A 113,814-nucleotide genomic window follows, 5' to 3' on the forward strand; every position below is an offset into this window, starting at 1 on the left:
GACGGACCCCGCTCGTTCACGGCACTGGACTCGTTCGCGGATGCCGACGGGCGGGTACTGGCCGACATGCCGACCTCGCGCATGGTGTTCTCCTTCGAGCCGACCGAGACGGGCGCGCGGCTGCGCAACACGACGTACTTCGACTCGGCCGAGGCGCTCGAAAAAGTCGTCGCGATGGGCATGGTCGAGGGTTCGACGCTCGCGATGGGACAGCTCGACCGCGTGCTCGAGGGGCTGCGCGCCTACGCCGCCGGTAAGGGCACGCAGACCGAGATCCTGGACGACACCCACGTGCGCATCACGCGCCTGATCGACGGTCCGCGCGAGCTCGTCTGGCGCGCGCACACCGAGCCGGAGCTCATGACGCAGTGGCTTCTCGGACCGGACGGCTGGCGCATGACCGTGTGCGAGATCGACCCGAGCGCGGGCGGGCAGTACCGCTACGCCTGGGAGCCGGTCGAGGGCGAGCCGGGGGAGCCGTTCGGGTTCGACGGGCAGACCCTGCTCTCGGAGCCCCCGGTGCGCGCCGTGACGACCGAGCACATGACCGGGACCGACTTCCCGTCGACGCTGAATGACATGAACCTCTACGAGGAGGACGGCGCGACGCTCATCACGCTGCTCATCGAGTATCCGGACTCCCAGACGCGCGACATGGTGCTCGCGACCGGGATGACCGAGGGCATGGAGACCAGCTACCAGCGCCTGGAGTCCGTGCTCGCGTCCGTCTGATCCCGCGCCGCCGCCCCTCCCCTTTTCCCTTTTCGCTGAGACGACAACTGCACGTCGAGACTGTGGGTGAACCCCATGGTTTCGACGTGCAGTTGTCGTCTCACGGGGAGAAGAGACGCCCGCGGCCGGCGTCAGGACGCGCGGGCCAGGGCGTCCTCGAACGCGACCCACGCGAGCATCGCGCACTTCACGCGCGCGGTGTACTTCGAGACGCCGCTGAGCGCCTCGGCGTCGCCGTAGGTCTCCTCGTCGATCGGGATCGTGCCGCGCGAGCGCAGCGCGGTGCGGAAGCCGTCGATCAGCTCGGTCGCCTGCGCGCGGGTGAGCCCGCCTTCGCGGTCGTCGACGAGCACCGCGAGCATCGAGGCGGAGGCCTGCGAGATCGAGCAGCCGGCTCCGTCCCACGTGATGTCGTGAACGGTGTCGTCGGGGTTCACCCGCACGCGGAGGGTGATCTCGTCGCCGCAGATCGGGTTGCGCTGGTGCGAGGTCGCGGTGCGCAGGTCTGCGGCATCCTCGTCGGCGATGCCCTTGCCGTGCGGCCGCTTGGAGTGCTCGAGGATGAGCTCCTGGTACAGCGACTCGAGCCCGCTCACGCGCCGACTCCGAAGAACGGGCGCACGTGCGACAGCGCGTCGAGGAAGACGTCGACGTCGTCTTCGGTGTTGTAGAGCGCGGCCGACGCGCGCACCGAGGCGGTCAGGCCGAAGCGCGCGTGCAGCGGAGCGGCGCAGTGGTGCCCGACGCGCACCGCGATGCCCCGGGAGTCCAGGAACTGCCCCACATCGTGCGCGTGCACGCCGTCGACGTCGAACGCCGCCAACCCCACACGCTCGGCGCCGGGTGCATCGCCGAGGATGCGCACGCCGTCGATCCCGCGGAGCCCATCGAGCAGGCGGGCGCCGAGCGCGCCCTCGTGGGCGTGCACGGCATCCATCCCCACTCCTCCGAGGTAGCGGACCGCCGCGGCGAGGCCGATCGCCTGCGACACCGGCTGCGTGCCCGCCTCGAAGCGCTGCGGCGGCGGCAGGTACTCGCTGGAGTCCAGGCCCACCCGCGTGATCATCGACCCGCCGGTCAGGAACGGGGGGAGTGCCTCGAGGACGTCCGCGCGCCCGTACAGGCCGCCGATCCCGTACGGCCCGAGCATCTTGTGGCCGGAGAAGACCGCGAGGTCCACGCCGAGATCGGGCAGGTCGAGCGCCAGGTGCGGCGCGGACTGGCACGCGTCGAGCACGGTGACGGCACCGACGCGCCGAGCGAGGGCGACGAGCTCGGCGACCGGATTGACGATGCCCAGCACATTGGAGACGTGTGTGAAGGCGACGATGCGCGTGCGCTCTCCGATGACGGATGCCGCGGCATCCAGATCCAGCCGGCCGTCATCGTGCACGGGGATATGGCGCAGCACCGCGCCGGTGCGCGCGGCGAGCTCCTGCCACGGCACGAGGTTCGCGTGGTGCTCGATCTCGGTCAGCACGATCTCATCGCCGGGCCGCAGCGCGAAGCGCGCGCTCGCCGGGGCGCCGCGCCCGAGCGTGGCGTTGCCGACCGCGTAGGCGACGAGGTTCAGCCCGGCGGTCGCCCCGCTCGTCCAGACGATCTGCTCGGCATCCGCCCCGACGAATCCGGCCACGGTCGCCCGCGCGTCCTCGAACAGCTCCGTCGCCTCGGCCGCGAGGGTGTGTGCGCCGCGGTGCACGGCGGCGTTCGCATTCGTGAGGAAGTCGACCTCGGCCTCGATCACCGCGCGCGGCTTCTGGCTCGTCGCGGCGGAGTCGAGGTACACGAGCGGGTGGCCGTCGACCTGGCGCCGGAGGATCGGGAAGTCCTCACGCAGCGCCCGGGCGTCCAGCGTCGTCGGGATTTCGGTCGAGGGGGTCACCGTTCCAGGCTACGCGCCCACGCGTCGGCGCGGGCTGGCGCGGTGTCGACGGTCGATCGCATCGGGTTCGGGACGCCTCCGCTCCGTTCAGGCGCGTGTCGCGCGCCCCAACGGACGTGGCGCGCCCCGAACCGTGCCGATGCGCGCGGCTAGCGTCCGCAGCGCCCGGTGAAGGGCAGGTCGTCGTCTGCGGTGCGCACCGGTGGGACGGGCGGTGCGTCCTTCCTGGGCGTCCGGTCGGAGCGCCGCGAGACGCCGCTCAACGGGAGGGCGCCGACGCACGCGATCGCGAGGAGATCGCCCTCGTGCACATCCGCGGGGATGTCCAATCGGGCGATGTCGCCGGGCGCGCCCTCGGTGAGCAGCCTGACCCGGCGCCGGCGGGCGGCGCTGGGCCGACCGATGACCCGGACGGTCTCGATCTGTCGCCCGCCGAGAGCCGCGTCGACCCACACGTCCGGGCGCTGGAAGAGCCCGAGATGGTCGACGTGCTCGACCCGGGTGACCACGATCGTCAGCGGACGCTCGGCCCCGCGGTGACGGGGATGCCAGGTCCTGGCCTGTCCGACACGCACGAAGGGGGTCCCGTCCACGGATGCCACGGCGCTCAGCGGCACCCCGCGGACGAGCACGTCACGCTCGGTGTGGGTCGTGCCAGTGGGCCAGCAGGCAGCCGTGGCCGCATCGAGCGACGCGTTCGAGAGGGCGATGCTGTTGAGGATGGTCATGACTTCGAGCTCCTGAGGGGGAAGATGCGGCGCCGAGAACAGGAAAGGCATCAGGCGGAGTTCGTCCGGGGCGACCTCCGCGCCTGAGCGGGCGTCGAAGGGCGGATGTCGTGCAGAGTCACCGCACGGGCGCACGGGATCGCCAGGAGGTCGCCGCGGCGCAGGTCTGCGGGGAGCTCGGCACGCGTGCCGGGCCCGGTCATCGTCGTCGCGGACGCGGTGAGCACCGAGCATTCGGCAGCGGCTGCCGTCGAGACCCTGCCGATCAGACGCGACTGGTGCCAGTTCGCCGCAGCGTCCGACAGGTCCCCATCGACCAGCACGACCCGTCCCGCGGGGGTGTCGACGACGTCGGTGACCGAGACGACGATCACGACGTCATCGACGGTCGCGGAGGTGTGCTCTGGCAAGGAGCGGGCGTGGAGCGGGTCGGGGATGCTCCGGCGCAGGGTGGGCATGATTTGCGTGAGGGTCATGCGCTCGCCTCCCGGGCGAGCAGAGAGCCCGGGGTTGTGGGCGCGTGCGATGTGGTGTGCATGAGTCCGTTCTCGCACGCGCACGATCCGAGATCACGCGTCCTCACGCAATGCGAACGAGCGTCGACCGAACACCTACGGCGTGCTCACGCGCACCCCGCCCCTACGATGGCGACGTGGACTTCTCCTTCGCTTTCACCCCCGACCTCGTCGCGGTGTTCCTGACCCTGTTCGTGCTCGAGATCGTGCTCGGCGTCGACAACGTCATCTTCATCTCGATCCTGGCCTCCAAGCTCCCGAAGGAGCAGCAGGCCAAGGCGCGCAACCTCGGCCTCACGCTCGCGATGCTCATCCGCGTGATCCTGGTGTTCTTCGCAGGCTGGATCATCACGCTCAAGGAAGACATCGTCGTCCTGTTCGGCATGGGCTTCTCGTGGAAGGACTTCATCCTCATCGCCGGTGGGTTGTTCCTCGTCTACAAGGCGGTGACCGAGATCCACCACAAGCTCGAGGGCGCCGAGGAGGACCACGGCGGCAGCGGCAAGAAGGTCGCCCAGATCACGTTCGCGTCGGTGATCACCCAGATCCTGCTGCTGGACATCGTCTTCTCGCTCGACTCCGTCATCACGGCGGTCGGCATGACCGAGAACCTCATCGTGATCATCACGGTCGTCGTGCTCTCGTTCGGCATCATGCTCTTCGCGTCGCGCTTCATCTTCGCGTTCGTGAACAAGCACCCCACCGTGAAGATGCTGGCGCTGTCGTTCCTGCTGCTGATCGGTGTCTTCCTCATCGCGGAGGGCTTCGGCATCAAGATCGACAAGGCTCTGATCTATGCGCCGATGGCGTTCGCGATCCTCGTCGAGGCGCTGAACCTCATCTACGCCGCCCGCAAGGCCAAGCGCGAGCAGAAGGAGCAGCACGCCGTGCGCCTGCGCCCCCAGTACCCCGACGTCGACGAGTCGGTCGCCGTGTCCGCGGCGCTGTCGAAGGGGCCGGATGCCGGTGCCGTCGGTCTTTCGCGCAAGCCGGTCTCGGGCGCCTCGGCGCCGGCGGACGAGCGCGCGGGTCTCGGCTGACCTCGCGCCGGGCGTCCGGCATCCGCCCGCGGCACTTTCCTGCAGGTGCGGCGCCGATCGACGCAGCGTTCGCCTGAAACTGCAGCAGGCGACGAGCGGATGCCGCGCCTCACCGCCCCGGCCGCGGGCGAGTGGTCGGCAGCCCGGCGCCGTGGAGGATGTCGTAGAGCGCGCGTGGTGAGCGCAGCGCGGGCAGGCGCCAGCGCGAGAACGCACGCACCTGCCGACGCAGGTCGTCTTCGCGGTCCTTCTCCGCCAGCAGGATCTCCTCGGGCGTGCGGCCTCGCAGCAGGTGAGGGTCGCGATACTTCCCCGCACCGTCGAACTCGCCGATGTGGCGATGGTCGCGCCAGAAGAAGTCGGTGAACGCATCGCGCCCGTTCGACAGGACGAAGCGTGCCTGCAGTTCCGGGGCCGGGAATCCCAGCATCCCGATCAGGACGCGGCTCTGCGACTCGCGCACGCTGTCGGCCAGACTCGTGGCGAAGCCGGCGGCGCGCGCAGCTCGGGCGCATCCCCTCCCGGACATTCCGCCGACGTGTTCATCGAGTGCGGCTCCGCTCACGAGCGCTCCTGCCGCCCGCTTCGACCACAGCGCCTGGTCGAGGGCCACGACGCCGTCGAGGAACCTGCTGTCGGCACTCAGGTCGACAGCGGTCTGGAGGGGTGTCGTGACGCTGTGGCGCTGCCACGGGACGCCGACGACATGTGCGATGTCCCCTCGGCCGCGCCGGCGGAACTGTCCGCTGGACCGGCCGCCCGAGCTGATCCCGGTGCTGACGTCGATCCGCTCCGGCCACGGGCCGATCCGGTCGATGCCGTACAGCGCCGCTGCCGCGGCATGCGAGATCACCAGTTCGGAGCGGGCGCGGGCTGCGGCTTCCCACACGCGCTGGGCGTGGCGGGCCATCGGCGAGAGCGCCTCCCAGTCCGCGCGTGTGACGAACGCGCCGGGCGCGATGCGCACGAGGTCGCCGCCGGCCAGGCGCGCTCGCAGCCGCCGGTCGTTCGCCGGCTCGCCGTCGTTCTCGCGGCGGCGGAACACCGTGGTCATCGGAGGCTCGTTCATCCACATCCGCTCAGGATGCCGCGCCCCTCGACCGTGCCGATGCCTGCCCGCCCCGGTGGTGGACTCCCCGGCCGACCACCCCACCTGGGGAGGAAACCCCGGTTCGGCATCCGCTTGCGCCACCTTCCCGCGGGCGCTGCACCGATCGACGCAGCGGTCGCCGGAAAATGCAGCAGGCGACGAGCGGATGCCGCGGCTCAGGGCGCGAGGACCAGCCGGTACCCCATGCCCGACTCGGTGAGCAGGTGCCGGGGATGCGCGGGATCGGCCTCGAGCTTCTTGCGCAGCTGCGACATGTACAGCCGCAGGTAACCGGAGTCGCTCACCTGATCGCTGGCCCAGATCTCCTTCAGCAGCGTCTGCCGGGTGACGAGGGCACCGGGGTTGCGGGCGAGGAACTCCAGCATCCGCCACTCGGTCGGAGTGACGTGCACGCGCGCTCCGGCGCGCGAGACCGACTTGGCCGCCAGGTCGACCGTGACATCGCCGAACGTCACCGCGGGCTCTCCGGTGCCGGATCCGGCCCGGCGCGACAGGGCGCGCAGCCGTGCGAGGAGCTCGTCGATCTGGAACGGCTTGGTGACGTAGTCGTCGGCGCCGGCATCCAGGGCCTCGACTTTGTCCGCAGAACCCGTGCGGCCCGACACCACGATGATCGGGGCCGAGCTCCACCCGCGCAGCGCCTCGATCACCTCCACGCCGTTCAGGCGCGGCATCCCGAGGTCGAGCAGCACCATGTCGGGGTGCGACTGCGCGGCCATCGCGACCGCGGCCGCACCGTCGGACGCGGCGATCACGTCGTAGCCGTGCGCGGCGAGGGTGATGCGCAGCGCGCGGACGAGCTGCGGGTCGTCGTCGGCGATGAGGATCTTCACGAGACTGCCAAGGGGAGCTCGATCACCATGGTCAGTCCTCCGCCGGGGGTGTCTTCGGGAGTGAGGGCTCCGCCCATGCCCTCGCTGAATCCCTTCGACAATGCCAGACCGAGTCCCAGACCGGTCGCATTGTCGGTGTCGCCGAGGCGCTGGAACGGCGCGAACACGTCGTCGCGACGGTCGATCGGGATGCCGGGGCCGTGGTCGATGATCCGCAATTGGGCGCTGCCGCCCAGCCGACTGGTGCTGACCCGCACCGGGATGCCGGTCGGCGAGTGACGGTGCGCGTTCGCGAGCACGTTGACGACCACGCGCTGCAGGAGCACCGGATCCGCGTGCACGGGCGGAAGATCGCGGTCCAGCGCCAGGTCGACCGAGGACGGTCCGAGGCCGAGCTCCTCGACCGCCGCGAGCACCACGTCGGCGGCATCCACCGGCCGGAGCGACACGGCGAGCACACCCGCCTGCACCCGACTCACGTCGAGCAGGTCGGTGACCAGCGTGGACAGGGTCGTGAGGCTCTCGTCCGCGGTCTCCAGCAGCTCGCGGCGATCCTCGGGTGAGAGGTTCTCGTCGAGGTTCCGCAGGCCCCCGACCGCGGCGACGGCCGCCGCGAGCGGTCGGCGCAGGTCGTGGCTGACCGCGGAGAGCAGGGCACTGCGCACCTGGTCGGTCTCGGCGAGGGCGCCGGCTTCACGCGCGGTCGCGGTCAGGTCGGTGCGCTCGAGTGCGGCGCCGAGCTGCGCGACGATCACGTCGAGCAGGCGGCGCTCGGAGGCGTCGAGCGGACCTCCGTGCAGCTCGAGGGTCGCGCGGGACGGCTCGCCGATCGGGATCGACGTGAAGCGGTTGTCGCGCACCGGCTCGCCGTCGGTGGCGAGGACCGTGCCGTCCGCGGCCGTGAGGCGGACGCCGCTCATCCCGAACGCCTCGCGCGTGCGGGCGATGAGGGCGGGCACCGCGCTCTCGCCGCGCAGGATGCTGCCCGCGACGCTCGCGAGCAGCTCGGCCTCCGCGGTGGCGCGGTGCGCGACGCGGGCCCGGCGGGCGGCCTGGTCGACGATGTAGCTCACCAGCGCGGCGATGATGACGTAGAGGAACAGGGCCCACAGATGCAGGGGGTCGGAGATCTCGACCGTGAACTGCGGGGCGACGAACAGGTAGTCCAGAGTGAGGCCCGACAGCACGGCGGCGAACAGCGCCGGCCAGATCCCGCCGGTCAGGGCGACGATCACGACGAGCAGCTGGAAGGCCAGCACGTCCGAAGTGATCGACTCGGGAGTCCGGGACACGTACAGCAGCCAGGTCAGGAGCGGTCCGCCGACGAGGGCGACCACGAAGCCGAGCACGACGCGCTGACGGCTGAGCGCACCGCCGGTCACCCGCGGCAGGGCGAAGCGGCCCCCCGCCGCGGAATGGGTGACGATGTGGACGTCGATGTCACCGGACTCGCGGATCACCGTGGCGCCGATGCCGGGGCCGGTCAGCGCTGCCTTCAGCCGCCCCCGTCGACTCACGCCGATCACGAGCTGCGTCGCGTTCACCGAACGGGCGAAGTCCACGAGCGCCCGCGGGATGTCATCGCCGACGACCTGGTGGTATGTGCCGCCGAGCGACTCGATCAGCTCCCGCTGCGCGGCCAGCGCGCCGGGTGCGGCGGCGCGCAGCCCGTCCTGACTGGAGACGTGGACGGCGAGCAGCTCACCGCCGGCCGATCGCGCGGCGATGCGCGCGCCGCGCCGCAGGAGCGTCTCGCCCTCCGGCCCGCCGGTCAGCGCCACCACGACGCGCTCGCGCGCCTGCCACGTGCCGCTGATGCCCTGCTCGGCCCGGTACGTGCGCAGCGCGCTGTCGACCTCGTCCGCGAGCCACAGCAGGGCGAGCTCGCGCAGCGCCGTGAGATTGCCGAGCCGGAAGTAGTTCGACAGCGCGGCGTCGATGCGCTCGGCCGGGTAGACGACACCGGCCGCGAGGCGGTCGCGCAGCGACTGGGGCGCGAGGTCGATCACCTCGACCTGGTCGGCGGCCCGGACGACGGCATCCGGCACCGTCTCGCGCTGCGTGACGCCGGTGATCTGCTCGACGACGTCGTTGAGCGACTCGATGTGCTGGACGTTGACGGTCGTGATGACGTCGATGCCGGCATCCAGGATCTGCTGCACGTCCTGCCAGCGCTTCTCGTGCGCCGAACCGGGGACGTTCGTGTGCGCGAGCTCATCGACGAGCGCCACCCGCGGCGCGCGCGCGAGGACCGCATCGAGGTCCATCTCGCTCAGCTCGACGCCGCGGTGCGCGACGGAACGGCGGGGCACGATCGGGAGTCCTTCGACGAGAGCGGCCGTCGCCGCACGGCCGTGCGTCTCGACCACGGCGATCACGACGTCCGTGCCGTCTGCGAGGAGGCGCCTGCCCTCTTCGAGCATCGCATAGGTCTTGCCGACACCCGGCGCCGCGCCCAGCAGCACCCGCAGTCGCCCGCGCTTCATCGGAAGGTCCCTCAGTTCTGCAGCCGGTCGAGCGCCAGATTGAGCTCGAGCACGTTCACACGGGGCTCCCCGAGGTATCCGAGGTCCCGTGACTGGATCATAGACGCGACGAGATCGCGGACGTCCGACTCGGGGATGCCGCGCTCGGCCGCGACGCGCGGCACCTGCAGCAGGGCGTACGACGGACTGATGTGCGGGTCCAGTCCTGAGCCGGAGGCCGTCACCGCGTCGGCCGGGATCTCGGACACCTCGACCCCCTCGAGCTCGGCGATCGCCGCCTGACGCTGTCGGATCGCCTCGATCAGGTCCGCGTTCTCCGGCCCCCAGTTGGAGCCGCTCGAGGCGCCCCCGTCGTAGCCGTCGCCGGCCGCCGACGGGCGGGACTGGAAGTACTCGGGGAGCGCGGCGCCGTCGGCATCGGTGAACGACTGGCCGATGAGCGCGCTGCCGACAGGCGTGCCCTCCGCATCCGTCACGAGGGAGCCGTTCGCCTGCCAGGGCAGTGCGAGCTGACCGATCGCGGTGACGAGGGCCGTGTAGCCGATCCCGAGGACGAGGGTGAAGACGAGCATCGCGCGGACGGCGACGCCGGCGGTGCGGACGGTGGAGCGGGTGGTGGACACGGTGTTCTCCGAGGTCGGGGCTCAGAAGCCCGGGATGAGGCTCACGACGAGGTCGATGAGCTTGATGCCGATGAAGGGGGCGATGATGCCGCCGAGCCCGTAGATCGCGAGGTTGCGACTCAGGATCTGCGACGCGCTCGCCGGGCGGTATTTCACGCCGCGAAGGGCGAGCGGGATGAGCACGATGATGACGAGGGCGTTGAAGATGATCGCGCTCGTGACGGCGGAGGCCGGCGAGCTGAGCTGCATGATGTTCAGCGCCGCGAGTCCGGGGAAGATCCCCATGAACATCGCGGGGATGATCGCGAAGTACTTCGCGATGTCGTTCGCGAGCGAGAACGTCGTGAGAGCGCCCCGGGTGATCAGCAGCTGCTTGCCGATCCGGACGATGTCGATGAGCTTGGTCGGATCGCTGTCGAGGTCGACCATGTTGCCGGCCTCCTTCGCGGCCGATGTGCCCGTGTTCATCGCCACGCCGACGTCCGCCTGCGCGAGGGCCGGCGCGTCGTTCGTGCCGTCGCCGGTCATCGCGACGAGGTTGCCGCCCTCCTGCTCGCGCGTGATCAGGGCGAGCTTGTCCTCGGGGGTCGCTTCGGCGAGGTAGTCGTCGACGCCCGCCTCCTTCGCGATCGCCGCGGCGGTCAGCGGGTTGTCGCCCGTGATCATGACCGTGCGGATGCCCATGGCGCGCAGCTCGGCGAAACGGTCGCGCAGGCCCTCCTTCACGATGTCCTTCAGGTGGATCACCCCGAGCACAACTCCTGCTTTCTGCGCGTCGAGCGTCGCCACGACCAGGGGAGTTCCGCCGGACTGCGCGATCGCCTCGGTGTTCTGCAGGAGTTGTGCGCGCGTATCGGCCGGGACCGGGGCGCCGGACGAGTCGAGCCAGGCGAGGACGGCCGACCCCGCGCCCTTGCGCACCTGCACGCCGTCCGCGAGATCGACACCGCTCATGCGGGTCTGGGCGGTGAAGGGCACCGAGGCGGCGCCGGCGGGCTCGGTGACACGGATGCCGCGCACCGCGGCCAGCTCGATCACGGACACGCCCTCGGGGGTCGGGTCCGCGAGCGAGGACAGCGCCGCCGCGCGCGCGAGCTCGTCCGCGTCGACGTCGGGCATCGCGACGAAATCCGAAGCGCGGCGGTTGCCGTACGTGATCGTCCCGGTCTTGTCCAGGAGCAGGGTCGTGACATCTCCCGCCGCCTCGACCGCGCGTCCGGACATCGCGAGGACGTTGCGCTGCACGAGCCGGTCCATCCCGGCGATGCCGATCGCCGACAGCAGGGCCCCGATCGTGGTCGGGATGAGGCACACGAGCAGGGCGATCAGGACCGGGATCGACACGGGGGACGCGGCGTACGAGGCGATCGGGTTGAGCGTGAGCACCACGATCACGAACACGATCGACAGGCTCGCGAGCAGGATGTTGAGCGCGATCTCGTTGGGGGTGCGCTGGCGTGCGGCGCCCTCGACGAGCGCGATCATGCGGTCCACGAACGTCTCGCCGGGCTTGGACGTGATCCGCACGACGATGCGGTCCGACAGCACACGGGTGCCGCCCGTGACCGCCGACCGGTCGCCGCCGGATTCGCGCACGACCGGCGCGGACTCTCCGGTGATGGCCGATTCGTCCACTGTGGCGATGCCCTGCACGATGTCGCCGTCCCCCGGGATCAGTTCACCGGCCGTGACGATGACGACGTCGCCGAGCGCGAGCTCGGCGGAGGACACATCGTGCACGGCGGCCCGCTCGGCGGCGGCGTCGGCCTGAGCGTCGTAGCCCTCCACCCGCCGGGCGGTCGTGCTCGTACGGGTCTGGCGCAGTGACGCGGCCTGCGCCTTGCCGCGGCCTTCGGCGACGGATTCGGCGAGGTTCGCAAAGAGCACCGTGAGCCAGAGCCAGACGGCGATGCCCCACGTGAAGCCGAACGGGACGGCGGTGCCGCCCGAGGCTTCGGCGCCGCCGAGGAAGGGCTCGGCGATCGCGATCGCGGTGGTCAGTGCCGCGCCCACCCACACCAGGAACATGACGGGGTTGCGCCAGAGCGCGGCGGGGTTGAGCTTGCGCAGCGCGCCGGGCAGCGCGGTCACGAGCTGCGCCCACCCGAACGAACGGGACGGGGACGTCGACGACGGCGGCACGGAGCCGTGGACGGGGGTGAGGGTGGATGTGGACATGATCAGACGAGACCTTCCGCCAGGGGACCCAGCGTGAGAACGGGGAAATAGGTGAGTGCGGTGATGACGACCGCGACGACGGTGAGCAGACCCACGAACTGCGGCCGGGAGGTGGGGAGCGTGCCGGCGGTCGCAGGAACTTTCTGCTGAGCGGCGAGCGTTCCGGCCAGGGCGAGCACGAGGACGATCGGGATGAACCGGCCGAGGAGCATCGCGACCCCGAGCGCCGTGTTGAGCCAGGGGGTGTTGGCGGTGAGCCCGGCGAAGGCCGATCCGTTGTTGTTGGCCGCCGAGGTGAACGCGTACAGCACTTCGCTCAGTCCGTGCACGCCGGGGTTCCAGATCGAGGTCGCCTCCATGTCGGCGCGGATCGCGGGGATTGCGAAGCTCAGCGCCGTGCCGGTGAGCACGAGGATCGGCGTGACGAGGATGTACAGGCTCGCGAGCTTGATCTGCGTCGGACCGATCTTCTTGCCGAGGTACTCCGGCGTGCGGCCGACGAGAAGGCCGCCGACGAACACCGCGATCACGGCGAGGACGAGCATGCCGTACAGACCCGAGCCGACACCGCCGGGTGCGATCTCGCCGAGCATCATGTTGACCATCGGGATCATGCCACCGAGCGCCGTGTACGAGTCGTGCATCGAGTTGACCGCGCCCGTCGAGGTCAGGGTGGTCGCTCCGGCGAACAGGGTCGATCCGAGGATGCCGAACCTCTGCTCCTTGCCCTCCATCGCGGCACCCGCCAGCTGGGGAGCTGTGCCCTGACCGAGGGTCTCGAGCCACGTCACAGCGGTGATCGAGGCGATCGCGATCACGGTCATGGCCGCGAGGATCGCGTAGCCCTGGCGGTCATCGCCCACCATGCGACCGAAGGCGCGCGGCATCGCGACCGGGATCGCGAGCAGGAGGAGGATCTCCAGGACGTTCGTCCAGGGCGTCGGATTCTCGAAGGGGTGCGCGGAGTTCGCGTTGAAGAAGCCACCTCCGTTCGTGCCGAGCTCCTTGATCGCCTCCTGCGAGGCGACCGGACCACCGGGGAGCACCTGCGTGCCACCCGTGATCGTGCCGACCTCGGTGAAGCCGGTGAAGTTCTGCACGACTCCGGCGATCACGAGGGCGATCGCGGCGAGGATCGACAGGGGCAGCAGAAGGCGGGTGACCGTCCGCAGCAGGTCGACCCAGAAGTTGCCGATCGTGGCCGCGCCGTGTCGGGCGAAGCCGCGCACGAGCGCGACCGCGACGGCGATGCCGACGGCGGCGGAGACGAAGTTCTGCACCGCCAGTCCCGCGAGCTGCACCGTGTAGCCGAGCGTCAGTTCGGGCGAGTACGACTGCCAGTTCGTGTTCGTGACGAAGGACACCGCGGTGTTGAACGCGAGCCCTTCCGGAACCGGCGGCAGGTCGAGCGAGTACGGAAGCACCGCCTGGAGGCGCTGCAGGGCGTAGACGAACAGCACGCCGACCGCGGAGAAGACGAGCACGCCGCGCGTGTACGCCGGCGCGGTCTGCTCGGAGCGGGCGTCGACGCCGATGAGGCGGTACACGCCGCGCTCGGGCGCCCAGTCCTTCTCGGATGTGAAGATTCCGGCGATCCAGTCCCCGAGCGGACGGTAGAGCAGGACGAGAACGAGGACGACCGTCGCGATCTGCAGGACGCCGAGCCAGAGAGAAGCCGTGTCCGTCATCAGAACTTCTCCGGCTTCACGAGCGCGACGACGAGGTAGACGACGGCCGCGACCCCGAGCAGGGCGGCGATGAGCGAGAAGACCGTCACAGTCTTTCCACCGCCTTGGCGATCAGGCCGACGAGCGCGAACAGCGCGAGCGTGGCGGCGACGTAGATGACATCGAGCATGTCGGGAACTCCTGGGGCGCCTGAACGCCGATCGGGTGTCCGCACCGGTGTGCGGGTGCCTCGGTGCGAGGCACGATCACCGACTCAACACCGCCGGCAGCCCCGTCGCGGCGACCCTCACGGTTCCCATACGGCCGCGTGCGGCATCCGCACGAAGGCCATACGGCCGGATCAGCCCGCGGAGAGCATCCGCACGCCGTCCAGGACAGCGGCGTGCGTGTACGGCGACCCGAGGACTGCGAAATGGCCCTGTGCGGGAACGATCACGTTCGTCGCGCCGTCCAGCGCGCTGCCGTTCGGGATGTGCGGGTCGAAGCGGCCGAAGACCGAGACGATGCGGCCGTTGACCGATTCGTCGCGGCCGAGCATCACGATCGTCTCGTCCTCGGGAAGGAACGCGCGGATGCTGGGCACGAAGAACAGGCCGGCCAAGGGGGACCCGTGGAACGGCGTGCACACGGCGACGAGTCCGAGGAGTCCGAGCGGCGCGCCGCCGGCGGCGGATCCGCTCTCGGGCGGGGACGACGCCGGTGCGGGCGCGCGGGCGGCGGCATCCGCGGGGTCGCCGCCGGCGGCGGCTTCGGCGGCCGCCGCGTGCGCCGCCCCAGAGGTCACGAGCAGGTGCTTGCCGATCAGCCCGCCCTTGCTGTGCGCCACGATCACGCGTCCGGCAGGTCCCGCGGGGCGTGCAGCCAGCGCTCGGCCGAGGCGTCCGGAGGTCTCCGCGACGCCGCGCCGGTTCATGCCGAGTCCGTGCACGACGCGGACGCGATGTCCCGCTGCGCTGAGCGCGTCCCCGAGGGGTCGGAGGAACGTCCAGTGCTCGTACACGCCCGGGAGCAGGATGACCTCCGCCAACTCTGCGGACCCGTCGCGCCACGATCGTGGTTCGGGCCGCGGCCGCCCCAGACGCCAGGGCGCTCCGACGATCGCGGCCTGGCGGAGGGCGGCGTACGCGTAGTCCTGGGCCCACCACCACCCGCGCGCGAGCACGCTCGGGCGCGGGTCGTCAGGGGTCACGGGGGCAGTCTAGGAGCCGGCGGCTCCGTGCCGGGACGCCCGGAACGGGTGATCCGTCAGGAGGCGACGTCGGGGGGCCCGGCCGGCCGCGTCGCCCGCGGGTGATGCGCGGGTTGTGCTGACGGCAGGCCCGCGCGCTCCTGGCCGGGCAGCGGTCGCGAGCGGCGCCCGTAGATGAGCTCGGACGAGTCCAGCAGCCAGGGCACGAGCGTGATCGAGACCCCGTGCACGAGCATGAGCTGGTTCGCGATGCGCCGGGCGCGCCGGTTGTGCAGGAACGACTCCCACCAGTGACCGACGATGTACTGCGGCAGGTAGACGGTCACGACGGAGGAGCCGTGCTTCTCACGCCATTGCTTGATGAACTGTGCGACCGGGCTCGCGAACGTACGGTAGGGCGATTCGACGATGACCAGTTGGACCGGGATGTCGTGCTCGGCCCACTGCTTCTGCAGGAGGTCGGACTCGGCCTGGCTGACGGCGATGTGCACCGCGAGAGTGTGCTCGTGACGAGCAGCCAGAGCGTAGTCGAGTGCCTTGATCACCGGCTTCTGGAGTTTGCCGACGAGCACGATCGCCACGTCGCCCTCTGCTCCGAAGTGGGTCCGATCGTCCGGTTCGATCTCGGCCTCGACGTCGCGGTAGTAGCGGTGCACGCCGATCATGAGGGTCGCGAGGATCGGGATGGCGATGAAGACGAGCCATGCGCCGTGCGTGAACTTCGTCACGGTGACGATCACCAGGACCGACACCGTCATCGCCGCGCCGACGGAATTGATCACGAGACCCGTGCGGGCCGAGCGGCGTTCCTCCGCCGTCCGCGTGCCGTCCTCGTCGTCCGGCGGCGCGACGTGAAGCTCGCGCAGCGTCCGCCGCCAGTGTCGGACCATCCCGACCTGTCCGAGGGAGAACGACACGAAGACGCCGATGATGTAGAGCTGGATGAGGGTCGTCAGATCGGCCTGGTAGACCACGAGTACGCCGATCGCGGCGATGCCGAGGATGATCATGCCGTTGGAGAACACGAGCCGGTCACCACGGGTGTTCAGCGCCTTCGGGGCGTATCCGTCGCGGGCCAGCACCGAGCCGAGCAGCGGGAAGCCGTTGAAGGCGGTGTTGGCCGCGAGGAGCAGAACGCAGGCGGTCGCCGCCTGCACGATGTAGAACGGGATCGACCCCATCCCGAACGTCGCCGCGGACACCTGGGCCATCAGGCTCGGCTGCGGGGTGTTCTCGCAGTCGAACCCGATGAGGTGGCACGGGTTCTCGGCGTAGTGCACGTTCGCGACGAGCGCGAGCACCGTCAGACCCGCGAACATCAGGATCGCGATGCCGCCCATGAGTGTCAGCGTCGTCTGCGCGTTGCGGACCTTCGGGCGGCGGAACGCCGGGACGCCGTTCGAGACGGCCTCCACGCCGGTCAGTGCCGAGCAGCCGCTGGAGAACGCGCGCAGGACGAGCAGGATGACCGCCACCTGCGTGAGGCTCTCCGGTTCGACGCCGTACTGCGCGCTCGAGGCGACCGGCGCATCGCCGAGCGCAGTGCGGGTGAGGCCCACGACGACCATCACGATGACGGAGCCGATAAAGACGTACGTGGGTATCGCGAAGACCAGCGACGCCTCGCGGACGCCCCGCAGGTTCACGATCACGATCAGGATCACGAAGCCGATCGCGAGCTCGACGCGGAGCGGATTCAGTTCGGGGACCGCGGAGATGATGTTGTCCACACCCGAGGAGACCGAGACGGCCACGGTGAGGACGTAGTCCACGAGCAGCGCCGACGCCACGACGACGCCGGGTACCTCGCCGAGGTTCTTCGACGCGACTTCGTAGTCTCCACCGCCCGAGGGGTACGCCTTGATCAGCTGCCGGTAGCTGGCCACGACCACGATCAGGAGGATCACGACCGCCGTCGCCACCCAGGGACTGAAGGCGAGGAACGCCGTACCGCCGATCAGCAGGATCATCAGCAGTTCCTGCGGGGCGTACGCGACCGAGCTCAGCGCGTCGGAGGCGAAGATCGGCAACGCCATCTTCTTGGGCAGCAGCTGCTCGTCGAGTTTCTCCGACGTGAGCGGGTCGCCCAGGAGCAGGCGTTTGGCGATCGGCGATTCGGCGCCGGGCTCGCGACTGTCAGTGGTCACGGCGTGCGATGTTACTCGTCAGGAAGTCGTGAGGACGGACCGGAGGACCCATCCTGACGAAATCTTTACGGTCCCGCGATCCCTAAACTGGGCCGGTGTCGGACCAGATCACCTCCGGACTGCTCGCGATCGTGCTCGGCGCGGTCGTCGGTGTCATCCTCTTCGTGCCTTTCGTCGCGATCAGCTACCGCCGTCGCGGCGGCCTCACTCTCGGCCGGTCGCTGCTGTGGGCGGCGGCGCTGATCTATTCCTCGCGATCTGGACGAACACGCTCGGCGCCGTCGTGGGATCGATCCTGTCGTTCGTCGTGCCCGCGCGGCACCGGGGCATGGCCCGCTCCGAGGACGCCGACGAGCCGCGGCCTGTCACGCGGGGACGACGTCTGATCGGGATGCTGTGCGACGGGCTCGCGGCGGCCGTCACCGTCGTGCTCGTGGGCACGTCGACGCAGCTCTGGCTGCAGTTCGTGGTCGGCGACCAGGAAGCCGTGCGGGAGGGCACGCTCGCGGACACGCTCGCCACCGCGATCCCGGTGCTCGCGTGGCTCGTCCTGATCCTGGCGACCGGACGTTCGGTCGGGGACCTGGCCGTCCAGCTGCGCTATCGCGGCGGGCGTGTCCCGACTCCGGTCGCGCGCGTCCTCCGATGGGCGGGCGGGGTCGGCGGCTGGCTGCTCCTGGGCGCCCTGCCCGGCCCGTGGGCACTGCTCGCGTCGGCGTTCGCGCTGACGAGCCTCGTGCTCGTGTTCGCCACCGCACGCGGACGCGGGATGCCCGGCATCCTGAGCGGGATGCGCGTCGAAGACGCGCGAGACCCCGGCACGACGGCGGTGCCGGCCGCGCCCGAGAGCGGGTCCCGCCGCCCCTAGCCGAGGAACTCGCGGGCGGCGACGACGAGGGCGTCCACGCCGCGCTCGAGCGTGGGGTGGATCACCGGCGCGAAGAACGGCGAGTGGTTCGTCGGGATGTCGCGGTCGATCGTGCCGCCCGCCTTCGCGGCGGCGAAGGTCTGCGGGTCCACCCCGCCCCAGAACCAGAAGACGAGCGGGACGCCGGCTTCGCGGGCGAACCACGACACGTCTTCGCTGCCGGTGAACATGCCGGGGTCGATCACCGTGCCCTCGCCGAACGCGTTGTCGAACGCGAGCGTGAGCCGAGCGGTCGCGTGGACGTCGTTGATCGTCGGGGGCAAGGAGTGGTCGACCGCGATCACCGGCTCCTCCTCGGCGCCCGAGGCCTGCGCTTCGGCGCGGACGACGCGCTCCACCTTCTCCAGCACCCGTGCGCGGGCCTCATCGTCGGGGTAGCGCAGGCTCAGCTCGAGCTTCGCCTCGGCCGGGATGATGTTGTTCTTCAGTCCCGCGTGGATCGAGCCGACCGTGACGACCGCGACGTCGCGGGGGTCCACCTCGCGCGAGACGATCGTCTGCAGCCGCATCACGGTGGCGGCAGCCATCACGACCGGGTCGATCGTGGAGTGCGGGCGCGAGCCGTGGCCGCCGCGACCCAGCAGGGTGACGGTCAGGCCGTCGGATGCCGCCATCTGCGTGCCCGGACGCACCCCGATCGTTCCGGCGGGGAGCGGTGTGACGTGCTGCCCGAGGACGATGTCCGGTCGCGGGAAGCGGTCGAGCACACCGTCGGCGATCATGGCCTGCGATCCGGCGCCGTACTCCTCGGCGGGCTGGAAGACCGCGACGATCGTGCCGGACCACTCGTCCGTGGTGGCGACCAGTCGCTCGAGGGCACCGATCAGGGACGTCACGTGCAGGTCGTGACCGCACGCGTGCATGACCGGCACGTCGTTGCCGGCCGGGTCGGTGCCGCGCGCGGTACTGGCGTACTCGAGCCCGGTGAGCTCCTTGACCGGCAGTGCGTCCATGTCGGCCCGCAGCCAGACGACCGGTCCGTCGCCGTTGCGGATGACCGCCGCGATGCCCGTCTTGCCGATGCCCTCTTCGTACTCGATGCCCAGTCGATCCAGGTGCGCAGTCACGACACCCGCGGTGCGGGTCTCCTGGAAGGACAGTTCGGGATGCCGGTGCAGATCGATGTAGAGCGCTTCGAGGTCGATGGTCATGGCGTCGAGCCTAGCCGCGCGCCCTTCCGGCTCAGCGGTCCAATCGAGCCGTCGTGCCTCTGACGATGAGCTCGTACGGCAAGTGCCGCGGCTCCTCGGTCGGGTTCCCGGCCGCGGCGGCCTCGAGTTCGTCGAGGATCGCGTCGGCGGCGCGCTCGCCCTGCCCGTGCGGGAACTGGTCGACCGTGGTGAGGCGGAAGAACTCGCCGAGCTCGTGGCCGTCGATCCCGACGACGGAGAGGTCCTCGGGGACGCGATACCCGAGTTCACGGGCGGCGAGCAGCGCACCGATCGCCATCTCGTCGGACGCCGCGAAGATCGCGGTGGGGTGCTCGCCCGGTCGGCCGAGCAGCTGCTTGGCGGCGCGGAATCCGCCCTCGATCGTGAAGTCGGCGGGCTCGTACAGCGAGGGGCGGGGCGGGATGCCGGCATCCCGCAGCGCCTGCTCGAACCCGAGTCGACGATGGGTGGGGATGTGGAAGTCGACGTCGAACTCCGGGCTCGCGCCGATGTGCGCGATCTCGCGATGGCCGAGCCCGATCAGGTGCTCGGTGGCCAGCCGCGCGACCGCGACGTCGTCGACCGTGAGGGTCGTCAGCCGCGGATTCGGACCGCCGATCGCGATGACGGGCAGGTCGAGCTCGCGCAGGCGCTCGGTCTCCTCGTCGCCGAGCTCGATCGAGATCGCGATCACGCCGTCCACCCGCTGCCGGCGCAGGAACGTCTCGAACACGTCCCGCCGCTGCTCGCGGTCGGCGGTCAGGTTGTACAGCGTGATGTCGTAGCCGCGGCGCATGAGCGCGGAGGCCGTGCCGCTGAGGACGGTGCTGAAGAACCACCGGTCCAGGAACGGCACGAGCACCCCGATGTTGCGGGTCCGCCCGGAGGCCAGGCTCGATGCGGACGAGGACACGACGTAGCCGAGCGACTTCGCCGCGCTCTCGACGCGGGCGCGCGTCGCGACCGAGACGTGACCGCGGCCGCTCAGGGCGCGGGAGACGGTGGCCGTCGAGACGCCCGCCGTGCGCGCGACCTCATCGATGCTGACCACGTCGTCCCCCTCTCCCGGCCGCTCAGCTCTCGGCCGAGACGAGCCAGATCGCCGTGTCGGCCGGCAGTGCGCCGTCGGTGAGCTCCCCGCTCGCCGCGATCACGGTACCGCGCGGCAGCCCGATCGCCTCGGAACCGGTGTTCGCGATCACCGTCACGTCGCCGTTGCGGAAGGCCAGGACGTGCGCGGGGTACCCGTCGACCCACTCGAGGGTGCCGGCGCCGAGCCGGTGCTCGCGACGCGCCGCGAGCAGCGCCCGGTACAGGGACAGGGTCGAGGACGGGTCGTCCACCTGCAGGTCGCGCGCGAGAACACCCCACGACGCCGGCTGCGGCAGCCACGACTCGCCGGTCGGGCTGAACCCGTACGCCGGAGCCTGCGAGTTCCACGGCACCGGGACGCGGCATCCGTCTCGCCCGTACCGTTCGCCGGCGGTGCGGAACCACGTCGGGTCCTGACGTGCGGCGTCGGGGAGGTCGACGGCCTCAGGAAGGCCGAGCTCCTCGCCCTGGAAGATGTAGGCCGAACCGGGCAGCGCGAGCATGACGCTGGAGGCGGCACGCGCGCGGCGCAGCCCGACGTCCGCGATCGGCTTGCCCGGTGAGCGGGGTCCGATGCCGTGACCCTGCGGGTTCTCCGCGGTCAGCGCGAGGCGCGACGCGTGGCGGACGACGTCGTGGTTGGAGAGCACCCACGTGGTCGGGGCACCGACGGCGGAGTACGCGCGCAGCGACTCGGCGATCACGGGGCGCAGGGCCTCGGCATCCCACGCCGTCTCGAGGTAGGGGAAGTTGAACGCCTGGTGCATCTCGTCCGGACGCACCCACAGCGCAGTCTCGTCCGCGGTCGGGCGCCACGCTTCGGCGCAGAGCGCACGGTCGCCCGCGTACTCCTCCAGCAGCACGTGCCAGTCGCGGTACACGTCGTGCACGGCCGGCTGCCCCCAGTACGGCACATCGCGCTCGCCGCCGCCCATCGAGTCGGCGTCCGCCGGCGGCACGTAGTCGGGCAGTCCGGGCTTCTTGATCAGGCCGTGGGCGACGTCGACGCGGAACCCGTCGACTCCGCGGTCGAGCCAGAAGCGGAGGATGCGGCGGAACTCCTCGCGCACCTCTTCGTTGGACCAGTCGAAGTCGGGCTGGGACGTGTCGAACAGGTGCAGGTACCACTGGCCCGGCGTCCCGTCGGCTTCCGTCACGCGCGTCCACGCGGGGCCGCCGAAGACCGACTCCCAGTTGTTCGGGGGCAGCTCGCCATTCTCGCCCGTTCCGTCGCGGAACATGTAGCGGGCGCGCTCGGCGCTGCCGGGCGCGGCGGCGAGGGCCTGCTGGAACCACTCGTGCTGGTCGGACGAGTGGTTCGGGACGAGGTCGACGATGATGCGGATGCCGCGCTCGTGCGCCGCGTGGAGCATGGTGTCGAAGTCAGACAGTGTGCCGAACAGCGGGTCGACGTCGCAGTAGTCGGCGACGTCGTAGCCGGCGTCCTTCTGCGGAGAACGCTGGAACGGGCTGAGCCACACGGCGTCCACGCCGAGCTGGACGAGATCGTCCAGGTGGGCGGTGACGCCGGGCAGGTCGCCGATGCCGTCACCGGTGCTGTCGGCGAAGGACCGCGGATAGATCTGGTAGATCACGGCGGAACGCCACCACTCGGCTCCCGGTCGGGAGGTCAGGGCGAACGGGTGCTCGGCGATGTGGGGGGAGGACATCGCTCCAGAATAGTGGAAGCGCTTGCATAACCCCACGCGGCTAGGGTGGGCGGGTGCCTTCCGCCGATGCCCTCGCCCACGCCGAATCGCTCATCCGCACCGTGCCGGACTACCCCGAGCCCGGCGTGCTCTTCCGCGACATCACGCCGCTCCTGGCCGACGCGGGGGCGCTGCGCGCCGTGATCGACGCGCTGATCGAGCCCTTCGACGGCGGCTTCGATGTCGTCGCCGGTGTCGAGGCGCGCGGCTTCCTGCTGGCGGGGGCTGCGGCGACGGTCGCGGGCGTGGGCATGGTTCCGGTGCGCAAGGCGGGCAAGCTGCCGAGGCCTGCGGCATCCGTTTCGTACGCCCTGGAGTACGGCCGCGCGACGATCGAGGTGCACGACGACCTCGCGCCCGGTACGCGCGTGCTGCTCGTGGACGACGTGCTCGCCACCGGCGGCACCCTGGCCGCCGCGCACGAGCTGTTCGCCGAGCTCGGCGTCGTCGTGGTGGGCACCGCGGTGCTCATGGAGCTCGAAGCGCTCGGCGGCCGCGCGCTCGTGCACGACGTGCACACGGTCTTCACCGCCTGACGCGTCCACGGCTCAGAACGCCTGCCTGATCGCCGCGGCCACCGCACCGGACCGGGCCGCGCCGGAACAGGAGGTTCGGCGGCAACAGGATGATCGGGCCGCAGAGTCACCTGTGTCCGCCGAAACTCCTGATCTCGGTCAGGCCAGGCGGGGTGGGGCTCTCGGTCAGGCGGGGTGGGGACCTCGGTCAGGCGGGATCGGGTGCGGCCACGCGCCGCCCGCGCACGAAGACGCCGGTGATCGCCTGCTCGCGCATGCCCATGAGCAGCGTGAACAGCTCTGAACGGATGCCGCCCGCGGCCGCGGCCTCGAGCGAGACCGCGAAGCCCGGCTGCGCCGCGGGGTCGATGATCACGAAGTCCGCGTCCTTGCCCGCGTCGAGGTTGCCGAACGCGTCCTCCTGATCGAGCGCGCGGGCACCGGCGAGGGTTCCGAGGAACAGCAGCTGTACGGGGCCGAGGGCGACGGCAGCCTCACCCTCCTCGCTCATGTGCACCTTGTACGCATCGTTCAGCACGCGCGGGATGAGCCATTCGTCCCCGGCGCCGACGTCGGTGCCCATCGCGATCGTGACGCCGGAGGCCGCGGTCCGCCGCCACGGCATCGTGCCGCTGCCGAGGAAGAGCTGGGAGGTCGGGCAGTGCGCGATCGACGAGCCCGTCTCGGCGAGCCGGTGCAGTTCGCGCTCGGTGCAGTGAACGGCGTGCGCGAGGATCGACCGGCGTCCGAGCAGGCTCTCGCCGCTCGTGGCCGACCCCGGCAGGCACCGACCGTCGTAGGTGTCGAGGTACGCGTCCACGTCGTACAGCGCCCGCACCGCCGCGATCTCGCCGTCTCCCGGCCGGTCGTTCTCGTTCAGGTGCGAGTGGAAGTAGACGCCTCGCTCCCGCACGTCGGCGTACAGGTCCCCCAGGCGCCCGAGGGTCTCGCGGGTGACCGACAGACTGAACCGCGGGACGAGCGCCACCTGCGCGAGCGCTCGACGGGGGTCGGATGCCGGCCCCGCGGCATCCGCTCCATGCCAGCGCTGGATCTCGTCGGCCGCGAGTCCGATCGCGGCATCCTCGCTCGTGAGGAGTGCCGCGGCGCTGTCCGGGCCGACGGTCTGGATGCCCCGGCCGCTCACGACCCGCAGGCCGGCATCCAGTGTCCTCGAGAACATCGCGTCCTGCGCCTCGGGGAACGCGGAGCCGAAGACGAGGGCCGCGGTCGTGCCGGCTGAAACCCGCCGCCGCACGAACTCACGCGCGACGACGTCGGCGAAGGCCGGGTCGGCGAGCCGGGACTCCGCGGGGAACACGCAGTGCTCGAGCCATTCCAGCAGCTCTCCGCCGCCGTAGGCGTCGGTCGTGAACGTCTGCGGGTAGTGCACGTGGGTGTCCACGAACCCGGGCAGAAGGTAGGCATCGGTGTGCACGACCTCGTCGGCGGCGAGGGATGCCGGCATCCCGCTCCACGGACCGCTGTAGGCGATGCGTCCCTCCGCGTCGACCGCGAGCGCGCCGTCGGGCTCGGAGACGAGCGCCGCATCCGCGTCCGGCAGCTGCGGCGCCCCCGCGACGTGCACCACGTGTCCTCGATAGACGGTCACGATTCTTCTCCTCAGTTCTTTCCGCTCCCATTTCGCTGAGACGACTTCTGCAGGTCGAGACGATGGGTTTCACCCACAGTCTCGACGTGCAGAAGTCGTCTCACGGTAAAAGGGGAGGCAGCGAGCGAGCGCGGGTCAGACGAAAGCGGGCAGGTCGAGCCAGGCGTCGGGGGCCGGCGCGGCGCCGTCGCGGGTGATCGTGCCCTCGATCAGACCATACGGTCGGTCGGCGGCGTAGAACACCTCGCCGGGGTTCTCCAGGCCGAACGGCGTGAAATCGCACAGGAAGTGGTGCTTGTTCGGCATCGCGAACCGCACCTCGGCGATCTCGGGCCGCGCCTCGATCACCGCCTTGCCCATCGCGAACAGCGTCTGCTGCAGCGCGAGCGAGTGCACGGTCGCGAACGTCGACAGCAGTACCGCGGACACGTCGGCGTACAGGGTGTTGTAGTCGATCCCCGCCGCGACCGCTTCGGGGAGGTAGCGCCAGCGACCGGTCACCGAGGTCGACATGATGCGGTCATCGGTCTCGACGAGGGTCGTGTACCGGTCGCGGGGGAAGCCGGCGAACTCGCTTCCCGTGGACTTCAGCACCGTCAGGTCTTTCACGCCGCCCGTCACGTGCGTCGCCCCGTCCACGACCTGCACGGCCGCGAGCCGGGTGGCCTGCCCGCGCCGCACGAACGAATGGTCGTGCGGCTGCCCGTCCACGAGGATGCGCTCCCACTCGTACTGCTCCGCCTGCCAGAGCCCGCCCTCGATCCACTCGAACCCGCTCACGAAGTGATCGGCGAGGGCCAGCAGGTACTCCTCGGGCGACGGCACGCCGTGCTGCTTCGCGAACGCGAACGCGGTGTTCTTCTGGGTGTCGGTCGCGACCACGAGCGCGTTGTCGCCGGTCAGATAGGAGTCCACGAGGGCCGCACCGCGCAGCTGCGACGTGACGTTCAGATCCACGATCTCGTGGCGCGGGGTGTCGCGGTAGATCCGCACGATCCGGTTCTCGGCCTTGCCGTACTTGTTGGCCCCCAGGCTCACGGACACCATGCTCAGCTCCCTCGATACGTCGAATACGCGAACGGACTCAGCAGCAGCGGGACGTGCAGGTGGCGGCCCGAGTCGTCGACCGTGAAGGTCACGGTCACGAGCGGATAGAAGGTCTCCACGTCGCGCGCCGCGAAGTAGATGCCGGTGCGGAAGGCGAGCGTGTAGTCGCCCGGCGTCAGCACGTCGGGGCCGATCGCGGCGCGGCCGTCGGCGTCGGTGACCCCTGCGTCCACCGGGAGGCCGTGCGGGTCGGCGAGCTCGACCTCGATGCCCACGGCGGGCTGCCCGGTGGCGGCATCCAGCACGTGCGTCGTGAGATGGGTCATGGGACGATCCTCTCGCTCAGGTCGTCGGTCACGGAGGAGCGCAGCCGCAGCAGCGCGATCTCGGCGAGCTGCCCGAGTGCTTCGGCGGCCTCCGACGCCTCGTCGCCCTGGAGCCTCCGGCGCAGCTCCGCGAGGATCTGCTCGGGCGTCAGCCCGGCGGCGCGGATCAGGAAGACCCGGCCGAAGCGCTGCTCGTACGCGGTGTTGCCGGCGGCGATCGCGTCCGCGACGGAGGCGGCGGCATCCGCCATCGACGCCTGCTCGCGACGGGATGCCGCGGCCTCGGCACCCGGCCCGACCGGGCGCTGGCCGATGCGCGGGTGCGACGCGAGGGCGGTGTCCAGATCGGTCACCGACCACTCGTCCGCGAGGTCGGCGGCGTACGCGGTCAGCGCGTCGACGGACCGGTACGGGCGTCCGGCCACGACCGCGTCGACCCAGTGCGGCACGGCCGCCCAGACGCGCACGACCGATGCCGCGGCATCCGGATCCGCACGGTTGAACTCGTCGAGCAGCATGCAGCCACGCTAGCCCGCGCGCGTTTCGCCGTGATTACGACCGTGGATCAGCGCTCGGCGTGCACGATGAGCCACTGCGCGACCGCGTCCGTACCGCCGGTGTTGTGGATGCGGTGCGGGCGCGAGCACGGGAAGCTGATCGCGTCGCCCGGCCGCAGGATCACCCGCTCCTCGTCGAAGTCGATCGTGAGCTCGCCCGAGATCATCGTGCCGACCTCGTAGCCGTCGTGACGGAACAGGTCGTCCTCGCCGTGCGCGCTCGCGCCGGGCGGGTAGATCGACTCGAAGTAGTCCACGCCCGGGGTCCGCCCGGGCGAGAGGCGCCGGAACGTCACGCCGCTCTCGAGGACGACGCTCGACGCGTGCGCAGCGCGCTGCAGCGCGAAGCCCCCGGCGGTCGCCTCGACGTCGGCGACGACGTCGGAGCGCGCGTCGAACACGGAGGCGAGCGGGATGCTGAGTGCATCGGTGATCGCGATGAGCCGCGACACGCTCGGCTGGAGCACGCCCCGCTCGATCTGCGACACCGCGCTCGGCGAGATCCCGAGCTTCTTCGCGAGGGAGCGGGCCGACATGCCCTGCTGCTCGCGCAGGTCGCGCAGGCGTGCGCCCACGTCGGGCGGCGAATCGACGGATGCCGCGCCCTCACCGGCGGGGGTGAGGACGGTATCCGACATGACGGCATCCTAACCGCCGCGCCCGCTCGCCCCGGGAACAGCCGTGTGAAGTCCTAACTTCACACGGCTGTTACAGAAGGGAAACCTCTGGAGCGATGTGAAGCAATAACTTCACATCTACGTACCACCAGGCCGCGGACTCCACGTCGCAGCTCGCTCCGCCCGTTCCGGGCATCCGCTCCTCACCTGGAAGGTTCCACCCCCATGATCGAGATCGCCGCGCCTCCGGGCGCACCCCTGACCAAGCCGCAGGACATCATCGAAGCCGCCGGGCACCCGGTGGGCTCGGGCAACATGAAGCCCGAGTACGACGTCCGACTCGCGAACGAGGACCTCGCGCCGCTGCGCAAGCAGAAATGGTCCTGGTACAACATCTTCGCGTTCTGGATGTCGGACGTGCACTCCGTCGGCGGGTACGTGACCGCCGGTTCGCTGTTCGCCCTCGGCATCGCGGCCTGGCAGGTGCTCGTCGCGCTCCTGGTCGGCATCATCATCGTCCAGGTCTTCACGAACCTGGTCGCCAAGCCCAGCCAGAAGACCGGCGTGCCCTACCCGGTCGTGAACCGCGCGATCTTCGGCATCAAGGGCGCGAACATCCCCGCGATCATCCGCGGCATCATCGCGATCGCCTGGTACGGCGTGCAGACGTTCCTCGCCGCGCAGTCGCTCAACATCATCTTCCTGAAGTTCATCCCGGCGAGCGCCCAGCTGCTGGAGTACAGCTTCCTGGGGCTGTCCGCCCTCGGCTGGATCTCGTACGGGATCCTCTGGGTGGCCCAGGTCGCCCTGTTCTGGAACGGCATGGAGGTCATCCGCCGCTTCATCGACTGGGCGGGTCCGGCGGTCTACGTCGTGATGATCATCCTCGCGGTCTACCTCGTCTCGCAGGCGGGCTGGGAGAACATCGACTTCGACCTGTCCGACCCGAACCTGCCGGACGTCGGATTCTGGGGCTCGATCGGGCTGATGTTCATGGCGATCGGCATCGTGGTCTCCTACTTCTCCGGTCCGATGCTCAACTTCGGCGACTTCGCCCGCTACGGCCGCAGCTTCAGCGCGGTGAAGAAGGGCAACTTCTGGGGCCTGCCGGTCAACTTCCTGTTCTTCTCGCTGCTCACCGTCATCACGGCCTCCGCGACGATCCCGGTGTTCGGCGAGCTCATCACCGACCCCATCCACACGGTCGAGCGCATCGACACCCCGTTCGCGATCCTCCTCGGCGGCCTCACGTTCGTCACCGCCACCGTCGGCATCAACATCGTCGCGAACTTCATCTCGCCGGCGTTCGACTTCTCCAACGTCGCTCCGAACAAGATCTCGTGGCGCATGGGCGGCATGATCGCCGCGGTCGGCTCCGTGTTCCTCCTGCCGTGGAACTGGTACTCCAACCCCACGGCGATCCACTACTCGCTCGGCGTGCTCGCCGCCCTCATCGGCCCGCTGTTCGGCATCCTGATCGCCGGCTACTACATCGCCGCCCGCCAGCGCATCAAGACCGACGAGATGTTCACGATGTCCGAGAAGGGCGCGTACTGGTACCGCAAGGGCTACAACCCGAACGGCATCAAGGCGCTGCTGTGGGCCGGCATCCCGACGATCGCGATCGCGATCCTGCCGAAGATGATCGCCGACCTCGGCGGGTTCGACATCTCGTGGATCGGCAACTTCACGTGGTTCATCGGCTGCGGTCTGGGCTACGGATTGTTCGTGCTGTTCGAGAAGCTCGACCCGCGCGTCCCCTCGTTCGCGGGTGAGACCGACGGCATCTCCGACGGGACGATCGACGGCGCCGCCGCGACCGCCGACGCCGAGCCGCCGGTCATCTCCGCGGAGGTTCCGGTCGTGAAGGACGCCACCGCGTGAAGATCACCCTGATCAACCCGAACACCTCCCGGGCGATGACCGCGAAGATCGCGGCCGCCGCCCGGGGGGTGGCGGGGCCCGGGGTGGAAATCTCCGCGGTGTGCCCGGACGACGGCCCCGCCGCGATCGAGAGCCACCTCGACGAGGCGTTCGCCGCGGTCGCGGTGATCGACCTGATCCGCCGCGATCAGCTCGACGGCGGCAGCGACGCGTACGTGATCGCGTGCTTCGGGGATCCCGGGCTGGATGCCGCGCGCGAGCTCGTGGACGTCCCGGTCATCGGCATCGCGGAGGCGGCGATGCACGTCGCGGCGATCTCCGGGCGCTCGTTCGGTATCGTCACGACGCTCTCGCGCACCCTCGGCCGGGCCCAGGATCTGCTGCACCGGTACGGCTTCGACCGAGCGTGCGTCGCGGCGTACGGGAGCGGCATCCCGGTCCTGGATCTGGAGGACGTGAGTGGCCCCGCGTTCGACGCGCTCGCGGGGTGGTGCGAGCGCGTCGTGCAGGAGGACGGCGCGGACGTCGTCGTGCTCGGCTGCGCCGGCATGGCCGACCTGTGCGACCGCCTCGCCGACCGGGTCGGGGTTCCGGTCGTGGACGGCGTGGCCGCCGCGGTCGGTCTCGCTTCGGGCATGGCACGCATGCGCGTGGGCACGAGCAAGCGCGACGAGTACGCGCCGCCGCCGCGCGCGGCGGTCGCGGTGTGACCCGCTTCCGCCGCGGACGAGGGAAGCATCGGCTCGGCGGGGCGCCGCCGGAGTTCACCGCGGCGAAACACGTGTGCGAGAGGCTGGGGAGCAGCATCCGATCGACGAGAGGGATTCGATGAGCGACAGCGGGACCACGGTCTTCCGGGCGCAGCGCGCGTTCGTCGACGGGGCGTTCATCCCCGCGGCGGTCGTGGTCCAGCGGCGACGGATCGTCGACGTCGCCGACGTGCGCACGAAGGTCTCCGGGGCGAAGACGGTGCTCGTCCCCGACGACGCCGTGCTGCTCCCCGGCCTCGTCGACTCGCACGTGCACGTGAACGAACCCGGGCGCACCGAATGGGAGGGCTTCCGCTCGGCCACGCTGGCCGCCGCGGCGGGCGGGGTCACCACGATCGTCGACATGCCGCTGAACTCGCTGCCGCCCACCACGACTCCGGACGCGCTCGCGATCAAGCGCGCCGCCGCCGAGCCGTCGGCGTACATCGACGTCGGCTTCTGGGGCGGCGCGGTGCCGGGCAACCTGGGTTCGCTGGGCCCGCTGCACGATGCCGGCGTCTACGGGTTCAAGTGCTTCCTGTCGCCGTCCGGGGTGGACGAGTTCCCCCACCTGGACCGGGCGCAGCTGGATGCCGCGATGGAGGAGATCGCCGCGATCGGATCGCGGCTCATCGTGCACGCGGAGGACCCCGACCTCCTGGCCGCCGACGGCGCCCTCGGGCGGGACTACGACGCGTTCCTCGCGTCCCGCCCCGCGGCGAGCGAAGCCTCCGCGATCGACGCCGTGATCGCCGCCGCCCGGCGCACCGGCGCCCGCGCGCACATCCTGCACCTGAGCGACGCCGGATCGCTCCCCGCGATCCGTGCGGCCAAGGCGGACGGTGTGGCGCTGACCGTCGAGACGTGCCCGCACTACCTGACGATCACCGCGGAGGAGATCCCGGACGGAGCGAGCGAGTTCAAGTGCTGCCCGCCGATCCGCGGCTCTGCGAACCGCGACCTGCTGTGGGACGGCATCGTGGACGGCACGATCGACGCGATCGTGAGTGATCACTCGCCCTCCACGGTCGACCTCAAGCGCTCCGGCGGTGGTGACTTCGGTCTCGCGTGGGGCGGGATCGCGGGGCTGCAGGTGGGGCTGTCGGCGGTGTGGACCGAGGCGCGGGGACGCGGCATCCCGCTCGAAGCGATCCTGCCCCTGTTCACCACCGGTCCGGCCGCCGTCGCGGGGCTGGCCGCCGGCGTGATCGCGCGGGGTGCCCCCGCGCACCTGACGGTGTTCGGCCTCGACGACACCTACCCGATCCAGGCGGCGCAGCTCCTGCACAAGAACCCGATCACGGCGTACGAGAACCGCGTGCTGCACGGCCGCGTGCGGCGCACCTGGCTGCACGGGAAGTCCGTGTTCAACGTGACCGAGGGCGGCGCCGGCGAAGCGCCGCGCTTCCGCGGGATGCCGCGCGGGCGGCTCCTGACTCGCACGGCCGGGTGATGCAGTTGGATGGGGGCATGCCGATCCAGATCCTGCAGCCGGGTGTCGGCGAGATCCCGGGCGATCACTACCTGCGCGCGACGCCGGAGACGGTGCTGTGGGGGCGGCTGCCGTGCGAGACGGATGCCGCCGTGCTCGGCATCCGATCGGGCGAGAGCGTCACGATCGACACCGTCAGTCACGAGGGCATCCTCGAGGACCACGGCAAGGACCCGCTCGGGTACTTCACCGGCCAGGGCGTCGCCCCGGACGCCGTGCTGGAGGACGCGATCGCGATCGCCTCGACCCTGTCGCGCGATCCCGCCGCGGACGGACCGCACGTCGTGACCGGGCCGATCCTCGTCGAAGGCGCCGAGCCGGGGGACGTGCTGCGGATCACGGTCGAGAAGCTGTCGCCGCGTGTGCCGTACGGGGTGATCTCGAACCGGCACGGCAAGGGCGCGCTGGTGGGCGAGCTGCCCCGCGGGGACTACCACGTCAGCGTGTTCACGCCGGTCCACGAGCGCGACGGCGCGCTCGTCGGCCTTCTGCCGATCGTCGACGACGGGGAGCGCGTGGTGTCGTTCCCGCTCGCGCCGTTCCTCGGGACGATGGGGGTCGCCGTGAGCGGCTCGGAGCGTCCGCACTCCGTGCCCCCGGGGTCGCACGGCGGCAACATCGACATCAACCTGCTCGTGGAGGGCACGGCGCTGTACCTGCCGGTGCAGGTCACCGGGGCGCTCGCCTACGTCGGCGACCCGCACTTCGCGCAGGGCGACGGCGAGGTCGCTCTCACCGCGCTCGAGGCGTCGCTGCGGGCGACCCTGCGCTTCGATGTGATCCCCCGCGCCGAAGCGCTCGCCGAGTTCGGCGAGCTTCGCGGACCCCTCGTGCGCACCCCGGAGTACCTCGTGCCGACGGGCCTGGATCCCGACCTGAACGAGGCGATGCGGGCGTGCGTGCGCTCCGCGCTGACCCTGATCGAAGCACGGTGGGGCGTGCAGGAGCACCTCGCCTACGCGTACCTGAGCGCCGCGACGGACTTCGACATCTCGCAGGTGGTCGACATCGTGTGCGGTGTGCACGCGCGGATCCGCGAAGCGGACTTCGCGGAGGTCGACCGGGCGCGGGGACGCGGCCATGGGTGAGCCGATCGGCGCCGAGGCCGTGCCCGCCGACCTGCTCGCGGCCTTCACGGCGTACGAGAGCGCCATCATGGCGAACGACCTCGACGCGCTCGACGCCGCCTTCGCGCCCGGACCCGACACCATGCGGGGGGATGCCGCGGGCCTCCTGATCGGACACGACGCGATCAGCGCGTTCCGCGGCACCCGCGGCGGCGTGCCCGCGCGGGTGATCGAGCGCATCGAGTACCGCCCGTTCAGCGCGGATGCCGCGCTTGTGGTCTCCGTCTCGCGCTTCACCGGCGGCGGCACGGGCCTGCAGACCCAGGTGTGGGAGCGCCGCGGCGGCCGGTGGCTCATCACCGCCGCCCACGTGACCCCGCGCGCGCAGGCGTTCGACCGGTCGGTGTGGCGGACGGTCGGCGATCCGCTCTTCCAAGGCGCGTGGGAGGGGCCGCTCGCCGGTCTCACGGTCGCGGTGAAGGACCTGTTCGCGATCAGCGGCTATCGCATCGGCGCCGGCAATCCGGCGTTCCTCGAGGACGCCCGCCCCGAGACCTCGACCGCCGCCGCCGTCACCGATCTCCTCCGCGCCGGCGCATCCCTGCGCGGCATCGCGCGCACGGACGAGTTCGCCTACAGCATCGCCGGCGACAACCCGCACTACAGCACCCCGCCCAACGGCGCGGTGCCGGGGGCGCTGCCGGGCGGATCCTCGAGCGGTCCGGCATCCGCCGTCGCCACCGGTCAGGCCGAGATCGGCCTCGCGACCGACACCGCGGGATCGGTGCGCGTGCCGGCGTCCTACCAGGGGCTCTGGGGCCTGCGCACGAGCCACGGGCTCGTGCCCCGCCAGGGTCTCCTGCCGCTCGCGCAGTCCTTCGACACGATCGGCTGGCTCACGCGCGACGGAGAGACCCTGCAGCGGGTCGCGGACTGGTGCCTGAGCTACGACTCGTCCGCCTCGACCGAGAACGTGTACGGCGAGTCCGACGACGACCTCCCGTGGCGGTTCGTCGTTCCCGTCGAAGTGCTCGACGCGGCCGCGCCCGAGACCCGCGGGGCGTTCGAGGCCCTGCTCGACCGGCTCGCGGTGACGGATGCCGCCCCCGTCGACACCGTCTCGATCGGCGATCTCGACCAGTACCTCGTCCCGTTCCGCACGGTGCAAGGCGCGGAGGCGTGGCGCAACAACGGTGAGTGGGTCACAGCGAATCCGGGCGCGCTCGGACCCGCCGTCGCCGAGCGCTTCCGCGCGGCATCCGCCGTCACCGCGGCCGAGGAGGCGGACGCCCGCCGCGCCCTCGAGACGCTCGCCGCGCGGATGCAGTCGGCCGTCGCGGACGCCGTGCTGCTCATGCCGACCGTTCCCGGCCCGGCCCCTCTGCGGACCGCCGCAGGCGACCGCATCGACGTCGTGCGCACCGCGACCCTGCGGATGACCACGCCCGCCGCGGTCGCAGGCCTCCCGTCGCTGTCGGCACCGCTGCTGCGCGTGCCCGGCGGTCCGGTGGGGGTCTGCGTGACCTCGCGCTCGGGCACCGATGTCGCCCTCGTGCGCCTGGCGCGGCGCCTCGCCCAGGCGGTGCGCGCATGACCCCGCCGAGTGCACGGCTTCGCGTCCAGCGCACGGATTCATCGCGCGCGCAGGTCGTGCGCTCGGCGCGAAGCCGTGCACTCGCCGTCTCCCAGCCCCCCACCGCGAACCCCCGAACTCAGGAAGCCGCATGAACGAGATCCCCGGCCCCATCGCCCCGCCCGCGCGCCTGCTCATGGGACCCGGGCCGATCTCGGCCTATCCGTCCGTGCTCACCGCGATGTCCGCCGCGCTCGTCGGGCAGTACGACCCGTTCATGACGGCGACGATGACCGAGACGCAAGAGCTCTACCGGCGGGTCTGGGGCACCTCGAACGACGCCACGGTCCTGATCGACGGCACCTCGCGCGCCGGCATCGAAGCCGCGATGATCTCGCTCATCCGTCCCGGCGACCGCGTGCTCGTCCCGGTGTTCGGCCGCTTCGGTCACCTCCTCGCCGAGATCGCCGAGCGCGCGATGGCCGAGGTGCACACGATCGAGGTGCCGTGGGGGCAGGTCTTCCCCGTCTCCGCGATCGAACAGGCGATCCTGGCCGTCAAGCCTCAGTTGCTCGGTCTGGTCCAGGGCGACACGTCGACCACGATGCTCCAGCCGCTCGACGAGGTCGGCGCGCTGTGCGCGAAGCACGGTGTCCTCTTCTACTCCGACGCCACGGCCTCCCTCGGCGGCAACCCGTTCGAGGCCGACGCGTGGGGGCTGGATGCCGCCACCGCGGGACTGCAGAAGTGCCTCGGCGGCCCGTCGGGCTCGGCGCCGATCACGCTGTCCGAACGTGCGGTGGAGCTCATCCGATCGCGCAAGAAGATCGAGGCCGGCATTCGCGAGGAGGGCGACGAGGATGCGGCGGACTTCATCCGCTCGAACTACTTCGACCTCGGCATGATCCTGGACTACTGGGGTCCCCGCCGCCTGAACCACCACACCGAGGCGACGTCGATGCTGTACGGCGCGCGCGAGTGCGCCCGCCTGCTGCTGCTCGAAGGCCGTGACGAGGTGATCGCGCGCCACCGCCTGCACGGCGCTGCCATGCTCGCCGGCGTGCAGGGCCTCGGGCTCACCGTCTTCGGCGACCTCGCGCACAAGATGACGAACGTCGTCGCCGTCGAGATCCCCGAGGGGGTGCCGGGGGACGCCGCCCGCACCGCGATGCTGACGGACTTCGGCATCGAGATCGGCACGTCGTTCGGTCCGCTGCACGGACGCGTCTGGCGCATCGGAACGATGGGGTACAACGCCCGGACCGACGCCGTGCTGCAGACGCTCGCCGCTCTCGAGACGGTGCTGCGCCGCTTCGGCGCGTCGGTCGCCGCGAACGGCGGAGTGGATGCCGCGCAGGGCATATACGCGTCGGCGGGTCGCTGACCTCCATGCGCACCCGACTTCCCGAGCTCTCGCCGGACGCCGTTGCGGTCGCCGCACGCCGCGTGATGGCGCGCTGCGACGAGCTCGCACGCGTCTCGGCGACACCGGGGGCGATCGAACGCGTCTACCTCTCGCCCGAGCACGCACGCGTCAATCGCCTCGCGGCGGAGTGGATGCGCGAAGTGGGCATGGTGACGAGGCAGGATGCCGCGGGCAATCAGACCGCCCGGCTGGCGGCATCCGACGCCGCCGCCCCGGCGATCCTGCTCGGATCGCACCTGGACACCGTGCCCGATGCCGGCGCGTTCGACGGGATCGTCGGCGTCCTCATGGCGCTCGAGGTCGTCCGGCTGCTGCGGGTGCCGAACGGCGACGGGTGGAGGGCGCCCGGGGCCGCCGCTCTGGAGGTGATCGCCTTCTCGGACGAGGAGGGCACCCGATTCGGCAAGGCCCTGCTAGGATCCTCGGCGGTCGCCGGCACATGGGACGAGGCCTGGTGGGCGCTGGCGGATGCCGACGGCACGACCCTCCGCGAGGCGTTCCGCGAGTTCGGCCTCGACCCCGGTCGCATCGGTGAAGCGGCCCGCCGGCCGGAGGAGCTCGTCGGCTACCTCGAAGCGCACATCGAGCAGGGACCGGAGCTGGACCGCCGCGGGGAGTCGCTCGCGGTCGTGTCCTCGATCGCGAGTGCCCGCCGGTTCCAGCTCGTGATCGAGGGCGAGGCGCGGCACGCCGGGGGCACGCCGTACGACATGCGCCGCGATGCGCTTCTCGGAGCGAGCGAGGTCGCGCTCGCGATCGAGCGCATCTGCCGCGGCGAGCACCACATCATCGGGACGGTCGGCCAGCTCGAGGCCTTCCCCGGCGCGGTGAACATCGTGCCCGGCGAGGCGCACCTGAGCCTGGATCTGCGGGGTGAGTTCGACGCGTCCCGCGACGAGGTGTGGCGCGCGATCAGCGGCGAGCTCGACGCGATCTCGGGGCGCCGCGGCTTGCGGTGGCACGCCCGTGAGATCCACAACGCGCCCGCCGTCATGTGCGCGCCGCTCCTGCGCGACGTCGTGCGCGAGGGGATCCTCGCGACCCTCCCCGACGGCGCCGACGAGCCTGCGACGATCTTCAGCCGTGCCGGGCACGACGCGATGGCGATCGGCGCGATCACAGACGTGGGGATGCTGTTCCTGCGCAACCCGGACGGCATCAGCCATCATCCCGAGGAGTCGGTCAGCGCCGGGGACGTCGCGCTCGGCATCCGCGCCCTCGCCGAATCGGTGCTGCACCTCTCATCCGAGCCCCGCTGACCCCGCGGCAGACGACGCGGCCGGTGGAGCGGATGCCGGGGCGTCAGCGCTGCGACGGCGCCATGCCCATGCGCACCAGCACGATGTTCTCCACGATCTGCACGATGTTGTACAGCAGCAGCGTGATGAGGGTGATGAGCGCGATCGCGGTCCACAGCTGGGTGAACTGGGCCTGGGCGTTGAACTTCAGGATCGCCCCGCCGATGCCCTGACCGGTCGAGAGCCACTCGGCGAGCAGGGCACCGGTGACCGCTCCCGGCACCGAGACGCGGGCCGCGGCGAACAGTGACGGACCGGCTCCGGGGATGCTGACCTTCCGCAGCGCCGTGAGGCGCCCGCCGCCGAACACGTGGATCACGTCGATGCTCTGCCTGCTCGCTCGGCTGAGTCCGAACAGGATGCTGGCGAGCGCGGGGAAGAGCACGACGATCGTGCCGATCACGGCGACCGAGGCGACGGTCCCGCGCCCGGTCACCAGGATGATCACGGGCGCGATCGAGACGAGCGGAATCGTGCGCAGGAGCAGCACGAGCGGCATCACGCCCGCCTCGACCGCCTTCGACAGGCTGAAGACGATCGCGAGGACCATGGCCGTGATCATGCCGAACACGAACCCGATCGACGAGTCGACGAGTGTCTGCACGACGAGGGGCGCCATCTGAGCCCGGTTCTCCGCGGCGTCCTCATCGGTGAAGAGGAAGGCGAAGACATCGAGCGGGCCTTTGGCGACGAAGGGGGAGATCCCTGAGAAGCTGACGATCGCCTGCCAGAGCAGCAGGACGACCGCGAACGTGATTCCGGCGTTGCCGAGCGACCGCCCGAGGGTGCGCAGCATCGCGCGCCGGCGGTCGGCCTTCAGCTGCGCCTGGGCGGCGGGGTCGGCGGTGAGGACGAGCTGAGCGGTCTGGGTCATCGCGCGGCCCCCGAGACCCAGGGCGTCACGAAGCGCACGAGGAGGCCCACCAGCCCGTACGCGACGAGCGCGAAGACCGCGCACAGCAGGAACACCGACCAGACTCCGGCCGCATCGAGCTGACCCTGCAGCCGGATGAGGGTGGGCCCGACGCCCGCGGTGATCGCGCCGAGGTATTCGCCGAGCACCGCCCCGAGGAACGCGGTGGGCACCGCGATCTGCAGGGCGTTGAGGATCGCCGGCAGCGCGGCGATGAGCCGCACTTTGCGCAGCTGCGTCCACGAGTTGCCGCCGAAGACGCGGACGACGTCGAGCGAGGACTTGTCGGCCGACTTGAACCCGAGGATCGCGCCGACGACGGTCGTGAAGACGCACACGAGCGCCGCCAGGAAGATCGCCGTCGCCGACGGATCGCCCGGGCTCTTCGCGCCGCCGAGCACGACGACCGAGATGCCGCCGATCGCGACGATCGGCAGGCAGTAGCTCACGACGGCGACCTGCGTGATGACGGTCTCGGTCTTGGGGAAGACCAGGACGAAGGCGGCGAGCACCAGCGCGATGCCGTTGCCCCAGACATAGCCGATCGCGGCGGCGGTGATCGTGGGCTGGAAGACGCTCCAGGCCCCCGCGATGTTGCCGTCGACGAAGAGCCACTCGAAGACCGCCCACGGTGTCGGCACCGGAGTGAAGGTCGTCCCCTCCTGCGGGCGGAACGCGACGAGCGCCAGAATCCACCACAGCGCGATGAGCGAGACGCCGCCGACGATACCGGCGAGCCAGGCCGGCATGCGAGCGGTGCGCATCACGCCTCCGCTTCGGCGCGGCCGTCGGAGCCGAACAGCAGCTCGGACGCGCGATCGACGTACGCGTGGAACTCGGGTGTGCGCATCATCTCGGGCGTCCGGGGGCGCGGGAGGTCGATCTCGATGATCTCCTTCACACGACCGGGGCGCGGCGACATCACCGCGACCCGGTCGGCGAGGAAGATCGCCTCGCTGATGCCGTGCGTCACGAGCAGCGTCGTCGCGGGCTTCTCGGTCCAGATGCGCAGGAGCTCGAGGTTGAGGTTCTGGCGCGTCATGTCATCGAGCGCGCCGAACGGCTCGTCGAGGAGGAGCACCGAGGGCTTGAGCACGAGTGCGCGCGCGATGGACGCGCGCTGCCGCATCCCCCCCGAGAGCTGGGCCGGCTTCGCGGAGGCGAAGTCCTTGAGCCCGACGAGCGCGATGAGCTCGTCGACGTAGTCCTTGTCGACGGGCTTTCCTGCCACTTCGAACGGGAGCTCGATGTTCTTGCGCACACTCCGCCACGGCAGCAGCGCATGGTCTTGGAAGGCGATGCCGAGCTCGCTCGCGGCCCGCATCTGGTCGGGTGACTCGCCGTCGACCAGCGCCGTGCCGGTGCTGGGGTGCTCGAGCGCCGCCAGAATGCGGAGGATGGTCGACTTGCCGCATCCCGACGGGCCGAGAAGAGCGAGGAACGACCCCTTGTCGGTGTGCAGATCGGTGTCCTGCAGCGCGAGCAGGGACTTTCCTCCGCGCAGCGCGAAGGACTTGGATACTCCGGAGATCTGGATGCCGGTGCCCGTCTGGGCACCGGCATCCGTGTCGGTCGCGATCGTCATGATCCCTTAGGGCAGGTAGTCCATGAGATCGGGGTTCTCGGCGTAGATCTCATCGATGATCGAGGTGTCGAACAGCTCGTCGGCGGTGATCTCCCAGCCTGAGGCGGCGAGCGAGGCGAGCGTCTGCTCCTTGAGCTCGTCGGAGATCGTGAACAGGCCGTTCGCCTCGGTCTCCTCCGTCGAGATCAGCAGGGCCTGCGCCTCGATGCCGGCGGCGACCTTCGCGGGGTCGAGTTCGCCGAACGTCAGGTCTCCTGCGGCGGCCGACTCGTTGTAGTACTTCGTGACGAGAGCGACGGTGTCATCGATCGACTCGGTGAACGTGTCGGTCCAGCCCTTGATCTCGGCCGTCAGGAACGCCTTGATGAGGTCGCGGTTCTCGGCGAGGTACTGATCGGTGACCGTGAAGGTCTCGGCGACGTACGGCAGGCCGTTCTCGGCGTAGGCGAGGTTCGTGACGGGGTAGCCCGCCATCTCGACCGTGATCGCCTCGTTGGTGAGGTAGGCCATGAAGCCGTCGACCTCGCCGTTGATGAGCGGCGTCGGGTCGAAGTCGACCGGCACGATCTCGAGCTCGCTCGGGTCGATGTCGTTCGCGGCCAGCAGCGCCGCGAACACCGACGCGTTGGAGTCCTGCACGCCGATCTTCTTGCCGATGAGGTCTTCGGGCGTGGCGATGTCGCCGCCGTCTGCGAGCGAGAGGATCGTGAACGGGTTCTTCTGGAACGTCGCGCCGACGATCTTCAGCGGAGCGTCCTGCTCGGCGATCGCCGCGCCGACCGATGCGGCATCGCTCAGCGCGAACTGCACGGTTCCGGACAGCAGCTTGGCGACGCCGGTGTCGGGGCCGGCGATGCCGGTGACCTCACCGAAGCCCGCCTCGTCGTAGTAGCCGTTCTCGTAGGCGTAGAACTCGCCCGCGAACTCCTCGTTCTTGATCCAGGAGTACTGCACGCTGATGTCGCCGAACGACGCCGCCTCGGCGCTCCCGCCGGATGCCGCCGGGGCGCTTCCGCCGGATGCGCAGCCGGCGAGGACGAGGGCGGAAGCGAGAACCGCAGCGGCGATCGCGCCGACGCGCCGCGGGAGTGTGCTGTGTGTTGCCATCGGGTTGGCATCCCTTCTGATGCAGTGTGATCAGACAGACGCTAGGGCGCGCAGGTTTCGCGGCGTAGATCGCCGTGTTTCGAGGGTGTGACGCGTGCCGACGGATGCCGCCCCCGCCGACTCAGGAGCTTCGGCGGTCCCAGAATTCGGCGTGCACGTCGGCGGCGCCGGGGAGCGGCACCGGGCCCACGACCGATGTCGGGCGTCCCCCCGCGCGAAGACCTCTCGGGACGGCAGGGCGAGCTCCTGCTCGCCGTCGTTGTCGTGCACGATGCGGTCGAGCTCGTCGGAGCCGAGCGCGTAGACCACACGCGGGATGACCGCCCAGTAGATCGCGCCCGAGCACATCGCACACGGCTCGGTGCTCGTGTACAGCGTCGAGGCGGCGACGACGTCGGGAGGAAGCGCCCGCGCCGCCGTGCGCACTAGATTCGTCTCGGCATGACCTGTCGGGTCACGGTCGGTCTCGACGGAGTTCAGGCCCTCCACGACGCGGCCGTCGGGGGTCACCAGGATCGCCCCGAACGGATGGTCGCCGCGCTCGCGAGCCGCGAACGCGAGGCGGATGGCGTGCTCGAGGTGCGGCACGTCGTCGGCCGACAGCCCGTCGATGTCGAGGTGAGGCGACATGCCGCGACGCTATCCGATGATGCCGTGACCGCGTCAGCTCTCGTGGACGACGTTCAGCGGGGGCTCGCCCGCCAGCATCCGCTCGATCTGCGTGCGGATGAGTCTCACGGTGCGGGGCTTCATCGCGCTCGACGCTCCGCCGATGTGCGGCACGATCAGTGCGCCGGGTGCCGACCAGAGCGGGTGGTCGGAAGGCAGCGGCTCGGGGTCGGTGACATCCAGGGCGGCCCGCAGGCGTCCGCGCTGAAGCTCGGAAACGAGTGCGTCGGTGTCGATCAGCGGGCCGCGGCCGACGTTCACCACCAGCGCGCCGTCGGGCAGGGCCGAGAGCGCCTCGGCCCTGAGGATGCCGCGGGTCGCGTCACCGCCCGGCAGCGTGACGATCACGATCTCGGCGTCGGGCAGCAGCTCGAGCAGCCGCTCGACGCCGTGCACCGGCATCCCGTCTTCGAACCGGGCGCGCGACGCGACGACCGTGAGCTCCACTTCGAACGGAGCGAGCCGCGCGGCGACGGCCTTGCCGACACCGCCGTAGCCGAGGAGCAGAACGCGCCGGTCGGCGAGGCTCTCGGAGAATTCCGGCGCCCACCGTCCCTCGTCCTGCGCGCGCACGTACGTCGGCAGACGCCGCTGCGCCGCGAGCGTGAGCCCGACCGCGAGCTCCGCGGTCGAGGCCTCGTGCACGGACGAGACGTTCGCGAACACCTTTCCGGGCGGCAGCTGCTCTTCGATGCCCTCGTACCCGATCGACTGGCTCTGCACGAGCCGGGTGCGCACCTCGGCGACGCGCGGCATGACCTTCGCCATCGACATGTACGGCGGCACGACCAGGTCGATCTGCTCGCGCGGAGCCGGAGAGGTCATGTCCCACACGAGCACCTCGGCCCCCGCCGGATGCGGCCGCAGCGCGTCGGCGAGCTCTTCGGTCGGAACGGACACGACGATGTTCGGGATGCCGGAGGTCATGCATCCACGCTACGTGAGGCCCCGCCCGGCAGGGTGGCGGGCCCCCTTCGCGGGCGCTACTGTCGGGCCAGCGCGCGGCACGCCGGCGCGCGGCGCATCCGAGGAGGAGACATGGTTCCCGAGATCAACTACTGGGCGGTGCTGATCGCCACCGCGTCGAGCATGGTCGTCGGCTCGATCTGGTACTCCCCGAAGGTGTTTGGCACCCGCTGGGCCAAGCTCGCCCACGTCGACATGGACCGGCCGGGGGCCACCGCCGTCGTCCCGATCGTGGTGACGGTGCTCGTGAGCTTCATCACCGCGTGGGTGCTCGCGGGGGCGACGGCGATCGCATGGCACTTCTACGGCGGCGGCTTTCTGATCTCGGCGATCGCGACGGCCGTCGCGCTCTGGGCCGGGTTCACGGCGGCGCGCTTCATCACGCACGACGCGTTCGAGGGACGACCGTCGTCGCTCACGCTCATGAACATCGCCCACGAGGTCGTCACGGTGCTGGTCATGGCGCTCATCATCGGACTCTGGCCGCCCGCGGGCACGGTCTGAGCACTCCTCGCGCCGCGGGGAGCCGACCGGCTGCCGCCCGGGTGCGACCGACGGAAACATCCCGCACGTACAATCGCGAAGGTGGAGCATCCTCTCGGTGACACCGCCCTGACGGTCAACGGCACACCGCGCTCGCTCGCCGGCGTCGCGGTGCACACGAACGCCCTCGACTGGTTGCGCGCAACCGGCCTGCCCGGTGGCAAGGAGGGGTGCGCCGAAGGCGAGTGCGGCGCGTGCGCGGTGCTTCTGGCCACGCCGACCGCCGACGGCGGCACCGCGTGGACCTCGGTCAACTCCTGCCTCGTGCCCGCCTACGCCCTGGTCGGGCAGGAGGTCGTCACCGCGGAGGGCCTCGGCACCCCCGACGACCTGCACCCCGTGCAGCGCGGCCTCGCTGAAGGCGGCGGGTCGCAGTGCGGCTACTGCACTCCCGGATTCGCGTGCAGCATGGCCGCAGAGTTCTACCGCGCCGACCGCACGCCCTCCGACGCGGCGACCGACGACCCCGACGCCCCCGAAGCGATCGACGACCCGCACGCGCACCACGGCCCGAACGGCTTCGACCTGCACGCGCTCAGCGGCAACCTCTGCCGGTGCACCGGCTACCGTCCCCTCCGTGACGCGGCATACGCGCTCGGGATGCCGGACCCCGGCGATCCGCTCGGCGCGCGGCGGCGGCATCCGGCGCCCGACCCGGTCGCCACCGACGTCACGATCGACGGCGCCCGGTTCGTGCGCCCCGCCGCACTTTCGGACGTGCTCGATCTGCTGGGCGAGGCGCCGGACGCGCAGCTCGTCGCCGGTGCGACCGACTGGGGTGTGGACGTGAACCTGCGCGCGGCGCGAACGCCGCTCGTGATCGCGATCGAGCGGCTTCCCGAACTGCGCGACCTCGCGTTCGGAGACGACGAGATCGAGATCGGCGCGGCGCTGACGATCGCCGAGGTCGAGCGCCTGCTCGCGGGGCGCGTGCCGCTGCTCGACCAGCTGGCACCTCAGTTCGCCTCACCGCTCATCCGCAACCGCGCCACGATCGGGGGCAACCTCGGCACGGGGTCGCCGATCGGCGACGCGAGCCCCGCCCTGCTGGCCCTCGGCGCCCGCGTCGTGCTCGTCTCGTCGAGCGGCGAGCGGGTCGTTCCGCTCGAGGAGTACTTCACGGGCTACCGCCGGAGCGTCCGCCGCCCCGACGAAGTGATCCGCGCGGTCCGCATCCCGCTCCCGCTCGCGGGGGTCACCGCCTTCCACAAGATCTCCAAGCGCCGGTTCGACGACATCTCGAGCGTCGCGGTCGCGTTCGCCCTCGGCATCCGCGACGGGGTCGTGACCGATGCGCGGATCGGCCTGGGCGGGGTCGCGGCCACGCCCGTGCGCGCACGCGAGACCGAGCAGGCGCTCGTCGGCCGGGCCTGGAGCCTCGACACGATCCGCGCCGCGGCGGCCGTGCTCGGCGGGGAGGGCACGCCGATGTCCGACCACCGCGCGAGCGCGGAGTACCGCGCGCTCATGCTCGGCAACGCGCTGCGCAAGCTCTACGCGCGGCGCCCGCACGCGGACGACGGAGCCGCAGCGTGAGCGGGCTCGCCGATCGTCCCGCGGAGCCGGTCGTCGGCCTGGCCGCCGCGCACGAGAGCGCGGCGCTGCACGCGACCGGGCTCGCGATGTACACCGACGACCTCGCCGGCCGCACCGCGGGCGTGCTGACCGCGTGGCCCGTGCAGTCCACGTCGGCGCACGCCCGGGTCGTGCTCGATGTCACGGGGGCCCACCGGGTGCCGGGAGTCGTCCGCGTGCTCACCGCCGCCGATGTCCCGGGTGTGAACGATGCGGGGGTCAAGCACGACGAGCCGCTCTTCCCGACCGAGGCGATGTACCACGGGCATGCGCTGGCCTGGGTGCTCGGCGAGACGCCCGAGGCCGCCCGGCGCGGTGCCGCAGCGGTGACGGTCGACTACGAGCCGCTGCCGAGCCTCATCACGGTCGACGAGGCGATCGCCGCGGGGTCGTATCAGGGCGCGACGCGCACCGTCGCGCGCGGAGACGCGGCCGCGGCGCTGTCTGAGGCGGCGTTCGTGCTCGAGGGGGTGACCGAGTTCGGCGGGCAGGAGCACTTCTACCTCGAGACCCACGCGTCGCTCGCGCACGTCGATTCGGAGGGCCAGGTGTTCGTCGAGTCTTCGACGCAGCACCCGAGCGAGACCCAGGAGATCGTCGCGCATGTGCTCGGCATCCCGTCTCATCGCGTGACGGTGCAGGCGCTGCGCATGGGCGGGGCGTTCGGCGGCAAGGAGATGCAGCCCCACGGTCTGGCGGCGATCGCCGCCCTCGGGGCCGGCCTCACCGGCCGCCCGGTGCGCGTGCGGCTCAACCGCACGCAAGACATCACGATGACCGGCAAGCGGCATCCGTTCCACATCGCGTGGCGGGCGGGCTTCGCCGAAGACGGGCGCCTCGCCGGGCTCGAGGCGACCCTCACCGCCGACGGCGGCTGGTGCCTCGACCTGTCGGAGCCGGTGCTGAGCCGGGCGCTCTGCCACGTCGACAACGCGTACTGGATTCCGGACGTGCACCTCGTGGGCCGGGTCGCGAAGACCCACAAGACCTCCAACACCGCTTTCCGCGGGTTCGGCGGCCCGCAGGGCGTGTTCGTGATCGAAGACATCCTGGGGCGGGCGGCTCCTCTCCTGGGCATCGATCCCGTCGAGCTGCGCCGCGCGAACTTCTATGCTCCCGGGCAGCTCACGCCCTACGGGCAGGTCGTGAAGGATGCCGAGCGCATGCCCGCGATCTGGGACCGAGTGCGCGACGAGGCCGACATCGACGCCCGCCGGGCGGAGATCGCCGCGTTCAACGCCGCGCACGAGCACGTGAAGCGTGCGATCGCGATGACTCCGGTGAAGTTCGGCATCTCGTTCAACTTCACCGCGTTCAACCAGGCCGGTGCGCTCGTGCAGGTGTACAAGGACGGATCGGTGCTCGTCAACCACGGCGGCACCGAGATGGGCCAGGGCCTGCACACCAAGATGCTGCAGGTCGCCGCGACCGCGCTGGGGGTTCCGTACTCGCGGGTGCGGCTCGCGCCGACGCGCACCGACAAGGTGCCGAACACCTCAGCGACCGCCGCGTCGTCGGGCGCCGACCTCAACGGCGCCGCCGTCAAGAACGCGTGCGAGCAGATCCGCAACGGCATGGCGCCGGTCGCCGCCGGCGTGCTCGGGGTCGACCCGGCCGACGTGGTGTTCTCCGGCGGCTTGGTGACCGCGCCCGGTCTCGATCGATCGGTGTCGTTCGACGACGTCGTCGCGGCCTCCTACCTCGCGCGGGTGCAGATGTTCGCCGCCGGCTACTACCGCACCGAAGGTCTCCACTGGGATGCCGAGCGCATGCAGGGGTCGCCCTTCAAGTACTTCTCCTACGGCGCCGCCGCCACCGAGGTCGAGGTGGACGGCTTCACGGGCGAGTACCGGATCCGTCGCGTCGACATCGTGCACGACGTCGGCGACTCCCTGTCGCCGCAGATCGACCTGGGACAGATCGAGGGCGGCTACGTGCAGGGCTTGGGCTGGCTCACCCTCGAGGAGCTGCGGTGGGACGCGACCGACGGCCCCGGCCGCGGGCGGCTGCTGACGACCTCGGCGAGCACGTACAAGCTGCCGAGCTTCTCGGAGATGCCCGAGCAGTTCACCGTCCGCTTCTTCGCCGACGCGCGCGAGGACGGCGCCATCTACGGGTCGAAGGCCGTGGGGGAACCCCCGCTCATGCTGGCCTTCAGCGCCCGCGAGGCGCTGCGCGAAGCCGTCGGCGCGTTCGGCGACCCGGGTCGCTCCGTCGTGCTCGCCTCGCCCGCGACCCCGGAGGCGGTGTTCTGGGCCATCCAGGCGGTGCGTGAGGCGGCCGATGTCGCCGTGCCCGCCGGCGGCGCACGCTAGAGCGGCCGGCAGTGGACTGGGTCGACGAGCTGCGGCGGCTGCGCGATGCGCGCACACCCGCTGTGCTCGTGACCCTCGCGAGCGTGCGGGGCCATGCGCCGCGCAACGGCGGAGCGAAGCTCGTCGTCTCGCCGGGGCGGCTGTTCGGCTCGGTGGGAGGCGGCAACCTCGAGGCCACCGCGGTCGAGGCGGCACGAGAGATGCTCGCGCGCGGCGACGACGAACCCCGGCTGCTCACGCTCGCTCTGAGCGACAAGGCCGTGACCGATTACGGTGTGCAGTGCTGCGGAGGAGAAGTGACGATGCTGCTCGAACCGGTGCGGGTCATCCCGTCGGTCGCGATCTTCGGGGTGGGCCATGTGGGGCTCGAGCTCGCCCGCATCCTCGCCCGCCAGCAGGTCGAGCTGCACCTGATCGATGCGCGACCCGAGATGCTGCATCCCGATCGGGTGGGTGTTCCGGGGTCGAGCGGACTGTTCGCCGACGCGGTCGCGACGGTGTCGCTGCGCCACGCTCCCGTGCCCGAAGCCGCGCTCGCCGACCTGCCGCCCGGTGCGCACGTGCTGATCATGACGCACGATCACGGCGAAGACCTCGCGATCACCGATCAGTCGCTGCGGCGCGAAGACCTCGGCTCGATCGGGCTGATCGGCTCCCGCTCGAAGTGGGCGCGGTTCCGCGTGAAGCTGGGCGAGCTCGGGCATGCGGATGCCGCGCTCGCGCGTGTGACGACGCCCATCGGCATCCCCGAAGTGGAGGGCAAGGCCCCCGCCTCGATCGCGGTGAGCGTGGCCGCCCGCATCCTGCAGCTCATCGAGACCGCCCCGCGCCCCTGACGCCCGCGCCCCGGACGCCCGCGCCCCCGACCGCCCCGCCTCAGGCGACTGCTCTCTGACCGCGAGACTGCATCGGGACGCCGAGACGTAGGGGATTCCCCATAGTCTCGGCGTCCCGATGCAGTCTCGCGGGGTTGTCGGAGAGCGGATGCCGCGGCTCAGGCGGCGGCGCCGACGACCGCCGCGATCGCGGAGGTGAAGAACGGCACGCCGTCCACCCCCGAGCGCATGGCGGCGGGGGTGTTCGGGCCGAAGCCCTCCTCGACGGCGTGCTCGGGGTGGGGCATGAGACCCACGACGTTGCCCCGTGCGTTCGTGAGCCCGGCGATGTCGCGCAGCGACCCGTTCGGGTTCACGCCGAGATAACGGAACGCGACGAGGCCTTCGCCCTCGAGCCGGTCGAGCTCGGACTCCGCGGCGATGTACCCGCCGTCGGCGTTCTTGAGCGGGATCACGATCTCCTGGCCCTCGGTGAAGTCCGAAGTCCACGCCGTGGACGTGTTCTCCACGCGCAGGCGCTGATCGCGGCGGATGAACTGCTGGTGGGCGTTGCGGATGAGTCCGCCCGGCAGCAGCTGCGCCTCGACGAGCATCTGGAAGCCGTTGCAGATGCCGAGGATCGGCATCCCCTTCTCGGCAGCGGTCTTCACTTCGGCCATGATCGGCGCGAGCGCCGCGATCGCCCCGGCCCGCAGGTAGTCGCCGTAGCTGAACCCGCCGGGGAGGACGAGGGCGTCGACGCCCTCGAGGTCGTGCGAGCCGTGCCAAAGCTCCACCGGCTCGGCGCCGGCGATGCGGATCGCCCGCTGCGCGTCGCGGTCATCGAGCGAACCGGGAAACGTGATGACCCCGATGCGTGCGGTCACTCGACGACCTCGATGCCCACGACGTCTTCGATCACCGAGTTCGAGAGGATCTCGTCGGCGATCTCGCGGGCCTTGGCCAGCACGTCTTCGCCGACCGCACCGTCGACCGTGAGCTCGAAGCGCTTGCCGATGCGAACCGAGCTGAACTCGCTCACGCCGAGGCGGGCGAGGGCGCCCGACACGGCTTTGCCCTGCGGGTCGAGCAGTTCGGCTTTGGGCATGACGTCGACGACGATGGTGGGCATGTGAACTCTCCTGGCGGCCGGAGGCCGTGGCTATCGGTCGTGGAGCGACGAGCGCAGCGAGAAGCCGAACGCCGGATGTCGCGGGCGGGCGTGCCCGACCAGTCTACGGCCGCGGTCGTCACGGATTCAGCGGCCGCCTGTCACGGGCCGTGACCGAACCGTGACAATCTCGTGGGAGCGCTCCCTTGACATCGTGGGAGCGATCCCATAGCGTGTGTCACGTCCGGTGGGAACGCTCCCACGGCACCGAGGGAAACGAGCACCCGGCTCGCACACCCACCAGCACCACCACAGCAACACCTCTACCCTGACAACACAAAGGAGTGACAGTGAACTCACGTTCCTTCCGCAGGAGCGCCGCGGCCGTCGCCGCGTTCTCCGCTTCGGCCATCGTCCTCGCCGGCTGCGCCGGCGGCAGCGGTTCCACATCGTCCGGTGACTCGGACGAGGAGATCACGCTCACCGTCGCGACGTTCAACAACTGGGGATACACCGACGAGCTTCTCGCGGAGTACTCCAAGGAGCACCCGAATGTGACGGTCGTGCACACCAAGGCGGCGGGGTCGGACGACGCGCGCGCGAACTACTTCCAGAAGCTCGGCAAGCAGGGTCTCGCCGACATCGAGGGCGTCGAGGTCGACTGGCTCCCCGAGGCGATGCAGTACTCCGACCTGCTCGCCGAGGTTCCCGACAGCCTTGAGGGGCGCTGGCTCGACTGGAAGGCGGAGGCGGCCACCGACAAAGACGGACGCCTCGTCGGCTTCGGCGCCGATGTCGGTCCGCAGGCGATCTGCTATCGCGGGGACCTCTTCCAGGCGGCCGGCATGCCGGGCAGCCCCGACGAGGTGGCGACCCTGTTCGAAGGGGACTGGGAACACTTCCTGGACGTCGCAGACCAATACCGCGAGGCCACCGGTAAGCCGATGATCGACTCCGCGAACTCGGTGCTGCAGGGAATCGTCAATCAGATGGAATACACCTACGACAAGCCGGACGGCACCGTCATCGCTACCGAGAACCCCGACATCAAGGAAGCGTATGAACTCGTCGTCGAGCGTGCCATCCCGAACTCGGCCTACCCCACACAGTGGACCGATGACTGGAACGCATCGATGGCGAACGGCGAGTTCGCCGCAATGCTCTGCCCGACATGGATGCTCGGAGTCATCGAGGGAAATGCCCCTGAGGTGACCGGCTGGCAGGTCGCTGATGTCTTCCCCGGCGGCGGGGGAAACTGGGGCGGCTCCTATCTGACCGTTCCGGCAAACGGGCCGCATGTGGATGCCGCGATCGAGCTCGCCACGTGGCTTACCGCACCGGAGCAGCAGATCAAGGCGTTCGCGAATGCGGGAACCTTTCCGAGCCAGCTCGACGCATACGAGAACCCTGAGCTGACCGACTTCGTCAACCCGTACTTCAACTCGGCTCCGACGGGTCAGATCAGTATCAACCGCGCCGAGGCGGTGACCGTCGTTCCGTACAAGAGCGCGAACTACTTCAAGTACCAGGACGCGCTGCAGAACGCCGTCACCCGAGTGTTCGACGGCTCTGAAGACGCGAAGACGTCGTGGAATACCTGGGTCGCCGAGGCCGAAGCCTTCTCATGATCTGAAACTGCGGGCCGCGCCTTCGCGTGGCGCGGCCCGCACCCCACCATCCCCGATCAACGCTGATTTGGAGCCTCCCATGACTGTGAACGCCACCCGGACGCAGACGCCACCGGCGTCACCGCCTCCCGAACGAACACGACAGGTCAAGCCGGCCCGCCATCGGCGAAGCAACCTGGACCTGAAGCTCTCGCCGTACCTCTACATCTCGCCGTTCTTCATCCTGTTCGCGGTCGTCGGGATCTTCCCGATCGTGTTCACCGCGGTGATCTCATTCCAGGAGTGGGATCTGGTCCGAAACACCGGCACCTTCGTCGGGTTCGAACAGTACGCGTGGATCCTCAGCCAGCCGCAATTCTGGGTCGCGCTGCGCAACACCTTCAGCATCTTCCTGCTCTCGACAGTGCCGCTGCTGATCATGGCGATCCTGATCGCCGCGATGCTCGACCGCAACATCCGAGCCAAGACATTCTGGCGGATGAGCACCCTGCTTCCATTCGTGATGGCGCCCGTCGCCGTCGCACTGATCTTCAGCAACATGTTCGGCGACAGCCACGGGCTCGTGAACACACTCCTCGCCAACATCGGGCTGGGCCCGATCCCGTGGCACACGGACCCGTTCTGGAGTCATGTCGCGATCGCGACGATGGTCAACTTCCGCTGGACCGGGTACAATGCCCTCATTCTGCTTGCCGCGATGCAGGCAGTGCCTAGGGAGTACTACGAGGCGGCGACCGTCGACGGGGCGAACGCGTTCCGTCAGTTCTGGAGCATCACCCTTCCCTCACTCAAGCCAACACTCATCTTCGTCATCATCACCTCGACCATCGGTGGGCTGCAGATCTTCGACGAGCCGCGCATGTATGACTTCGCCGGAGAGGGCGGGGCCGCCCAGCAGTGGCTGACGATCACGCTGTACCTCTACAACATCGGCTGGGGTGAGTTCAACTTCGGCCGGGCCGCGGCGCTGGCCTGGATCCTCTTCATCATCATTCTGATCATCGGCCTGATCAACCTCGCAATCACCCGACGCCTCGTGCGCGACGAGGGCGGCCGTGGAGTCACGGCGCCCCGCCGACGGAAAGGAATCCAGCGATGACCTCCATCAGCTACCCACCGCTCGCGATCGTCGAAGAGGGCATCCCGAACGCGAAACGGTCGCGCAGAGGCCGGCGAACGACCAAGATCCGCGGCGTCCGCGCCGGCACATGGGTGTACATCGGGCTCGGTGTCGTCGCCTTGTCGGCGATCTTCCCGTACTACTGGTCCTTCCTGATCGGATCAGGGACCGCCGCGACGATCAACGACCCCAATATGTCGTGGATCCCGGGAGGCAACTTCATCGCCAACGCACTGGCGGTGGTGAACGATCCCGCGGTCAACTTCTGGCTAGCTCTGTGGAACTCGATCTACAGCTCCGCCCTGATCGCAGCATCCGTCGTCATCTTCTCGACACTCGCCGGGTGGGCGTTCGCGAAACTGCGCTTTCGAGGCAGCAAGTGGCTTCTCACCTTCGTCGTCGCGACGATGGCCGTGCCGATGCAGCTGGGCGTGGTTCCCCTGTACATCCTCTTCGCCGATCTCGGCTGGACGGGAACCATCGGAGCAGTGATCGTGCCTGCTCTCACGAGCGCGTTCGGAGTGTTCTGGATGACGCAGTACCTCGGCCAGACAGTCCCTGACGAGCTGATCGAGGCATCGCGCATGGACGGGGCATCCATGATCCGCACCTTCTGGACTGTCGGGGTCGTCGCCGCGCGTCCGGCCGCGGCAATGCTGTTCCTGTTCACCTTCGTGGGGGCGTGGAACAACTTCTTCTGGCCGTTCATCGTCCTCGACCGACAGAGCCCGACGCTCCCTGTAGCGCTGGCGCTGCTGCAATCGAATTACTTCGTCGACTACTCGATCGTCCTCGCCGGCGTCCTCCTGGCGACGATTCCACTCATCCTCCTGTTCATCGTCGCTGGAAAGCAGCTCGTCAGCGGCATCATGGCGGGAGCGGTGAAGGGCTGATTTGACCATCCACGAGAGAAGGACTTCTACCGAAATGACCGAAACGACCGCGCGCGAGTTCCCACCCGGCTTCCTTTTCGGAGCCGCCGCAGCCGCATACCAGATCGAAGGCGCCGCTCACGAGGACGGCCGCCGCGACTCCATCTGGGATGTCTTCACCAAGGTGCCGGGCGCGGTGATCAACGGTGAGGACGGCGAGATCGCTTGCGACCACTACCACCTGTATCAAGACGACGTCGCCCTCATGGCGTCGCTGGGGCTGCAGACCTACCGATTCTCGACCTCCTGGTCCAGGGTGCGCCCCGACGGGGGTGCACTGAACCCGAAGGGCGTCGATTTCTACAAGCGGCTGGTCGACGAACTGCTGCAGGCCGGGATCCTGCCGTGGCTGACGCTCTACCACTGGGATCTGCCTCAGGCGCTGCAGGACCGCGGCGGGTGGACGAGGCGTGAGACCGCAGACCAGTTCACGGAGTATGCGCTCGACATGCATGACGCTCTCGGCGACCGAGTCGACGTGTGGACGACGCTCAACGAGCCGTGGTGCTCGTCATTCCTCGGCTACACCGCGGGACTGCACGCGCCGGGGCACTACAGCAGGAGCGAGGGGATGCTGGCAGCCCACCACCTGCTACTGGCTCACGGACAGACGGTTCGCGCGCTGCGCGCACGTGACTCGTCGCTCGACCTTGGGATCACGCTCAACCTCACGGTCGCAGACCCGGCTGATCCCGCTGAGCCGGCCGACATCGACGCCGCACGGCGCATCGATGGCCAGTTCAACCGATGGTTCCTCGATCCGATCTTCCGCGGCAAGTACCCCCAGGACATCTTCGACGAGATCGCCGACGATGCCCTTCGTGCGGCCATTACACCAGGCGACCTGGAGGTGATCTCGACCCCCATCGACACCCTCGGGGTGAACTACTACCACGGCGAGTTCGTCGGCGGGAGCCCGCCGGCAACGCCTCCGGGATCGGGCGATGCCCCCACCCAGCGTCGCGGCCAGTCGCCGTTCCCCTCGTCGGAGAACATCTTCTGGCACGACCGCGGTCTGCCCCGCACCCCGATGAACTGGGAGGTGCAGCCCGAGGGGCTCACCCGGCTGCTGGTGCGCGTCTCGGACGAATACGCGCAGCCAGCAGGCACTTCGCTGATCGTGACCGAGAACGGCGCGGCGTATGATGACGAGCCGGTGCTCGAGGACGGCACCATACGAGTGCACGATCACGAGCGCGCCGACTACGTGCGTCTGCATCTGGGGGCGATCCTGGATGCCGTCGAGGCCGGCGTCGATGTCCGCGGATACTTCTACTGGTCGCTGATGGACAACTTCGAGTGGGCGTGGGGCTATGCGACGCGATTCGGCATCGTACGCGTCGACTACGAGACCCAGGAGCGCGCGGTGAAGGACAGCGGTATCCAGTACGGTCGAATCATCGCCTCCCGAATCCTCGACTCCGAGACGACAGCCGGAGTCTCGCCGAGTCCGGACGCCGCGGCATCAGCCGCCTCGATGACGACATGACGACCGAGGCGATCCGGGCGCCCGCGACCCTCGAGGGGGTCGCGGCGCTCGCAGGCGTTTCACGATCGACGGTGTCGCGCGTGGTCAACGGTTCGAACTCCGTCAGTGCCGATGCGGCCGATGCGGTGCAGCGTGCCATCGCCGAACTCGACTATGTGCCCAACCGGGCGGCCCGTTCGCTCGCACGCAGGCAGACGCACGCGATCGCGCTCGTGGTGCCCGAGGACACGACACGTTTCTTCGGGGAGCCGTTCTTCGCCGCGATCGTCAACGGGCTGAACGACCGCGTCGCCCGGTCCGACTACGTGCTGAGCCTGTTCATCGCGAACGACGATGCAGACGACAAGACCACCAGCTACCTCCGCAGCGGCAGCGTCGATGGCGTGCTGATCGTCTCACACCACACGAACGACACGTTCACCGACCGCATCGCCACCGCCGTGCCCGTCGTGTACGGTGGCCGACCACTGCGTCCGCGAGGGAACGACTACTACGTCGATGTCGACAACGTCCGAGGGGGGCGAGATGCCACGCAGTATCTCATCGCGCAAGGCCGCCGCCGTATCGCGCACATTGCGGGCCAGCTCACCATGCCTGCCGGGGTCGATCGCCTGACCGGTTTCCGTGAGGCGCTCGCGGAGGCCGAGCTCGATCCGCATGTCATCGAGGACGGGGGCTTCACAGCGGAAGGGGCCGCGGACGCCATGCGGCGCATCCTGGCACGACGTGACCTACCCGACGCGGTGTTCATCGCGAGCGACCTCATGGCCCGCGGCGCGCTCGAGGTGCTCGTGACGGAGGGCATCGGTGTACCCGACGACATCGCGATCATCGGATTCGACGACTCGCCGATGGCGACATCGGCGAGTCTCAAGCTCACGACCATGCGTCAGCCCTCGTTCACGCAGGGTCAGCAGATGGCGGATGTGATGCTGGAGCTGCTCGCCGGCCGCAAGCCCCCGTACGTCACGATGCTCGACGCGGAGCTCATGGTGCGCGACAGCGCCTGAGCCCCGAAGGTCACGAGGCGGTCGCGCGGATCCGGTTCGTCCAGGGGTCGTCGAAGCCCAGAGTCCGACCACCCGCGGAGGCGTCGTCGCGGACGGTGAAGCCGTGGTCGCGCAGGCGTTCGCCGAGCGCGCCGAGAGCGTCGGCGTCGGGCAGCGCCAGATCGACGCGGCCCAGCCCGAGGGCCGGCATCCGTGGCCCGGCTCCGCGTGAGTTCCAGACGTTCATCGCCATGTGGTGGTGGTAGCCGCCGGCGCTGACGAAGACGGCCTGGTTACCGAACGCCGCCGTCTCGCCGAAGCCGAGGGCGTCGACATAGAACGCGCGGGCGGTCGCGACATCGCCCACCGAAAGGTGCACATGCCCGACGGATGCCGCGTCCTGCGCGGTCGCGCCCTCTGCGGCGTCTTCGGTGAGGTGATCGCTGAGGAACGCGTTCGGGTCGAGGAAGAGCGTCGCCATCTCGACGCGTCCGTGCACCCATGACCACTCGGTGCGCGATCGATCCCAGTACAGCTCGACGCCGTTGCCCTCGGGATCGGTGAAGTAGAACGCCTGGCTCACCAGATGGTCGGCGGAGCCGGTGAAGGTTCGGGGTGCGTGGCGGGCCACCGAGTACAGCGCCGCGGCGAGGGCGGTCTGCGTCTCGAACAGAATCGCCGTGTGGTACAGCCCGGCAGAGCCCGGCGTGGCGTGCCGGAGCGCCGGTTCGTGTCTGAGCACGACGATCGGGCGCCCCGCGCGGCCGAGGGTGACGGTGTCTCCGTCGGCGCTCAGCACCTGGAGCGTCACGACGTCGCGGTAGTAGCGCGTCATCGCGTCGAGGTCGCCCACCAGGAGCGTCACCGCGCCCATCGCGGTGTCGGCGGCGAGGGTGTCGCCCGACGGCGCGTGCAGTCCGTTCATGTGGATCGACAACGGTTCACGGCATCCGCGCATTCCTCCACGCCGTCACAGAACCGTCATCGCCCGGCCGTCCGCGGTCGCGGGCGGGCGGCGAGGATGGGACTCATGAAACGTGCAACCGTCGTCGGAATCGTCGTCGCCGCCGTGCTCGTCGGGGGCGTGGGGGCGGCTGTCGCCATCTCGGCCTCGGGTGGGGCGGGCGAAGCTGCACCGGCGATGAGCCGCACCGCCGAGCCGGCGCCCTCCGAGACCGAGATGTCGGACCCGGTCGAGAGCGCCGCGCCCGCGCCCGAAGAGACCGCTGCGGAGCCCGCGCCCGCCCCGGCCTCTCCGGGTGCCTACGTCGACTACTCGGATGCCGCGCTCGCGGCGGCCGAGGGCACGGCGGTGCTCTTCTTCCACGCGCCGTGGTGCCCGCAGTGCCGTGCGCTCGAGGAGGACTTCCTCGCCTCGGGCGTTCCCGACGGCGTGACGATCCTGAAGGTCGACTTCGACTCTCGGCAAGATCTGCGGCAGAAGTACGGGGTGACGCTGCAGACGACCCTCGTGACGGTCGACGAGGCGGGTGCGAAGACCGCACTGCACGTCGCCTACGACGAGCCGAGCGTCGCAGCCGTCTCCGCCGCGCTCGGACTGTAGTCCCGCGATGCTCGCGCTCACGATCGTCTCGTTCGCGGCGGGTGTGCTGACGGTGCTGGCGCCCTGCGTGCTGCCGCTCCTGCCGGTCATCGTGGGCGGCACCGCGGTGCGCGCGGGCGGCGACACGTCGGAGCGGTCGTGGTTGCGCCCGCTGATCATCGCGGGCAGCCTCGCGGCATCCGTCGTCGTGTTCACGCTGCTGCTGAAGGCGTCGACGTCGCTTCTGGGCGTACCGGCGTGGGTGTGGCAGGTCACCTCCGGTGTGATCGTCGCGCTCCTCGGGCTCACGATGCTCTTCCCGAAGGCCTGGGATGCGGTTTCGACGCGCATCGGCCTGCAGGCGAGCGGTGGCAGACTGCTCGATCGCACGTATCGCCGCGGCCGCGGCTTCGGTGGCGACGCGCTGCTCGGCGCGGCGCTCGGCCCGGCGTTCAGCAGCTGCAGCCCGACGTACGCCCTCATCGTGGCGGCGGTGCTGCCGGCGAGCTTCGCCGAGGGGACGCTGTACATCATCGCCTACGCGATCGGGCTCGCTCTCGCCCTGCTCGGAATCGCGCTCGCCGGCACTGCGCTCGTGCGCAAGCTCGGCTGGCTCGCCGACCCGCACGGGTGGTTCCGCCGCGTGATCGGCGCCCTTCTCCTGGTCGTGGGCGTCGCCGTCGCCGCGGGCATCGACCGGCTCGTGCAGGCGTGGGTGCTCGAGCAGGGCTGGTACGGCCCGATCGAGAACCTCGAACGTCTGCTGCTGGGCTGAGGGGCTACGACGTCAGGCGGGCGAGCAGCTCGCGGTACCGCTCGGCCGTGCGCCCGACGATGTCGGCGGGCAGTTCCGGCGGCGTTCCGGTCTTGTCCCAGTGGGCCGCGAGCCAGTCGCGCACGATCTGCTTGTCGAAGCTCGCCATGCGCTCGCTCGGGGTCGTGCCCGACCGCCAGGCGTCGGCATCCCAGTAGCGCGACGAATCGCTCGTGAGCACTTCATCGGCCAGGGTCATGACGCCCGCTTCGTCGCGTCCGAACTCGAACTTCGTGTCGGCGAGGATCAGGCCGCGGGCCTCGGCGATGCGCGCCGCACGCGCGTAGATCTCGAGCGACAGATCGCGCAGCTCGGCGGCCGTCTCAGCTCCGACGATCTCGACCGTGCGCGCGAACGAGATGTTCTCGTCGTGCTCGCCCATCGGCGCCTTGAACGCGGGCGTGAAGATCGGCTCGGGGAGCCTGTCGCCGTTGTGCAGTCCGCTCGGCAGCGGGATGCCGCACACGGTGCCGTCGGCCTGGTACTCGACCCAGCCAGACCCGGTCAGGTAGCCGCGCACCACGCATTCGATCGGCTGCATCTCGAGGCTCTTCACGAGCATCGCGCGCCCGGCGACCTGCGCGGGGATGAGCTCGCGCACCCCGTCGACGGCCAGCACATGATCGGCGACGAGATGATTCGGGATGCCGCGCTCGCCGCCTCGGCCCGCTGCGAGCCGGTCGAACCACCACAGGCTCAGCGTCGTGAGCAGCACGCCCTTGTCGGGGATGCCCGGCTCGAGCACGTGATCGAACGCACTGACGCGGTCGCTCGCGACCACCAGCATGCGTTCGGCGCGCGCATCGGCCGGCAGGTCTGCGGGCACGTAGAGGTCGCGCACCTTGCCGGAATAGACATGGCGCCAGCCGTGCAGGGCGAGGGGGGAGGTCACCCGCCCATTATCCCGCGGGCGTGATCTCGTCCAGGTACGCGAATGCCTCGGCGATCAGCGGCTCCCACATGGTCGGCATCTCGATCGCGACGAACACCCACTCGCGCATCGATCGGCCGGCCATCTCGACCCGGACCGCGTCGCCGGTCTCGACGAGCTCGACGGTGCGGGCGGCGGGGAGTTTGAGCATGAGCTCGCCGCCGAAGCTGATGAGCGCGAAGACCTTCCCTCGGATCCGAATGCCCTCGCTCCCGAACATCCGACCCAGGTCCACTCCCGGCCGCGCGAGGTAGCGCTCCGCGATCGGGTCGAAGATCTCGTGCGCCCGGGCGATCTTCTCGGCATCCGTCATGCCGTCACGTTATCGCAGCTGCGCGCGGGATGCGGTGCTCGGCTCGGCTGCGATCGCGGCGTTCATGCAGAGCCGGCTCGAGGCGAACCTGCCGGGCGCGAGCGATGCCGGCGGATTCGGAGACGCCCCGCTTCCCGACTTCGTGATCGAGGGCTTCTCGTCGGCCATGGCGCAGGCGATGCTCCTCCCCGCCGGCACGATTCTGATCGGTGTGGTCGCGGTGCTGTTCCTGCGTCGACCGGCCACCTCGAGCGCTGCGGACTGGCACGCGCAGAAGGCCGAGGATGCGATCGGTTCCGCTCCCGTGGCGAAGACCGCGACAGATGCCGCTCCCGCGGCGTCAGCGACGATTTAGCGGGCCGGTCGTCGGGGGGACTGGGGCCGGTGGGGCGCGAGGGACGTCACACGGCCAGGTGGCGCCGGGCTCCCTGCAACCGGCTCGTACACCGCGCTTCGGCTCTTGTCAGCGACGAGCTGGCGGCCCGCTCACACGTCGGGGTCGAACGGGTCGATCGGCGCGTGGTGATCGAAGGCTTCTACGCCGCGGCGCCAGTAGCCGCTGATCTGCGCCTGTGCGGGCGGCAGACCGAGCGCGCGACGCAGGTGGCGGCGCACCGGCACCAGGCTCGACGCCTCGCCGGCCGCCCAGACGAAGACGCCTCCTGCGATCGGCTCGAGGCCCGCGATCGCGGCGATCACGGCGCCGCCGGACGGATCCGGGGCCACCACATGCACCCGGGGACCGGCACCGAGGTAGCCGGCGACCCAGTCGCCCGAGCCCGAGACCGTCGCGATCACATCGATCGGGGTTCCCGCGGGCGCGTCCTGCACCCACCGGCTTGCGGACGGAAGCGCGGTCTCGTCGCACACGAGCAGCAGAGCGTCGATGTCCTGCGGGCCGCGCTTGGAGCCGCGGGGGCCGACGATCACAAGAGAGTCGCCCGGTTGTGCCGACTCCGCCCACGAGGATGCTGGGCCCGGATCGGGGTGCACGAAGAAGTCGAGGTCGAGCTCGACTCCGGCCGGTGTCACCCGCGGAAGAGGCGTGAAGTCTCGGCTGATCGACGCGCGGTCGGGGCGGACGATGCCGTCTTCGCCGGCACCCGCCGGGGTGGGTGCAACGAGTTCGCCCGTCACGGGATCGGGGAAGAACACGCGCACGTGGTCAGCCGGACCGGCGCTGGTGAAGTCGGCGAAGTCTGCGCCCGACACCGTCACCCGCACGATCGGCGGGGCGACGCGCTCGACCCGCAGCACGACGGCTTCGCGCGCGGTGAAGCGGTGCCGGACAGTGTCGCGGAGGAAGCGGTCGGTCACGGGCCGTGCTCCACGACGCGCGCGGCGATGTCGGTGCGGTACTGGCCGCCGTCCAGCGAGATCTCGGCGAGAGCGCGATACGTGCGTTCGCGAGCCTCGGCGAACGTCGTGCCGAGCCCGACGACGTTGAGCACTCTGCCCCCCGTCGCCACGAGCGTGTCGCCCTCGGCGACCGTGGCCGCGTGCGCGACGTGCACTCCGGGCACGGCGGATGCGGCATCCAGCCCGGACAGCGCGCGGCCGGTCACCGGTGCGGCGGGGTAGCCCTCGCTCGCGAGCACCACGGTGACCGCGACCGCGTCGGCGAACGCCGGTCGAGGTCGCTCTTCGAGGGTGCCGGATGCCGCCGCCAGCAGCAGCTGCGACAGCGGGTCGAGCAGGCGCGGGAGCACGACCTGGGTCTCGGGGTCGCCGAAGCGCGCGTTGAACTCGATGACCTTGACGCCCTGAGGGGTGAGGATGAGTCCCGCGTACAGAAGGCCGATGAAGGGCGTGCCCTCCGCATCGAGCTGCCGGATGACCGGCTCGGCGATCTCGCGCGTGACGAGGTCGACGAACGCGTCTTCGCCGCCGAACGGCTCAGCGAGCCACGGCAGCGGCGAGTAGGCGCCCATGCCGCCGGTGTTCGGGCCCGAGTCGCCGTCGCCGAGACGCTTGAAGTCCTGCGCGGGGCTGAGGGGGAGCACGCGGTCGCCGTCGCTCAGGAAGAATAGCGACACCTCCGGGCCGGAGAGGAACTCCTCCACGAGGATCGCGCCGGAGGAGAGGTAGGCGTCGGCGTGGGCGAGCGCGGCCGCGCGGTCGTCGGTGACGAGCACGCCCTTGCCTGCTGCGAGGCCGTCGGCCTTCACGACGTGCGGGGAGCCGAAGCGATCGAGCGCCTCGGCGACCTCCTCACGCGTCGTGGCGCGGACGGCGCGGCCGGTGGGCACGCCCGCCGCGTCCATGATGCGCTTGGCGAAAGTCTTCGACCCCTCCAGCTGCGCCGCGGCGCGTCCCGGTCCGAACACCGGGATGCCGCGCTCGCGGAGTGCATCGGCGACACCCGCCACGAGGGGAGCCTCCGGACCGATCACGACGAGATCGACCGCGTTCTCGTTCGCGAACGCGGTGACGGCGGCAGGGTCGTTCTGATCGAGTTCGACCACATCGGCGTCCCGGGCGATCCCGGCGTTGCCGGGGGCGGCGAAGATGTCGTGCGCGGCCTCCTCCGCACGGAGCGCGAGGATGATGGCGTGCTCGCGCGCGCCCGAGCCGAGGACCAGGATTCTCACCCGGTCAGCCTATCGAGCGGGCCTCCGGCGCACCGCCCCCGGCGGCCGCGGCGGTGGGAGAATGGCGGCATGGCAGCCCCGCGCGCCGCAGCCCCCGATCCCGACGACGAGCACGTCGTCGATCACGAGGTGCGCGCCGTGGTCGTGCACTCCTCGCCGCGCTACGGCCGGTTCCTGATGATCGGCGTCGTGCTCGGTGTGATCGGCGGAGTCCTGCTCACGATCATCGCGGCGCTCACGGACGACCCGGGCGGCCCGCTGTCCTCCGGACCCGGCGGGGTGCTCCGGGTGTTCGCGCTGTACGCCGCGGCCTGCATCGCGGTGGGACTCGTGGTGATGGGGGTGCTCGCGATGGCGCTGGACCGCCGGTCGCTGGCCCGCGCCCGGGCGGCGCGAGCCGAGCACGCGACGACGCTCGTGCTCGACCTGGATGCGCCGGTGAACGACGACATCCCGCAATGGGTGCGGGATGCGGAGGACCCGCGCGGGCCCGCGCGCTAGCGTTGACGGATGCCGCGCCGAATCTCCACCGCTGACGGCCGGGCGGCCCTTGCGGCGGTCCGCGTCGCGGAGACGCCGGCCCGGACCGACCTCGCCACCGGCGTCCGCTACCTGCTGCAGCTGCTCGCGGAGAAGGCGCCCGGCGGATCCGTCGAGGTGCGGGTGCCGCCGTTCGGCGCGGTCCAGGTGATCGAGGGTCCACGTCACACCCGGGGAACCCCGCCCAATGTCGTGGAGACCGACCCGGCGACCTGGATCGCCCTCGCGACCGGTGAGCTGGGCTGGGCCGAGGCGGCGGCATCCGGCCGCATCGCGGCATCCGGAGTCCGCGCGGACCTCAGCGACGTCCTGCCCGTCCGGCCCTGACGGGTGCGCGCCCGCCCCGCACGGACGGTGGGACAATGGAGACATGGCAGAGCAGGTCGAGGACCACATCGAGACGGTGCGCGTACGGCGCTCGCCCAAGTACTCGGTGTTCCTGGCCGCGGGCGCCGCGCTGGGGCTGCTCGTCGCGATGATCCTCACGTTCACCTACGACGGCAGCGGCGGGATCAGCCCCAACACCGGACTCGTGTACACGCAGGGGCAGGTCTTCGGCTTCCTGTCGCTCATCTGCGTCTCGATCGGCGTCGTGATCGGCGGGCTCATCGCCCTCGTGCTCGACCGCGTGCTGTCCCGTCGCACACGTGAGGTCGTCGTCGACCGCGAGAGCGTCCGCGTCGAGGACTGAGCGCTACGCCAACTCGGCGATGATCGGGTGGATCGCCGCATCGAAGGCGACGACGTCGCCGCGCAGTCCGTCCGTCACGGCGATCGTGAGCGAGCCGATCCACCACACGCCCCGCTGAGTGAGGGGGAGGACCTGCACGTTCAGTTCGAACGAATGCGCGCGTCGGCCCACTTGACGCTCGTGTTCGGCGATCGCGCTCGCGTAGGCGCGGTACGAGACACCGGGCTTCGCGGCGGAGTCCTTGCGGTAGCGCTCGTGGGCCGACTGCGAGAAGGCCAGGGCTTCGCTCGCGTGCGGGGCGATCGCGGCGCGCAGCGCGTCCGACCCCTCCGCGGGCAGGGCGACGAGCGTCTCGAAGCCGTCGACGAGCTCGAGCGGGACGGGCGAGGGGTGCGCGGTCGGCTCGACGGTCATCGCCCAGAACTCCCGCCACTGCCGCTCGAGGAGCGCCTGCGCCTCCTCGGCGCGGTCGTTCACGCGCGGAGGGATGCCGCGCAGGTGCGGCAGCTCATCGGGCGAGCGGATGCCGAGCACCTGGCGCAGGTAGAGGGCGAGCAGGACCTGCTGACCCGCGTCCTCGCGGATCAGCCATTCCGGAGTCCCCGTGCCTCCCATGCCCTCGATTGTACGACCGGGCCTGCGCGGTGTCCCGGGCGCGGCATCCGTCCGGCCCGCCGGTAGGCTGGAGCGCGTGGCATCACCCTCCCGCGACGCCTCCCCCTCGAGCGGAGACGCGACCGTGAATCCCTATGCACAGGCCGGGGTCGACACGGCTGCCGGCGATCTCGCCGTGGAGCTGATGAAGTCGGCGGTCCGCCGCACGCACGGCCCCGAAGTGCTCGGCGGTGTCGGCGGTTTCGCCGGACTGTTCGACGCGTCGGCCCTGCGCGGGTACGAGCGGCCGCTCCTGGCGACCAGCACCGACGGCGTCGGCACGAAAGTCGCGATCGCGCAGGCGATCGACAAGCACGACACGATCGGCATCGATCTGGTCGGCATGGTCGTGGACGACATCGTCGTCGTCGGCGCGAAGCCGCTCTTCATGACGGACTACATCGCGTGCGGCAAGCTCTACCCCGAGCGCATCGCCGCGATCGTCGGCGGCATCGCGGAAGGCTGCGCGCAGACCGGCACCGCCCTCGTCGGCGGCGAGACCGCCGAGCACCCGGGACTGCTGGGTCTGAACGACTACGACGTCGCGGGAGCCGCGACGGGCGTGGTCGAGGCGGGCGCGATCCTCGGCGCCGACCGGGTCGAGGACGGGGACGTCGTCCTGGCGCTGGCGAGCAGCGGGCTGCACTCCAACGGATACTCCCTCGTCCGCCACATCGTCGCGGGCGCCGGCATCCAGTACGGGGACAACGCCGCCGATCTCGGTGGGACCTGGGGCGAGGCGCTGCTCGAGCCGACGCGCCTCTACACGACCCCGCTCCTGCGCCTGATCGAGGCGCTGCCCGGTCAGGTCCACGCCCTGTCGCACGTCACGGGCGGCGGCATTGCGGCGAACCTCGCGCGCGTCCTCCCGCAGGGCACCTGGGTCGACGTCGACCGCTCGACGTGGTCGCCGGCGCCGGTGTTCCGCGTGCTGGCCGACCTCGGCCACCTCGACCTCGGCGCGACCGAAGGCACGTGGAACCTCGGCATCGGATTCCTCGCGGTCGTCTCCGCAGGCTCGGCGGATGCCGCCATCGCGGCGCTCGCCGGCGAGGGCATCACGACCTGGCAGGTCGGCGCGGTGCGCACCGGGGCGATCCCCGACGACGGGAACGGCGCGTTCGAACAGGGCGCGAAGGGCGTGGACGGCGGGGCCGTGCGCCTCGTCGGCACCTACAACACAGGCGGAGCGGTCTAGAACCCATGTGCGGCATCGTCGGAATGGTCGGGCAGGGGCCGGTCAACCAGGAGATCTACGACGCCCTGCTCCTGCTGCAGCACCGCGGCCAGGACTCGACGGGCATCGCGACCGCCGAGAGCAACGGCGTCTTCCATCTCTTCAAGGCCAAGGGACAGGTGCGCGAGGCGTTCCGGACGCGCGACATGCGGGGGCTCCTCGGAGACATCGGTCTGGGACACGTCCGCTACGCGACCAAGGGGACGGCATCCAGCGAAGAGGAGGCGCAGCCCTTCTACGTGAACGCGCCGTACGGCATCGTGCTGGTGCACAACGGCAACCTCACCAACACGCGCGAGCTGACCGACGAGCTGTTCCACACCGACCGTCGGCACCTCAACACCTCCAGCGACACCGAGCTGCTGGTGAACGTGCTCGCGAACGAGCTGCAGTCCTCGATCTCGGGGACGGACCTGGATCCGGCTCAGGTCTTCCAGGCGGTCTCGCGCGTGCACGAGCGGGTCGAGGGCTCGTACGCCGCGATCGCGCTGATCGCCGGCTACGGTCTGCTCGCGTTCCGCGATCCGTTCGGCATCCGCCCCCTCATCATCGGCACGCGGCCGACGGAGAACGGGCGGTACGAGTGGATCGTGACCTCGGAGTCGCTCGTGCTCGAGAACGGGGGCTTCGAGATCGTGCGCGACGTGCTGCCCGGCGAGGCCGTCTTCATCGACCTCGAGGGGCACCTGCACACGCAGCAGTGCGCGGCGGACCCCCGGCTCGTGCCGTGCTCGTTCGAGTACGTCTACCTCGCTCGTCCCGACTCGGTCATGAACGGGATCTCGGTGTACGAGGCGCGGCTCCGGCTGGGCGAACGGCTCGCCGACACGATCGCGAAGTACACGCCGAAGGGCACGATCGACGTCGTGATGCCGATCCCCGATTCGTCGCGTCCGGCGGCGATGCAGGTCGCCCGCAAGCTCGGGATCGAGTACCGCGAGGGGTTCTACAAGAACCGCTACATCGGACGGACGTTCATCATGCCGGGGCAGGCGGTGCGCAAGAAGAGCGTGCGCCAGAAGCTCAACGCGATGTCCAGCGAGTTCAAGGGCAAGAACGTGCTGCTGATCGATGACTCGATCGTGCGGGGGACGACCTCGAAGGAGATCATCCAGATGGCGCGGGATGCCGGTGCCAAGAGCGTCACGTTCGCCTCGGCCGCGCCGCCGGTGCGGTACCCGCACGTATACGGCATCAACATGCCGTCGCGCCACGAGCTCGTCGCGCACGGCCGGACGATCCCTGAGATCGCGCAGGAGCTCGGTGCCGACTACATGGTGTACCAGGAGGTCGAGGATCTGAAGGCCGCGATCCTCGAGGGCTCCGACGTGGACGATCTGGACATGAGCTGCTTCGACGGCCGGTACGTGACGGGGACGGTCACCGAGGAGTACCTCGCCTGGGTCGAGGGTTCGCAGGAGTCCTGACCCGCTCAGAGGTCGTGGTGGAACTCCTCGATCAGGTGGTCGACCACCGCGGTCATCGCGGCGTCCTGGTCGGCGCCCGCAGCGGTCGCCGCGGCCGCGACGGCGCGCTGCCGCTCCGCCGAGGTGCCGGCCTCGGCGATCGTGAGCACGCGCTCGACCTCCGCGCGGCACCCCAGGGCGTCGGCATCCTCCCCGATCATCTCGATGAGCTCGGTCATGAGCTTCGGGAACGGCACGATCGTGTCGGCGCCGAAGTCGATCAGCCCCTCCGTGACGCCGTAGCGCTGAGCCCGCCAGCGGTTCTCGCCGACGAGGAACCGGTCGTACAGGCGCCATCGCTGGTTGCGGACACGCAGCCGCCACAGCATCCGCATGACGCACTGCGTGACCGCCGCGAGAGTCAGCGCGTCCTCCGCGCGCGGCGAGACGTCCATGATGCGCGTCTCGAGCGTGGGGTAGTGGTGGGAGGGACGGATGTCCCACCAGATCTTCGACGAATCCTCGATGATGCCGAGGTTCACAAGCACGCCGACGGACCGCTCGTACTCACCCCAGCTCTGGTAGTCCGGCGGCAGCCCGGTGCGGGGGAGGTTGTCGAACACCGAGATGCGGTACGACGCGAGCCCGGTGTCCTCGCCCTGCCAGAACGGCGATGAGGTGGACAGGGCGAGCAGATGCGGCAGGAAGTACGGCATCTGCCGCATCAGGTCGATGCGGAGGGCGTCATCGCCCAGACCGATGTGCACGTGGCAGCCGCAGATCAGCAGTCGGCGGGCGACGCCGGCGAGATCGCGCTCGAGCCCGCGGTAGCGCTCCTTGTCGGTGTGGTGCTGGGTCTTCCAGTCCGAGAAGGGGTGACAGGATGCCGCGATCGGAACGAGTCCGTACCGGGCGGCGTGCCGGGACACGGTCGAGCGCAGGCGCCGCAGGTCGTCGCGGGCGGCCCCGACGCTCGTTGCGACCCTCGTGCCGATCTCGACCTGGCACTTCTTGTACTCGGGGCTCACCTGCTCCTGCAGCTCGGCGCTGCAGTCTTCGATGAAGCCCTCGGGCGCGACACCGAGCGCGCGCGAGTCGCGGTCGACGAGCAGGTACTCCTCCTCGATGCCCATCGTGAACTCGGGTCGCTCCATCGCGTCTCCTTCTGTTGCCCCATCTCAGCGCGCGGGGAGCCTCAGGGCAAGGGCGGCGCACCGGAAGGATCCGCGCGTCGACGCTCGCCGACGCGATGATACGATCGGCGCGCCCGCGTGCAGCGGTCGGAGAGGACCACATGAGGCGACAGGCGGGGCCGCGCAGGCGGTGGCGACACGGAGCGCCGATCGCCCTGGTGTCGCTCATGCTCATGGCGTCCGGCGCGAACCCGGCGCTCGCGGACACCGTCGCACCCGAGCCTCCCGCCGATGAGCTGCCTGTGGCGCCCGCACCGCTCGAGCCTCAGATGCCCGCGGGCGACAACACCTCCCCTCCGCCGGAGTATTCCGGTCCCGCCGTGCACCCTCTGGAGCCGGCGCCGGTCAACATTCCGGCGGACCTGCAGAATCGTCCCCGACCTGCCGAGGTGGATGCCGCGCGCGCCGCGCGTGATGCCCAGCCGGTCGCCGGCGTTCAGCCCGCAACGCAGGTGAGCGCCTCCGCGAACGGGGGGCCGACAGGGGCCGCCGGTTCAGACGCCGCGCCGACGCTCCGCGCGCCTCGTTTCGCGATGTTCCTCGACATGGTCCGGATGCTCCTCTTCGGCCCGACGGGCAGCGCCTCCCCCCCGGTCTCCGCGTTGCCCGGACATCTTCCTCGACCGGTCTGACGCCGCGCACACACCGGAACGAAGCTCACAGGAGATACGCGATATATCGTGTTAGCGTCGGCGCATGCCTTCCGATCAGCTGCCGAGCCAGGCCGAGCAGGACGCGCTCTGGGGTGGCGAGCACCTCTCCGATGACCTCGAACGCACGGTGCGCAGCGAGATCGAGCAGGGCGAGCGGGCGGACCAGCCCGTGCGACGGATGCTGCGACGCCTGCGCAACCGGGTGGGTCGGCATCCGCGTCTCGAGCGTCTGTACAAAGCCGTCGTCGCCGTGATCGGCGGCACCCTCACGGTGCTCGGACTGCTGCTCGTGCCACTGCCGGGTCCCGGCTGGCTAGTCGTGTTCCTCGGCCTCGCCGTCCTCGGCACGGAGTTCCACTGGGCGCGACGGATCGCCACGTGGCTGAAGCGTCAGCTCGATCGCTTCTGGGCGTGGTGGAAGGACCGGCGGGCGCGCCGGAGGGCTGCCCAGCAGGGCGAGACGGCCTGATCTCAGGCGTGCCGAACGGGGGCGAGAGGGCTCAGGCCTTCTCGTCCTCGTATTCGTCGGCGTACTGGTCTGCCCACTTGTCGACGTACTGCTCGTCGTCCGGGTGGCCGAGTTCCTTCTCCAGTGCGGAGTAGTTCACGGTCGGGCTGTACGACTTGAGTTCGCGAGCGATCTTGGTGTGCTTCGCCTTCTGACGGCCACGCCCCATGCGAGACCCCCTCATTTCTGAGTAACGGGTGCTGCGGGGCTGTTCGCCGCGTGGACCCGGGCATTCACGAAACCGGCTTCGAGGCCGGTAAGAGTAGCATTCAGGATAACACGGAGCCCCCGGTCACCGACCGCTCCGCCCCGGCACGGAAAGGCGATGACGCATGGCCGCTGACGCACCGAACACTCCCGATCTTCCCGCTGTCGGCGGCGATCCCGAGCGGATGGGCGGCGGCGAGGCCGAGGCGCTGCGCGGGGCGGTTCTCGTGGGCGTCGTGCCCGGCATCCCGACCCGCGTCGTGCGCGAGGCCGGCCGGTACGCGAAGCTCCTCGGCGCACCGCTCGTCGTGGTGCACGTGGACGTCACGCGGTTCGTGACCTACGAGGATCCGGACGGCTATGTCCATTCCGCGCCGATCGACATCAACATCGCCGCGGGCGAGAACGACCTGGCCATCGTGACGGCCGAAGCAGCCAAGATCCTGGATGGCCACGACGTCGCGTGGAGCGTCCGGCAGCTCGTCGGGGATCCCGCCATGGCGATGAAGCACCTCGCCGAACAGGTGGACGCGCGACTGCTCGTCGTGGGTACGCGCAAGCGCGGCATCGGGGAGTCGATTCGTGAGTTCTTCACCGGATCCGTCGCCGCGCGTCTGGCGCACCGTCAGCAGCGGCCGATCCTGGTGATCCCGCTCGGTGAGCCCGTGCCCGACGACGAGGAGATCTGGCCCGCCTGATCCTCTGACGCTGAAACGACATCTGCACGTCGAAACGATGGGTCAAGCCCACAGTCTCGACGTGCAGATGTCGTCTCAGCGAAGAAGAGTGCCGGATCAGCCGCGCAGCGACCCGCGGATGTCGCGGGCGATGTCGTCGAGCGATCGCGCCAGATCGTCGATGACGGATGCCGCCAGCTCGCCCCCGCGGGCGACGTGCGACCGCAGGTCGGCGCGGAGCTGCGCGCGGAACTCGGTGATCGCCGTGTCGGCGCGGTGCAGCTGTTCGCGGCTGGACACGCGCGGATCATCGGTCGGCGCAGCGGGCGTCGCGCCCGCCTCCTCGTCGCGCGCGGCGGCGGCGAGGTCGGCGCGGAGGCTCTTCATCGCCTCGCGGACGCTGCCGCGCACCTCGTCGGCGATCAGGCGCACCGAATCGGTCAGGCCCGCCTCGATCCCCTCGAGGTCGCCCGCGCGCGCGGCCACCTCGGCGCGGCCGGCGTCCGTGATCTCGTAGACGGTCTTGCGGCCGTCCACCGTCTTGGTGACGAGCCCCTCCTCCTCGAGCTTGGACAGGCGCGGGTAGATCGTGCCGGCACTGGGCGTGTAGGTGCCGCCCGTGCGGTCCGACAGCGCCTGCATGATGTCGTAGCCGTGCCGCGGGCCCTCGTCGAGAAGGCTCAGCAGGTACAGGCGCAGGTCGCCGTGCGAGAAGACCGGGGTCATCACCACTGCCCCTCGGTCGTGCCCTCCGTGGATGCGCCGGCGGGGGGCTCCGCGCCCGCCGCAGCCGGGCCGGACGCCGACGGGCCGGCATCCGCCATGCTCGACACCGCGCGGCGGAGTACGGTGACATCGCCCGACACGGAGTTGGACCGCACGTCGACGAACGATCCGCTCAGCTCGCCGACCGAGCCGCTGAAGTTCGTCGTCGGACCGGTGCCCTGACCCGAGCGCACCACGCCGTCGACCTGGACGCGTCCGCTGACGCTGCGGATCACGAAGTTGGCCGGGTGGCCCTCATCGAGCCGGACGGTCGCGTTGCCGCTCACCGTGTTCAGCGCCACCTGGTGCACGTCGCCGGTCGAGTCGACCAGCATCGCGCCGGAGACGGTGTCGATCGTCGCCTTGCGCAGCGACCCGGTCGCCGCGACATCACCCGAGACGCTGTTGGCGCTGAGCGATCCGACGAGCTCGCGGATCTGCACGTCTCCCGAGACGGCGTTCACGGTGAGGTCGCCGTCGATGCCGTCCACGATGATGTCGCCGGAGACGGTGTTCAGGCGGGTGTCGTGACGGATGCCGGACACGAGCGCACTGGCCGAGACGACGCCGAGGTTGAGCGCGACCTCGCGGGGGACGGCGACGCTGATCTCGGCCTTCGGGCCGCCGGCGCCGAAGTTGCGGAACACCTCGAGGAAGTTGTCCCATCGCAGCTGCGGGTGATCGATCTCGACGACGTCGCCGGTGACCTCGATGCGGAGATCCTTGATCGTCACGCCGTGCACCTCGATGCGGGCGCCGGGCTCATCATGTCCGATCACGTCGATCTGGCCGCCGACGAGTCCGACCTTGAGCTTGCGCACGGTCTCGATGTCGATGACGCGCGTCTCTCCCGGGTGGATGATCCACTTCTCCAGAGTCATGGTGCACTTCCGTTCTTGCGGTTGAATCGCGATATATCGCGATAGCAGGAGAGTAACACGATATATCGCGTTCTTGTCAAGAATCTGGACGCGTAGGGGTTGACCTTGACGCAGCGTCAACCTCTAGCGTCGGATTATGACCGCGGAGGAGAAGGGAGTCGCGATGGAGGAGTGGTCGATCCAGCAGATCGCACGGTTCGCCGGCACGACGAGTCGCACGCTCCGGCACTACGCCGACATCGGGCTGCTCACGCCGTCGCGGGTCGGCCGCAACGGCTACCGGCACTACGACCGAGACGGGCTCGTGCGCCTGCAGCGCATCCTGCTGCTGCGCGACCTCGGTCTGTCGTTGCCGGAGATCGCCGGGGTGCTCGACCGGCGCGTGAGTGCGCATGACGCACTGACGCATCACCTTTCGTGGCTGCGGCAGGAACAAGACCGACTGGCGCGCCGCATCGCGGCCGTCAGGGCGACGATCGACGGAATGGAGGGAGGTGAGAAACCCATGGCACACGACATGTTCGACGGCTTCGACCACACGGAATATCGAGACGAGGTGATCGAGCGCTGGGGGCAGGCAGCCTACGCCGACGGCGACCGCTGGTGGCGCGGCATGAGCGCCGCGGAGCAGGGCGACTGGCAGCAGCGGGTCGCAGATCTCGGTCGCGACTGGGCGGCTGCGGCGGAGTCCGGCATCGCTCCCGACGCGCCCGAAGCGGCGGCTCTGGCCGAGCGGCACGTCCGCTGGCTGACCGGCATCCCCGGAACGCCCACCGGCACCCCCGCCGAGACGAAGGCCTATGTCATCGGACTCGGCGAGATGTACGTCGCCGATGAGCGCTTCGGCGCGAACTACGGGGGCACGGCGGGCGCGGAGTTCGTGCGGGACGCGTTGCGCGCGTACGCCGACGCGAACCTCTAGCCCACCCTCTGCAGTGCGGTCCGGCGCGGCTCGTCCGCGAGGTCGAGCACGCCGGACCGCGCCGCGTCCAGTGCGGCCGAGACTGCGCCGGTGCAGATCACGTCGAGCCCGAGCCGGGAGGCGACGAGTTCGGGAGCCGGCAGGTCGAGCTCGAGGGGGAGTGACTCGCGCGCCGCCGCGACCAGCTGCGCGGCATCCACCGGGTCGATCCCCGACACGACGACCCGTCGCGGGTCGAACAGGCTGCCCATCACGCCGGTGATGACGCTCAGCGCGTGACCGGCACGCTCGACGATGCGGGCGGCCTCGGCATCGCCCTCGCGCGCCAGGCGGAACACCGCGTCACCGGTGAGCTCGGCCGCGGGCAGCGTCGCGAGGCCGGAGTCGGACGGGACCGTCCCCGAAGCGATGGCCTCGCGCGCCCATTCCGCTGCCCGCTCGCTGAGCCCGCCGGCGCCTCCGACACCCACCACGTGATCGAAGGCGACCATCTCGCCGACGCCGCCGTGCGCGCCGCGCAGCAGATTGCCGTCCACGACGACACCGGCCCCGAGGAAGCGTCCGCAGAGCAGTGTGACGTGGTCGCGCACGCCCGCCGCCGCGCCGACGGACCCCTCGGCCACGGCGGCCAGGGACGCGTCGTTGAGAACGCGGACGATGGGCGCCCACGCTCCGAACATCTCGCTGAGGTCGGGGTTCATCCGGCGCCAGAATCCGTTGCGGTGCGCGGGAGAGGATCCGCTCGCATCGACCGGAGCGGGCACGCCCGCGCACAGCGAGAGGACGTCGGCGCGCGTGCGCCCGGCCGCGCTGAGCGCGTCATCGACCGCTGTCGCCGCGGCATCCCGTCGCTCCGCCGGTGAATCGTGAGCGAGGTCGGTGTGCGACGCGCGCCGCACGAGCACGTCGCCGCGGAGATTCGCGACGACGGTGAGGATGTGGTCGGGCGCGAGGTCGATGCCCACGACGACGGCGGCATCGGCGCGCAGCCGGAACCGCCGCGCGGGGCGGCCTTTGCGGTAGTCGCCCACCGCACGGGCGTTCTCGAGCTCGTCCAGGAGGCCGATCTCCACGAGCTCCTCGATCACGTCGATCGTGGTCGAGCGCGTGAGCCCCACAGCCGCCATCGCGTCGCTCGCCGTGAAGACCTCGACATCCCACGCATACGACAGGACACCGCCCAGGCTCGTGCGTCGAACCGCGGTGGGTGAGATCGTCTGCGACACGGGTATTGACCTCTTCCCTTCCACCCTGCATTATGGACCACATCGATTTGATTCGGACATTAAATCTACTCCCCCAACCAAAGGGTCGTCGCCGCAGTCGACCCGCAGAAAGGACAGCGACGTGGCTGATCGATTCCGACGACGGAGAGGGCCGGTCTCCACGGCCGTCGCTGTCGGACTGCTCGGCGCGATGGTCGGCACGCTCCTCGTGGGCTGCTCGGCGGACGGGCGCGAGACCATCCGGTTCACCTTCAGCAAGCGCGAGGCGCTCGACTTCATGAACACCGTCGTCGCCGACTACAACGCGTCGCAGGACGACGTGCGCGTCGAGATGGACACGTCGGGCGTCGACGTCGTGTCGGCGAGCTTCGTCCGCGGCAACCCGCCCGACATCATGCTCGCCAACTACAACTTCGAAGTGGCACGGTTCGTGCAGCGCTGCGCGCTGAGCGATCTCACCGGCACGGATGCCGCTGCCACGGTCCGTGAGGACCTCCAGCCTCTGCTGGACCAGTACGGCAGCTGCGCGGGTCGGATCAGCGCACTCCCGTACTCCGTCATGGCGGCATCCGTCATCTACAACACGCAGATCTTCGCCGACAACGGCCTCGAGGTGCCGCAGACCTGGAGCGAGCTGATCGAGGTGTGCGACGCGCTGCAGGCCGCCGGCGTCACGCCCTTCTATGCCACGTTCAAGGACGACTGGACGGTCGGCCAGGGCTGGTACGACTACTCCGTCGGCGGCTCGCTGGATGTCATCGACTTCTTCGACGGCATGAACGCGGAAGGCACCGAGGTCGGTCCCGACTCGACCGTGTCGTTCCAGAAGGACTTCGCCGAGCCGATGGAGAAGATGACCCGGCTGGCATCGGACTACGTGAACGAGGACGCACCGAGCCGTGGCTACGGCGACGGCAACCTCGCGTTCGGCAAGGGCGAGGCCGCGATGTACCTGCAGGGGCCGTGGGCCTTCGGCGAGATCGCGAAGACCGCGCCCGATCTGGAGCTCGGGACGTTCCCGCTGCCGCTGACGGACGACCCCGACGACCTCGAGGTGCGCGTGAACATGGACCTCGCCGCGATGATCCCGGAGGGCTCGCGCCACCAGGAGGCCGCCCGCGACTTCCTCGAGTACCTCTACCAGCCCGAGATCATCGAGGCCTACAACGCCTCGCAGCTCGGGTTCACACCCACAACGGACGCCCCTGCGCCGGACGACCCGCGCATCGCGGGGATGATCCCCTTCTACCAGGAGGGCCGGATCTACCAGGGGCCGTCGGTGCTGGTCCCCAAGACCCTGCCGGTCTTCAACTATGCGCAGGCGATGGTGCTGGGGACCGACCCCGCCCGCATCCTGCGCACCATGGACGCGGACTGGGCTCGCATCGCCTTCCGCGCTCCGATCGTCGCCACCCAGACAGAGGAGTCTGCCGGATGAGTACCTCCACGATCGTCACCGCGGGTGACACGGCGGCACGGCGCAGCACGCGTCGCGTCGAACCGATCTACTACCTGTTCCTGCTGCCGAGCCTCGTGCTGTTCACGCTGGCGATCACGGTGCCCGGGATCATCGGCATCTTCTTCAGCTTCACCGATTCGATCGGCATCGGCGAGTGGAGCTTCAACGGGCTCACGAACTACATCGCCCTCTTCAGCGACCCGGCGATCCTGCAGAGCTACCTGTTCACGTTCGGGTTCTCCGTGGCGACCGTCATCGTCGTCAACGTGGCGGCGTTCCTGCTCGCGGTCGGCCTCACGTCGCGCATCCGCTTCAAGACGGGTCTCCGTGCGATCTTCGTGATCCCGATGGTGATCTCGGGCATCATCATCGCCTACGTCTTCAACTTCCTGTTCTCCAACTCCGTGCCCACCGCGGCCGGCGCGCTCGGGATCCCGTTCCTGGAGACGAGCCTGCTCGCCAACCCCGACTTCGCGTGGATCGCGATCGTGATCGTGACCGCGTGGCAGGCGATCCCCGGCACGCTGCTCATCTACATCGCCGGGCTGCTCTCGATCCCGGGCGACGTCTACGAGGCGGCTGATCTGGACGGCGCCTCCAAGACCCAGCAGCTGCTGCGCATCACGCTGCCGCTCGTGGCCGGGTACGTCGTCATCAACGTGATCCTCGGGTTCAAGGGCTTCCTGAATGCGTACGACATCATCGTCGGCCTCACGAACGGCGGCCCGGGGACGTCGACGCGGAGCGTCGCGATGACGATCATCGCGGGGTTCAACGGCGGCGACTACGCCTACCAGATGGCCAACGCCACCATCTTCTTCATCGTGGCCGTGCTCATCTCGGTCCTGCAGCTCTCCCTCACGCGTGGAAGGAACCAGTTCTGATGACCACCACCCAGCCGGCCCTCGCCTTCGAGCAGGCCGATGTCTCCGTCGGTCTGCAGAAGCCGCGACCCGCCCCACGCGCCAGGCTCACGGATCGGGTGAACTGGTCGCCGACGATCATCCTCATCCTGTGCGCCGTGACCGTGCTCCTGCCGCTCTACGTCACGCTCGCGATGGCCTTCAAGACGACCGGTCAGGCCGTCGACGGCAACGCCTTCTCGCTTCCGGCCCCGTTCAGCATCGACGGCTTCGTGCAGGCGTGGACACTCACGAAGTTCCCCGTCGGCGCCGCGATCTCGCTTCTGGTGACGGCCGGAACGGTGACCGCGACGATCGTCCTCGCGGCCTTCGCGTCCTACGCGATCGTGCGCAACTGGGATCGGCGCCTGTTCCGGTACTCGTTCTTCTACCTGCTCGCGGCGATGTTCATCCCGTTTCCGGTCGTCGCGCTGCCGCAGATCCAGCTCACCGGCCGCGTCGGGCTCGACAACCCGTTCGGCGTGGTCATCCTCGCGACGATGTTCCAACTGAGCTTCAGCGTGCTGCTGTTCACCGCGTTCCTGCGCTCGATCCCGCTCGAGCTCGAGGAGAGCGCCCGCATCGACGGGGCGTCGACCTGGCAGACGTTCTGGCGGATCATCTTCCCGCTGCTCGCGCCCATGAGCGCCACGGTCGGCATCTTCGCGTTCCTGTACGCGTGGAACGACTTCATGATGCCGTCGCTCATCATCTCCGACCCGGCGCTGCAGACGCTCCCGGTGCGGCAGAACCTCTTCCAGTCGCAGTTCAGCAACAACTACAACGTGGCCTTCGCGTCGTACCTGATGGCCATGGCTCCCGCGATCGTCGTCTACCTCTTCACTCAGCGATGGGTGATGGAGGGCGTCACGCAGGGTGCCGTCAAGGGCTGAGAACCCGCCCCACCACCGAAGTCCCATCACCGAAGAAAGGAAACCCGGTCTCCGTGACCACTGTTCTCGACTCCTTCTCCCGTCCCGCCTTCTCCTCCGAGGACGCCGCCTGGTGGCGCCAGGCGGTGGTCTACCAGGTGTATCCCCGCAGCTTCGCCGATGCCGACGGCGACGGACTGGGGGACATCCCGGGCATCACGTCGCGCGTCCCCTATCTCGCCGGACTGGGGGTGGACGCCGTCTGGCTGAGTCCCTTCTACCCCTCGGCGCTGGCCGACGGCGGCTACGACGTCGCCGACTACCGCGATGTGGATCCCCGGCTCGGCACGCTCGAGGACTTCGATGCGATGGTGGCCGCGCTGCACGCGGCGGGCATCCGCGTCGTGGTGGACATCGTCCCGAACCACACGTCCGATCTGCACGCGTGGTTCCAGGAGGCACTGGCCGCCGGCCGCGGCTCGGCCGCGCGCGACCGGTTCATCTTCCGCGAGGGCACGGGTCCGGACGGCAGCGAGCCGCCCACGGACTGGGTCTCCACGTTCGGGGGGTCCGCATGGGAACGGGTGGCCGACGGCCAGTGGTACCTGCACAACTTCGCCGTCGAGCAGCCGGACCTGAACTGGGCGAACCCGGAGGTGCGCGAGGACTTCCTCACGACCCTCCGCTTCTGGTCGGACCGCGGCGTCGACGGGTTCCGGATCGATGTCGCCCACATGCTCACGAAGGACCTGACCGAGCCGCTGCCGTCGCAGGCCGAGCTCGACTCCCTGCCGCGCGACGGCCGGCATCCGATGATCGACCGTGACGACGTGCACGAGGTGTACGCCGAGTGGCGCCAGGTGTTCGACTCGTACGACCCGCCCCGCACGGCGGTGGCGGAAGCGTGGGTCGACCCGTCCCGGGTTCCGCTGTACGCGAGCGCCGAGAGTCTCGGCCAGGCGTTCAACTTCGACCTGCTCGAGGCCGACTTCGACGCCGACCAGTTCCATCGGATCGTGACGGCGAACCTCGCCCTCGCGGCATCCTCCGGATCGTCCACGACGTGGGTCCTGTCCAACCACGACGTGGTCCGGCACGCCACGCGCTACGGGCTCGCTCGGCCCGCGCGCGGCGCAGACGGGCGGCCCGCGCTCAAGCACGGCAACGAGTGGCTGCTGTCGGGGGGCAGGCAGTCCGATGTCGATCGCGTCGGCGGCCTTCGCCGGGCGCGGGCCGCCACCCTGTTCGTCCTGGGTCTGCCCGGCTCGGCGTATCTGTACCAGGGGGAGGAACTCGGGCTCCATGAAGTCGGGGACATCGCGGACGAGGACCGGCAGGACCCGACGTTCTTCCGCAGCCCGGGCGTCGACCTCGGCCGGGACGGATGCCGCGTGCCGCTGCCCTGGACGCGCGAGGGCTCATCCTTCGGGTTCGGCGCCGCGGGCGCGCACCTTCCGCAGCCGGAGTGGTTCGCGGCGGCATCCGTACAGGACGAGGAGGCTGACCCCGCGTCGACCCTGACGCTCTACCGCCGCGCGCTCGCGCTGCGACACGAGCTGCAGGGGCCGGAAGCTCTCACGTGGGTCGACACGGGGCGGGCCGACGTGCTGCGCTTCGAAAGGCCGAACGGGTGGAGCGTCGTGACGAACTTCGGGACCGAGCCGTACGCGCTGGAGGGCGAGGTCGTCCTCGCCAGCGCGGACGCGGCTCCCGGTATGGTTCCCGGCGAGTCGACGGCGTGGCTGGTCGCGCCCAGCGCCTGAGGCCCCCGAGACACCGGATGCCGTGTCCCGACGAATTCGTCGTGACACGGCATCCGAGCTCCGGGGGGAGCGGGTCAGCCAAGACGGCTGACACGATTTCAGGTGCGGCGGCTGCCGCTGATGACGCGGAACAGGAAGACGATCAGCGCGATCACACCGACGATGAGCGCGACCCACAGGAGCCAGCTCAGCGCCGAGTTCAGTCCGCCGAAGATCGCAAGGATGACCGCGATGACGATGATGATGATCAGGGCGAGGTTCATGGTGGTACTCCTTCTGTCGCCGGTCCGCGTGGGTGACGCGCGATCCGGATGCCTCGGGGGGCACGCGAGAACTCTGTCACTGTGCTGTGCGAACGCGGCAGGGGGTTGACGGACCGCGAAAACCGGTGATATCACGCTGACCAGCGCATCGCGCGTGCGTGTGCCGGGCCGTCGAGTGTCAAGCCCTCCGTGCCTTCTCACGCGGGCGCGTACCGTCGGGCCAGGCACTCACGGCTGTGCCGAGGATCCCTCGGCACCCTTCGACGAGACAGAGACGACGTGGCACGACTGGTCCGGGTACGCCCGGGAGAAGACCCCGGATACCGCCGGCAGCGCTCCGGCAGCGGATTCCGCTATCTCGACGAGCACGGCGACGCGATCCCCGCGCCGGACCGCGAGCGCATCCGAGCGCTGGTCATCCCGCCCGCGTGGCAGGACGTGTGGATCGCGGCGAACCCGCACGCCCACATCCAGGCCGTCGGGATCGATGATGCCGGAAGGCGCCAGTACCTCTACCACCCGCGCTGGCGCGAACGCCGCGACCGGCGCAAGTTCTCCCGCGCGCTCGAACTGGCCGCCGCCCTGCCGCACGCGCGCGGACGGGTGACGAGCGCGCTCCGTCGCGACGAGCTCGACCGCGAGCGTGTGCTGGCCGCATCCTTCCGTCTGCTCGATCAGGCCGCGCCCCGGATCGGCTCCGCGCGCTACCTCGAGCGGCACGGCAGTCGTGGGCTGACGACTCTGCAGCGCCGGGACGCCACTGTGGCGGCATCCGTCCTCACCCTCTCGTTCCCGGGCAAGAGCGGGAAGCGCGCATATATCGAAGTCGACGACGCGGAGCTCGCCGCGGTGATGGCGGAGCTCGGCGCGGGGCGTCCGCGCTCGCCGCTGCTGTCGTATCGCCGCGGCAACCGGCGCGTGCCGCTCACTCCGGCGGATGTGAACGCCCACGTGCGCGCCCTGACCGGGGGTGCCTTCACGGCGAAGGACTTCCGGACGCTGAGGGGCACGATCATGGCCGCCGAGACGCTCGCCCGCATCGGCACCGTCGACACCGCGACGCAGCGCAAGCGCGCCGAGACCCTCGCCGTACGTGCCACGTCGGAGGCGCTCGGCAACACGCCGGCTGTGGCGCGGGCGAGCTACATCGACCCGGCGGTGTTCTCGGCGTACGAACGCGGACGACTGCTCTCGCTCGACCTGTCGCCGGAGAGCGCGATCCAGCGACTCCTGCTCGGCTGACGGGTCATCGCCCGCCCGGCCCCTACAGTGGGTCGCATGGCGGCGCGCACCCCGACCACCCGAGGCTCCGCGTTCTCGTGGCGGATCCTCGGCGCCGTGGTCCTCGGCGGTGCGATCGGTGTGGCGCTGCGGGCGCTGCTGGTGCTGCCCGTCGCGGAGTCGGACAGCTGGATCGTGCTTCCCGCCGTCACGCTCGCGGTCAACATCGCGGGCTCGTTCGCCCTCGGGGTGGTCGTGGGACTGTGGGACGACCGCCGCCCGCTCGCGCGCGCCTTCGTCGGCACCGGTGTCCTGGGCGGTTTCACGACCTACAGCGCGTTCGCCGTGCAGGTCGGCGAGGTGGGGGCCCTCGCCCCGGTGACCGGGCTGCTGCTCGCCGCGATCGCCGTCTTCGTCGGTCTGGTGGCGGCGGCTCTGGGACTGCGCATCGGACGGTCGGCGGCGGGGGATCCCGCTCGGCGCGAGCCGCCGGAGGACGCCGAATGACCCCGATGCAGATTCTCCTGGTGGCGCTCGCCGGTGGGCTGGGCGCCGGCCTCCGCTACATCCTCGACGTCGCGATCCAGCGCGGCCGCCGCGGGGTCTTCCCGCTCGGCATCCTGATCGTGAACGTCACCGGCTCGCTCGCCCTCGGCATCGTGACCGGCCTCGGCGACGCGCTCGCCGCGCCGGTCGTCGCGATCCTCGGAGTGGGGCTCCTGGGCGGCTACACGACCTTCAGCACGGTCTCGACCGAATCCGCTCTGCTCCTGCAGACCGGCAGGCGCGACTGGGGGTGGCTCAATCTGATCGGGACGGCGGTCAGCGGCGTGATCGCCGCCGCGGTGGGACTCCTCGTCGGCGGTGTGATCGGCGGTCTGATCCCGCGCTGACACGGGCGAGAGCGGCCCGGGCACGTGCGAGAATCGGAACGGATACAGTCGCGTATCCATCCGCAGCTAGACCTCATCGCACCGTGAAGGCCCCTGTGTCCAACCTCGCCGTCCTGAGCCTCAAGAACCGCGCGCTCATCGCCCTCATCACGATCGTGGCCGCCGTCTTCGGCGGTCTCGCGCTGACGAGCCTGAAGCAGGAGCTGATCCCGTCGATCGAGTTCCCGCAGCTCTCGATCATCACGACGTACCCGGGCGCCTCGCCCGAGGTGGTCAACAACGACGTGTCCGTGCCGATCGAGACGGCGATCCAGAGCGTGCCCGGCCTCGAGTCCACGTCCGCGACGAGCACGACGAACGCGTCGATCGTCCGCGCGTCCTTCACGTACGGCACCGACCTCACCCGCGCCGAGGGCAAGATCACGCAGGCGATCAACCGACTCGACCTGCCGGAGGGCGTCGACCCCAACGTCGTGTCCTTCTCGATCGACGACCTCCCGGTCATCCAGCTCGCCGTCGCCGGCTACAGCGACCAGGAGACGATCCAGGCCCAGCTCGACGCGAGTGTCATCCCCGAGCTCGAGGACATCGACGGCGTCAGCTCCGCGCAGGTCGTCGGCGGCCAGGGCCAGCGCGTCACGATCACGCCCGACACCGCCGCCCTCGCCGAGCGCGGCTACACGCAGCAGGCGATCTCGGACGCGCTCGAGCAGAACGGTGTGCTGTTCCCCGGCGGCACCGTGACCGAGGGCGATCAGACCCTCACCGTGCAGACCGGGACGAAGCTCGAGTCGGTCGAGCAGATCCAGGGTCTCCCGCTCGTCGCCTCCACTCCGGAGCAGTTCGCCGCGGGCGCGGTGACGGTCGGGGACGTCTCCACGGTCGAACTCGGTCCGGACCCGGTCACCTCGATCTCCCGCGTGAACGGCGAGCCCGCGCTCACGATCGCCGTCACCAAGACGCCGTCGGCCAACACCGTCGAGGTCTCGCAGGCCGTGAACGCGGCGATTCCCGACCTTCAGGACGCGATCGGCGACGACGCCGAGATCACGGTCGTGTTCGATCAGGCCCCGTACATCCAGGAATCGATCGACACCCTCGCGAAGGAGGGCCTGCTGGGCCTGGTGTTCGCGGTGCTCGTGATCCTGATCTTCCTCATGTCGGTGCGCTCGACCCTCGTCACGGCGATCTCGATCCCGACGAGCGTGCTGATCACCTTCATCGGCATCCAGGCGTTCGGCTATTCGCTGAACATCCTGACCCTCGGTGCGTTGACGATCGCGATCGGTCGTGTCGTCGACGACTCGATCGTCGTGATCGAGAACATCAAGCGTCACTACGTCGGCGACGCCGAGAAGCTGCCGTCGATCCTCCGCGCCGTCCGCGAAGTCGCGGCCGCGGTCACGGCATCCACGATCACGACCGTCGCCGTGTTCCTGCCTATCGCCTTCGTCGGAGACATCACGGGGGAGCTGTTCCGCCCGTTCGCGCTCACCGTCACGATCGCGATGACCGCGTCGCTGTTCGTCGCGCTCACGATCGTGCCGGTCCTCGCGTACTGGTTCCTGCGCCCCGCCAAGCCGATTCTGGATGCCGCCGGCCGGGCGATCGATCCCGAGGACCCCGCCGCACCCCCGTCGCGACTGCAGAAGGCCTACCTGCCGATCCTCACCTGGACGCTGAAGCACTCCTGGGTCACTGTGATCATCGCCGTCCTCGTGCTCGCCGGAACGATCGCCGCGGCGCCGCTGATGAAGACCAACTTCCTCGGCGACTCGGGTCAGAACACGTTCACCGTCTCGCAGGACGTGGGTCCGGCCGCGAGCCTGGACGCACAGGATGCCGCCGCCCAGGAGGTCGAGGCAGCCCTGCTCTCGGTCGACGGGGTCGAGACGGTCCAGACCTCGATCGGATCCAGCGGCTCCGCCGTCCGCGACGCGTTCACCGGCGTCGGCGGCATCACGTATTCCGTGACGACGGACACCTCCGCCGATCAGACCGCGGTGCGGGCCGACGTCGAGGCGGCTGTGGCCGAGCTCGACGACGTCGGCACCGTGACCGTGTCGACGCAGGGCGGCGGCTTCGGCTCGAGCGACATCGCGATCGACGTGTCGGCTCCCGACCAGGCGACGCTGCTCGAGGCCACCGACGCGGTCGTCGCGGCCGTCGAGGGTGCGGAAGGAGTCGGGCAGGTCACCACGAACCTCGCCGCGGCGCTCCCGTACGTCGCCGTCACGGTCGACACCGCGGCCGCTGCCGAGGTGGGGCTCTCCGAAGTCGCAGTCGGCGGGCTCGTGTCGAACACGATGCAGCCCCGTCAGGCCGGGTCTGTGGAGATCGACGGCACCGGTGTCACGGTCTACCTCGCCGTCGCCGACCCGCCCACCACGATCGAGGAGCTGCAGAACCTGCAGATCCCGAGCGCGGTCGGCGTCATCCCGCTCTCGCAGATCGCGACCGTCGAGGAGTCCGATGGACCGACCTCCATCACGACGCAGCGCGCACAGCGCACCGCCACCGTGTCGGTGACACCCTCGACGGACAATCTCGCCACGGCATCGGCATCCGTCACCGCGGCCCTCGCCGATGTCGAGCTGCCCACCGGCGCGAACGCCGAGGTCGGCGGCGTCGTGACCCAGCAGCAGGACGCGTTCACGCAGCTCGGGCTCGCGCTGCTCGCGGCGATCCTGATCGTCTACATCGTCATGGTCGCGACGTTCAAGTCGCTCCGTCAGCCGCTGCTGCTGCTGGTGTCGGTGCCGTTCGCCGCGACCGGGGCGATCCTGCTGCAGATCATCACGGGTGTCCCGCTCGGGGTGGCTTCGCTCATCGGCGTCCTCATGCTGATCGGCATCGTCGTCACGAACGCGATCGTGCTCGTGGACCTCGTGAACCAGTACCGCACGAAGGGCCTTTCCGCCCACGATGCGACGATCGCCGGTGGCTCGCGTCGTCTGCGACCCATCCTGATGACTGCGCTCGCCACGATCTTCGCGCTCACCCCGATGGCGCTCGGCATCACCGGTCAGGGCGGATTCATCTCGCAGCCGCTCGCGATCGTGGTGATCGGGGGACTCGTGTCCTCGACTGTCCTGACCCTGCTCGTGCTGCCCACCCTTTACAACCTCGTCGAGGGGGCGAAGGAGCGTCGCGCCGCGCGGCGTGGCGAGTCGGTCCCTGCGGTCGAGCCGGCGCTCGTCGGCGCCGCCGCGGTGCCCGTCCTCACGCGTCGCGAGCTGCGCGCCCGCGAGGCGGCTGCGGGTGCGGCGGTCGTCGGTCAGGCGGAATCCGCGGATGCGGCATCCGATGCGCCCGCCGTCGACGAGGTTCCGCTCATCGAGGAGGGCCCGGACGTCGAGACGCCCGGAACCGAGGATGTCCAGAGCGCTACGACGACCGACGTTCCGCTCATCGAGGAGGGCCCGGACGTGGAGACGCCCGAGCGTGCCGCGGAACCCGCGGCGGAGGGCGAGTCAGACACCCAGGGTGAGCTCGAGCTCGAGCCCGAGTTCGAGTCCTCGCCCGAGTCCGCGCCCGAGTCCGAGTCCGCGCCCGAGCCCGAGCCCGAGTCCGAGCAGGGGGAGCCCGGCGCGCACCCCGACGGCCGGGTCTGAGCACCGGAACAGGCGTTTCGGCCAGAACAGGACAGAACAGACGCGGATCGTCCTGTCTTCGCCGAAGCTCCTGATTCCGCGCGCTTCGCAGGAGCGCGTCGCCCGGGGCCGCGCGTCCCGCGGACCGCGGTCGCAGAGCGTGGTCAGCGCTGCAGCCAGGGACGCAGCATCCGTGTGACCCACGGGAGCACCAGGTACGTCATCACCGGCGTGAGCAGGACCGTCGCCAGCAGGACCCGCAGCACGAGAGGCCAGTCGGCGAATCCCGGGACGTAACCCAGGGCCCAGGAGGCGAGCAGGTTCGTCGGGAAGAAACCGAGCCAGATCGTGACGGCCTGCTTCCAGCGGGGCGGAGCGGCCGGAATCGGATGCTGGATGGGACCGGTGGCCGGCGCGTCGGCTCCCCGTCGGCTCTCGACGTGTGTCGCGAAGGGGGCGTCGAACCAGCCCTCGATGCCCGTCCGGCGTTCGACGCGGACCTCGCTCGCGAAGGCGCGGCCGGAATCGAGCCACCACGCCCGCTGGGGAGAGTCGTCCCACGCTTCCAGGGTCGGGATGTCCCGGAACCGGTAGAGCATGTACCAGAGGTCGCTGCCTTCGCCGGCGCGGACCCACCCCGACCCGAGGAAGCCCTCGAACGTCGTCGCGAGATCGGTGCCGGCCTGCATCCACGCGGTCGCCTCCGGGGCGCGCGCGGGGTCTATGCGCCGTTCGATCGCGACCGTGATCGGGTGGGGGTCGTTCTCAGCCATGTATCGATTCTCGGCGAGCGGATCAGACGAGAGCCGGCCGCTCGGGATCGCCCCGGCCGGCCGTCACCCGGCGGGCAGACTGGAAGCGGGCCGCGCGTCCGTGCACGAGGGGCGCCCGCGGTTCGCGACGCTCGGGCCGCGGCGTGTGACGCGCGATCACCTCGGGGCGCAGGCGCGGGGTGCGACGGGAGAGGCCGGCAGCCACCTCGGCCGGCAGCCGCGGAGCCACCACGACCGTGCGGTGCATGCTGGCCGTCCGCGACGGCGTCGGCGCGGCGGGCGCATCCGCCGGACGACCGATCGTGCCGGCGAACAGCAGCAGCCAGGAGAACACCTGCACGAAGACGATGAGCTCGAAGGCGGCGAGGTTGATGAAGCCCGCGACGTAGGGGACGACGGTCGCGACCAGGCCGATCCCGACGCGTCGGCTCGCTCGCCCGATCACCGCGTGCATGCCGCGCAGCATCCACTTCGTCGAGGACAGCACGATCACGAAGCAGAACACGGCGCCGGTGGACGAGCGGTCGTGCCAGAACTCGTTGAGGTTCACGGGGATCACGCCGACGAAGGACAGATGGATGCCGAGCAACGCCACCATGATCGGCACGAAGGTCGCCGAGCGCCGGTTGCGCAGAACGGCGGTACCGGCGTGCTGACGCATTTGGCGCCGCAGGCGGTGCGCGAAGAACACCACACCGACCCCGGTCAGGATGATCGTCGAGTTGAACACGTACCCCGAGAACGTGGCGAAGGTGCCGAGCCTGCTGAAGTGCAGGTGCCACCACAGGGGGTCGGGAGTGGTCGCGATCGAGATCAGCAGGCCGATGACCAGAAGCGCGGCGGTGGCATAGCCGACCTGCGAGGCGTTACCGGTACCGAGGGTCGTCAGGGCGCGCGAAGCGGCGCGCCGGGGCGCGACCAGGCGGAGGGATGAGGGTGCGTCGGCGAGGAGGGCCACGGCTGCGGTCTTGGCCTTTCGTGAGGCGAGAGCATCAGCGCTCTCGCCTCACAGGTGCTCAGGCGCAGCCGCTTCGTCCCCCGGATCGTCGGTGCTGGTGGGCAAAAAGGCTCCCCCCCCGGCAGTCTTTGCTTGGGTTGAGAGTATCCTTTTTGGACTTCCGCGGCCAATCCAATACCCTATGCGGCGCGTTCGCTCTGCCCCGTGACCCCCAGGAAGCGGATGAAGACCGCGATCCACCCGAAGATGAGCGCGAAGACGACGATCTCGAACGCGGTGAGGGTGAAGTACCCGACCGCGAAGAGGATCACGGAGGCGATCGTGGCTGCCAGGAACGCCCACGCGGACAGGAAGTAGGTGCGCGGCATCCCACGCAGCAGCCTGGGCCCCGCGATCAGCAGCACGAGGAACATCACCGCCATACCGCTCGCCGACAGGTTGTGCATCAGCAGGTTGACGTTCACCGGGAAGACCCCGACGAAGGCCAGCATGATGCCCATCACGACGAAGAGCGTCGACACCGTCCGGGGGGCGCGTTCGTTCTGCAGGACGCCGGCGTCGACGAGCGCCCGCAGGTCGTTCGCCAGGTAGACCGCGAAAGTCGTCACGAGCAGCCCCGCGGCGATCAGCGTGCCGTTGAAGACGTAACTGGACAGGTCCTGGAACGACCCCAGCTGGCTGAAGTGGACCTTCCACCATTCCGGGTCGGGTGTGGTGAGCATCGCGGTGAGCGTGCCGATCACGACGAACGCCATCAGCAGCGTCGACATGCGCTGGGTGTTCATCCGGGATACGGAGAGGTAGACCACATAGGCGCTCAGACCGAGCGAGACGGTCATGAGCACGATTGCCCAGAACGTGATCACCGGCAGCCCGATGAAGCCGAGCGCGAGCAGCCGGAAGCCGGCGAGGACGGCGAGGAAGGTCAGGGCCGTGTGCACGATGACAACCGAGACGGTGTTCACGGTGAACTTCCACGACGGGAGCGCCTTGCGCCACTCCTGCCCCGGGCGATTGCGCGAGCGCCAGTAGCCGGCGGTCGAGGATCCGGCGGCGACGACCGCCGCCCCCGCCGCCGCGAGCAGGCCGAACGCGCCGTCCGTGTCGGCGAGCGGCAGGTCGGGCGCGACGAAAGCGACGATCAGCCCGTACAGCGCTCCGAGGACCCCGGCCGCCGCGGCCGCGTACACGGCCTCCGATTCGGCGCGGAGCGTCGTCGTGGGGGCGAGGGAGTCGGCGGCGGAGCTCGCGGTCATGGCGCCAGTGTAGAGCGGCGGATGCCGAGCGACAGGCGTCCTCCCAGGTCGCGGGGAGCGCCATCCGCTAGTCTCGAGTGTCGGCTTCGGACACCGCGCGTGATGCGCGGGTGGGTTTGTGAGTCCAAGGGGCCGATGGTGGGAGCGAATCCGCTCCGGCGACCATCACGTTGAATGGCCCCCGGCCGAGGACAGTCCGGGCAACTCCGTACCGCGCAAAGCGGTGTGCGGCGATGCGCGTCAGTGCGAACTGGCGGGTAGTGCGCCGCGCGCGAGTGCAGTTCTGCGCTGAGACAACCCAGAAGGACACATCATGCCCAAGAGCAAGAAGCCCGCCGGCGGCCGCGCCGCGAAGAACTTCGAGCCGCGGTACGGCGAGAAGAAGACCTCGTTCCACGACCGCACCCGCACGGGTGCCAAGCCCGGCAGCAAGAGCCCGAACCATCGCGGCTACCGCGCACCCGAAGAGACTGCCGCAGGATCCAGTGCCCCGAAGACCCGGTGGACGGCGACCCAGCGCGCCGGCCGCGACGAGGCGCGCGGCATCCGTTCGCACGCCCAGGGCGAGCGTCCGGCGCGGTCGTACGACGAGCGCCCTGCGCGGCGCTCGAACGACGAGCATCCTGCGCGTCGCGAGTACGGCAACGACCGTCCGGCGCGGTCGTACGACGACCGTCCGGCGCGTCGCTCGAACGACGAGCGTCCTGCGCGTCGCGAGTACGGCAACGACCGTCCGGCGCGTTCCTATGACGACCGTCCCGCGCGGCGCTCGAACGACGAGCGTCCGGCGCGTCGCGAGTACGGCAACGACCGTCCGGCGCGGTCGTACGACGACCGTCCCGCGCGTCGCTCGAATGAGGATCGTCCCGCTCGCCGGGAGTACGGCAACGATCGCCCGGCGCGGTCGTACGACGACCGTCCCGCGCGTCGCTCGAACGACGAGCGTCCCGCTCGCCGGGAGTACGGCAACGATCGCCCGGCGCGTTCCTATGACGACCGTCCCGCGCGTCGCTCGAACGAGGATCGTCCCGCGCGTCGCGCGTACGGCAACGATCGCCCGCAGCGGTCCTCCGACGAGCGTCCGCGTCGCGACAGCGCGCCCCGTCGCGCCGCCGGTGCGGCCTCCGGAGCCGGCTACGCCGCAGGTCGCAGCGACTGGTCGCGCGGACCGGAGCGCACGCAGGCCCACGAGCAGCACGTGGACGTGGTCCATGAGCGTCTGCAGGCCGAGGCGATCCAGGCGAACGACGTCGAGGGCGTGACCTTCGGCTCGCTCGGACTCGGCGACAACATCGTCCGCACGCTCGCCGACCTCGGCGCGGCATCCCCGTTCGCGATCCAGGCCGCGACGATCCCCGAGATCATCGCGGGGCGCGACGTGCTCGCCCGTGGGCGCACCGGTTCGGGCAAGACGATCGCGTTCGGCTCCCCCCTCGTCGAGAACGTGCTGCGTGCCGGCGCGGGCAAGCGCCGCGAGTTCGGCCGCAAGCCCAAGGCGCTCATCCTGGCGCCCACGCGCGAGCTCGCGCTGCAGATCGACCGCACGATCCAGCCGATCGCGCGCAGCGTCGGCCTGTTCACGACGCAGATCTACGGCGGCGTGCCCCAGGCCCGCCAGGTCGGGGCGCTCAAGAAGGGCGTCGACATCATCATCGGCACGCCCGGCCGCATCGAAGACCTCATCACGCAGCGCAAGCTCGACCTGAGCGAGGTCATGGTCGCGGTGATCGACGAGGCCGACCACATGTGCGAACTCGGGTTCCTCGAGCCCGTCCAGCGCATCCTCCGCGAGACCGCGGAAGGATCCCAGAAGCTCCTGTTCTCAGCGACGCTGGACCGCGAGGTCTCCGCGCTCGTGGGCGAGTTCCTGGTGAATCCCTCGGTTCACGAGGTCGCCGGCGAAGATCAGGCCTCGAGCACGATCGACCACCGCGTCCTGGTGATCGAGCACCGCGACAAGGCGCAGATCCTCGACCAGCTCGTCGACCGCGAGGGCAAGACCCTCGTGTTCGCGCGCACGCGCGCGTTCGCCGAGATGCTCGCCGAGCAGTTCGATGACGCCGGCATCCCCGCCGTCTCCCTGCACGGCGACCTCAACCAGCAGCGCCGCACGCGCAACCTCGAGCGACTGACCTCGGGTCGGGTGAATGTGCTCGTGGCGACCGATGTCGCCGCGCGCGGCATCCACGTCGACGACATCGATCTGGTGATCCAGGCCGACCCGCCGGACGAGTACAAGACGTACCTGCACCGCGCCGGCCGTACCGGTCGCGCGGGCAAGGCGGGCCGGGTCGTGACGCTCATCACCCGCCAGCGCCGTCGCAAGATGACCGAGATGCTCGAGCGCGCCGAGATCGACGCGCCGTTCCAGGACGCTCGTCCCGGTGACGACACGATCGAGGAGCTGGCCGGCCGGATGCCGTCCGAGGCCGAGCTCACCGCGTAGCGCGCACGCCCCACACGAGAACGGCGCATCCGCAGGACGATCCGAGAGATCAGGTCCTGCGGATGCGCCGTTCTCCTGCAGGAAGTCAGAACAGCCGTGCCGCCTCGGCCTCGCGACCCCGCGAGGTGGTCACGAACTGCGGACGCGCGGCGAGCCCCGGCATCGGGGATCGGCGCGGCGCGTCCTCCTCGGCGCGCCCGTCGAGCCCGTGCACGCGCAACAGAGGTCGGACACGCTTGGCGAGCCACGTCCGGTACGGCTTCGGCGCGTTCGCCGCCGCGCCCGGGTACAGCCCGAGATAGGACGAGACGAGTTCGGGATGCCGCTCCCCGAGCCACTGCATGAACCACTGCTTGGCGCCGGGGCGCAGGTGCAGCGCCCCGAAGACGACGCGGACGGCGCCCGCCTGTGCGATCTGCGTCAGGGCGTGATCGAGGGCGGCGATCGAGTCGGTGAGGTGCGGCAGGATCGGCATCAGGAAGACCGTGACGCGGAACCCGGCTTCGGTCGCGGCGCGCACGGTCTCGAGTCGCGCGGCGGCCGAGGGCGTCCCCGGTTCGAGAAGCTTCTGCAGTTCGTCGTCGAACACGGCGATCGACATCGCCAGTGAGACGTCGACGGATGCCGCGGCTTCGCGCAGCAGCGGCAGGTCGCGCCTGAGCAGTGTGCCTTTCGTGAGGATCGAGAACGGCGTCCCCGACTCGGCGAGCGCGCCTACGATGGCCGGCATGAGGCGATACCGTCCCTCGGCACGCTGATACGGGTCGGTGTTCGTCCCGAGCATCACCGGCTCGCGCGCCCAGCTGCCGCGGCGCAGTTCTTTCTCGAGGACCTCCGCGACGTTGATCTTGACGATGATCTGCGAGTCGAAATCGCGTCCCGCGTCGAGCTCGAGGTACTCGTGCGTTCCACGGGCGAAGCAGTAGGCACATGCATGACTGCAGCCCCGATAGGGGTTCACGGTCCAGTCGAACGGCATGGCGGAGGCACTCGGCACGTGGTTGAGCGCGCTCTTGGACATCACCTCGTGGAACGTCACGTCGGCGAATTCGGGTGTGGTCACCGAGCGCACCAGCCCGTTCAGCTGTTCCAGACCGGGCAGGGCGGCGGCATCCGTCACGCCCAGTTCCTGTCCTTGCCACCGCATGCTTCTATGGGAACAGAACAACGAATGTGTGTCAATACGTACTCGTACAAAGAATCGAAAGAGCGAAAGAGCTGTCGACCGCCGCGCCCGTTCAGGCAAGAATGGGGCGTGTGACGGCTCCCGAACCGCACATCCCCCCACAGACCCGTCGGCAAGCGCGAGCTGAGCGTGAACGGGTCCTCGAGCGCGCCCCGGAGCCCCCGACCACCACGCGTCCGCTCCCCGTGCTCGACGATCCGGGTCCTCAGCGACGCTCGCGCCGGCCGTCGACGGGGCGGACACCGACCCGGGTCGGCGCGCGCGCCGTCCCCCTCGCGCCGACCCGCCGCGAGGCGCGCGCGGTCGCGGTTCTGCAGGGCCACCGGGCGATCACGGCGCCGCAGCACGCGGGCCATCGCAGTGCCCGCGTCGGGATCGCCGCGCTCGCCGTCGCGACCTCGCTCATGCTCGTCTCTGCCGCTTCGGTCACGGCGGCCTTCGGCGGCCCCGAGCTGTTCACCCCGCAGCAGGCCGGCGAGGCTGACGCGCCCGAGGTCACGGCGCGCCTGAGCGCACCCGTGCCCGCGACCGCTGAGACGATCCCGGCGCCGACGGTGTCGGCCGCACCGGCGGCCCTCGACGTCTGCAGTCGGCCGGGGGTGGCCGACGCCCTCGCCGCGGGCGACGACGCCGCTGCGATCGCCGCGGCCGGCGGACCGGAGGCCTTCCGCGCCGCCGTCGCCGGCGGAACGGCGGGCTGCGTGCGCCTCGACGATTCGGCGCGCGTCTGGGTCGTGCTGAACAAGACCCGGCCGCACAACCCCGTCGATTACCGCCCGGCGAGCCTCGAGCTTCCCGGCGGCGTGCGCAGCATCGAGGGCGGGGCGCTGCGGGCAGATGCCGCCGCCGCGCTGTCGGCGATGGCCTCGGGCGCGGCTGCGGCAGGGGTCGGCGAGATCGCCCTCCTCAGCGGATTCCGTTCGTTTCAGACCCAGCAGGAGACCTACGGCAATCAGGTTGGCGCGCAGGGTGCGGCGCAGGCCGACCTCACCAGCGCACGCCCGGGCTACAGCGAGCACCAGTCCGGTCTGGCCGCCGACGTCGTCGCGTGCGCGGACGGCTGCGGCACCCTGGACGACCTCGCGGCGACCGCGCAGGGACAGTGGATAGCCGCGAACGCCTGGCAGTACGGGTGGATCGTCCGCTACGAAGCGGGCTACCAGCCGATCACCGGCTACGACCCCGAGCCGTGGCACCTGCGCTTCATCGGCACCGATCTGGCGAAGGCGTACCACGACGGCGGATGGCACACCCTCGAGGAGTTCTTCGGTCTTCCGGCGGCGCCCACCTACCCCTGATCGGATGCCGGGCCCCGGCATCCGATCGGTGAAACTGAGTACCATAGTCGCTGAGATGCAATTCCAGGCCGATCGGCTGCCGGCATCCGCAGACTCGAGGACGAGAGGACGGCGCACCATGGAGCGCGACATCTACGACGAAGACCACGAAGCATTCCGCGACGTCGTCAAGGAGTTCATCAAGCGCTACGCGACCGACGAGAAGCGCAAGCAGTGGGACGCCGACGGCGAGGTCGATCGCGCGACGCTGCGCGCCGCGGGCGAGTCGGGCATCATCGGTCTCGCCGTGCCGGAGGAGTACGGCGGCGCCGGCATGCTGCAGGACTACCGCTTCCGCGCGATCGTGAACGAAGAGGTCATCGGCGCGGGTCTCGGCTCGCTCGCGGGCGCGCTCGGCATTCAGGACGACCTGGCCGTGCCGTACGTCGTGCACATGGGAACCGACGAGCAGAAGCAGAAGTGGCTTCCCGGGATGGCGACCGGTGAGATCCTCGGCGCGCTCGCCATGACCGAGCCGGGTGCGGGCAGCGACCTCCGCGGCATCAAGACCACCGCGAAGAAGGTCGACGGCGGCTATGTCGTCAACGGCGCCAAGACGTTCATCTCCTCGGGCAAGACCGCCGACATGGTCGTGACGTTCGTGAAGACGGGTGAGGGCAATCGTCCCGACGCCTTCAGCCTGCTGATCCTCGAGAACGGAATGGCGGGCTTCGACCACGGCAAGAAGCTCGAGAAGATGGGCTTCCACGGCTGGGACACCGCCGAACTCTCGTTCACCGACGTCTTCGTGCCGGAAGAGAACCTGATCGGCGGCAAGGAGGGACTGGGCTTCATCCAGCTCATGATGAACCTGCCGCTCGAGCGTCTGTCGATCGGCGTCGCCGCCGCGGCCGCCGGAGAAGCCGCGTTCGTCTGGACCCGCGACTACACCCTCAGCCGCGAGGCGTTCGGGCAGTCGATCGCGGATTTCCAGAACACGCGCTTCAAGCTCGCCGACATGGCGACGACGGTCGACGTCATGTGGGCCTACATCGACCGGGCGATGCTGCTGTACAAGGACAAGAAGCTCACGGCCGAAGAGGCGGCGAAGGTCAAGTTCTGGGCGACCGACCGCGAGTGGGAGCTCCTGGACATCGGCGTGCAGCTGCACGGCGGCTACGGCTACATCACCGAGTACCCGATCGCCCGCGCCTTCCTCGATGCCCGCGTGCACCGCATCTACGGGGGCACGAACGAGATCATGCGCGACATCGTCTCGCGCCAGATCGTCGGCAAGCGCTGAGCTCTTCCTCCAGACCGGATGCCGCTCGCGCGGCATCCGGTCTGCTCGTGTGCGCGCACGACTTCTCGTGCGCGTGCACCAGGGGTGTACCACGGCGGCTTGACCCCGTAGCGTCGAGGGCGGTGCCACAACCCGGCACATCCCCCGATGAAGGAGATCACGATGAAGAGATCTGTACGACCTTCCCGCAGAGCGCTCGCCGTCACCACGGCGACCGCTGCCGCTCTCGCGCTGGCGCTCGCGCCGGCCACCGGTGCGCTGGCCGCACCACCGGCCGCCGCGTGCGACAACCGCAACAACAACACGATCGCGAAGCTCACGCAGTGCGTGAGCGCCGACGGCGTGAAGCAGCACATGGATGCGCTGCAGTCGATCGCCGACGCGAACGGCGGCAACCGCGCCGCCAACACGCCCGGCTACGAAGCAAGCGTCGACTACGTCGTCGACACCCTGACCGCGGCGGGATGGAAGGTGTCGATCGACGAGTTCGACTACTTCGTCCGCGCCGCTTCCGACCTGCAGCAGCTCACACCGGTGGCCGCGACGTGGGAGAACGAGGCGCCCGCCGGGACCGGTTCGAGTGACGTCACCGGCACGATCATCCCCGTCGACCTCGTGCTGGGACAGCCGAACGGCACCGCGGTGACGAGCGGTTGCGAGGCGACCGACTTCGCCGGGCTCGACTTCTCCGGAGAGGCTGACATCGCCCTCGTGCAGCGCGGCACGTGCGAATTCGGCATCAAGGCCGCGAACGCGCAGGCTGCCGGGGCCGAGGCGGTCGTGATCATGAACCAGGGCAACACCCCCGAGCGTTCCGGAGTGCTGACGAACATCACGCTCATCGGCGCGAACCCGGACGAGCTGCTGATCCCGGTCGTCGGCACGTCGTACGAGGCCGGGGCATCGCTTGCGTCCGCCGGATCGACGGCGCGCGTGAACGTCCCCGAGCCGGTGAACTACCCGCAGAAGAACGTGATCGCGGAGTTGCCCGGCAAGAACACGGCCAACGTCGTGATGGCGGGCGCGCACCTGGACTCCGTTCCCGCGGGCCCGGGGATCAACGACAACGGCAGCGGGTCTGCCGCGCTGATCGAGATCGCGCAGAACATGACGAAGCTCAAGCCGCAGAACACCGTGCGTCTCGCGTGGTGGGGCGCGGAGGAGGAGGGTCTGCTCGGCTCGACCGCCTACGTCGAGGAACTCCCGCAGGCCGAGAAGGACCGGATCGCGCTGTACCTCAACTTCGACATGATCGCCTCGCCGAACTACATCTTCATGGTGTACGACGGTGACCAGTCGGGCTTCGAGGCACCGGTACCCGTGCCGGACGGCTCGGTCGAGATCGAGGACCTGTTCGAGCGGTACTTCACGAGCGTGGGCGAGCCCTACGACGACGCGGAGTTCAGCGGTCGCAGCGACTACCAGGCCTTCATCGCGGCGGACATCCCCGCGGGTGGTCTGTTCACGGGCGCCGAAGAGGTCAAGTCCGACGAGCAGGCGGCGATCTGGGGCGGGACCGCGGGCGAGGCCTTCGACCCGTGCTACCACCAGGCGTGCGACACGATCGGCAACATCGACATGCACGCGCTCGAGGTCAACTCGGACGCGATCGCGACGGCGGTGCTGGCGTACTCGTACTCCACGGAGCTCGTGAACGGTGTCCGCGGCGCTTCGGTTCCCGGTGGGCTCAACCTGCCCGACCCGGCCGGACCCCAGGACACCTGGAGCGCCGGTGGTGGTGGCCTGAGCCATGACCACGATCACGCGCTGATCGCCGGCTGAGTCCGCTCCGTCGTCTGTACGAGAGGCCCGTCGCACCACGCGGCGGGTCTCTCGTGCATGTCAGCGCGACGACGCGACGACGAGGAAGATCGTGGCGGATGCCGCCACGAAAAGGCAGATGAACACGGTGTCCCGCGCACGGAACGGCACGATGTGGCGCTCCGTGCGGTCGGGGTGGGCGCCGAACGCGCGCGCGTCCATCGCGAGCGCGACCCGCTCCGCGTGCCGGATCGCGCCCGCCAGCAGCGGGACCACGTAGCCGCCCCACCGGGCGAGCAGGGCGAACGGTCCGCGGCCGGAATGCGCGCCGCGCACGCGGTGCGCGTGGCGGATCACCTCGAGCTCATGGCCGAAGCGCGGCACGAAGCGGAAGGCCGCCAGGGCGGTGTAGCCGATGCGATACGGCACCCGGAGCTGCTGCACGGTGGAGCGGACGAGGTCGGGGCCGGTGGTGGACAGGCCCACGATCAGGCTCAGGGCGACGATCGCCGCGATCCGTACGCCGGTGGCGAGGCCCGTCGCCACCGCGCCGCCGTACAGCGTCCAGGAGCCGACCTGCCAGACGGTCACGCTCCGATCGACGTTCGCGGGATCGATCCACAGCGAGAAGCCGAATCCGATCAGCAGCGCACCGAGCGGCAGCGCGACCGCCAGCAGCAGGACGAGGCGGCGGGTGAAGCTCACGCCGACCAGCAGGATCCCGTACGTCAGCGCGAGGAAGGCCAGCGGGGTCGCGAGGTCGCGCACGAAGACGAGCAGCACCATCGCGGGGACCGGTGCGAGGAGCTTCGCCAGCGGATTGAGGCGATACAGGAACCGGACGGGCGCCGCGGTCACCGCATCCGCGTACGGGTCCTCCCGCATGCGCGACACCTGCGCGGCAACGGTCGGCCCGGTCGCGGTCACGAGGTCGCCTCCGGCAGATCCTTCAGACGCGAGATGCCGGCGAGCTCCGGATGCCGCGCCACGCCGCTCAGCGCCCGGGCGAGCGGCGGCAGCCGGAGTCCCGCCCGCGCGACGACGTCCCGGTCGCCGAACACCTCGGCGGTGCTTCCGTGCGCGATGAGGCGTCCGTCGGCGAGGACGACCAGACGGTCGGCGTACTCCGCGACGAGCTGCATGTCGTGGGTCACGAAGACGATCGTCGTGCCGGCGTCGTTGAGTTCGGAGAGGAGGCCCAGGAGTTCGTCGGCGCGGGCACGGTCCTGGCCGAACGTGGGCTCGTCGAGGACCAGGACGGGTGCGCCCGTCACGAGGGCGGTGGCGACCGAGAGCCGGCGCTTCTGGCCGCCGGAGAGGAGGAACGGATGCGACTCGGCCTTCTCGCTCAGACCGAAGCGGTCCAGGACCTCCGCCGTGCGCGCCCGCACCGCGTCGTCGTCCAGACCGCGGCGCCGCAGGCCGTGGGCGAGCTCGGCCGCGACCGTGGCCGCGATGAACTGATGCTCGGGGTTCTGGAAGACGAACCCGACGCGCTCGGTCAGCTCGCGCGCGCCGAGCCGTGCGACATCGCGCCCGTCGATGCGGACCGCCCGGCGCGGCGGGACGATGACGCCCGCGATCGCCTGCACGAGCGTGGTCTTCCCGGCCCCGTTCCCACCGACGACGGCGATGAACTCACCGCGCGCGACGTCGAGGTCGATGTCCCGGAGCACCGTGTCGCGGCCCCGGCGCAGCGTGAGCGCGCGCACCGCGATGACGGGTCGTTCGTCCGGCATCCTCGCCGCCCTGCGCGCGATCACGCGGCCCACGGGAACGGATGCCGGTGCCGGAGCGTCCTCGAGCGCGGCGCGCAGCTCGTCCGGCGTCAGCGGCAGCGGGTCGAGCGCGTAGCCCGCCCGGCGCAGCCGCAGGCCCGCGAGAGTGGAGGTGGGCAGCCACACGCCCAGCGCGTGGAGCTCTTCCGCCCGGTCGCGGAGCACGGCATCCACCGGTCCATCGGCGACGAGCCTGCCCGCCTGATCGAGCACGACGACACGGTCGACGAATCCGACCGCGGCGTCGAGATCGTGCTCGACCAGCACGATCGCGTGGGCGCCGTCGGAGACCAGTTCCTTCAGGGCGGCGTACACCTCGTCGATCCCCTGCGGATCGAGGTTCGCGGTCGGCTCGTCCAGAACGAGCAGGGGTGATCCCATGGCGAGGGCGCAGGCGATCGCGAGCCGCTGCCGGCCGCCGCCCGACAGGCGGTCGGGGTTCTCGCCCCGGCGTTCCCACAGCCCGACCCGGCGCAGCGCCCGCTCGGCGCGCGCGAGGACGTCTTGCACCGGCATCCGCAGGTTCTCCGGACCGAACGCGACCTCATCCAGGAGGGTCCCGGTCACGAGCTGCGCGTCGGGGTCCTGGAAGACCATGCCGACGTGGGTGCTCAGTTCGGCCACGCTCGCCGAGGCCGTGTCGCGCCCGGCGACCTCGATGCGGCCGGTTACGGTGGCCGGGACCGCGTGCGGGATCAGCCCGTCGAGCGCCAGCGTGAGCGTGGACTTGCCCGAGCCGCTCGGTCCGAGCAGCAGCACGACCTCCCCGACGGCGACGTCGAACGACACGTCCGCCGGAGCGGGGGTCGTCTCGCCGGCGTGGGTGATCGCGACCTCGTGGACGCGGAGGATCGGGCTCGGACGCTCCGGTGCCGGAGCGGACGGATCACGCTCGGATGCGGTCACGGGACTTTCCAGAAGAGGCGACGGGTGATCTCCAACTTAGCCCGCCGCGCGCCCTCAGAGGCGGCTCGAGCGGGCGACGCCGGCCCGGCGCAGCGCGGCGCCGACCGCGAGTCCGACCGCCGTCCAGAGGACCGGCCCGAGGATGAACAGGCCGACATAGACGATCTGGCCCCACACGGCGAACCGCGACACGTCCGCGGCGAACCAGATCGGCACCGCGATCAGCACGCCGACGATCACCGCGCCGAGGAAGAACCGCCACGCGTCCCACCGCCGGTAACGGCCGAGGGCGGCGATGCCCTCCTGCAGCGCGCCGATCAGCAGAGCGGTGCCGACGTAGCGTCCGATCCACAGCGGCACGACCGCGCTCGCGACGAGCGCTGCGATCAGGTGGGTGATCAGTGCCACCCACGGTCGGCGCAGCAGATCCTGGGCGATCACGCCCGGGAGGACGTGGACGCCCAGCACGAGTCCGTAGACGAGCGGGACCGCCGCCGACACCGGCCCGCTGATGGCCCCCGCCCCGGCGGAGAGCGCCCCGGTCGCGACGCCGATCGCCGCGCACGTGAGCAGGACGCTCGTCGAGAGGCGGGATGCCGAAGCCACGAGCCCAGCGTAATGCGCTGCCGCGCACCCGATCTCGGCCAGACCCTTTCGTCTTGCGCGGTGCCGGGTTAGGTTGACGGCAGGCCGCGCGGCACGCCGCCGGGCGACCCTCACCCCGGGAGTCGGCGATGAAGCCAGCCATGTCGCGCGCGGTCGTCGCCGCGGCGCTCGCGGTGCTCCTGGCCGCGGGGTCTCCCGCGCCGGCATCCGGTGACGCCGGCGGGCCGCACGTCGTGGACGGCACGATCGCTCCCGTCCCGCCGGCGTCCGTCACCGGAACGTATGTCGTCCTGCTCGCGGAGGAGCCCGCGGCCCTGTACACCGGAGGGATCGCCGGGTATCGGGCGACCGCCGGTGACGACTTCGATTCGGGGTCGCCGCGCGTGAAACGCTACGTCTCCTTCCTGGCACAGCGTCAGGTCGAGGTCGCCGAGGCGGCGGGCGTCGACGTGCTCGAGGCGTATCGGATCGTCGCGAACGGCTTCAGTGCCGTGCTGTCGGCCGAAGACCTCCCGCGCGTGGCGGCGCTCCCCGGCGTGCGCGCGATCGTGCCCGACGAGATCCTCCGGCCGGATGCCGCGCCGGGGGCGTCCGAGCCTTTCGCGGCAGCGGTGCAGGCGGTCCCGCGCGAAGAGAAGACCGGTTCGGTGGTCATCGGCGTCGTGGACACCGGCGTGGTGACCGCAAACCCGGCGCTGCCGGCATCCACGGTCGTCGACGCGCGGGTCTTCGGCGCCGCGGCCGTGGCCGGGGCCGTGGATCTCGGACGCGATTCGCTCTCGCCGGTCGACCGCAGCGGTCACGGTTCGGCGATGGCGGGCATCGCCGCGGGCGCCCCGGTGGAGCTGGCGCTGCGCGGGGGCGAGACGGTCGCCGGCGTCGACCCGGACGCCGCGATCGCCTCCTACAAGGCGTGCTTCGCCGGCGCCGATCCGGCCACGACGGCGGACGACGTCTGCGTTGCGTCCGACGTGCTGGCGGCCCTCGATGCGGCCGTGTCCGACGGCGTCGATGTCGTGACCGTTGCGCTCAGCAGCGCCACGGGCTCCTGGGCGCTCGGGGATGAGGCCTTGCGCGCCGCGGGGGCCGCGGGCCTGGTCGCGGTCGCAAGCGCGGGCAACACCGGCCCCGCGCCGGGGAGCGCGCGCAGCGGTTCCGACGGGTACCTCACGGTTGCGGCATCCACGACGGCGTCCTTCGACGCGACCGTCGGACTGGCGGGGGGCTTCTCGCTGCCCGGCGTCTCCGCCTCCGTCGGCGAGCCCGTCACCGCGCCGCTCGTCCTCGCCGCCGACGCGGCGCAGGGCGCCGAGGCGGACGCGCGGCTCTGCTACCCGGACGCCCTGGACCCGGCGGTCGTCGCAGGGGCGATCGTGGTGTGCGAGCGCGGCACGAATCCGCGCAGCGAGAAGATCCGTGCCGTCGCCGCGGCCGGCGGGGTGGGCGTCCTGCTGGTGAACACCGAGGCCGCGTCGCTGGACCCGGCGCTCGATGTCCTGCCCACGGTCCAGCTGGACGCCGACCGCCGCGCGCTCCTGCTCGCCGCGGTCGAAGCCGGTGATGCCGACGAGGTCACGCTCGCCGGCGGCGCCCCGTCCACCGGCGGCGTCCCCGCGCCGCAGGTCGCGGGATTCTCCGGCCGCGGCCCGTCCGCCGACGGGATGCATCTCGGGCCGGACGTCACGGCACCCGGAGTCGGCATCCTCGCCCCCACGCGCGTCGGTGGCGGCGGCAGCCCCGCCTGGGACCTGGTATCGGGTACGTCGATGGCGGCCGCCCACGTCGCGGGCCTCGCCGCCCGTTACCTCGCCGCGCACCCGTCCGCCTCGCCCGCCGACGTGCGCTCCGCCCTCATGACCACCGCGACGGACACCGTGGGCGCGGACGGCGCACCGATGGCCGACCCGTTCGCGCAGGGTGCGGGACAGGTCGACGCAGAGCGGATGCCGGACCCCGGGCTGCTGGCCGCAGAGCCGTCCCTCGTCGTGCCCCGCCTGGCCGGCGCGCACGAGGAGACCCGCGCACTCATCGCCACCCGCCCCGGGGTCTACCGGGCGGTCGCGAGCGTCCCGGGAGTCGAGGTGACCGTGACCCCGGCCGAACTGCGCTTCGACGCCGAGGGTCAGGAACGCCAGTACACGGTGACCTTCGACGCCGGCGCGGCGGTGCGCGAACAGTGGGCGACCGGCTCCCTGACGTGGATCGGCGAGGACGGCACCGCGGTGCGCTCGCCGCTCGCGGTGCGTCCGAGCGGGGCGGGCGATGCGGAGTCACTCGCGGGCGAGGGCGTCGAGGGCACCGTGGCGCTTCCCGGCGAGGGGGATCCGAGAGCGCTCGGGATCGGAGCGCTCGACCTGCTCCTGGACCCGGACGCCCCCGCGCCCGGCCACTCGGGCGACGCCGACTCGGGCGACGCCGCAGGCCGGATCGCGTGGATCGTCCCGGTCTCGCGCGGCGCGGCATCCGCCGAGTTCGCCCTGGGCTCCGCCGAGCCCGCAGGCCACCGCCTCACGCTCTACCGCCTCGCCGACGGGCGGACGGATGCCGCGCAGCCGTACCTGGACGCGTGGACGGCGGGCGAGCGCGGTGTCGTCCGCCTCGACGCCCCTGCGCCCGGCGACTACCTCGCGGTCGTCGACGTCGACCGGACGGCGGCAGGACCGTGGGACCTGACCGCGGCCGTCGTCCTTCCGGATGACCGCGCCCTCGGCGTCGCGTCCGCCGGTTCGCCGGTGGCGTCATGGACGGGGCTGCTGCCCGACCGCCGATACCTCGCGGAGGTCGGCTATTCGGGCACCGTGGACCGCACGATCGTGCGCATCGACACGGGTCCCGCCGGCCCCGCGGCCACGACGGCGCCCACGATCACCGGCGACGCGCGGGTCGGGGAGCGCATTCTTCTGGACCCGGGCGAGTGGGCGCCCGCGAACGCGTCGCTGACGTATCAGTGGCTGCGCGACGGCGTGCCGATCGCAGGCGCGGTGAGCAGGTCCTACCGCGTGCAGGAGACGGATGCCGGAACCACGCTCAGCGCACGCGTGCAGGCCCGGCGTCCCGGCGCCGTCAACGCCGGCACCGCGGTGACCGCCGAGGTTCCCGTCACGGTCGGATCCGCCGTGCAGGCCGTCATGAACCGCGCGGCGGGCGGTCCCGCGGACGACTTCACGCTGACCGTGACCGTCCGGACCGAGGCGGGTCAGCCGGCGGGCGGTGCCGTGACTGTCACGCACGAGGGGATCGACTACGTGGGCACCCTCGTCGGCGGTCGGGTCGCTTTCGCGCTGCCGGCGGCGCGGCCCGGCATCCACGAGGTTCTCGTCCGCTATGCGGGGACCGTCGGGGTCAGCGGTTCGGAGGCCGCGACGCAGTTCGTCGTCGAGGAGTGAGCCTCAGACGCGTCGCGTGCGCCGGGTCAGACGGACCGTCGGCAGGGCGGGCGCGGGGACGCGCTCGTCGCCGTGGTCGACGACGTGGCCGAAGCGATCCGAGCCCGCTTCCCACTCCTCGCGCGCCTGCACGATCTCCTCGTGCGTGCGGCCGACGAAGTTCCACCACATCACGATCTCGTCCTCGAACGGCTCCCCGCCGAGGAGGAAGAGCAGGGCGTCCGCGTCGGAGCCGACCTCGATCTCGGACCTGCCCTCGCCGAGGTAGAGGAGGTGGCGACGGTCCACGGTGAGCCGGGTGTCGGCATCCGTCCCGACCTCGACGTCGCCCTCGACGCCGAGGATCGCGTACTCCCACTCCGGGTTCAGCGGCACGCGCACGCGGGCGCCGGCCGGGATCCGGATCTCGGCGCCGACGATCGGCGTGTGCACGGTCGCCGGTGAGCGCACGCCGGCGAGCTCGCCCAGCACGACCGTGGCGACGGCCCCGTCCGCGAGCGGGAACGACGGCAGCTTCTCGTGCCGCTCGAACGCCGCGGCGCCGTGGCGGCGAGACTCGGGCAGGGCGACCCACAGCTGCAGGGCGTCCAGGGGGACGGCATCCTCCCCCACGGAGTACTCGGAGTGCGAGATCCCCGCGCCACTGGTCATCAGGTTCAGTGCGCCGCGGCTCAGCACGACGTCGCTGCCGATCGAATCGCGGTGGCGGATGTCGCCCTCGAGGGGCCAGGTGACCGTCTGCAGGCCGATGTGCGGATGCGGCTCCACACGCATCCGGGTGTCCTGCGGCCCGAATCGGTCCAGGAAGCACCATGCGCCGACGAGCGGCAGGTCGCGCTGCGGAAGGGCGCGGTGCACCGACATCGCCCGGACCCCGCCGAGGGGGACCTCGCGAGACTCCAGCAGCAGCGCGCGCGGACCGTCGCACGTCGTGCCGGCCTCGTGCAGCTCCGTCGCGTCGGCGTCCAGGCGGGTCATCGCTCGAAGCCGGGTTCGTCGGGCCACGCGATCTGCAGGCCCGCCACCTCGTGACGACCGAGCCACCGCACCACGTACGGGCAGCGCGGCACGATCGTCTCGCCCTTCGCGGCGACATCCGTCAGCGCCGTCCGCACGAGGATCCCGGCCAGGCCCCGACCCTCGAACGCGGGATCGACCTCGGTGTGGGTGAAGACGAGGCGTCCCCGGGCATCGACCTTGTACTCGGCGAACCCGGCGAGCTCGTCGCCCAGGAACAGGTCGTAGCGGTTCTCCGCGTCGTTGCGCGCGACGCGGGGTTCGGCATCGGGGGCGGCCTGCGTGCTCATGTGTTCTCCTCCATTGTGAACTTCACCGTACGGGCGGGGTACGCATTCCGCCAGCGCCGGGGCCGCGTGGCGAGCCTCTGCCGCTGACCGCGTGAAACGGTGGGGAGAAACCGGACGGTTCGGGCCCCGAGGACACCCTGCGTGTCGATATCTCCCCGCCGTTTCACACGCGCCGGGCTTGAGACGGTGCGGGGACGCGGCCGGCTGCCGGTGGCAGACTCGAGGGATGCCGGCATCCCTGCTCGACCGTATCCCGAGCGGCGCCGACCCCGACGCGGTGTACGAGGCGTTCGTCGGGTGGGCGGAGGATCAGGGGCTCCGGCTCTACCCGGCACAGGATGAAGCCGCGATCGAGATCGTCTCCGGGGCGAACGTGATCCTGTCCACCCCCACCGGGACCGGCAAGTCGCTCGTCGCTGTCGCCGCGCACGCGGCATCGCTGGCCCGTGGCGGCCGTTCCTACTACACGGCGCCGATCAAGGCCCTCGTGAGCGAGAAGTTCTTCGCCCTCGTCGAGATCTTCGGCGCGGAGCGCGTGGGGATGGTCACCGGCGACTCGTCGGTCAACGCGGAAGCCCCGATCATCTGCTGCACCGCCGAGATCCTCGCGAACCTCGCGCTGCGGCAGGGGGCGGATGCCGAGGTCGACCAGGTCGTGATGGACGAGTTCCACTACTACGGCGACCCCGACCGCGGCTGGGCCTGGCAGGTGCCGCTGCTGCTCCTGCCGCGCGCGCAGTTCGTGCTCATGTCGGCGACGCTCGGCGATGTGACGGAGATCGCGGCGGATCTCTCCCGCCGCACCGGCCGCGAGACCGCGCGGATCACCGGCGTCGAGCGCCCCGTGCCGCTGCACTTCTCGTATGCGCGCACCCCCGTGCACGAGACGGTGGAGGAGCTGCTCGAGACCGGCCAGGCGCCGGTGTACATCGTGCACTTCTCGCAGGCGGCGGCGATGGAGCGCGCGCAGGCGCTGTCGTCGGTGCGCATCGTCTCGCGGGCGCAGCGCGACGAGATCGCGGAGGCGATCGGCGGCTTCCGCTTCACGACCGCGTTCGGGCGCACGCTTTCGCGCTACGTCCGGGCCGGGATCGGCGTGCACCACGCCGGCATGCTGCCGCGCTATCGACGGCTGGTCGAGACGCTCGCGCAACGCGGCCTGCTGCGCGTGATCTGCGGCACCGACACGCTGGGCGTCGGGATCAACGTGCCGATCCGCACGGTGCTCATCACCGCGCTCACGAAGTACGACGGGCAGCGGATGCGGCAGCTCAGCGCGCGCGAGTTCCATCAGATCGCCGGGCGCGCGGGCCGCGCCGGCTACGACACCGCCGGAACCGTGGTTGTCATGGCCCCCGAGCACGAGATCGAGAACACGACCGCCGTGGCGAAGGCGGGCGATGACCAGAAGAAGCTGAGGAAGGTCGTGCGCAAGAAGGCGCCCCAGGGTTTCGTGAACTGGGGCGAGGCGTCGTTCGAGCGCCTGGTCGCCGCCGAGCCCGAACCCCTCGAGCCGCACCTCCAGCTCACGGCCGCGATGCTGATCAACGTGATCGCCCGCGGGGGAGACGTCTTCGGCAATGTGCGCTCGCTCGTGTTCGACAACCACGAGTCGCGCGCACGCCAGTACGAGCTCGCGCGCCGCGCGCTCGGGATCTTCCGCACTCTGGTCGCCGCGCAGGTGGTCGTCGCCGACACCGCGACCGGCGGCATCCGTCTCACGGTCGAACTGCAGCCCAACTTCGCGCTCAACCAGCCGCTCTCCCCGTTCGCGCTCGCCGCGATCGGGCTGCTGGATCCGGAGGACGAGACGGGGGCCGTGCACAACTCTTCAGATTCGGGCGCTACCGGGGCGGATCCGGGCGAATCGGGCCATGTCGCGCCCGAAGTGAGGAGTTCTGCACACCGCTCCGCCGGGACCGGCCACTACGCCCTCGATGTCGTCAGCGTGATCGAGGCGACGCTGGACGACCCGCGCCCGGTGCTGTCGCAGCAGCAGTTCCTCGCCCGCGGCGAGGCCGTCGCGGCGATGAAGCGCGAGGGCATCGAGTACGACCAGCGCATGGAGCTTCTGGAGGAGGTCACCTACCCCAAGCCGCTCGCGGAGCTGCTGGCCCAGTCCTTCGAGGTGTTCGCCTCGAGCCAGCCGTGGGTGCGGGACTTCGAGCTGTCGCCGAAGTCGGTCGTGCGCGACATGTTCGAGCGCGCGCTGTCGTTCGCGGAGCTGATCCAGGTGTACCAGCTGGCCCGGTCGGAGGGTCTCGTGCTGCGCTATCTGAGCGATGCCTACCGAGCGATCCGCCAGACGGTGCCGACGGAGGCGCAGACCGCGGAGCTGCTGGATCTCATCGCGTGGCTCGGCGAGCTCGTGCGGCAGGTCGACTCGAGCCTCGTCGATGAGTGGGAGTCGCTCGTCAATCCGGTCGCCGACCCCGACGCACCGGTGGTGCCGCCCGCGCCGCCGTCGGTGCTGACGAACCGCCGTGCGTTCGGAGTGCTCGTGCGCAACGAGTTGTTCCGCCGGGTGCGCCTCGCGGCGCTGCAGCGGGACGACGAGCTTGCGGAGCTGGATCCCGACGTCGACTGGTCCGCGGCGCTGGACGCGTACTTCGACGAGCACGACGAGATCCTGACAGGTGGGGCGGCGCGTTCGGCGCAGCTCGTGTCGATCGATGAGACGCATGCTGCGGCATCCGGTGTCTGGACAGTCGAGCAGACGATCGACGACCCCGCCGGCGACCACGATTGGCGGATCCGCGCGGAGGTCGACCTCGCGGCGTCCGAGGAGGCCGGCGCCGCAGTGGTGCGGGTGACCGAGGTGCTCCGGCTCTGAGCTCCCGGCTGTCCCCTCCCGAGATGGCCCCTCTTGCGCCGAGGTGGTCCCCCTCCCGCCGAGGTGGTGTTCTTTCCGCCGAGGTGGTGTGCACCATCTCGGCGGAAGACCCACCATCTCGGCGCAGAACCCACCATCTCGGCGGAGAAGGGAAGGGGCGGGGCGTGGGATGCTGGTGCCGTGAGCGACGGCGCGAACGAGCATTCCTCTCCAACGGCGCGGACGACGGCCGCGAGCGACGCTGTCATCCTGCTCCCGTCGAACCGTCCCGCCGCCCGCTTCTACCGCGGGGGGCGCCGGATCACGGACTTTCGCGGCGAGCCCGCGGCCGACGAGTTCGAACCCGAGGACTGGGTCGGCTCGGTCACGCCCGTCCGCGGCGAGAGCCCTTCGGGCATGACCGTGCTCGCGGACGGAACGCTCCTCGCGGGCGCGATCGCCGCCGATCCGGTGCATTGGCTCGGCCCCGCCCACGTCGCCGCGTTCGGAACCGACCCCATGCTGCTGGTCAAGCTCCTCGATGCGGGCCAGCGCCTCCCGGTGCATGCGCATCCTGACCGCGCCTGGGCCGCGGCGCACCTCGGAGCGGCCCACGGCAAGACCGAAGCCTGGTACGTGCTCTCGGCCGGCGAGGTGCACCTCGGCCTTGCGCGCGACCTCGGCGCGATCGAGCTCGCCGGAATCGTCGACCGGCAGGATGCCGCCGCCCTGCTCGCGGCGATGCATCGCCTCACCGTCGCGCCCGGCGACATCGTCCACGTTCCTGCCGGCGTCCTGCACGCGATCGGCGAAGGCATCCTCCTCGTCGAGCTGCAGGAGCCGGAGGACCTCTCGATCCTGGCGGAGTGGGACGGCTTCGCGATCGACGGAGCAGCCGGCGGACACCTCGGCGTCGGGTTCGCCGAAGCGCTCACTGCGGTCGAGAACACGGCACGCACCCGCGCGGACGTCGAGGCGCTCGTGCACCGCGCGGGAACGGACACACCCCTGCTGCCCGCGGACGCCGACGCGTTCTTCCGCATCGAGCGCCACCTGGTCCGCGGGCCGGTGGAACTCGCGCCGGGGTTCGCGATCCTGGTGGCCCTCGGCGGCGAGGTCGGCATCCGTTCGGGCGAGAGCGGCACGCAGCTGCTCCCGCGGGGCAGCACCGCGCTGCTGCCGCACGCCACCGGATCCGTGACGCTCGACGGCGCCGGTGAACTCCTGGCCTGCCGGCCGCCCGCGCCGCGCTGATCAGCGCTCCACCTCGTGCACAACGGGAGCGCGTGTCGGGTCCGCGGGCTACCCTTGAGCCGGTGAGCATCCCGAACGCCGACCCGTACGCGGATGTCGTGTGGGATGAGCCCGACATGCCGCCCGACGACTGGGCACCACCCGCCGACGACGGGTGGGCGCCCCCTCCGGACGACCAGCGGATGACGGCCGCGACGCGCCCGACCCCCGCCCGATTCGCGACGGCCGCCGACGCGCTGCACACCGTCTTCGGCTACGAGAGCTTCCGCGGCAATCAGGGCGCCGCGATCGAGCAGCTCATCGCCGGCGGCGACGCGATCGTCCTGATGCCGACCGGCGGCGGCAAGAGCCTGATCTACCAGATCCCCGCGCTCGTGCGGCCGGGCACCGGCCTCGTGGTGAGCCCACTGATCGCGCTCATGCACGATCAGGTCGACGCGCTCGTGGCGAACGGCGTCCGCGCGGCGTACCTGAACTCCACACAGGCGCCTGCCGAGCGTGCAGCGGTCGAGCGCGCGTACCTCTCCGGCGAGCTCGATCTGATCTACGTCGCCCCCGAGCGTCTCTCGAACGCCACGACGCGGTCGCTTCTGCAGCGCGGCACGCTGAGCGTGATCGCGATCGACGAGGCCCACTGCGTCTCGCAGTGGGGGCACGACTTCCGTCCCGACTACCTGACCCTCGGCGAACTCGGCGAGCAGTTCCCCGGCGTCCCGCGGGTGGCGCTCACCGCGACCGCGACGGCGGCGACGCACCGTGAGATCACCGAGCGGCTCAGGCTCCCCGACGCCGCGCACTTCGTGGCGAGCTTCGACCGCCCGAACATCCAGTACCGCATCGACCCGAAAGTCGAGCCTCGCAAGCAGCTCTTGAGCTTCATCAGGTCGATGCCCGAGGGCTCTGCCGGCATCGTCTACGCTCTCAGCCGCAAGAGCGTCGAGCAGACCGCGGAGTTCCTCCGCACGCAGGGCGTCGACGCGCTCGCGTACCACGCCGGACTCGACGCCGCGGTGCGTGCGAGGCACCAGGCCCGGTTCCTCCGCGAGGACGGTGTCGTGATGGTGGCCACGATCGCCTTCGGCATGGGCATCGACAAGCCCGATGTGCGCTTCGTCGCGCACATCGATCTGCCGAAGTCCGTCGAGGGCTACTATCAGGAGACCGGACGCGCCGGCCGCGACGGCGAACCATCGGTCGCCTGGATGGCCTACGGCCTCGGCGATGTCGTCCAGCAGCGTCGCATGATCGACCAGAGCCCCGGCGACCGCTCGTACAAGACGCGCCTCGGCCAGCACCTCGACGCGATGCTCGCGCTGTGCGAGACGGTCGGATGCCGCCGTCAGAATCTCCTCGGCTATTTCGGGGAGTCCTCCGACCCGTGCGGCAACTGCGACACGTGCCTCACCGCCCCGGACACCTGGGATGGACTCGTCCCCGCCCAGAAGCTCCTCTCGACGATCGTGCGGCTGCAGCGGGAGCGCGGCCAGGCGTTCGGCGCCGGGCACCTGATCGACATCCTGCGCGGCGCATCGACCGACCGCATCCGGCAGCAGGGACACGATTCCCTGTCCACGTACGGTCTGGGTGCCGATCTCAGCGACCAGGACTGGCGCAGCGTCATCCGCCAGCTCCTCGCCCGCGGCATCCTCGTCTCGCAAGGGGAGTACGGCACCCTCGCTCTCGGTGAGCCGGCGGGCGGCGTGCTGCGGGGAGAGTCCGCGGTGCCCCTGCGCAGAGACGTGCTCGGTCGTGGCGGCGCCGGGTCGTCGCGTGTGCGCAGGGCGGCGGCATCCGATCAGCTCGACCAGGGCGACCGGCCGGTGTTCGAGGCGTTGCGGGAGTGGCGCGCGCGTATGGCGAAAGAGCAGGGGGTGCCGGCCTACATCGTCTTCGGCGACGCCACGCTGCGTGCACTGGCCGAACACCGCCCCGCAACCCTCGCGGATCTCGACGGGATCACGGGGATCGGCGCGAAGAAGCGCGAGGCCTACGGCGACGCCGTGCTCGAGGTGATCGCCGGCGCGCCCTGACCTCAGGCCGGGGCGAACGTGCGCACGTGCGCGATGTCGAAGCGGTGCGGCAGGGCAGCGGCATCCCGCACGCCTGTGGCGCTCGGGAACTCGTACACGTTCAGCATGAACTGCACGGGATAGTCGGTGCGCTGCCGCGAGGTCTTGACCCAGCGGCCGTCGACGAAGAAGTGGATCGCGTCGCGCTGCCAGTCCACGGCGTAGTCATGGAACTCGGTGAGATCCCCGTCGACGCGAACCTTCTCGAAGTCGAGTTTCAGGCGCGAATCGTTCTGCGGCTTCACGCCGACGCCGACCCACCCGCCCGAGTCGTCGAGATCCGAGCCGAAGATCTCGGCGACGCAGATCTCGCCGCAGTCCTCCGGGCGCTCTTCGAAGCCGATCGGCCAGAACGCGACCATCGCATCGGGATGCCGGATCGCCCGCATCCGCACCTCGATCACGCCGAAGTGCGGCAGCCAGAGCCGCCGCTCGGGCTGTTCTTCGCGCACCACGAGACCGTCGCGGTAGCGGTGCTGCCCGCGCGTACTGCCGACCGGGCCCGACAGCTGCCCGGTCTGCAGGGTCGAGGTGCGGGTCATTCCGTCATACTCGGGCGACCACGGCGCGGTGTCCTCGTCGATGCGCAGGGTGATGCCCTCCGGACCGAGCTCGTAGCGGGCTGCGGATGCCGCACGGGACGCCCAGTGCGGTGTGTAGTACGGCCACCACCGCGACTCGTCAAGTCGCCCGGCGCGGAAGTGCTCCGCGTGATCGGGCGTCCGCGCGGCGAGGTCGAGGGAGGGCTGCTCCATCGCTCCAGTGTGGCCCGGACCGCCGACACCGGCCGTGCGAGCGGGCTGCTGTCGGGAGGCCACAAGCATCCCGGTCTGACGAGCCGGAACTCCTTGTCGGGATCGTCAACCGACTTGGGGACCTGTTGTGGGAGTCCTACCGTTGAAGGCACTCCTCCTCCCACCGAAAGGTGCCGCAATGACCGACGCCGCCGTCCGTTCCCGCAAGCCGTCCACAAGCCAGCGCACCCCCGCCGGCGGTGCCCCGACCGCCCCGCACTCCGCCGCCGAAGCCGCCGAGCCGCGCATCGACGTCGACCGCGTCACCGATCTGCTCCTGGGCACGTGGGCCGACACCCGCCGTGAGGCGCGCGAGATGATCAAGGACCCCGCGTTCTGGCGGGTCGACGGGCTCGGGATGGACGAGCACCGCGAGCGCGTCCTCGGTCAGCTGCACCTGCTCGTCGAGCAGGGCGGCGTGCACCGGGCGTTTCCGAAGCGCTTCGGCGGGGAGGAGAACAACGGAGCGAACATCGCCGGCTTCGAAGAGCTCGTCGCGGCCGACCCGAGCCTGCAGATCAAGTCCGGTGTCCAGTGGGGCCTCTTCGGCTCCGCTGTCCTCCAGCTGGGAACGACGGAGCACCACGACAAGTGGCTTCCCGGCATCATGAGCCTGGAGATCCCCGGCGCGTTCGCGATGACCGAGACCGGCCACGGTTCCGACGTCGCGGCGATCGGCACCACGGCGACGTACGACCCCGAGACTGAGGAGTTCGTGATCCACACGCCCTTCCGCGCAGCGTGGAAGGACTACCTCGGCAACGCGGCGCTGCACGGCATCGCCGCGACGGTGTTCGCGCAGCTCATCACGAACGGCGTGAACCACGGCGTGCACTGCTTCTACGTGCCGCTGCGCGACGAGAACGGTGCCTTCCTGCCCGGCGTCGGCGGTGAGGACGACGGTCTCAAGGGCGGCCTGAACGGCATCGACAACGGTCGGCTGCACTTCGATCACGTCCGGGTCCCGCGCACGAACCTGCTGAACAAGTACGGCGACGTCGCCCCCGACGGCACGTACTCGAGTGAGATCTCCAGCCCGGGGCGCCGCTTCTTCACGATGCTCGGCACGCTCGTGCAGGGTCGCGTCTCCCTCGACGGCTCGGCCGCCTGGGCCTCGGCGCTCGGCCTGGACATCGCGGTCACGTACGCGAACCAGCGTCGCCAGTTCGACTCGGGCAGCGGCACCGACGAGGTCGTGCTGCTGGATTACGGCAAGCACCAGCGCCGACTGCTGTCGCGGCTCGCGACGACGTATGCGACGATCTTCGCCCACGACGAGTTCCTGCAGAAGTTCGATGCGGTCTTCAGCGGCAAGGCCGACTCGGATGCCGACCGCGAAGACCTCGAGACGCTCGCCGCCGCCCTCAAGCCGCTGTCGACCTGGCACGCGCTGGACACGCTGCAGGAGGCACGCGAAGCGTGCGGCGGCAACGGCTTCCTCTTCGAGAACCGCCTGGTGGGCCTGCGCGCCGACCTGGACATCTACGTCACGTTCGAGGGCGACAACAACATCCTGCTCCAGCTCGTCGGCAAGCGTCTGCTCGGCGACTTCGGCCGGCAGTTCAAGGGCAAGGACGCCAAGGCGCTCGCCGCGTACGCCGTCGGGCAGACCGCCGGCAAGCTCTTCCACGGCGCGGGACTCCGTCAGCTCGGGCAGACGGTCACGGACTTCGGCTCGACGGCGCGGGCGGTCGAGCGGGGGCTTCGCGGCGACCAGCAGCACGAGCTGCTGGCCGGACGCGTGCAGCAGATGGTCGCCGACATCGCGGGCCGTCTGCGGCCGGCATCCGGTCTCTCGCCCGCGGATGCGGCCGCCCTGTTCAACGCGAACCAGGCGGAGCTGATCGAGGCGGCCCGTGCGCACGCCGAGCTGCTGCAGTGGGAGGCCTTCACGGATGCCGTCACCGGCATCCAGGACGAGGGCACGTCGCGGGTCCTGACGTGGCTGCGCGACCTCTTCGGACTCGGCCTCATCGAGAAGCACCTGGCCTGGTATCTGATCAACGGCCGGCTCTCCACCCAGCGCGCCGCGGCGGTGTCGTCCTACATCGACCGGCTCTGCCTGCGCCTGCGTCCGCACGCGCAGGACCTGGTCGACGCGTTCGGGTACGCCCCCGAGCACGTGCGTGCGCCCATCGCGTCGGGTGCGGAGCAGGAGCGTCAGGACGAGGCCCGCGCCTACTACCGCGCGCTCGCCGAGTCGGGTCAGGCTCCGATCTCGGAGAAGGCGGCCAAGCGCGTCGCGTCCTGACCCGCTCCGCGTCCCCCGACGCTGAGACGACAACTGCACGTCGAGACGGTGGGTGAACCCCACGCTCTCGACGCGCAGTCGTCGTTTCACGGACGCGGCGAGCGGATGCCGAGCATGCGTGTCCGTGGAGCGTCCTACGCTGAGCGGGTGAGTGCAGATGTGCGCGTGGGTGCCGATGGACGACCGCGATGCGGGTGGGTCGGTGAAGATGCGGAGTACATCCGCTACCACGACGAGGAGTGGGGCGTCCCCCTGCACGGCGACCGCGCGCTGTTCGAGAAGATGAGCCTCGAGGGGTTCCAGGCGGGCCTCAGCTGGATCACGATCCTGCGCAAGCGGCCCCGCTTCCGCGAGGTCTTCGAGGGCTTCGAGCCGGAGGCGGTCGCGGCGTTCGGTGAGGACGATGTCGAACGGCTGATGACGGATGCCGGCATCATCCGCAACCGCGCCAAGATCCACGCCACGATCTCCAACGCTCGGTTGCTGCTCGGAATGGCGCCCGGTGACCTCGACGCGTTGCTGTGGTCGTTCGCGCCGGACCCGGGGCGGCAGCGACCGGACTCGTTCGCCGAGGTCCCGGCGGTCACCGCCGAGTCGCAGGCGATGAGCACGGCGTTGCGGAAGCGCGGCTTCCGGTTCGTCGGGCCGACGACGATGTACGCGCTCATGCAATCGACCGGAATGGTCGACGACCACGTGTCCGGGTGTTGGCGGACCGCGATGTTGACTCCGTGATGCGTGATGCGTGATGCTTGATGCGTGCGCACGACCCTCTCCATCGACGACGACGTCCTCGCCGCGGCCAAGCAGTTCGCCGACTCGCGGGGCATCACGCTGGGCGAGGCGATCTCGCAGCTCGCGCGGGCGACGCTGACCGAACGCCGCCGCTTCGACACGCGGAACGGCATCGTCCTGCTGCCGGCGGGGTCGGGCACCGCGGCGACGCTCGATGATGTGAACGCGCTCCGCGACGACGCGTCATGACCCGCCACCTCCTCGACGTCAACGTCGTCATCGCCCTGATCGACCCCCTGCACGTGCATCACGATCGCGCGCACCGATGGTTCACGGCGCGCGAGAGCGCCCCATGGCACACCAGTCCGACCGTCCAGAACGGCGTCGTGCGCGTCGTGAGCAACCCGAAATACCCGAACAGTCAGCCCGCGCCGGTGGTCCTTGCGAGTCTGGCTAGTCTCGCGGCGCGGGACGATCACGCCTTCCTTCCCGACTCGGTGAGTCTTCTCGACGGCTCCGTGCACACCGAGCGACTGCTGGCCAGCTCGCAGGTCACCGACACGTACCTGCTGCACCTCGCGTCATCGAACGACGCGATGCTCGCGACCTTCGACACGCGCATCGTGACCTCGGCCGTGCCGAGCGGTGCACAGGTGGTCGCGCTGATCCCCTGATCAGGGGAGGATCGCCACGAGCGATGTGTCGGCGGCCTCCGCCACAATGGAGCGTCGCCGCGGAGAGGACACGCAGACCCATGACGCAGAGCACCCACATCGCCGATTCGCACGAGAAGATCCGGGTGGTCGGCGCGCGCGAGAACAACCTCAAGAACGTCGACGTCGAGATACCGAAGCGCCGCCTCACGGTCTTCACCGGGGTGAGCGGCTCGGGCAAGTCCTCGCTCGTGTTCGGGACGATCGCGAACGAGTCGCAGCGTCTGATCAACGAGACCTATCCGACGTTCGTCCAGCAGTTCATGGGTCAGCTCAGCCGCCCCGAGGTCGACGCGCTGGAGAACGTGAGTCCCGCGATCATCGTCGATCAGGAGCGCATGGGGTCCAACGCCCGCTCCACGGTCGGCACGGCAACCGACGCGCACGCGATGCTGCGGATCCTGTTCAGCCGGCTCGGGCAGCCGCACGTCGGGTCACCTCAGGCGTTCTCCTTCAACATCCCCTCCGTCTCCGGTGCGGGCGCCGTGACGTTCGAGAAGGGCGGGAAGCAGGTCAAGGAGCGACGCTCGTTCGAGATCACCGGCGGCATGTGCCCGCGGTGCGAAGGGCTCGGCGAGGCGAGCGACGTCGACCTGGACGAGCTGTTCGACCGCAGCAAGTCGCTCGCCGAGGGGGCGATCACGATCCCCGGCTACAGCGTGGACGGCTGGATGGTGCGCGGGTTCACCGAGTCGGGCTTCGTCGATCCGAACAAGCCGATCAAGGACTACTCCGCGCAGGAGCTCGCGGACTTCCTCTACAAGGAGCCGACGAAGGTCAAGATCCAGAACATCAACATGACGTACGAGGGGCTCATCCCCAAGATCACCAAGTCGATGCTCCAGAAGGACCGGGATGCGCTGCAACCGCACATCCGCGCGTTCGTCGAGCGCGCGGTGAAGTTCACCGCCTGCCCCGAGTGCGAGGGCACGCGGCTGAACGAGGGTGCGCGCTCGTCGAAGATCCGCGGGAAGAGCATCGCGGATGCCGCGGCCATGCAGATCACCGACCTGGCGGCGTGGCTGACCACGATCGACGACCCCGAGGTCGCCCCGCTCATGCAGGGGCTGCGCGCGACGATCGACTCGTTCGTCGACATCGGACTCGGCTACCTCTCGCTCGACCGCTCCTCCGGCACGCTCTCCGGCGGGGAGTCCCAGCGGACGAAGATGATCCGCCACCTGGGTTCGGCCCTCACCGACATCAGCTACGTGTTCGACGAGCCGACCGCGGGACTCCACCCGCATGACATCCAGCGCATGAACGCGCTGCTCAAGCTCCTCCGCGACAAGGGCAACACGGTGCTCGTCGTCGAGCACAAGCCCGAGGTCATCGAGATCGCCGACCACGTCGTCGACCTCGGCCCGGGCGCCGGGCGAGCGGGAGGCGAGATCCGCTACCAGGGAGATGTCGCCGGCCTCCGCGCGTCGGACACCCTCACCGGGCGCCACCTCGATCACCGGGCGAGGCTGAAGGAGTCGACCCGCACCGCGACCGGAGCGCTGGAGATCCGCGGGGCGACCCAGCACAACCTGAAGAACGTCGATGTGGACATCCCCCTCGGCATCCT

At 70.4% G+C, this 113,814-nt stretch carries 105 protein-coding genes (2 of these 105 cut by a window edge); 53 read left to right on the top strand and 52 right to left on the bottom strand.

Features of this window, described 5'->3' with window-relative positions; translation table 11 throughout:
• On the top strand, positions 1-732 hold the 3' portion of the coding sequence (locus AB0P18_RS02575) for an SRPBCC family protein (RefSeq protein ID WP_363358750.1). 249 nt of this gene lie to the left of the window's left edge; 732 of the gene's 981 nt are visible here — the last part of the coding sequence; the start codon falls outside the window, past its left edge; the stop codon is at positions 730-732.
• A gap of 131 nt (positions 733-863) precedes the next feature.
• Here AB0P18_RS02575 and sufU read toward each other — a convergent pair whose 3' ends face one another.
• From sufU to AB0P18_RS02595, 4 genes are all read right to left on the bottom strand, one after another.
• Positions 864-1,328: a Fe-S cluster assembly sulfur transfer protein SufU gene (gene sufU, locus AB0P18_RS02580; RefSeq protein WP_363358751.1), complete on the bottom strand. Its 465-nt coding sequence runs from the start codon at positions 1,326-1,328 to the stop codon at positions 864-866.
• Positions 1,325-2,617 carry a cysteine desulfurase gene (locus AB0P18_RS02585; protein WP_363358752.1) on the bottom strand — a complete coding sequence of 431 codons (1,293 nt, stop codon included), beginning with the start codon at positions 2,615-2,617 and terminating at the stop codon, positions 1,325-1,327. The genes sufU and AB0P18_RS02585 overlap by 4 nt, the downstream gene beginning before the upstream one ends.
• A gap of 149 nt (positions 2,618-2,766) precedes the next feature.
• Positions 2,767-3,345 (bottom strand): hypothetical protein, encoded by a 579-nt coding sequence (locus AB0P18_RS02590; RefSeq protein WP_363358753.1) that lies wholly within the window; start codon positions 3,343-3,345, stop codon positions 2,767-2,769.
• A 50-nt stretch (positions 3,346-3,395) separates the two neighbouring features.
• Complete coding sequence (locus AB0P18_RS02595) at positions 3,396-3,821, bottom strand: hypothetical protein (RefSeq protein WP_363358754.1); 426 nt, start codon at positions 3,819-3,821, stop codon at positions 3,396-3,398.
• Positions 3,822-3,997: 176 nt separating this feature from the next.
• On the opposite strand from AB0P18_RS02595, the gene AB0P18_RS02600 reads away from it, so the two are divergent.
• Positions 3,998-4,900, top strand: a complete 903-nt coding sequence (locus tag AB0P18_RS02600; RefSeq protein WP_363358755.1) for a TerC family protein — start codon at positions 3,998-4,000, stop codon at positions 4,898-4,900.
• Positions 4,901-5,009: 109 nt separating this feature from the next.
• Here the strand turns inward: AB0P18_RS02600 and AB0P18_RS02605 are convergent, their stop codons facing one another.
• The 10 genes from AB0P18_RS02605 to AB0P18_RS02650 form a co-directional block, all read right to left on the bottom strand.
• Positions 5,010-5,954, bottom strand: coding sequence for a hypothetical protein (locus tag AB0P18_RS02605; protein WP_363358757.1), 945 nt, complete (start codon positions 5,952-5,954; stop codon positions 5,010-5,012).
• A gap of 212 nt (positions 5,955-6,166) precedes the next feature.
• Positions 6,167-6,844, bottom strand: a complete 678-nt coding sequence (locus AB0P18_RS02610; protein WP_363358759.1) for a response regulator — start codon at positions 6,842-6,844, stop codon at positions 6,167-6,169.
• Positions 6,841-9,330, bottom strand: a complete 2,490-nt coding sequence (locus tag AB0P18_RS02615; protein WP_363358761.1) for a DUF4118 domain-containing protein — start codon at positions 9,328-9,330, stop codon at positions 6,841-6,843. Before AB0P18_RS02615 ends, AB0P18_RS02610 begins: the two co-directional genes overlap by 4 nt.
• Positions 9,331-9,341: 11 nt before the next feature.
• On the bottom strand, positions 9,342-9,953 hold the full coding sequence (gene kdpC, locus AB0P18_RS02620) for a potassium-transporting ATPase subunit KdpC (RefSeq protein ID WP_363358763.1): 612 nt from the start codon (positions 9,951-9,953) through the stop codon (positions 9,342-9,344).
• Between the two features lie 21 nt (positions 9,954-9,974).
• A complete protein-coding gene (gene kdpB, locus AB0P18_RS02625) occupies positions 9,975-12,131 on the bottom strand; it encodes a potassium-transporting ATPase subunit KdpB (RefSeq protein WP_363358765.1) in 2,157 nt (718 codons plus the stop codon).
• A gap of 2 nt (positions 12,132-12,133) precedes the next feature.
• Positions 12,134-13,819, bottom strand: a complete 1,686-nt coding sequence (kdpA, locus tag AB0P18_RS02630; RefSeq protein WP_363358766.1) for a potassium-transporting ATPase subunit KdpA — start codon at positions 13,817-13,819, stop codon at positions 12,134-12,136.
• A complete protein-coding gene (locus AB0P18_RS02635) occupies positions 13,819-13,908 on the bottom strand; it encodes a potassium-transporting ATPase subunit F (protein WP_344051104.1) in 90 nt (29 codons plus the stop codon). Before AB0P18_RS02635 ends, kdpA begins: the two co-directional genes overlap by 1 nt.
• Entirely contained in the window at positions 13,905-14,033 is a 129-nt protein-coding gene (locus tag AB0P18_RS02640) for a hypothetical protein (RefSeq protein WP_344051106.1), read from the bottom strand. The genes AB0P18_RS02635 and AB0P18_RS02640 overlap by 4 nt, the downstream gene beginning before the upstream one ends.
• Before the next feature lie 126 nt (positions 14,034-14,159).
• The gene (locus tag AB0P18_RS02645; RefSeq protein WP_363358768.1) at positions 14,160-15,008 is read right to left on the bottom strand and encodes a hypothetical protein; all 849 of its coding nucleotides are present in this window, start codon (positions 15,006-15,008) and stop codon (positions 14,160-14,162) included.
• Between the two features lie 56 nt (positions 15,009-15,064).
• Positions 15,065-17,155, bottom strand: coding sequence for an APC family permease (locus AB0P18_RS02650; RefSeq protein ID WP_363358770.1), 2,091 nt, complete (start codon positions 17,153-17,155; stop codon positions 15,065-15,067).
• 226 nt (positions 17,156-17,381) lie between these two features.
• On the opposite strand from AB0P18_RS02650, the gene AB0P18_RS02655 reads away from it, so the two are divergent.
• Entirely contained in the window at positions 17,382-18,023 is a 642-nt protein-coding gene (locus AB0P18_RS02655) for a hypothetical protein (protein ID WP_363358772.1), read from the top strand.
• On the opposite strand, the gene AB0P18_RS02660 is transcribed toward AB0P18_RS02655, so the two are convergent.
• Genes AB0P18_RS02660 through AB0P18_RS02670 form a run of 3 tightly spaced genes read right to left on the bottom strand, consistent with a single transcriptional unit; the run spans position 18,020 to position 21,996 of the window.
• Positions 18,020-19,234 (bottom strand): amidohydrolase, encoded by a 1,215-nt coding sequence (locus AB0P18_RS02660; protein ID WP_344051114.1) that lies wholly within the window; start codon positions 19,232-19,234, stop codon positions 18,020-18,022. The genes AB0P18_RS02655 and AB0P18_RS02660 overlap by 4 nt on opposite strands.
• Before the next feature lie 31 nt (positions 19,235-19,265).
• Positions 19,266-20,285 carry a LacI family DNA-binding transcriptional regulator gene (locus tag AB0P18_RS02665; protein WP_363358774.1) on the bottom strand — a complete coding sequence of 340 codons (1,020 nt, stop codon included), beginning with the start codon at positions 20,283-20,285 and terminating at the stop codon, positions 19,266-19,268.
• Positions 20,286-20,307: 22 nt separating this feature from the next.
• A complete protein-coding gene (locus AB0P18_RS02670; RefSeq protein WP_363358776.1) occupies positions 20,308-21,996 on the bottom strand; it encodes an alpha-amylase family glycosyl hydrolase in 1,689 nt (562 codons plus the stop codon).
• Positions 21,997-22,049: 53 nt separating this feature from the next.
• On the opposite strand from AB0P18_RS02670, the gene AB0P18_RS02675 reads away from it, so the two are divergent.
• A complete protein-coding gene (locus AB0P18_RS02675; protein WP_363358778.1) occupies positions 22,050-22,571 on the top strand; it encodes an adenine phosphoribosyltransferase in 522 nt (173 codons plus the stop codon).
• Between the two features lie 187 nt (positions 22,572-22,758).
• On the opposite strand, the gene AB0P18_RS02680 is transcribed toward AB0P18_RS02675, so the two are convergent.
• The 5 genes from AB0P18_RS02680 to AB0P18_RS02700 form a co-directional block, all read right to left on the bottom strand.
• A complete protein-coding gene (locus AB0P18_RS02680; RefSeq protein ID WP_363358780.1) occupies positions 22,759-24,162 on the bottom strand; it encodes an amidohydrolase family protein in 1,404 nt (467 codons plus the stop codon).
• Between the two features lie 135 nt (positions 24,163-24,297).
• Entirely contained in the window at positions 24,298-25,209 is a 912-nt protein-coding gene (gene pucL / locus AB0P18_RS02685) for a factor-independent urate hydroxylase (protein WP_363358782.1), read from the bottom strand.
• A gap of 2 nt (positions 25,210-25,211) precedes the next feature.
• Complete coding sequence (gene uraH / locus AB0P18_RS02690; protein WP_363358784.1) at positions 25,212-25,535, bottom strand: hydroxyisourate hydrolase; 324 nt, start codon at positions 25,533-25,535, stop codon at positions 25,212-25,214.
• The gene (uraD, locus tag AB0P18_RS02695) at positions 25,532-26,053 is read right to left on the bottom strand and encodes a 2-oxo-4-hydroxy-4-carboxy-5-ureidoimidazoline decarboxylase (RefSeq protein WP_363358786.1); all 522 of its coding nucleotides are present in this window, start codon (positions 26,051-26,053) and stop codon (positions 25,532-25,534) included. The genes uraH and uraD overlap by 4 nt, the downstream gene beginning before the upstream one ends.
• A 47-nt stretch (positions 26,054-26,100) precedes the next feature.
• Entirely contained in the window at positions 26,101-26,730 is a 630-nt protein-coding gene (locus AB0P18_RS02700) for an XRE family transcriptional regulator (protein ID WP_363358788.1), read from the bottom strand.
• A gap of 204 nt (positions 26,731-26,934) precedes the next feature.
• Between AB0P18_RS02700 and AB0P18_RS02705 the strand changes: the two genes are divergently transcribed.
• The 7 genes from AB0P18_RS02705 to AB0P18_RS02735 all read left to right on the top strand — a co-directional run bounded on the left by AB0P18_RS02705 (position 26,935) and on the right by AB0P18_RS02735 (position 36,159).
• Positions 26,935-28,593, top strand: coding sequence for an NCS1 family nucleobase:cation symporter-1 (locus AB0P18_RS02705; protein ID WP_363358790.1), 1,659 nt, complete (start codon positions 26,935-26,937; stop codon positions 28,591-28,593).
• Entirely contained in the window at positions 28,590-29,303 is a 714-nt protein-coding gene (locus AB0P18_RS02710) for an aspartate/glutamate racemase family protein (protein WP_363358792.1), read from the top strand. The genes AB0P18_RS02705 and AB0P18_RS02710 overlap by 4 nt, the downstream gene beginning before the upstream one ends.
• A gap of 118 nt (positions 29,304-29,421) precedes the next feature.
• Positions 29,422-30,795: an allantoinase AllB gene (gene allB / locus AB0P18_RS02715; protein ID WP_363358794.1), complete on the top strand. Its 1,374-nt coding sequence runs from the start codon at positions 29,422-29,424 to the stop codon at positions 30,793-30,795.
• A gap of 17 nt (positions 30,796-30,812) precedes the next feature.
• Positions 30,813-31,922: an acetamidase/formamidase family protein gene (locus tag AB0P18_RS02720; RefSeq protein WP_363358796.1), complete on the top strand. Its 1,110-nt coding sequence runs from the start codon at positions 30,813-30,815 to the stop codon at positions 31,920-31,922.
• A complete protein-coding gene (locus tag AB0P18_RS02725; RefSeq protein ID WP_363358798.1) occupies positions 31,915-33,495 on the top strand; it encodes an AtzH-like domain-containing protein in 1,581 nt (526 codons plus the stop codon). The genes AB0P18_RS02720 and AB0P18_RS02725 overlap by 8 nt, the downstream gene beginning before the upstream one ends.
• Positions 33,496-33,625: 130 nt before the next feature.
• A complete protein-coding gene (locus AB0P18_RS02730; protein WP_363358800.1) occupies positions 33,626-34,858 on the top strand; it encodes an alanine--glyoxylate aminotransferase family protein in 1,233 nt (410 codons plus the stop codon).
• A gap of 5 nt (positions 34,859-34,863) precedes the next feature.
• Positions 34,864-36,159 (top strand): allantoate amidohydrolase, encoded by a 1,296-nt coding sequence (locus AB0P18_RS02735; protein WP_363358802.1) that lies wholly within the window; start codon positions 34,864-34,866, stop codon positions 36,157-36,159.
• Positions 36,160-36,202: 43 nt separating this feature from the next.
• On the opposite strand, the gene AB0P18_RS02740 is transcribed toward AB0P18_RS02735, so the two are convergent.
• Genes AB0P18_RS02740 through AB0P18_RS02765 form a run of 6 tightly spaced genes read right to left on the bottom strand, consistent with a single transcriptional unit; the run spans position 36,203 to position 41,399 of the window.
• On the bottom strand, positions 36,203-37,072 hold the full coding sequence (locus AB0P18_RS02740) for an ABC transporter permease subunit (protein ID WP_363358804.1): 870 nt from the start codon (positions 37,070-37,072) through the stop codon (positions 36,203-36,205).
• The gene (locus tag AB0P18_RS02745; protein WP_363358806.1) at positions 37,069-37,875 is read right to left on the bottom strand and encodes an ABC transporter permease subunit; all 807 of its coding nucleotides are present in this window, start codon (positions 37,873-37,875) and stop codon (positions 37,069-37,071) included. Before AB0P18_RS02745 ends, AB0P18_RS02740 begins: the two co-directional genes overlap by 4 nt.
• A complete protein-coding gene (locus AB0P18_RS02750) occupies positions 37,875-38,696 on the bottom strand; it encodes an ABC transporter ATP-binding protein (RefSeq protein ID WP_363358808.1) in 822 nt (273 codons plus the stop codon). Before AB0P18_RS02750 ends, AB0P18_RS02745 begins: the two co-directional genes overlap by 1 nt.
• Positions 38,697-38,702: 6 nt before the next feature.
• The gene (locus tag AB0P18_RS02755; RefSeq protein ID WP_363358810.1) at positions 38,703-39,803 is read right to left on the bottom strand and encodes an ABC transporter substrate-binding protein; all 1,101 of its coding nucleotides are present in this window, start codon (positions 39,801-39,803) and stop codon (positions 38,703-38,705) included.
• A 30-nt stretch (positions 39,804-39,833) separates the two neighbouring features.
• Entirely contained in the window at positions 39,834-40,433 is a 600-nt protein-coding gene (locus AB0P18_RS02760) for a nucleoside deaminase (RefSeq protein WP_363358812.1), read from the bottom strand.
• Between the two features lie 33 nt (positions 40,434-40,466).
• Complete coding sequence (locus AB0P18_RS02765; protein ID WP_363358814.1) at positions 40,467-41,399, bottom strand: 2-hydroxyacid dehydrogenase; 933 nt, start codon at positions 41,397-41,399, stop codon at positions 40,467-40,469.
• A gap of 111 nt (positions 41,400-41,510) precedes the next feature.
• Here AB0P18_RS02765 and AB0P18_RS02770 point away from each other — a divergent pair, with 111 nt between their 5' ends.
• The 4 genes from AB0P18_RS02770 to xdhC all read left to right on the top strand — a co-directional run bounded on the left by AB0P18_RS02770 (position 41,511) and on the right by xdhC (position 46,707).
• A complete protein-coding gene (locus AB0P18_RS02770) occupies positions 41,511-41,942 on the top strand; it encodes a DUF1761 domain-containing protein (RefSeq protein WP_363358816.1) in 432 nt (143 codons plus the stop codon).
• Positions 41,943-42,023: 81 nt separating this feature from the next.
• The gene (locus AB0P18_RS02775) at positions 42,024-43,517 is read left to right on the top strand and encodes an FAD binding domain-containing protein (RefSeq protein ID WP_363358817.1); all 1,494 of its coding nucleotides are present in this window, start codon (positions 42,024-42,026) and stop codon (positions 43,515-43,517) included.
• A complete protein-coding gene (xdhB, locus tag AB0P18_RS02780; RefSeq protein ID WP_363358819.1) occupies positions 43,514-45,871 on the top strand; it encodes a xanthine dehydrogenase molybdopterin binding subunit in 2,358 nt (785 codons plus the stop codon). Before AB0P18_RS02775 ends, xdhB begins: the two co-directional genes overlap by 4 nt.
• A gap of 11 nt (positions 45,872-45,882) precedes the next feature.
• Positions 45,883-46,707 (top strand): xanthine dehydrogenase accessory protein XdhC, encoded by an 825-nt coding sequence (xdhC, locus tag AB0P18_RS02785; RefSeq protein ID WP_363358821.1) that lies wholly within the window; start codon positions 45,883-45,885, stop codon positions 46,705-46,707.
• A 158-nt stretch (positions 46,708-46,865) separates the two neighbouring features.
• On the opposite strand, the gene purQ is transcribed toward xdhC, so the two are convergent.
• A complete protein-coding gene (gene purQ / locus AB0P18_RS02790) occupies positions 46,866-47,573 on the bottom strand; it encodes a phosphoribosylformylglycinamidine synthase subunit PurQ (RefSeq protein WP_363358823.1) in 708 nt (235 codons plus the stop codon).
• The gene (purS, locus tag AB0P18_RS02795; protein ID WP_363358825.1) at positions 47,570-47,818 is read right to left on the bottom strand and encodes a phosphoribosylformylglycinamidine synthase subunit PurS; all 249 of its coding nucleotides are present in this window, start codon (positions 47,816-47,818) and stop codon (positions 47,570-47,572) included. The genes purQ and purS overlap by 4 nt, the downstream gene beginning before the upstream one ends.
• Positions 47,819-48,147: 329 nt before the next feature.
• On the opposite strand from purS, the gene AB0P18_RS02800 reads away from it, so the two are divergent.
• The 5 genes from AB0P18_RS02800 (at position 48,148) to AB0P18_RS02820 (ending at position 53,976) form a co-directional block, all read left to right on the top strand.
• Complete coding sequence (locus tag AB0P18_RS02800) at positions 48,148-49,425, top strand: extracellular solute-binding protein (protein WP_363358826.1); 1,278 nt, start codon at positions 48,148-48,150, stop codon at positions 49,423-49,425.
• A 79-nt stretch (positions 49,426-49,504) separates the two neighbouring features.
• Positions 49,505-50,524, top strand: coding sequence for a sugar ABC transporter permease (locus tag AB0P18_RS02805; RefSeq protein WP_363358828.1), 1,020 nt, complete (start codon positions 49,505-49,507; stop codon positions 50,522-50,524).
• Entirely contained in the window at positions 50,521-51,438 is a 918-nt protein-coding gene (locus tag AB0P18_RS02810) for a carbohydrate ABC transporter permease (protein ID WP_331792032.1), read from the top strand. The genes AB0P18_RS02805 and AB0P18_RS02810 overlap by 4 nt, the downstream gene beginning before the upstream one ends.
• A gap of 34 nt (positions 51,439-51,472) precedes the next feature.
• Positions 51,473-52,966, top strand: a complete 1,494-nt coding sequence (locus AB0P18_RS02815; protein WP_363358830.1) for a GH1 family beta-glucosidase — start codon at positions 51,473-51,475, stop codon at positions 52,964-52,966.
• Positions 52,963-53,976 carry a LacI family DNA-binding transcriptional regulator gene (locus AB0P18_RS02820; protein ID WP_363358832.1) on the top strand — a complete coding sequence of 338 codons (1,014 nt, stop codon included), beginning with the start codon at positions 52,963-52,965 and terminating at the stop codon, positions 53,974-53,976. Before AB0P18_RS02815 ends, AB0P18_RS02820 begins: the two co-directional genes overlap by 4 nt.
• A 10-nt stretch (positions 53,977-53,986) precedes the next feature.
• On the opposite strand, the gene AB0P18_RS02825 is transcribed toward AB0P18_RS02820, so the two are convergent.
• Positions 53,987-54,880: a VOC family protein gene (locus tag AB0P18_RS02825; RefSeq protein WP_363358834.1), complete on the bottom strand. Its 894-nt coding sequence runs from the start codon at positions 54,878-54,880 to the stop codon at positions 53,987-53,989.
• A gap of 105 nt (positions 54,881-54,985) precedes the next feature.
• Here AB0P18_RS02825 and AB0P18_RS02830 point away from each other — a divergent pair, with 105 nt between their 5' ends.
• Together AB0P18_RS02830 and AB0P18_RS02835 are read left to right on the top strand one after the other, a co-directional pair.
• Positions 54,986-55,519 carry a thioredoxin family protein gene (locus AB0P18_RS02830; protein WP_363358836.1) on the top strand — a complete coding sequence of 178 codons (534 nt, stop codon included), beginning with the start codon at positions 54,986-54,988 and terminating at the stop codon, positions 55,517-55,519.
• A gap of 7 nt (positions 55,520-55,526) precedes the next feature.
• Positions 55,527-56,273 (top strand): cytochrome c biogenesis protein CcdA, encoded by a 747-nt coding sequence (locus tag AB0P18_RS02835; protein ID WP_363358838.1) that lies wholly within the window; start codon positions 55,527-55,529, stop codon positions 56,271-56,273.
• 4 nt (positions 56,274-56,277) lie between these two features.
• Here the strand turns inward: AB0P18_RS02835 and AB0P18_RS02840 are convergent, their stop codons facing one another.
• Together AB0P18_RS02840 and AB0P18_RS02845 are read right to left on the bottom strand one after the other, a co-directional pair.
• A complete protein-coding gene (locus AB0P18_RS02840; protein ID WP_363358840.1) occupies positions 56,278-57,204 on the bottom strand; it encodes a phosphoribosylaminoimidazolesuccinocarboxamide synthase in 927 nt (308 codons plus the stop codon).
• Between the two features lie 7 nt (positions 57,205-57,211).
• Positions 57,212-57,556 (bottom strand): hypothetical protein, encoded by a 345-nt coding sequence (locus tag AB0P18_RS02845; RefSeq protein WP_363358842.1) that lies wholly within the window; start codon positions 57,554-57,556, stop codon positions 57,212-57,214.
• On the opposite strand from AB0P18_RS02845, the gene AB0P18_RS02850 reads away from it, so the two are divergent.
• On the top strand, positions 57,555-57,911 hold the full coding sequence (locus AB0P18_RS02850; protein WP_363358844.1) for a hypothetical protein: 357 nt from the start codon (positions 57,555-57,557) through the stop codon (positions 57,909-57,911). The two genes, AB0P18_RS02845 and AB0P18_RS02850, sit on opposite strands and share 2 nt — an antisense overlap.
• Positions 57,912-58,042: 131 nt before the next feature.
• On the opposite strand, the gene AB0P18_RS02855 is transcribed toward AB0P18_RS02850, so the two are convergent.
• Both AB0P18_RS02855 and purD read right to left on the bottom strand, forming a co-directional pair.
• On the bottom strand, positions 58,043-58,873 hold the full coding sequence (locus tag AB0P18_RS02855; protein ID WP_363358845.1) for a siderophore-interacting protein: 831 nt from the start codon (positions 58,871-58,873) through the stop codon (positions 58,043-58,045).
• On the bottom strand, positions 58,870-60,147 hold the full coding sequence (gene purD / locus AB0P18_RS02860; protein WP_363358847.1) for a phosphoribosylamine--glycine ligase: 1,278 nt from the start codon (positions 60,145-60,147) through the stop codon (positions 58,870-58,872). Before purD ends, AB0P18_RS02855 begins: the two co-directional genes overlap by 4 nt.
• A gap of 69 nt (positions 60,148-60,216) precedes the next feature.
• On the opposite strand from purD, the gene AB0P18_RS02865 reads away from it, so the two are divergent.
• The 3 genes from AB0P18_RS02865 to AB0P18_RS02875 are packed head-to-tail and all read left to right on the top strand — an operon-like array spanning position 60,217 to position 61,378.
• Positions 60,217-60,648 carry a hypothetical protein gene (locus AB0P18_RS02865; RefSeq protein WP_363358849.1) on the top strand — a complete coding sequence of 144 codons (432 nt, stop codon included), beginning with the start codon at positions 60,217-60,219 and terminating at the stop codon, positions 60,646-60,648.
• A gap of 9 nt (positions 60,649-60,657) precedes the next feature.
• Complete coding sequence (locus AB0P18_RS02870) at positions 60,658-61,014, top strand: sterol carrier family protein (RefSeq protein WP_363358851.1); 357 nt, start codon at positions 60,658-60,660, stop codon at positions 61,012-61,014.
• A gap of 43 nt (positions 61,015-61,057) precedes the next feature.
• Positions 61,058-61,378, top strand: a complete 321-nt coding sequence (locus tag AB0P18_RS02875; RefSeq protein WP_363358853.1) for a potassium transporter Trk — start codon at positions 61,058-61,060, stop codon at positions 61,376-61,378.
• A gap of 3 nt (positions 61,379-61,381) precedes the next feature.
• Here AB0P18_RS02875 and AB0P18_RS02880 read toward each other — a convergent pair whose 3' ends face one another.
• A complete protein-coding gene (locus AB0P18_RS02880; RefSeq protein ID WP_344051194.1) occupies positions 61,382-61,993 on the bottom strand; it encodes a zinc-binding alcohol dehydrogenase in 612 nt (203 codons plus the stop codon).
• A 76-nt stretch (positions 61,994-62,069) separates the two neighbouring features.
• Here AB0P18_RS02880 and purM point away from each other — a divergent pair, with 76 nt between their 5' ends.
• Positions 62,070-63,230 (top strand): phosphoribosylformylglycinamidine cyclo-ligase, encoded by a 1,161-nt coding sequence (gene purM / locus AB0P18_RS02885; RefSeq protein ID WP_363358855.1) that lies wholly within the window; start codon positions 62,070-62,072, stop codon positions 63,228-63,230.
• 5 nt (positions 63,231-63,235) lie between these two features.
• Entirely contained in the window at positions 63,236-64,696 is a 1,461-nt protein-coding gene (purF, locus tag AB0P18_RS02890; RefSeq protein WP_363358856.1) for an amidophosphoribosyltransferase, read from the top strand.
• Between the two features lie 5 nt (positions 64,697-64,701).
• Here the strand turns inward: purF and AB0P18_RS02895 are convergent, their stop codons facing one another.
• The gene (locus AB0P18_RS02895) at positions 64,702-65,829 is read right to left on the bottom strand and encodes a carboxylate-amine ligase (protein ID WP_344051201.1); all 1,128 of its coding nucleotides are present in this window, start codon (positions 65,827-65,829) and stop codon (positions 64,702-64,704) included.
• A 140-nt stretch (positions 65,830-65,969) separates the two neighbouring features.
• Between AB0P18_RS02895 and AB0P18_RS02900 the strand changes: the two genes are divergently transcribed.
• Positions 65,970-66,500 carry a hypothetical protein gene (locus AB0P18_RS02900; protein WP_363358857.1) on the top strand — a complete coding sequence of 177 codons (531 nt, stop codon included), beginning with the start codon at positions 65,970-65,972 and terminating at the stop codon, positions 66,498-66,500.
• Between the two features lie 64 nt (positions 66,501-66,564).
• On the top strand, positions 66,565-66,990 hold the full coding sequence (locus AB0P18_RS02905; protein WP_344051202.1) for a TIGR02611 family protein: 426 nt from the start codon (positions 66,565-66,567) through the stop codon (positions 66,988-66,990).
• A 31-nt stretch (positions 66,991-67,021) separates the two neighbouring features.
• Here AB0P18_RS02905 and AB0P18_RS02910 read toward each other — a convergent pair whose 3' ends face one another.
• Positions 67,022-67,198, bottom strand: coding sequence for a DUF3073 domain-containing protein (locus AB0P18_RS02910; protein WP_091701886.1), 177 nt, complete (start codon positions 67,196-67,198; stop codon positions 67,022-67,024).
• Between the two features lie 223 nt (positions 67,199-67,421).
• Between AB0P18_RS02910 and AB0P18_RS02915 the strand changes: the two genes are divergently transcribed.
• A complete protein-coding gene (locus tag AB0P18_RS02915; protein ID WP_363359100.1) occupies positions 67,422-67,934 on the top strand; it encodes a universal stress protein in 513 nt (170 codons plus the stop codon).
• A 96-nt stretch (positions 67,935-68,030) separates the two neighbouring features.
• Here the strand turns inward: AB0P18_RS02915 and AB0P18_RS02920 are convergent, their stop codons facing one another.
• Positions 68,031-68,639 (bottom strand): PadR family transcriptional regulator, encoded by a 609-nt coding sequence (locus AB0P18_RS02920; protein WP_363358858.1) that lies wholly within the window; start codon positions 68,637-68,639, stop codon positions 68,031-68,033.
• Positions 68,639-69,559: a DUF4097 family beta strand repeat-containing protein gene (locus AB0P18_RS02925; protein WP_363358859.1), complete on the bottom strand. Its 921-nt coding sequence runs from the start codon at positions 69,557-69,559 to the stop codon at positions 68,639-68,641. The genes AB0P18_RS02920 and AB0P18_RS02925 overlap by 1 nt, the downstream gene beginning before the upstream one ends.
• 136 nt (positions 69,560-69,695) lie before the next feature.
• On the opposite strand from AB0P18_RS02925, the gene AB0P18_RS02930 reads away from it, so the two are divergent.
• On the top strand, positions 69,696-70,481 hold the full coding sequence (locus AB0P18_RS02930; RefSeq protein WP_363358860.1) for a MerR family transcriptional regulator: 786 nt from the start codon (positions 69,696-69,698) through the stop codon (positions 70,479-70,481).
• On the opposite strand, the gene AB0P18_RS02935 is transcribed toward AB0P18_RS02930, so the two are convergent.
• On the bottom strand, positions 70,478-71,707 hold the full coding sequence (locus AB0P18_RS02935) for an ROK family protein (protein WP_363358862.1): 1,230 nt from the start codon (positions 71,705-71,707) through the stop codon (positions 70,478-70,480). The two genes, AB0P18_RS02930 and AB0P18_RS02935, sit on opposite strands and share 4 nt — an antisense overlap.
• Before the next feature lie 190 nt (positions 71,708-71,897).
• Between AB0P18_RS02935 and AB0P18_RS02940 the strand changes: the two genes are divergently transcribed.
• From AB0P18_RS02940 to AB0P18_RS02955, 4 genes are read left to right on the top strand one after another with little or no spacing between them, the layout of a single operon-like run.
• Positions 71,898-73,145 carry an extracellular solute-binding protein gene (locus AB0P18_RS02940; RefSeq protein ID WP_363359101.1) on the top strand — a complete coding sequence of 416 codons (1,248 nt, stop codon included), beginning with the start codon at positions 71,898-71,900 and terminating at the stop codon, positions 73,143-73,145.
• Positions 73,142-74,050, top strand: a complete 909-nt coding sequence (locus AB0P18_RS02945) for a sugar ABC transporter permease (protein ID WP_363358864.1) — start codon at positions 73,142-73,144, stop codon at positions 74,048-74,050. The genes AB0P18_RS02940 and AB0P18_RS02945 overlap by 4 nt, the downstream gene beginning before the upstream one ends.
• Positions 74,050-74,961 (top strand): carbohydrate ABC transporter permease, encoded by a 912-nt coding sequence (locus AB0P18_RS02950; protein WP_363358865.1) that lies wholly within the window; start codon positions 74,050-74,052, stop codon positions 74,959-74,961. The genes AB0P18_RS02945 and AB0P18_RS02950 overlap by 1 nt, the downstream gene beginning before the upstream one ends.
• Positions 74,962-75,014: 53 nt before the next feature.
• Entirely contained in the window at positions 75,015-76,703 is a 1,689-nt protein-coding gene (locus AB0P18_RS02955) for an alpha-amylase family glycosyl hydrolase (RefSeq protein ID WP_363358866.1), read from the top strand.
• A gap of 98 nt (positions 76,704-76,801) precedes the next feature.
• On the opposite strand, the gene AB0P18_RS02960 is transcribed toward AB0P18_RS02955, so the two are convergent.
• Entirely contained in the window at positions 76,802-76,966 is a 165-nt protein-coding gene (locus AB0P18_RS02960; RefSeq protein WP_179430109.1) for a hypothetical protein, read from the bottom strand.
• A gap of 279 nt (positions 76,967-77,245) precedes the next feature.
• Between AB0P18_RS02960 and AB0P18_RS02965 the strand changes: the two genes are divergently transcribed.
• The 4 genes from AB0P18_RS02965 to AB0P18_RS02980 all read left to right on the top strand — a co-directional run bounded on the left by AB0P18_RS02965 (position 77,246) and on the right by AB0P18_RS02980 (position 82,694).
• Entirely contained in the window at positions 77,246-78,208 is a 963-nt protein-coding gene (locus AB0P18_RS02965; protein WP_344051224.1) for a DNA topoisomerase IB, read from the top strand.
• 36 nt (positions 78,209-78,244) lie between these two features.
• On the top strand, positions 78,245-78,694 hold the full coding sequence (locus AB0P18_RS02970; protein WP_344051226.1) for a CrcB family protein: 450 nt from the start codon (positions 78,245-78,247) through the stop codon (positions 78,692-78,694).
• Positions 78,691-79,080 (top strand): CrcB family protein, encoded by a 390-nt coding sequence (locus AB0P18_RS02975; protein ID WP_363358867.1) that lies wholly within the window; start codon positions 78,691-78,693, stop codon positions 79,078-79,080. Before AB0P18_RS02970 ends, AB0P18_RS02975 begins: the two co-directional genes overlap by 4 nt.
• A gap of 95 nt (positions 79,081-79,175) precedes the next feature.
• A complete protein-coding gene (locus AB0P18_RS02980; RefSeq protein WP_363359102.1) occupies positions 79,176-82,694 on the top strand; it encodes an efflux RND transporter permease subunit in 3,519 nt (1,172 codons plus the stop codon).
• 143 nt (positions 82,695-82,837) lie between these two features.
• Here the strand turns inward: AB0P18_RS02980 and AB0P18_RS02985 are convergent, their stop codons facing one another.
• The 3 genes from AB0P18_RS02985 to AB0P18_RS02995 form a co-directional block, all read right to left on the bottom strand.
• Positions 82,838-83,446 carry an antibiotic biosynthesis monooxygenase gene (locus AB0P18_RS02985; protein ID WP_344051230.1) on the bottom strand — a complete coding sequence of 203 codons (609 nt, stop codon included), beginning with the start codon at positions 83,444-83,446 and terminating at the stop codon, positions 82,838-82,840.
• A gap of 22 nt (positions 83,447-83,468) precedes the next feature.
• On the bottom strand, positions 83,469-84,404 hold the full coding sequence (locus AB0P18_RS02990; RefSeq protein ID WP_363358868.1) for a hypothetical protein: 936 nt from the start codon (positions 84,402-84,404) through the stop codon (positions 83,469-83,471).
• A 179-nt stretch (positions 84,405-84,583) separates the two neighbouring features.
• A complete protein-coding gene (locus tag AB0P18_RS02995; protein ID WP_363358869.1) occupies positions 84,584-85,660 on the bottom strand; it encodes a DUF998 domain-containing protein in 1,077 nt (358 codons plus the stop codon).
• Between the two features lie 313 nt (positions 85,661-85,973).
• Here AB0P18_RS02995 and AB0P18_RS03000 point away from each other — a divergent pair, with 313 nt between their 5' ends.
• A complete protein-coding gene (locus AB0P18_RS03000) occupies positions 85,974-88,106 on the top strand; it encodes a DEAD/DEAH box helicase (RefSeq protein WP_363358870.1) in 2,133 nt (710 codons plus the stop codon).
• 85 nt (positions 88,107-88,191) lie between these two features.
• On the opposite strand, the gene AB0P18_RS03005 is transcribed toward AB0P18_RS03000, so the two are convergent.
• On the bottom strand, positions 88,192-89,253 hold the full coding sequence (locus AB0P18_RS03005) for an Rv2578c family radical SAM protein (protein WP_363358871.1): 1,062 nt from the start codon (positions 89,251-89,253) through the stop codon (positions 88,192-88,194).
• Positions 89,254-89,363: 110 nt separating this feature from the next.
• On the opposite strand from AB0P18_RS03005, the gene AB0P18_RS03010 reads away from it, so the two are divergent.
• The 3 genes from AB0P18_RS03010 to AB0P18_RS03020 all read left to right on the top strand — a co-directional run bounded on the left by AB0P18_RS03010 (position 89,364) and on the right by AB0P18_RS03020 (position 93,654).
• Positions 89,364-90,590, top strand: coding sequence for a D-alanyl-D-alanine carboxypeptidase family protein (locus AB0P18_RS03010; RefSeq protein ID WP_363358872.1), 1,227 nt, complete (start codon positions 89,364-89,366; stop codon positions 90,588-90,590).
• A 118-nt stretch (positions 90,591-90,708) separates the two neighbouring features.
• Entirely contained in the window at positions 90,709-91,872 is a 1,164-nt protein-coding gene (locus AB0P18_RS03015; protein WP_344051242.1) for an acyl-CoA dehydrogenase family protein, read from the top strand.
• Between the two features lie 162 nt (positions 91,873-92,034).
• The gene (locus tag AB0P18_RS03020; protein WP_363358873.1) at positions 92,035-93,654 is read left to right on the top strand and encodes a M28 family metallopeptidase; all 1,620 of its coding nucleotides are present in this window, start codon (positions 92,035-92,037) and stop codon (positions 93,652-93,654) included.
• A gap of 60 nt (positions 93,655-93,714) precedes the next feature.
• Here the strand turns inward: AB0P18_RS03020 and AB0P18_RS03025 are convergent, their stop codons facing one another.
• Genes AB0P18_RS03025 through AB0P18_RS03035 form a run of 3 tightly spaced genes read right to left on the bottom strand, consistent with a single transcriptional unit; the run spans position 93,715 to position 96,923 of the window.
• A complete protein-coding gene (locus tag AB0P18_RS03025; protein WP_363359103.1) occupies positions 93,715-94,518 on the bottom strand; it encodes an energy-coupling factor transporter transmembrane component T in 804 nt (267 codons plus the stop codon).
• Positions 94,519-94,556: 38 nt separating this feature from the next.
• Positions 94,557-96,317 (bottom strand): energy-coupling factor transporter ATPase, encoded by a 1,761-nt coding sequence (locus tag AB0P18_RS03030; protein ID WP_363358874.1) that lies wholly within the window; start codon positions 96,315-96,317, stop codon positions 94,557-94,559.
• 54 nt (positions 96,318-96,371) lie between these two features.
• Positions 96,372-96,923: an ECF transporter S component gene (locus tag AB0P18_RS03035; protein ID WP_363358875.1), complete on the bottom strand. Its 552-nt coding sequence runs from the start codon at positions 96,921-96,923 to the stop codon at positions 96,372-96,374.
• Between the two features lie 140 nt (positions 96,924-97,063).
• Here AB0P18_RS03035 and AB0P18_RS03040 point away from each other — a divergent pair, with 140 nt between their 5' ends.
• Positions 97,064-100,309, top strand: coding sequence for a S8 family serine peptidase (locus tag AB0P18_RS03040; protein ID WP_363358876.1), 3,246 nt, complete (start codon positions 97,064-97,066; stop codon positions 100,307-100,309).
• Positions 100,310-100,312: 3 nt separating this feature from the next.
• Here the strand turns inward: AB0P18_RS03040 and AB0P18_RS03045 are convergent, their stop codons facing one another.
• Together AB0P18_RS03045 and AB0P18_RS03050 are read right to left on the bottom strand one after the other, a co-directional pair.
• The gene (locus AB0P18_RS03045; protein ID WP_363358877.1) at positions 100,313-101,287 is read right to left on the bottom strand and encodes a pirin-like C-terminal cupin domain-containing protein; all 975 of its coding nucleotides are present in this window, start codon (positions 101,285-101,287) and stop codon (positions 100,313-100,315) included.
• Positions 101,284-101,616, bottom strand: a complete 333-nt coding sequence (locus AB0P18_RS03050) for a GNAT family N-acetyltransferase (RefSeq protein WP_363358878.1) — start codon at positions 101,614-101,616, stop codon at positions 101,284-101,286. Before AB0P18_RS03050 ends, AB0P18_RS03045 begins: the two co-directional genes overlap by 4 nt.
• 226 nt (positions 101,617-101,842) lie before the next feature.
• On the opposite strand from AB0P18_RS03050, the gene AB0P18_RS03055 reads away from it, so the two are divergent.
• The 3 genes from AB0P18_RS03055 (at position 101,843) to recQ (ending at position 107,712) form a co-directional block, all read left to right on the top strand.
• Positions 101,843-104,449 carry a DUF3516 domain-containing protein gene (locus AB0P18_RS03055; RefSeq protein ID WP_363358879.1) on the top strand — a complete coding sequence of 869 codons (2,607 nt, stop codon included), beginning with the start codon at positions 101,843-101,845 and terminating at the stop codon, positions 104,447-104,449.
• A 180-nt stretch (positions 104,450-104,629) separates the two neighbouring features.
• Positions 104,630-105,682: a carbohydrate kinase gene (locus AB0P18_RS03060; RefSeq protein ID WP_363358880.1), complete on the top strand. Its 1,053-nt coding sequence runs from the start codon at positions 104,630-104,632 to the stop codon at positions 105,680-105,682.
• Positions 105,683-105,798: 116 nt separating this feature from the next.
• Positions 105,799-107,712: a DNA helicase RecQ gene (gene recQ / locus AB0P18_RS03065; RefSeq protein WP_363359104.1), complete on the top strand. Its 1,914-nt coding sequence runs from the start codon at positions 105,799-105,801 to the stop codon at positions 107,710-107,712.
• 2 nt (positions 107,713-107,714) lie between these two features.
• Here recQ and AB0P18_RS03070 read toward each other — a convergent pair whose 3' ends face one another.
• Entirely contained in the window at positions 107,715-108,506 is a 792-nt protein-coding gene (locus AB0P18_RS03070) for a glycoside hydrolase family 16 protein (protein ID WP_363358881.1), read from the bottom strand.
• A gap of 178 nt (positions 108,507-108,684) precedes the next feature.
• Between AB0P18_RS03070 and AB0P18_RS03075 the strand changes: the two genes are divergently transcribed.
• The 5 genes from AB0P18_RS03075 to AB0P18_RS03095 form a co-directional block, all read left to right on the top strand.
• Positions 108,685-110,796: an acyl-CoA dehydrogenase gene (locus tag AB0P18_RS03075; protein ID WP_363358882.1), complete on the top strand. Its 2,112-nt coding sequence runs from the start codon at positions 108,685-108,687 to the stop codon at positions 110,794-110,796.
• A 114-nt stretch (positions 110,797-110,910) separates the two neighbouring features.
• Positions 110,911-111,531 (top strand): DNA-3-methyladenine glycosylase I, encoded by a 621-nt coding sequence (locus tag AB0P18_RS03080; RefSeq protein WP_363358883.1) that lies wholly within the window; start codon positions 110,911-110,913, stop codon positions 111,529-111,531.
• A 24-nt stretch (positions 111,532-111,555) separates the two neighbouring features.
• Positions 111,556-111,780, top strand: coding sequence for a hypothetical protein (locus AB0P18_RS03085; protein ID WP_344051267.1), 225 nt, complete (start codon positions 111,556-111,558; stop codon positions 111,778-111,780).
• Positions 111,777-112,205, top strand: coding sequence for a TA system VapC family ribonuclease toxin (locus tag AB0P18_RS03090; protein WP_344051269.1), 429 nt, complete (start codon positions 111,777-111,779; stop codon positions 112,203-112,205). Before AB0P18_RS03085 ends, AB0P18_RS03090 begins: the two co-directional genes overlap by 4 nt.
• Before the next feature lie 80 nt (positions 112,206-112,285).
• On the top strand, positions 112,286-113,814 hold the 5' portion of the coding sequence (locus AB0P18_RS03095) for an excinuclease ABC subunit UvrA (protein WP_363358884.1). 835 nt of this gene lie beyond the right edge of the window; only the first 1,529 of its 2,364 coding nucleotides appear in the window; it begins with the start codon at positions 112,286-112,288; its stop codon lies off the right edge, out of view.

Source organism: Microbacterium sp. NPDC064584 (assembly GCF_040687315.1).
Taxonomy (GTDB): domain Bacteria; phylum Actinomycetota; class Actinomycetes; order Actinomycetales; family Microbacteriaceae; genus Microbacterium; species Microbacterium lacus.

Excerpts from the sequence above, each read along its gene's own strand:
- AB0P18_RS02670 (WP_363358776.1), bottom strand. The coding sequence starts at position 21,996 with ATGTCCTCCCCCCACATCGCCGAGCACCCGTTCGCCCTGACCTCCCGA.
- AB0P18_RS02960 (WP_179430109.1), bottom strand. The coding sequence starts at position 76,966 with ATGAACCTCGCCCTGATCATCATCATCGTCATCGCGGTCATCCTTGCG.
- AB0P18_RS02745 (WP_363358806.1), bottom strand. The coding sequence starts at position 37,875 with ATGCGCACCGCTCGCATGCCGGCCTGGCTCGCCGGTATCGTCGGCGGC.
- AB0P18_RS02865 (WP_363358849.1), top strand. The coding sequence starts at position 60,217 with ATGGCAGCCCCGCGCGCCGCAGCCCCCGATCCCGACGACGAGCACGTC.
- AB0P18_RS02985 (WP_344051230.1), bottom strand. The coding sequence starts at position 83,446 with ATGGCTGAGAACGACCCCCACCCGATCACGGTCGCGATCGAACGGCGC.
- AB0P18_RS02900 (WP_363358857.1), top strand. The coding sequence starts at position 65,970 with ATGAGGCGACAGGCGGGGCCGCGCAGGCGGTGGCGACACGGAGCGCCG.
- AB0P18_RS02915 (WP_363359100.1), top strand. The coding sequence starts at position 67,422 with ATGGGCGGCGGCGAGGCCGAGGCGCTGCGCGGGGCGGTTCTCGTGGGC.
- kdpA (WP_363358766.1), bottom strand. The coding sequence starts at position 13,819 with ATGACGGACACGGCTTCTCTCTGGCTCGGCGTCCTGCAGATCGCGACG.
- AB0P18_RS02750 (WP_363358808.1), bottom strand. The coding sequence starts at position 38,696 with ATGACGATCGCGACCGACACGGATGCCGGTGCCCAGACGGGCACCGGC.
- AB0P18_RS03000 (WP_363358870.1), top strand. The coding sequence starts at position 85,974 with ATGCCCAAGAGCAAGAAGCCCGCCGGCGGCCGCGCCGCGAAGAACTTC.
- AB0P18_RS02950 (WP_363358865.1), top strand. The coding sequence starts at position 74,050 with ATGACCACCACCCAGCCGGCCCTCGCCTTCGAGCAGGCCGATGTCTCC.
- AB0P18_RS02880 (WP_344051194.1), bottom strand. The coding sequence starts at position 61,993 with ATGGGAGGCACGGGGACTCCGGAATGGCTGATCCGCGAGGACGCGGGT.
- AB0P18_RS03050 (WP_363358878.1), bottom strand. The coding sequence starts at position 101,616 with ATGAGCACGCAGGCCGCCCCCGATGCCGAACCCCGCGTCGCGCGCAAC.
- AB0P18_RS02930 (WP_363358860.1), top strand. The coding sequence starts at position 69,696 with ATGACCGCGGAGGAGAAGGGAGTCGCGATGGAGGAGTGGTCGATCCAG.
- AB0P18_RS02590 (WP_363358753.1), bottom strand. The coding sequence starts at position 3,345 with ATGACCATCCTCAACAGCATCGCCCTCTCGAACGCGTCGCTCGATGCG.
- AB0P18_RS03040 (WP_363358876.1), top strand. The coding sequence starts at position 97,064 with ATGTCGCGCGCGGTCGTCGCCGCGGCGCTCGCGGTGCTCCTGGCCGCG.
- AB0P18_RS03055 (WP_363358879.1), top strand. The coding sequence starts at position 101,843 with ATGCCGGCATCCCTGCTCGACCGTATCCCGAGCGGCGCCGACCCCGAC.
- AB0P18_RS03020 (WP_363358873.1), top strand. The coding sequence starts at position 92,035 with ATGAAGAGATCTGTACGACCTTCCCGCAGAGCGCTCGCCGTCACCACG.
- AB0P18_RS03090 (WP_344051269.1), top strand. The coding sequence starts at position 111,777 with ATGACCCGCCACCTCCTCGACGTCAACGTCGTCATCGCCCTGATCGAC.
- AB0P18_RS02895 (WP_344051201.1), bottom strand. The coding sequence starts at position 65,829 with ATGGAGCGACCCGAGTTCACGATGGGCATCGAGGAGGAGTACCTGCTC.
- AB0P18_RS02770 (WP_363358816.1), top strand. The coding sequence starts at position 41,511 with ATGGTTCCCGAGATCAACTACTGGGCGGTGCTGATCGCCACCGCGTCG.
- AB0P18_RS02720 (WP_363358796.1), top strand. The coding sequence starts at position 30,813 with ATGCCGATCCAGATCCTGCAGCCGGGTGTCGGCGAGATCCCGGGCGAT.
- AB0P18_RS03005 (WP_363358871.1), bottom strand. The coding sequence starts at position 89,253 with ATGCGGTGGCAAGGACAGGAACTGGGCGTGACGGATGCCGCCGCCCTG.
- AB0P18_RS02595 (WP_363358754.1), bottom strand. The coding sequence starts at position 3,821 with ATGACCCTCACGCAAATCATGCCCACCCTGCGCCGGAGCATCCCCGAC.
- pucL (WP_363358782.1), bottom strand. The coding sequence starts at position 25,209 with ATGGTGTCCGTGAGCCTGGGGGCCAACAAGTACGGCAAGGCCGAGAAC.
- AB0P18_RS02735 (WP_363358802.1), top strand. The coding sequence starts at position 34,864 with ATGCGCACCCGACTTCCCGAGCTCTCGCCGGACGCCGTTGCGGTCGCC.
- purF (WP_363358856.1), top strand. The coding sequence starts at position 63,236 with ATGTGCGGCATCGTCGGAATGGTCGGGCAGGGGCCGGTCAACCAGGAG.
- AB0P18_RS02850 (WP_363358844.1), top strand. The coding sequence starts at position 57,555 with ATGCCGTCACGTTATCGCAGCTGCGCGCGGGATGCGGTGCTCGGCTCG.
- AB0P18_RS02660 (WP_344051114.1), bottom strand. The coding sequence starts at position 19,234 with ATGACCATCGACCTCGAAGCGCTCTACATCGATCTGCACCGGCATCCC.
- AB0P18_RS03045 (WP_363358877.1), bottom strand. The coding sequence starts at position 101,287 with ATGACCCGCCTGGACGCCGACGCGACGGAGCTGCACGAGGCCGGCACG.
- AB0P18_RS02730 (WP_363358800.1), top strand. The coding sequence starts at position 33,626 with ATGAACGAGATCCCCGGCCCCATCGCCCCGCCCGCGCGCCTGCTCATG.
- AB0P18_RS02870 (WP_363358851.1), top strand. The coding sequence starts at position 60,658 with ATGCCGCGCCGAATCTCCACCGCTGACGGCCGGGCGGCCCTTGCGGCG.
- AB0P18_RS02940 (WP_363359101.1), top strand. The coding sequence starts at position 71,898 with ATGGTCGGCACGCTCCTCGTGGGCTGCTCGGCGGACGGGCGCGAGACC.
- purS (WP_363358825.1), bottom strand. The coding sequence starts at position 47,818 with ATGCCCACCATCGTCGTCGACGTCATGCCCAAAGCCGAACTGCTCGAC.
- AB0P18_RS02970 (WP_344051226.1), top strand. The coding sequence starts at position 78,245 with ATGGCGGCGCGCACCCCGACCACCCGAGGCTCCGCGTTCTCGTGGCGG.
- AB0P18_RS02705 (WP_363358790.1), top strand. The coding sequence starts at position 26,935 with ATGATCGAGATCGCCGCGCCTCCGGGCGCACCCCTGACCAAGCCGCAG.
- AB0P18_RS02605 (WP_363358757.1), bottom strand. The coding sequence starts at position 5,954 with ATGACCACGGTGTTCCGCCGCCGCGAGAACGACGGCGAGCCGGCGAAC.
- recQ (WP_363359104.1), top strand. The coding sequence starts at position 105,799 with ATGCCGCCCGACGACTGGGCACCACCCGCCGACGACGGGTGGGCGCCC.
- AB0P18_RS02905 (WP_344051202.1), top strand. The coding sequence starts at position 66,565 with ATGCCTTCCGATCAGCTGCCGAGCCAGGCCGAGCAGGACGCGCTCTGG.
- AB0P18_RS02760 (WP_363358812.1), bottom strand. The coding sequence starts at position 40,433 with ATGTCGCCTCACCTCGACATCGACGGGCTGTCGGCCGACGACGTGCCG.
- AB0P18_RS02725 (WP_363358798.1), top strand. The coding sequence starts at position 31,915 with ATGGGTGAGCCGATCGGCGCCGAGGCCGTGCCCGCCGACCTGCTCGCG.
- kdpB (WP_363358765.1), bottom strand. The coding sequence starts at position 12,131 with ATGTCCACATCCACCCTCACCCCCGTCCACGGCTCCGTGCCGCCGTCG.
- AB0P18_RS02810 (WP_331792032.1), top strand. The coding sequence starts at position 50,521 with ATGACCTCCATCAGCTACCCACCGCTCGCGATCGTCGAAGAGGGCATC.
- AB0P18_RS03080 (WP_363358883.1), top strand. The coding sequence starts at position 110,911 with ATGCGTGTCCGTGGAGCGTCCTACGCTGAGCGGGTGAGTGCAGATGTG.
- AB0P18_RS02975 (WP_363358867.1), top strand. The coding sequence starts at position 78,691 with ATGACCCCGATGCAGATTCTCCTGGTGGCGCTCGCCGGTGGGCTGGGC.
- AB0P18_RS02820 (WP_363358832.1), top strand. The coding sequence starts at position 52,963 with ATGACGACCGAGGCGATCCGGGCGCCCGCGACCCTCGAGGGGGTCGCG.
- AB0P18_RS02925 (WP_363358859.1), bottom strand. The coding sequence starts at position 69,559 with ATGACTCTGGAGAAGTGGATCATCCACCCGGGAGAGACGCGCGTCATC.
- AB0P18_RS02920 (WP_363358858.1), bottom strand. The coding sequence starts at position 68,639 with ATGACCCCGGTCTTCTCGCACGGCGACCTGCGCCTGTACCTGCTGAGC.
- uraD (WP_363358786.1), bottom strand. The coding sequence starts at position 26,053 with ATGCTGCTCGACGAGTTCAACCGTGCGGATCCGGATGCCGCGGCATCG.
- AB0P18_RS02995 (WP_363358869.1), bottom strand. The coding sequence starts at position 85,660 with ATGACCGCGAGCTCCGCCGCCGACTCCCTCGCCCCCACGACGACGCTC.
- AB0P18_RS02825 (WP_363358834.1), bottom strand. The coding sequence starts at position 54,880 with ATGAACGGACTGCACGCGCCGTCGGGCGACACCCTCGCCGCCGACACC.
- AB0P18_RS03025 (WP_363359103.1), bottom strand. The coding sequence starts at position 94,518 with ATGCGGGAGGACCCGTACGCGGATGCGGTGACCGCGGCGCCCGTCCGG.
- AB0P18_RS02700 (WP_363358788.1), bottom strand. The coding sequence starts at position 26,730 with ATGTCGGATACCGTCCTCACCCCCGCCGGTGAGGGCGCGGCATCCGTC.
- AB0P18_RS02805 (WP_363358828.1), top strand. The coding sequence starts at position 49,505 with ATGACTGTGAACGCCACCCGGACGCAGACGCCACCGGCGTCACCGCCT.
- AB0P18_RS03075 (WP_363358882.1), top strand. The coding sequence starts at position 108,685 with ATGACCGACGCCGCCGTCCGTTCCCGCAAGCCGTCCACAAGCCAGCGC.
- AB0P18_RS02875 (WP_363358853.1), top strand. The coding sequence starts at position 61,058 with ATGGCAGAGCAGGTCGAGGACCACATCGAGACGGTGCGCGTACGGCGC.
- AB0P18_RS02945 (WP_363358864.1), top strand. The coding sequence starts at position 73,142 with ATGAGTACCTCCACGATCGTCACCGCGGGTGACACGGCGGCACGGCGC.
- AB0P18_RS02910 (WP_091701886.1), bottom strand. The coding sequence starts at position 67,198 with ATGGGGCGTGGCCGTCAGAAGGCGAAGCACACCAAGATCGCTCGCGAA.
- AB0P18_RS02765 (WP_363358814.1), bottom strand. The coding sequence starts at position 41,399 with ATGACCTCCGGCATCCCGAACATCGTCGTGTCCGTTCCGACCGAAGAG.
- AB0P18_RS02740 (WP_363358804.1), bottom strand. The coding sequence starts at position 37,072 with ATGACCCAGACCGCTCAGCTCGTCCTCACCGCCGACCCCGCCGCCCAG.
- AB0P18_RS03070 (WP_363358881.1), bottom strand. The coding sequence starts at position 108,506 with ATGGAGCAGCCCTCCCTCGACCTCGCCGCGCGGACGCCCGATCACGCG.
- AB0P18_RS02830 (WP_363358836.1), top strand. The coding sequence starts at position 54,986 with ATGAAACGTGCAACCGTCGTCGGAATCGTCGTCGCCGCCGTGCTCGTC.
- allB (WP_363358794.1), top strand. The coding sequence starts at position 29,422 with ATGAGCGACAGCGGGACCACGGTCTTCCGGGCGCAGCGCGCGTTCGTC.
- uraH (WP_363358784.1), bottom strand. The coding sequence starts at position 25,535 with ATGACCCATCTCACGACGCACGTGCTGGATGCCGCCACCGGGCAGCCC.
- AB0P18_RS02845 (WP_363358842.1), bottom strand. The coding sequence starts at position 57,556 with ATGACGGATGCCGAGAAGATCGCCCGGGCGCACGAGATCTTCGACCCG.
- AB0P18_RS03015 (WP_344051242.1), top strand. The coding sequence starts at position 90,709 with ATGGAGCGCGACATCTACGACGAAGACCACGAAGCATTCCGCGACGTC.
- AB0P18_RS02615 (WP_363358761.1), bottom strand. The coding sequence starts at position 9,330 with ATGAAGCGCGGGCGACTGCGGGTGCTGCTGGGCGCGGCGCCGGGTGTC.
- AB0P18_RS02815 (WP_363358830.1), top strand. The coding sequence starts at position 51,473 with ATGACCGAAACGACCGCGCGCGAGTTCCCACCCGGCTTCCTTTTCGGA.
- AB0P18_RS02755 (WP_363358810.1), bottom strand. The coding sequence starts at position 39,803 with ATGGCAACACACAGCACACTCCCGCGGCGCGTCGGCGCGATCGCCGCT.
- AB0P18_RS02835 (WP_363358838.1), top strand. The coding sequence starts at position 55,527 with ATGCTCGCGCTCACGATCGTCTCGTTCGCGGCGGGTGTGCTGACGGTG.